The sequence below is a fragment of the Vibrio sp. Vb0667 genome (genome assembly GCF_033391095.1).
Map to the genome: position 1 here is coordinate 1 of NZ_JAWPOL010000012.1, position 115,343 is coordinate 115,343.

At 44.7% G+C, this 115,343-nt stretch carries 100 protein-coding genes, 2 tRNA genes and 1 other RNA gene (1 of these 103 running past the window's edge); 53 read left to right on the forward strand and 50 right to left on the reverse strand.

The features are described from left to right. The first annotated feature begins 2 nt into the window (after nucleotides 1-2). Nucleotides 3-77, forward strand: a tRNA-Gln gene (locus R8269_RS13020). A 53-nt stretch (nucleotides 78-130) separates the two neighbouring features. Next, nucleotides 131-215: transfer RNA gene (locus tag R8269_RS13025), tRNA-Leu, on the forward strand. Between the two features lie 135 nt (nucleotides 216-350). On the opposite strand, the gene R8269_RS13030 is transcribed toward R8269_RS13025, so the two are convergent. Further along, nucleotides 351-1,529 (reverse strand): 2-octaprenyl-3-methyl-6-methoxy-1,4-benzoquinol hydroxylase, encoded by a 1,179-nt coding sequence (locus tag R8269_RS13030; RefSeq protein WP_258477575.1) that lies wholly within the window; start codon nucleotides 1,527-1,529, stop codon nucleotides 351-353. Between the two features lie 257 nt (nucleotides 1,530-1,786). On the opposite strand from R8269_RS13030, the gene miaB reads away from it, so the two are divergent. The 5 genes from miaB to lnt all read left to right on the forward strand — a co-directional run bounded on the left by miaB (nucleotide 1,787) and on the right by lnt (nucleotide 7,404). Next, a complete protein-coding gene (gene miaB / locus R8269_RS13035) occupies nucleotides 1,787-3,211 on the forward strand; it encodes a tRNA (N6-isopentenyl adenosine(37)-C2)-methylthiotransferase MiaB (protein ID WP_005373038.1) in 1,425 nt (474 codons plus the stop codon). A gap of 73 nt (nucleotides 3,212-3,284) precedes the next feature. Further along, nucleotides 3,285-4,382, forward strand: coding sequence for a PhoH family protein (locus R8269_RS13040; protein ID WP_258477574.1), 1,098 nt, complete (start codon nucleotides 3,285-3,287; stop codon nucleotides 4,380-4,382). A gap of 2 nt (nucleotides 4,383-4,384) precedes the next feature. Then, the gene (gene ybeY / locus R8269_RS13045) at nucleotides 4,385-4,849 is read left to right on the forward strand and encodes an rRNA maturation RNase YbeY (RefSeq protein WP_005373030.1); all 465 of its coding nucleotides are present in this window, start codon (nucleotides 4,385-4,387) and stop codon (nucleotides 4,847-4,849) included. A 105-nt stretch (nucleotides 4,850-4,954) separates the two neighbouring features. Then, nucleotides 4,955-5,854, forward strand: coding sequence for a CNNM family magnesium/cobalt transport protein CorC (corC, locus tag R8269_RS13050; RefSeq protein WP_005384118.1), 900 nt, complete (start codon nucleotides 4,955-4,957; stop codon nucleotides 5,852-5,854). A gap of 32 nt (nucleotides 5,855-5,886) precedes the next feature. Next, nucleotides 5,887-7,404, forward strand: coding sequence for an apolipoprotein N-acyltransferase (gene lnt / locus R8269_RS13055; protein WP_318222554.1), 1,518 nt, complete (start codon nucleotides 5,887-5,889; stop codon nucleotides 7,402-7,404). A gap of 84 nt (nucleotides 7,405-7,488) precedes the next feature. On the opposite strand, the gene R8269_RS13060 is transcribed toward lnt, so the two are convergent. Then, nucleotides 7,489-7,959 carry a zinc ribbon-containing protein gene (locus R8269_RS13060; RefSeq protein ID WP_005373024.1) on the reverse strand — a complete coding sequence of 157 codons (471 nt, stop codon included), beginning with the start codon at nucleotides 7,957-7,959 and terminating at the stop codon, nucleotides 7,489-7,491. Between the two features lie 153 nt (nucleotides 7,960-8,112). On the opposite strand from R8269_RS13060, the gene leuS reads away from it, so the two are divergent. From leuS to lipA, 12 genes are all read left to right on the forward strand, one after another. Beyond that, nucleotides 8,113-10,686, forward strand: a complete 2,574-nt coding sequence (gene leuS / locus R8269_RS13065; protein WP_005391313.1) for a leucine--tRNA ligase — start codon at nucleotides 8,113-8,115, stop codon at nucleotides 10,684-10,686. A gap of 152 nt (nucleotides 10,687-10,838) precedes the next feature. After that, nucleotides 10,839-11,384 carry an LPS assembly lipoprotein LptE gene (lptE, locus tag R8269_RS13070; RefSeq protein WP_318222555.1) on the forward strand — a complete coding sequence of 182 codons (546 nt, stop codon included), beginning with the start codon at nucleotides 10,839-10,841 and terminating at the stop codon, nucleotides 11,382-11,384. A gap of 5 nt (nucleotides 11,385-11,389) precedes the next feature. Next, nucleotides 11,390-12,409, forward strand: a complete 1,020-nt coding sequence (holA, locus tag R8269_RS13075) for a DNA polymerase III subunit delta (RefSeq protein WP_170894026.1) — start codon at nucleotides 11,390-11,392, stop codon at nucleotides 12,407-12,409. 88 nt (nucleotides 12,410-12,497) lie between these two features. Next, complete coding sequence (gene rsfS, locus R8269_RS13080) at nucleotides 12,498-12,815, forward strand: ribosome silencing factor (RefSeq protein ID WP_005373015.1); 318 nt, start codon at nucleotides 12,498-12,500, stop codon at nucleotides 12,813-12,815. A 4-nt stretch (nucleotides 12,816-12,819) separates the two neighbouring features. Beyond that, nucleotides 12,820-13,290, forward strand: coding sequence for a 23S rRNA (pseudouridine(1915)-N(3))-methyltransferase RlmH (rlmH, locus tag R8269_RS13085; RefSeq protein WP_017821762.1), 471 nt, complete (start codon nucleotides 12,820-12,822; stop codon nucleotides 13,288-13,290). Between the two features lie 29 nt (nucleotides 13,291-13,319). Further along, nucleotides 13,320-15,236 carry a penicillin-binding protein 2 gene (mrdA, locus tag R8269_RS13090; protein ID WP_005384126.1) on the forward strand — a complete coding sequence of 639 codons (1,917 nt, stop codon included), beginning with the start codon at nucleotides 13,320-13,322 and terminating at the stop codon, nucleotides 15,234-15,236. After that, complete coding sequence (rodA, locus tag R8269_RS13095) at nucleotides 15,236-16,357, forward strand: rod shape-determining protein RodA (protein WP_005384128.1); 1,122 nt, start codon at nucleotides 15,236-15,238, stop codon at nucleotides 16,355-16,357. Before mrdA ends, rodA begins: the two co-directional genes overlap by 1 nt. A gap of 2 nt (nucleotides 16,358-16,359) precedes the next feature. Continuing rightward, nucleotides 16,360-17,163, forward strand: a complete 804-nt coding sequence (locus R8269_RS13100) for a septal ring lytic transglycosylase RlpA family protein (protein WP_017635670.1) — start codon at nucleotides 16,360-16,362, stop codon at nucleotides 17,161-17,163. Nucleotides 17,164-17,254: 91 nt separating this feature from the next. Then, nucleotides 17,255-18,433 (forward strand): serine hydrolase, encoded by a 1,179-nt coding sequence (locus tag R8269_RS13105; protein ID WP_005384132.1) that lies wholly within the window; start codon nucleotides 17,255-17,257, stop codon nucleotides 18,431-18,433. Nucleotides 18,434-18,572: 139 nt separating this feature from the next. Beyond that, nucleotides 18,573-18,851 carry a DUF493 family protein YbeD gene (gene ybeD / locus R8269_RS13110; protein WP_005384135.1) on the forward strand — a complete coding sequence of 93 codons (279 nt, stop codon included), beginning with the start codon at nucleotides 18,573-18,575 and terminating at the stop codon, nucleotides 18,849-18,851. Between the two features lie 176 nt (nucleotides 18,852-19,027). Beyond that, the gene (lipB, locus tag R8269_RS13115; RefSeq protein ID WP_005384137.1) at nucleotides 19,028-19,690 is read left to right on the forward strand and encodes a lipoyl(octanoyl) transferase LipB; all 663 of its coding nucleotides are present in this window, start codon (nucleotides 19,028-19,030) and stop codon (nucleotides 19,688-19,690) included. Then, nucleotides 19,687-20,652: a lipoyl synthase gene (gene lipA, locus R8269_RS13120; RefSeq protein ID WP_005391329.1), complete on the forward strand. Its 966-nt coding sequence runs from the start codon at nucleotides 19,687-19,689 to the stop codon at nucleotides 20,650-20,652. The genes lipB and lipA overlap by 4 nt, the downstream gene beginning before the upstream one ends. Nucleotides 20,653-21,113: 461 nt before the next feature. On the opposite strand, the gene glyA is transcribed toward lipA, so the two are convergent. Continuing rightward, nucleotides 21,114-22,364, reverse strand: coding sequence for a serine hydroxymethyltransferase (gene glyA, locus R8269_RS13125; protein WP_005381985.1), 1,251 nt, complete (start codon nucleotides 22,362-22,364; stop codon nucleotides 21,114-21,116). A gap of 347 nt (nucleotides 22,365-22,711) precedes the next feature. Here glyA and R8269_RS13130 point away from each other — a divergent pair, with 347 nt between their 5' ends. The 3 genes from R8269_RS13130 (at nucleotide 22,712) to R8269_RS13140 (ending at nucleotide 25,956) form a co-directional block, all read left to right on the forward strand. Next, nucleotides 22,712-23,314, forward strand: a complete 603-nt coding sequence (locus R8269_RS13130; protein WP_031780204.1) for a YitT family protein — start codon at nucleotides 22,712-22,714, stop codon at nucleotides 23,312-23,314. 90 nt (nucleotides 23,315-23,404) lie between these two features. After that, nucleotides 23,405-24,925, forward strand: a complete 1,521-nt coding sequence (locus R8269_RS13135) for a winged helix-turn-helix domain-containing protein (protein ID WP_318222556.1) — start codon at nucleotides 23,405-23,407, stop codon at nucleotides 24,923-24,925. A gap of 131 nt (nucleotides 24,926-25,056) precedes the next feature. Continuing rightward, nucleotides 25,057-25,956: a hypothetical protein gene (locus R8269_RS13140; RefSeq protein WP_213965667.1), complete on the forward strand. Its 900-nt coding sequence runs from the start codon at nucleotides 25,057-25,059 to the stop codon at nucleotides 25,954-25,956. Between the two features lie 100 nt (nucleotides 25,957-26,056). On the opposite strand, the gene treC is transcribed toward R8269_RS13140, so the two are convergent. The 4 genes from treC to gmhB form a co-directional block, all read right to left on the reverse strand. Beyond that, a complete protein-coding gene (gene treC, locus R8269_RS13145; protein WP_238974772.1) occupies nucleotides 26,057-27,742 on the reverse strand; it encodes an alpha,alpha-phosphotrehalase in 1,686 nt (561 codons plus the stop codon). Nucleotides 27,743-27,829: 87 nt separating this feature from the next. Then, nucleotides 27,830-29,254 carry a PTS trehalose transporter subunit IIBC gene (gene treB, locus R8269_RS13150; RefSeq protein ID WP_005383602.1) on the reverse strand — a complete coding sequence of 475 codons (1,425 nt, stop codon included), beginning with the start codon at nucleotides 29,252-29,254 and terminating at the stop codon, nucleotides 27,830-27,832. Between the two features lie 120 nt (nucleotides 29,255-29,374). Then, nucleotides 29,375-30,322: a trehalose operon repressor TreR gene (gene treR / locus R8269_RS13155; protein ID WP_213969950.1), complete on the reverse strand. Its 948-nt coding sequence runs from the start codon at nucleotides 30,320-30,322 to the stop codon at nucleotides 29,375-29,377. A gap of 74 nt (nucleotides 30,323-30,396) precedes the next feature. After that, on the reverse strand, nucleotides 30,397-30,948 hold the full coding sequence (gene gmhB, locus R8269_RS13160) for a D-glycero-beta-D-manno-heptose 1,7-bisphosphate 7-phosphatase (protein ID WP_005381961.1): 552 nt from the start codon (nucleotides 30,946-30,948) through the stop codon (nucleotides 30,397-30,399). A gap of 341 nt (nucleotides 30,949-31,289) precedes the next feature. On the opposite strand from gmhB, the gene metN reads away from it, so the two are divergent. From metN to R8269_RS13175, 3 genes are read left to right on the forward strand one after another with little or no spacing between them, the layout of a single operon-like run. Further along, nucleotides 31,290-32,324, forward strand: a complete 1,035-nt coding sequence (metN, locus tag R8269_RS13165; protein ID WP_005381962.1) for a methionine ABC transporter ATP-binding protein MetN — start codon at nucleotides 31,290-31,292, stop codon at nucleotides 32,322-32,324. Further along, nucleotides 32,314-32,991 (forward strand): methionine ABC transporter permease, encoded by a 678-nt coding sequence (locus tag R8269_RS13170; protein WP_005383604.1) that lies wholly within the window; start codon nucleotides 32,314-32,316, stop codon nucleotides 32,989-32,991. Before metN ends, R8269_RS13170 begins: the two co-directional genes overlap by 11 nt. 32 nt (nucleotides 32,992-33,023) lie before the next feature. After that, entirely contained in the window at nucleotides 33,024-33,833 is an 810-nt protein-coding gene (locus tag R8269_RS13175) for a MetQ/NlpA family lipoprotein (RefSeq protein ID WP_005381966.1), read from the forward strand. 126 nt (nucleotides 33,834-33,959) lie between these two features. On the opposite strand, the gene R8269_RS13180 is transcribed toward R8269_RS13175, so the two are convergent. Together R8269_RS13180 and syd are read right to left on the reverse strand one after the other, a co-directional pair. Next, nucleotides 33,960-34,736 (reverse strand): Zn-ribbon-containing protein, encoded by a 777-nt coding sequence (locus R8269_RS13180; RefSeq protein ID WP_005383605.1) that lies wholly within the window; start codon nucleotides 34,734-34,736, stop codon nucleotides 33,960-33,962. Nucleotides 34,737-34,738: 2 nt separating this feature from the next. Then, nucleotides 34,739-35,284, reverse strand: a complete 546-nt coding sequence (gene syd / locus R8269_RS13185) for a SecY-interacting protein (protein WP_258477571.1) — start codon at nucleotides 35,282-35,284, stop codon at nucleotides 34,739-34,741. 108 nt (nucleotides 35,285-35,392) lie between these two features. Here syd and queF point away from each other — a divergent pair, with 108 nt between their 5' ends. The 5 genes from queF to xni all read left to right on the forward strand — a co-directional run bounded on the left by queF (nucleotide 35,393) and on the right by xni (nucleotide 42,858). After that, nucleotides 35,393-36,238, forward strand: a complete 846-nt coding sequence (gene queF / locus R8269_RS13190; protein WP_213886769.1) for an NADPH-dependent 7-cyano-7-deazaguanine reductase QueF — start codon at nucleotides 35,393-35,395, stop codon at nucleotides 36,236-36,238. A gap of 164 nt (nucleotides 36,239-36,402) precedes the next feature. Then, nucleotides 36,403-38,685 carry a tetratricopeptide repeat protein gene (locus R8269_RS13195; protein ID WP_017635678.1) on the forward strand — a complete coding sequence of 761 codons (2,283 nt, stop codon included), beginning with the start codon at nucleotides 36,403-36,405 and terminating at the stop codon, nucleotides 38,683-38,685. Between the two features lie 98 nt (nucleotides 38,686-38,783). After that, the gene (locus tag R8269_RS13200; RefSeq protein ID WP_318222557.1) at nucleotides 38,784-40,349 is read left to right on the forward strand and encodes a diguanylate cyclase; all 1,566 of its coding nucleotides are present in this window, start codon (nucleotides 38,784-38,786) and stop codon (nucleotides 40,347-40,349) included. 291 nt (nucleotides 40,350-40,640) lie between these two features. Continuing rightward, entirely contained in the window at nucleotides 40,641-42,017 is a 1,377-nt protein-coding gene (ppnN, locus tag R8269_RS13205; protein WP_005383611.1) for a nucleotide 5'-monophosphate nucleosidase PpnN, read from the forward strand. A 58-nt stretch (nucleotides 42,018-42,075) separates the two neighbouring features. Then, complete coding sequence (xni, locus tag R8269_RS13210) at nucleotides 42,076-42,858, forward strand: flap endonuclease Xni (RefSeq protein WP_138940417.1); 783 nt, start codon at nucleotides 42,076-42,078, stop codon at nucleotides 42,856-42,858. 108 nt (nucleotides 42,859-42,966) lie between these two features. On the opposite strand, the gene rlmM is transcribed toward xni, so the two are convergent. The 7 genes from rlmM to pomA all read right to left on the reverse strand — a co-directional run bounded on the left by rlmM (nucleotide 42,967) and on the right by pomA (nucleotide 49,861). Next, nucleotides 42,967-44,058 (reverse strand): 23S rRNA (cytidine(2498)-2'-O)-methyltransferase RlmM, encoded by a 1,092-nt coding sequence (gene rlmM / locus R8269_RS13215; RefSeq protein WP_017820611.1) that lies wholly within the window; start codon nucleotides 44,056-44,058, stop codon nucleotides 42,967-42,969. Then, on the reverse strand, nucleotides 44,055-44,453 hold the full coding sequence (locus R8269_RS13220) for a DUF423 domain-containing protein (RefSeq protein WP_047010151.1): 399 nt from the start codon (nucleotides 44,451-44,453) through the stop codon (nucleotides 44,055-44,057). The genes rlmM and R8269_RS13220 overlap by 4 nt, the downstream gene beginning before the upstream one ends. Continuing rightward, nucleotides 44,443-45,066: an alpha/beta fold hydrolase gene (locus R8269_RS13225; protein ID WP_005383614.1), complete on the reverse strand. Its 624-nt coding sequence runs from the start codon at nucleotides 45,064-45,066 to the stop codon at nucleotides 44,443-44,445. The genes R8269_RS13220 and R8269_RS13225 overlap by 11 nt, the downstream gene beginning before the upstream one ends. Beyond that, the gene (locus R8269_RS13230) at nucleotides 45,047-45,967 is read right to left on the reverse strand and encodes a transcriptional regulator GcvA (protein WP_005383616.1); all 921 of its coding nucleotides are present in this window, start codon (nucleotides 45,965-45,967) and stop codon (nucleotides 45,047-45,049) included. Before R8269_RS13230 ends, R8269_RS13225 begins: the two co-directional genes overlap by 20 nt. 510 nt (nucleotides 45,968-46,477) lie before the next feature. Continuing rightward, on the reverse strand, nucleotides 46,478-47,926 hold the full coding sequence (gene thiI, locus R8269_RS13235) for a tRNA uracil 4-sulfurtransferase ThiI (protein ID WP_005383617.1): 1,449 nt from the start codon (nucleotides 47,924-47,926) through the stop codon (nucleotides 46,478-46,480). 211 nt (nucleotides 47,927-48,137) lie between these two features. Continuing rightward, complete coding sequence (locus tag R8269_RS13240; protein ID WP_258477569.1) at nucleotides 48,138-49,085, reverse strand: flagellar motor protein MotB; 948 nt, start codon at nucleotides 49,083-49,085, stop codon at nucleotides 48,138-48,140. Between the two features lie 14 nt (nucleotides 49,086-49,099). Continuing rightward, nucleotides 49,100-49,861 carry a flagellar motor protein PomA gene (gene pomA / locus R8269_RS13245; RefSeq protein WP_258477568.1) on the reverse strand — a complete coding sequence of 254 codons (762 nt, stop codon included), beginning with the start codon at nucleotides 49,859-49,861 and terminating at the stop codon, nucleotides 49,100-49,102. A gap of 263 nt (nucleotides 49,862-50,124) precedes the next feature. Here pomA and xseB point away from each other — a divergent pair, with 263 nt between their 5' ends. Genes xseB through dxs form a run of 3 tightly spaced genes read left to right on the forward strand, consistent with a single transcriptional unit; the run spans nucleotide 50,125 to nucleotide 53,159 of the window. Next, nucleotides 50,125-50,367, forward strand: a complete 243-nt coding sequence (gene xseB, locus R8269_RS13250; RefSeq protein WP_005381566.1) for an exodeoxyribonuclease VII small subunit — start codon at nucleotides 50,125-50,127, stop codon at nucleotides 50,365-50,367. Nucleotides 50,368-50,388: 21 nt separating this feature from the next. Next, nucleotides 50,389-51,273, forward strand: coding sequence for a (2E,6E)-farnesyl diphosphate synthase (gene ispA / locus R8269_RS13255; RefSeq protein ID WP_042521208.1), 885 nt, complete (start codon nucleotides 50,389-50,391; stop codon nucleotides 51,271-51,273). A 20-nt stretch (nucleotides 51,274-51,293) separates the two neighbouring features. Then, nucleotides 51,294-53,159, forward strand: coding sequence for a 1-deoxy-D-xylulose-5-phosphate synthase (gene dxs / locus R8269_RS13260; RefSeq protein ID WP_005381568.1), 1,866 nt, complete (start codon nucleotides 51,294-51,296; stop codon nucleotides 53,157-53,159). Nucleotides 53,160-53,205: 46 nt separating this feature from the next. On the opposite strand, the gene pgpA is transcribed toward dxs, so the two are convergent. From pgpA to R8269_RS13330, 14 genes are all read right to left on the reverse strand, one after another. Continuing rightward, nucleotides 53,206-53,712, reverse strand: a complete 507-nt coding sequence (gene pgpA / locus R8269_RS13265; RefSeq protein WP_031780838.1) for a phosphatidylglycerophosphatase A — start codon at nucleotides 53,710-53,712, stop codon at nucleotides 53,206-53,208. A gap of 91 nt (nucleotides 53,713-53,803) precedes the next feature. Next, entirely contained in the window at nucleotides 53,804-54,769 is a 966-nt protein-coding gene (gene thiL / locus R8269_RS13270) for a thiamine-phosphate kinase (RefSeq protein WP_318222558.1), read from the reverse strand. 78 nt (nucleotides 54,770-54,847) lie between these two features. Continuing rightward, nucleotides 54,848-55,315, reverse strand: a complete 468-nt coding sequence (nusB, locus tag R8269_RS13275; RefSeq protein ID WP_005381571.1) for a transcription antitermination factor NusB — start codon at nucleotides 55,313-55,315, stop codon at nucleotides 54,848-54,850. Beyond that, on the reverse strand, nucleotides 55,315-55,785 hold the full coding sequence (gene ribE / locus R8269_RS13280) for a 6,7-dimethyl-8-ribityllumazine synthase (protein ID WP_005381572.1): 471 nt from the start codon (nucleotides 55,783-55,785) through the stop codon (nucleotides 55,315-55,317). The genes nusB and ribE overlap by 1 nt, the downstream gene beginning before the upstream one ends. 169 nt (nucleotides 55,786-55,954) lie before the next feature. Continuing rightward, complete coding sequence (gene ribBA / locus R8269_RS13285) at nucleotides 55,955-57,064, reverse strand: bifunctional 3,4-dihydroxy-2-butanone-4-phosphate synthase/GTP cyclohydrolase II (protein ID WP_005381573.1); 1,110 nt, start codon at nucleotides 57,062-57,064, stop codon at nucleotides 55,955-55,957. Between the two features lie 174 nt (nucleotides 57,065-57,238). Then, nucleotides 57,239-57,892, reverse strand: a complete 654-nt coding sequence (locus tag R8269_RS13290) for a riboflavin synthase (protein ID WP_171344832.1) — start codon at nucleotides 57,890-57,892, stop codon at nucleotides 57,239-57,241. A gap of 8 nt (nucleotides 57,893-57,900) precedes the next feature. Then, nucleotides 57,901-59,028, reverse strand: coding sequence for a bifunctional diaminohydroxyphosphoribosylaminopyrimidine deaminase/5-amino-6-(5-phosphoribosylamino)uracil reductase RibD (gene ribD / locus R8269_RS13295; RefSeq protein ID WP_258477567.1), 1,128 nt, complete (start codon nucleotides 59,026-59,028; stop codon nucleotides 57,901-57,903). 7 nt (nucleotides 59,029-59,035) lie between these two features. Beyond that, nucleotides 59,036-59,485, reverse strand: coding sequence for a transcriptional regulator NrdR (gene nrdR / locus R8269_RS13300; protein WP_005381578.1), 450 nt, complete (start codon nucleotides 59,483-59,485; stop codon nucleotides 59,036-59,038). A 206-nt stretch (nucleotides 59,486-59,691) separates the two neighbouring features. Beyond that, the gene (locus R8269_RS13305; RefSeq protein ID WP_054579047.1) at nucleotides 59,692-60,942 is read right to left on the reverse strand and encodes a glutamate-5-semialdehyde dehydrogenase; all 1,251 of its coding nucleotides are present in this window, start codon (nucleotides 60,940-60,942) and stop codon (nucleotides 59,692-59,694) included. 17 nt (nucleotides 60,943-60,959) lie between these two features. Next, entirely contained in the window at nucleotides 60,960-62,099 is a 1,140-nt protein-coding gene (proB, locus tag R8269_RS13310) for a glutamate 5-kinase (protein WP_213906072.1), read from the reverse strand. 121 nt (nucleotides 62,100-62,220) lie between these two features. Next, nucleotides 62,221-62,610 (reverse strand): sigma factor-binding protein Crl, encoded by a 390-nt coding sequence (gene crl / locus R8269_RS13315; RefSeq protein ID WP_005381584.1) that lies wholly within the window; start codon nucleotides 62,608-62,610, stop codon nucleotides 62,221-62,223. Nucleotides 62,611-62,725: 115 nt separating this feature from the next. Continuing rightward, entirely contained in the window at nucleotides 62,726-63,973 is a 1,248-nt protein-coding gene (frsA, locus tag R8269_RS13320; RefSeq protein ID WP_005381586.1) for an esterase FrsA, read from the reverse strand. A 91-nt stretch (nucleotides 63,974-64,064) separates the two neighbouring features. Continuing rightward, nucleotides 64,065-64,529: an oxytetracycline resistance phosphoribosyltransferase domain-containing protein Tet(34) gene (gene tet(34) / locus R8269_RS13325; RefSeq protein ID WP_005381590.1), complete on the reverse strand. Its 465-nt coding sequence runs from the start codon at nucleotides 64,527-64,529 to the stop codon at nucleotides 64,065-64,067. Between the two features lie 263 nt (nucleotides 64,530-64,792). After that, nucleotides 64,793-66,082, reverse strand: a complete 1,290-nt coding sequence (locus tag R8269_RS13330; RefSeq protein WP_005381592.1) for an NCS2 family permease — start codon at nucleotides 66,080-66,082, stop codon at nucleotides 64,793-64,795. A 1,025-nt stretch (nucleotides 66,083-67,107) separates the two neighbouring features. Here R8269_RS13330 and R8269_RS13335 point away from each other — a divergent pair. Then, nucleotides 67,108-68,580 (forward strand): aminoacyl-histidine dipeptidase, encoded by a 1,473-nt coding sequence (locus R8269_RS13335; RefSeq protein ID WP_005381594.1) that lies wholly within the window; start codon nucleotides 67,108-67,110, stop codon nucleotides 68,578-68,580. Nucleotides 68,581-68,644: 64 nt separating this feature from the next. Here R8269_RS13335 and R8269_RS13340 read toward each other — a convergent pair whose 3' ends face one another. Beyond that, nucleotides 68,645-69,184 carry a DUF3332 domain-containing protein gene (locus R8269_RS13340; protein WP_005381596.1) on the reverse strand — a complete coding sequence of 180 codons (540 nt, stop codon included), beginning with the start codon at nucleotides 69,182-69,184 and terminating at the stop codon, nucleotides 68,645-68,647. A 330-nt stretch (nucleotides 69,185-69,514) separates the two neighbouring features. On the opposite strand from R8269_RS13340, the gene R8269_RS13345 reads away from it, so the two are divergent. The 3 genes from R8269_RS13345 (at nucleotide 69,515) to R8269_RS13355 (ending at nucleotide 73,591) form a co-directional block, all read left to right on the forward strand. Continuing rightward, entirely contained in the window at nucleotides 69,515-70,582 is a 1,068-nt protein-coding gene (locus tag R8269_RS13345; RefSeq protein WP_005381597.1) for a succinylglutamate desuccinylase/aspartoacylase family protein, read from the forward strand. A gap of 263 nt (nucleotides 70,583-70,845) precedes the next feature. Further along, the gene (locus R8269_RS13350) at nucleotides 70,846-73,032 is read left to right on the forward strand and encodes a TonB-dependent receptor domain-containing protein (RefSeq protein ID WP_005381598.1); all 2,187 of its coding nucleotides are present in this window, start codon (nucleotides 70,846-70,848) and stop codon (nucleotides 73,030-73,032) included. A gap of 118 nt (nucleotides 73,033-73,150) precedes the next feature. After that, nucleotides 73,151-73,591 (forward strand): hypothetical protein, encoded by a 441-nt coding sequence (locus R8269_RS13355; protein WP_005381599.1) that lies wholly within the window; start codon nucleotides 73,151-73,153, stop codon nucleotides 73,589-73,591. Nucleotides 73,592-73,681: 90 nt separating this feature from the next. On the opposite strand, the gene R8269_RS13360 is transcribed toward R8269_RS13355, so the two are convergent. Both R8269_RS13360 and purL read right to left on the reverse strand, forming a co-directional pair. After that, nucleotides 73,682-73,990, reverse strand: coding sequence for a DUF3622 domain-containing protein (locus R8269_RS13360; RefSeq protein ID WP_025998700.1), 309 nt, complete (start codon nucleotides 73,988-73,990; stop codon nucleotides 73,682-73,684). Between the two features lie 294 nt (nucleotides 73,991-74,284). Beyond that, nucleotides 74,285-78,178 (reverse strand): phosphoribosylformylglycinamidine synthase, encoded by a 3,894-nt coding sequence (gene purL / locus R8269_RS13365; RefSeq protein ID WP_053306532.1) that lies wholly within the window; start codon nucleotides 78,176-78,178, stop codon nucleotides 74,285-74,287. Between the two features lie 299 nt (nucleotides 78,179-78,477). On the opposite strand from purL, the gene mltF reads away from it, so the two are divergent. Continuing rightward, nucleotides 78,478-80,055: a membrane-bound lytic murein transglycosylase MltF gene (gene mltF, locus R8269_RS13370; protein ID WP_031777268.1), complete on the forward strand. Its 1,578-nt coding sequence runs from the start codon at nucleotides 78,478-78,480 to the stop codon at nucleotides 80,053-80,055. 588 nt (nucleotides 80,056-80,643) lie between these two features. On the opposite strand, the gene tadA is transcribed toward mltF, so the two are convergent. The 6 genes from tadA to R8269_RS13400 all read right to left on the reverse strand — a co-directional run bounded on the left by tadA (nucleotide 80,644) and on the right by R8269_RS13400 (nucleotide 86,010). After that, a complete protein-coding gene (gene tadA, locus R8269_RS13375) occupies nucleotides 80,644-81,153 on the reverse strand; it encodes a tRNA adenosine(34) deaminase TadA (protein ID WP_065274227.1) in 510 nt (169 codons plus the stop codon). A gap of 251 nt (nucleotides 81,154-81,404) precedes the next feature. After that, nucleotides 81,405-82,964, reverse strand: coding sequence for an AbgT family transporter (locus R8269_RS13380; protein ID WP_005383758.1), 1,560 nt, complete (start codon nucleotides 82,962-82,964; stop codon nucleotides 81,405-81,407). Nucleotides 82,965-83,252: 288 nt separating this feature from the next. Beyond that, complete coding sequence (locus R8269_RS13385; protein WP_005381606.1) at nucleotides 83,253-83,663, reverse strand: prepilin-type N-terminal cleavage/methylation domain-containing protein; 411 nt, start codon at nucleotides 83,661-83,663, stop codon at nucleotides 83,253-83,255. Continuing rightward, nucleotides 83,653-84,906 (reverse strand): hypothetical protein, encoded by a 1,254-nt coding sequence (locus R8269_RS13390; protein ID WP_318222559.1) that lies wholly within the window; start codon nucleotides 84,904-84,906, stop codon nucleotides 83,653-83,655. Before R8269_RS13390 ends, R8269_RS13385 begins: the two co-directional genes overlap by 11 nt. Beyond that, complete coding sequence (locus R8269_RS13395; RefSeq protein WP_005381615.1) at nucleotides 84,903-85,520, reverse strand: PilW family protein; 618 nt, start codon at nucleotides 85,518-85,520, stop codon at nucleotides 84,903-84,905. Before R8269_RS13395 ends, R8269_RS13390 begins: the two co-directional genes overlap by 4 nt. Further along, nucleotides 85,501-86,010: a GspH/FimT family pseudopilin gene (locus tag R8269_RS13400; protein ID WP_213904958.1), complete on the reverse strand. Its 510-nt coding sequence runs from the start codon at nucleotides 86,008-86,010 to the stop codon at nucleotides 85,501-85,503. Before R8269_RS13400 ends, R8269_RS13395 begins: the two co-directional genes overlap by 20 nt. Before the next feature lie 103 nt (nucleotides 86,011-86,113). Between R8269_RS13400 and R8269_RS13405 the strand changes: the two genes are divergently transcribed. Then, on the forward strand, nucleotides 86,114-86,545 hold the full coding sequence (locus tag R8269_RS13405; RefSeq protein ID WP_005381618.1) for a type IV pilin protein: 432 nt from the start codon (nucleotides 86,114-86,116) through the stop codon (nucleotides 86,543-86,545). 69 nt (nucleotides 86,546-86,614) lie between these two features. Here R8269_RS13405 and dnaJ read toward each other — a convergent pair whose 3' ends face one another. The 4 genes from dnaJ to grpE all read right to left on the reverse strand — a co-directional run bounded on the left by dnaJ (nucleotide 86,615) and on the right by grpE (nucleotide 92,532). Next, complete coding sequence (gene dnaJ, locus R8269_RS13410; RefSeq protein ID WP_318222560.1) at nucleotides 86,615-87,778, reverse strand: molecular chaperone DnaJ; 1,164 nt, start codon at nucleotides 87,776-87,778, stop codon at nucleotides 86,615-86,617. Between the two features lie 204 nt (nucleotides 87,779-87,982). Then, the gene (gene dnaK / locus R8269_RS13415) at nucleotides 87,983-89,896 is read right to left on the reverse strand and encodes a molecular chaperone DnaK (RefSeq protein ID WP_005381623.1); all 1,914 of its coding nucleotides are present in this window, start codon (nucleotides 89,894-89,896) and stop codon (nucleotides 87,983-87,985) included. 347 nt (nucleotides 89,897-90,243) lie between these two features. Next, on the reverse strand, nucleotides 90,244-91,518 hold the full coding sequence (locus R8269_RS13420; RefSeq protein WP_005381625.1) for a dicarboxylate/amino acid:cation symporter: 1,275 nt from the start codon (nucleotides 91,516-91,518) through the stop codon (nucleotides 90,244-90,246). Between the two features lie 417 nt (nucleotides 91,519-91,935). After that, on the reverse strand, nucleotides 91,936-92,532 hold the full coding sequence (gene grpE / locus R8269_RS13425; protein WP_021034134.1) for a nucleotide exchange factor GrpE: 597 nt from the start codon (nucleotides 92,530-92,532) through the stop codon (nucleotides 91,936-91,938). Between the two features lie 146 nt (nucleotides 92,533-92,678). On the opposite strand from grpE, the gene nadK reads away from it, so the two are divergent. From nadK to bamE, 5 genes are all read left to right on the forward strand, one after another. Next, nucleotides 92,679-93,563 (forward strand): NAD(+) kinase, encoded by an 885-nt coding sequence (nadK, locus tag R8269_RS13430; RefSeq protein WP_005381631.1) that lies wholly within the window; start codon nucleotides 92,679-92,681, stop codon nucleotides 93,561-93,563. 265 nt (nucleotides 93,564-93,828) lie between these two features. Beyond that, nucleotides 93,829-95,019 carry a DUF3103 domain-containing protein gene (locus R8269_RS13435; protein WP_005381632.1) on the forward strand — a complete coding sequence of 397 codons (1,191 nt, stop codon included), beginning with the start codon at nucleotides 93,829-93,831 and terminating at the stop codon, nucleotides 95,017-95,019. 166 nt (nucleotides 95,020-95,185) lie between these two features. Beyond that, nucleotides 95,186-96,850, forward strand: a complete 1,665-nt coding sequence (recN, locus tag R8269_RS13440) for a DNA repair protein RecN (RefSeq protein ID WP_025768877.1) — start codon at nucleotides 95,186-95,188, stop codon at nucleotides 96,848-96,850. 21 nt (nucleotides 96,851-96,871) lie between these two features. Then, a complete protein-coding gene (locus R8269_RS13445) occupies nucleotides 96,872-97,354 on the forward strand; it encodes a GNAT family N-acetyltransferase (RefSeq protein ID WP_025768876.1) in 483 nt (160 codons plus the stop codon). A 242-nt stretch (nucleotides 97,355-97,596) separates the two neighbouring features. Further along, nucleotides 97,597-97,956: an outer membrane protein assembly factor BamE gene (bamE, locus tag R8269_RS13450; protein ID WP_017820585.1), complete on the forward strand. Its 360-nt coding sequence runs from the start codon at nucleotides 97,597-97,599 to the stop codon at nucleotides 97,954-97,956. A gap of 101 nt (nucleotides 97,957-98,057) precedes the next feature. Here the strand turns inward: bamE and R8269_RS13455 are convergent, their stop codons facing one another. Both R8269_RS13455 and R8269_RS13460 read right to left on the reverse strand, forming a co-directional pair. Further along, complete coding sequence (locus R8269_RS13455; protein ID WP_025768875.1) at nucleotides 98,058-98,417, reverse strand: RnfH family protein; 360 nt, start codon at nucleotides 98,415-98,417, stop codon at nucleotides 98,058-98,060. Continuing rightward, on the reverse strand, nucleotides 98,407-98,850 hold the full coding sequence (locus tag R8269_RS13460; RefSeq protein WP_005381641.1) for an SRPBCC family protein: 444 nt from the start codon (nucleotides 98,848-98,850) through the stop codon (nucleotides 98,407-98,409). Before R8269_RS13460 ends, R8269_RS13455 begins: the two co-directional genes overlap by 11 nt. A gap of 118 nt (nucleotides 98,851-98,968) precedes the next feature. Here R8269_RS13460 and smpB point away from each other — a divergent pair, with 118 nt between their 5' ends. The 3 genes from smpB to R8269_RS13475 all read left to right on the forward strand — a co-directional run bounded on the left by smpB (nucleotide 98,969) and on the right by R8269_RS13475 (nucleotide 100,901). Continuing rightward, a complete protein-coding gene (gene smpB / locus R8269_RS13465; RefSeq protein ID WP_005381642.1) occupies nucleotides 98,969-99,454 on the forward strand; it encodes an SsrA-binding protein SmpB in 486 nt (161 codons plus the stop codon). 66 nt (nucleotides 99,455-99,520) lie between these two features. Then, nucleotides 99,521-99,888, forward strand: a transfer-messenger RNA (tmRNA) gene (ssrA, locus tag R8269_RS13470). Between the two features lie 527 nt (nucleotides 99,889-100,415). Beyond that, complete coding sequence (locus R8269_RS13475; protein WP_053302978.1) at nucleotides 100,416-100,901, forward strand: DUF6795 domain-containing protein; 486 nt, start codon at nucleotides 100,416-100,418, stop codon at nucleotides 100,899-100,901. 683 nt (nucleotides 100,902-101,584) lie between these two features. Here R8269_RS13475 and R8269_RS13480 read toward each other — a convergent pair. Continuing rightward, nucleotides 101,585-102,148 carry a porin family protein gene (locus R8269_RS13480; RefSeq protein ID WP_005381668.1) on the reverse strand — a complete coding sequence of 188 codons (564 nt, stop codon included), beginning with the start codon at nucleotides 102,146-102,148 and terminating at the stop codon, nucleotides 101,585-101,587. A gap of 398 nt (nucleotides 102,149-102,546) precedes the next feature. Between R8269_RS13480 and R8269_RS13485 the strand changes: the two genes are divergently transcribed. The 4 genes from R8269_RS13485 to R8269_RS13500 all read left to right on the forward strand — a co-directional run bounded on the left by R8269_RS13485 (nucleotide 102,547) and on the right by R8269_RS13500 (nucleotide 107,424). After that, nucleotides 102,547-103,428 carry a LysR family transcriptional regulator gene (locus tag R8269_RS13485; RefSeq protein WP_005381669.1) on the forward strand — a complete coding sequence of 294 codons (882 nt, stop codon included), beginning with the start codon at nucleotides 102,547-102,549 and terminating at the stop codon, nucleotides 103,426-103,428. 120 nt (nucleotides 103,429-103,548) lie between these two features. After that, on the forward strand, nucleotides 103,549-105,084 hold the full coding sequence (locus R8269_RS13490) for a bifunctional GNAT family N-acetyltransferase/carbon-nitrogen hydrolase family protein (protein WP_053302977.1): 1,536 nt from the start codon (nucleotides 103,549-103,551) through the stop codon (nucleotides 105,082-105,084). A 204-nt stretch (nucleotides 105,085-105,288) separates the two neighbouring features. After that, nucleotides 105,289-105,876 (forward strand): DedA family protein, encoded by a 588-nt coding sequence (locus R8269_RS13495; protein ID WP_005383738.1) that lies wholly within the window; start codon nucleotides 105,289-105,291, stop codon nucleotides 105,874-105,876. 180 nt (nucleotides 105,877-106,056) lie between these two features. Further along, nucleotides 106,057-107,424, forward strand: a complete 1,368-nt coding sequence (locus R8269_RS13500; RefSeq protein ID WP_115385756.1) for a Na+/H+ antiporter NhaC family protein — start codon at nucleotides 106,057-106,059, stop codon at nucleotides 107,422-107,424. 75 nt (nucleotides 107,425-107,499) lie between these two features. Here the strand turns inward: R8269_RS13500 and R8269_RS13505 are convergent, their stop codons facing one another. The 4 genes from R8269_RS13505 to R8269_RS13520 form a co-directional block, all read right to left on the reverse strand. Continuing rightward, a complete protein-coding gene (locus R8269_RS13505; RefSeq protein WP_318222561.1) occupies nucleotides 107,500-108,339 on the reverse strand; it encodes a 3-keto-5-aminohexanoate cleavage protein in 840 nt (279 codons plus the stop codon). Next, a complete protein-coding gene (locus R8269_RS13510) occupies nucleotides 108,330-109,661 on the reverse strand; it encodes an aspartate aminotransferase family protein (protein WP_137281745.1) in 1,332 nt (443 codons plus the stop codon). The genes R8269_RS13505 and R8269_RS13510 overlap by 10 nt, the downstream gene beginning before the upstream one ends. Before the next feature lie 207 nt (nucleotides 109,662-109,868). Beyond that, on the reverse strand, nucleotides 109,869-111,137 hold the full coding sequence (locus R8269_RS13515) for an O-acetylhomoserine aminocarboxypropyltransferase/cysteine synthase family protein (protein WP_005381677.1): 1,269 nt from the start codon (nucleotides 111,135-111,137) through the stop codon (nucleotides 109,869-109,871). Between the two features lie 119 nt (nucleotides 111,138-111,256). Further along, nucleotides 111,257-112,168, reverse strand: coding sequence for a LysR substrate-binding domain-containing protein (locus R8269_RS13520; protein WP_042521185.1), 912 nt, complete (start codon nucleotides 112,166-112,168; stop codon nucleotides 111,257-111,259). Nucleotides 112,169-112,274: 106 nt separating this feature from the next. On the opposite strand from R8269_RS13520, the gene R8269_RS13525 reads away from it, so the two are divergent. Together R8269_RS13525 and R8269_RS13530 are read left to right on the forward strand one after the other, a co-directional pair. Next, complete coding sequence (locus R8269_RS13525) at nucleotides 112,275-113,531, forward strand: D-amino acid dehydrogenase (protein ID WP_042521183.1); 1,257 nt, start codon at nucleotides 112,275-112,277, stop codon at nucleotides 113,529-113,531. Between the two features lie 307 nt (nucleotides 113,532-113,838). Then, a protein-coding gene (locus R8269_RS13530; RefSeq protein WP_005381681.1) for an alanine/glycine:cation symporter family protein crosses the window boundary here: on the forward strand, nucleotides 113,839-115,343 show its 5' portion. The gene runs 43 nt beyond the window's last position; only the first 1,505 of its 1,548 coding nucleotides appear in the window; its start codon is at nucleotides 113,839-113,841; the stop codon falls past the right edge of the window.

Below are 115,343 nucleotides of genomic sequence, written 5' to 3' on the forward strand. Positions count from 1 at the left end.
GTAGGGCTATCGCCAAGCGGTAAGGCAGCGGCTTTTGATGCCGCCATTCCCTGGTTCGAATCCAGGTAGCCCTGCCATATACAACGATATTGAGATTTTACCAATTATCTTGATATCTATAGATTAAGTTGCGGAAGTGGCGGAATTGGTAGACGCACCAGATTTAGGTTCTGGCGCCGCAAGGTGTGAGAGTTCAAGTCTCTCCTTCCGCACCATTATCGGAAAACCCAGCATGACTTTGCTGGGTTTTTTCTTTTTTTGGTTCTGGACTCGGGAAATCATTAGATTTGCCGAATTAAAAAAGCGAGCTCATGGCTCGCTTTTTTTCTATCTGTGATTTGAGTAGCTTACTACATACCTAACGCGTATTTCAGTACTTGAGCCTTAATTGGCCCTGAGTTTTCAGCAAGCTTCAATGCAGCATTACGTACGAACTTCAATGGCCCTAGATCGTTGCTAAAACCTTTATAGAAAAAGTCCATGCCCGTCTGCATGAGTAAGTTGTCAGGTCGACGTGCGCGTTCGTATTTCGCGAGTAAGGTATCTTCCAGCTTTTCTTGTTGTTCTGTTACCGAAAGGAGAACGTCTACATCTTTGAAGCCTAAGTTTACCCCTTGCCCTGCAAGCGGGTTGATCGTATGGGCAGAGTCACCCACTAATACGCAATTTTTGCTTGAGTAGCTTTGCGCATGACGACGAGTGAGTGGGAATGAGCCAAACTGTAAAACTTCAATATCGCCTAATTCTGCAGGGAAATGACGTAAGATTTCTTCCCTTAGTTGAGGTTTACCCATCGCACACAGTTGTTTAATACGTTTAGGCGAGTCATACCAAACCAAAGAACCTTGGCCTACTATTTGACCATCGTCGTTACTCAAAGAGCACAGAGGTAAAAATGAACGTGGGCCTGAAGGTGTAAATTGTTGCCAAGTAATATCTTGCTGAGGCAATTCTGTTTTCACGTTAATCAACATGCAGTGTTGTCGGTAATCCCACGCAGTTACACCAATTCCAGCCAATTGACGAACTTTAGAGTTTGCACCATCAGCACCAATCACCCAGTTAGCTTCAAACTGCGCCCCATTTTCTAGTGTCACAAGATTTACATCTGCAAACTCAATGGCTTTTAATCGCTCAGGACACATCACGGTTAGATTTTCATACTTAGAGAAGACTTGCCAAAGACCTAATTGGATTAGGCGATTTTCAACGATGTAACCTAGCTGATCCAATGACAATTCATCAGAGTGAAAACGAGTACGGCACTCTGGGTGCTCCCAAGTTTCTAAGCGCCGATAAGGACAAACTCGCATGCTCTTGATCTCTGACCATGCTCCGAGTGAATCAAGTAACTCCACCGACTGGTGCGAGATTGCAGATACACGAATATCCATCGCCTGAGCGGCATCAAAAACTTTAGGTTTTGTACCTTCGACCAAGACAACGCTTCTGCCCTGCTTGGCAAATCCAACAGCGACGGCTGCCCCGACCATACCGCCACCGATCACGGCGATGTCATACTTGTTCATTTTTCACTCTTCATCGTGCTGATTAATTGGCGTTTTTTATTGTACTTTCCATGGCTACTTTTACAAAATTGTTTAACAAAAAACCTTGTTCAGCATAGGGCGAAAAACTAGATTTCATCAGGCTTTGCAGAGAATTAGCTAGATCACTAGTCAGGTGCTTTTTAAAGCAGTACAATACGCCGCTTACCGCCGTGATGGCGGCTATAATTTGAGCAATAGCTCTCCGATTTAAGTACAACTGAACGAGCGAAAGTGAGATGAGTAAGAAACTGCTAATTAAAACCTGGGGCTGCCAGATGAACGAATACGATTCATCAAAAATGGCCGACCTGCTTAATGCTGCAAACGGCTACGAGCTGACGGAAGAGCCAGAGGAAGCAGACGTACTTCTACTTAACACCTGTTCGATCCGTGAAAAAGCGCAAGAGAAAGTTTTCCACCAGCTAGGCCGCTGGAAAACACTAAAAGATAAAAAACCTGGCGTAGTTATCGGTGTAGGTGGTTGTGTAGCAACGCAAGAAGGTGACCATATTCGTGAACGTGCACCATACGTTGACGTTATTTTTGGCCCACAAACTTTGCACCGCCTACCTGAGATGATCAAACAATCTCAGTCCGATGATGCACCAGTTATGGACATTTCGTTCCCAGAGATCGAAAAATTCGACCGCCTACCTGAACCTCGCGCTGAAGGTGCGACAGCATTCGTTTCTATTATGGAAGGCTGCTCTAAGTACTGTACTTACTGTGTCGTACCGTACACTCGTGGTGAAGAAGTAAGCCGTCCAATGGATGACGTACTGTTCGAAATCGCCCAACTTGCTGAACAAGGCGTACGTGAAGTAAACCTTCTGGGTCAAAACGTAAACGCGTACCGTGGTCCTATGCACGATGGTGAGATCTGTTCATTTGCAGAACTGCTTCGTTTGGTTGCGTCTATCGATGGTATCGACCGTATTCGTTTCACGACGAGCCACCCGTTAGAATTCACAGACGACATCATCGCAGTATACGAAGATACGCCAGAACTTGTGAGCTTCCTGCACTTACCTGTGCAAAGTGGTAGTGACCGTATCCTAACGATGATGAAACGCCCTCACACCGCTATCGAATACAAATCGATCATCCGTAAACTGCGTAAAGCTCGTCCTGATATCCAAATCAGTTCAGACTTTATTGTTGGTTTCCCTGGTGAGACAGACAAAGACTTCCAAGACACCATGAAGCTAATCAAAGATGTAGACTTTGACATGAGCTTCAGCTTTATTTTCTCTCCACGTCCAGGTACGCCAGCAGCGGATTACCCTTGTGATGTGTCAGAACAAGTGAAGAAAGAGCGCCTTTACGAACTACAGCAAACTATCAATGCTCAAGCGATGCGTTACTCTCGCTTAATGCTTGGCACAGAACAACGTGTTCTAGTTGAAGGTCCTTCGAAGAAAAACCTAATGGAACTACGCGCTCGTACAGAAAACAACCGTGTAGTAAACTTTGAAGGTAGTGCAGACCTAATTGGTCAGTTCGTTGATGTGAAGATCGTAGACGTATTTGCAAACTCACTGCGTGGTGAGCTAGTACGTACTGAAAAAGACATGGATCTTCGTAGTGTGATTTCCCCAACGCAGATGATGGCGAAAACACGTCGCGAAGATGAGCTGGGTGTAGCTACTTTTACGCCGTAAGCTCGTATAAATAGCCATAGAGAGCCTGGTCGTTATCAGGCTCTCACTAAGTGGCAAAAAATGAGAGGCAACATTGAGCAATAAAATCGTAACTCTAGAAATTAACCTAGAACCTTCAGACAACCGCCGACTAGCTAGCCTGTGCGGTCCATTCGATGACAACATCAAGCATTTAGAACGTCGTCTAGGCGTTGAAATTAACCACCGTAGTGACCACTTTACGATTGTCGGTAAACCTCATACCGCATCAGCTGCGCTGGATATCCTGAAAACTCTATATGTTGATACCGCACCTGTACGAGGTGAGATCCCAGATATTGAGCCTGAGCAAATCCATCTAGCGATCAAAGAGTCTGGTGTTCTTGAGCAGAATACTGAGTCTAACATCGAGCATGGTAAAGAAGTCTTCGTCAAAACCAAGAAAGGTGTGATCAAACCACGTACGCCAAACCAAGCGCAGTACTTGGTTAACATGGTCACGCATGATATTTCTTTTGGTATTGGCCCGGCTGGTACAGGTAAAACCTACCTTGCTGTAGCAGCAGCTGTTGACGCACTAGAGCGCCAAGAGATCCGCCGTATTCTACTTACTCGTCCAGCGGTTGAAGCTGGTGAGAAATTGGGCTTCCTGCCTGGTGATTTAAGCCAGAAAGTCGACCCATACCTACGTCCGCTATACGACGCCCTATTTGAAATGCTGGGCTTTGAGCGCGTAGAGAAGCTGATTGAACGTAACGTGATTGAGGTTGCTCCTCTTGCTTACATGCGTGGTCGTACTCTAAACGACGCCTTCATCATTCTTGATGAGAGTCAGAACACCACTGTTGAGCAGATGAAGATGTTCCTAACGCGTATTGGTTTTAACTCTCGCGCGGTTATCACTGGTGATGTCACGCAGATTGACTTACCTCGTGGTGCGAAATCGGGTCTTCGTCATGCTATTGAAGTACTAAGCGAAGTTGACGACATCAGCTTTAACTTCTTCTTAGCCGACGACGTTGTACGTCACCCTGTGGTTGCTCGTATCGTTAACGCGTACGAGAAGTGGGAAGCACAAGACCAGAAAGAGCGTAAAGAGTTCGAGAAACGCCGTCGTGAAGAACGCGATGCGAAGTTACTAGAAGCAGAAAAAGCCGAACTGAATGCACAAGTTGCTTCAACTAAGGAATAATCATGGCGATTGAACTTGATCTGCAACTGGCAGTCGAAAATGAAGAAGGTCTGCCTTCGCAGCAAGATTTCCAATTGTGGCTAGATAAGACAATTCCTCTCTTCCAGCCACAAGCCGAAGTCACCATTCGTATTGTTGATGAACAAGAAAGTCATACGCTCAACCATGAGTATCGCGGCAAAGATAAACCAACTAATGTGTTGTCGTTTCCATTTGAAGCACCTCCTGGTATGGAAATAGATTTACTTGGTGATTTGATTATTTGCCGCCAAGTTGTTGAAAAAGAGGCGGTTGAACAGAGCAAGCCTCTGCTAGCACATTGGGCGCATATGGTTGTACATGGCAGCTTGCATCTGCTAGGTTATGATCATATAGAGGATGACGAAGCCGAAGAGATGGAGTCCCTCGAAACCGAAATCATGCAAGGTATGGGTTATGAAGATCCTTACATTGCTGAAAAAGAGTAGCTATTGGCCACTCGACAGGGAAAGGCGAACCACCTAAATGACTCTCGTGTTCGCCTCTCTATGTGTGCTATCACACTTCTGATAGCGTTACTTAATTGAGAAACAATGAACGAAGATAATTCTCCCTCTTCTAACGAAGATAAGAAAGAAAAGGCAGAAGGTCCGAGTAGAAAGTCCTTCTTTGAACGTCTAGGTCAACTATTTCAGGGCGAACCAAAAGATCGCCAAGAGCTTGTGGATGTTATCCGCGACTCTGAAGTTAACGACCTGATTGACCATGACACTCGCGATATGCTCGAAGGTGTTATGGAAATCTCCGAAATGCGTGTGCGTGACATTATGATCCCGCGTTCGCAAATGGTTACCGTTGAGCGTACTCACGACCTTGATACCTTGGTTGCTTTGATTACCGATGCTCAACACTCTCGCTACCCTGTGATCAGCGAAGATAAAGACCATGTGGAAGGCATACTTCTAGCGAAGGACTTACTTAAATACTTAGGCTCAGGCAGTAATCCATTTGATATCGAAGAAGTCATTCGACCAGCGGTTGTAGTACCGGAAAGTAAACGCGTTGATCGACTGCTGAAAGAATTCCGTGAAGAACGTTATCATATGGCCATTGTTGTCGATGAATTCGGTGGTGTTTCTGGTCTTGTGACCATTGAAGATATCCTTGAGGAAATCGTCGGGGATATTGAAGATGAATTCGATGAAAGTGAAGAGACGGACATTCGTAAGCTGAGCAAGCATACGTTTGCTGTCAGAGCGCTGACAACCATCGAAGAGTTTAATGAGACATTCGGAACCAACTTCAGCGATGAGGAAGTTGATACCGTTGGTGGTATGGTCATGACTGCCTTTGGTCACTTACCTTCTCGTGGTGAACTGGTTGAAATTGAAGGCTACAACTTCAAAGTCACCGCTGCCGATAACCGTCGTGTCATTCAACTCCAAGTGACGATCCCAGACGAAGAAACCCTGGTTGAAGCCACTCAAGAGTAACGCGATACCCATTGGGAATCTCAGAAATTACAATGATGAATGAACTCTTTCATCGCCTTAAGCGGCCCTTAGTGGCCGCTTTTGTTGGCGCCTCTACTACACTCGCTTTCGCTCCTTACCAGCTGTGGTCTATTGCCATTCTTAGCCCTGCAATTCTACTGATTCTTCTTGCTAACCAAACTCCGAAACGCGCACTATGGATTGGTTATGCTTGGGGGTTAGGTCAATTTGCAACTGGCGTTAGCTGGGTTTACGTCAGTATCTCCGGTTTTGGCGGTATGCCGCTCATTGCCAATTTATTTTTAATGGGCTTACTTGTTGCCTACTTGGCTGTTTATTCAGGCTTATTTGCTTGGCTCAACAACAAGCTGTTTCCTCAATTTACGCTCACAAAAGCACTTCTCGCTGCACCTGCTTTATGGCTGATAAGTGATTGGTTGCGTGGTTGGGTGATGACCGGCTTCCCTTGGTTATGGCTAGGCTATAGCCAGATAGATGCTCCACTCGCAAGCTTTGCACCAATTGGCGGCGTAGAACTGCTTACTCTATTTATCCTTATCAGCGCAGGGGCGTTAGCCTATGCATGGATTCATAAGCAGTGGCTGATGGTGATTATCCCTGCGGTATTACTCAGTACTGGCTTTGGGATTCGCAACTACGATTGGGTAACACCCCGACCAGAAGACACGACTAAGCTCGCACTGATTCAAGGTAACGTAGACCAAAACCTAAAGTGGCTACCAAGTCAACGCTGGCCAACCATCATGAAATATGCTGACTTAACTCGTGAAAACTGGGACGCTGACATTATCGTTTGGCCAGAAGCAGCAATTCCCGCTTTTGAAATTGAAGTGCCTTCATTTTTGAGCAATATCGACAGCGCTGCAAAAATGAATAACAGCGCAATCATCACCGGTGTCGTCAACCAAGCTGAAGATCGACAGTTCTACAACAGTATTCTGTCCCTCGGCATCACACCATACGGTGACTACAGCTTCGATTTAAGCGAACGTTACCATAAGCATCACCTACTACCGTTTGGTGAGTTTGTACCATTTGAAGATATTTTGCGCCCATTAGCGCCATTCTTTAACCTACCGATGTCATCGTTTAGCCGTGGGGCTTTTGTGCAGCCAAACATCGTTGCGAATGGCATGCACATGGCACCAGCGCTTTGCTATGAGATCATCTTTAATGAGCAAGTGCGTCAAAATGTGACTGACGAAACAGACTTCATTCTAACGCTTTCAAACGATGCATGGTTTGGTCACTCTATCGGCCCTCTTCAGCATATGGAGATCGCCCGTATGCGTGCCTTAGAGTTGGGCAAACCGCTCATCCGCTCGACTAACAATGGATTAACAGCGGTAACCGATCACAAGGGTAAAATCGTTGAGCAAGTTCCGCAGTTTGAAACTGCAGTACTGCGCGCAGAGCTCACCCCAACCGATGGGAAAACGCTATATCGAATCGTTGGTACTTGGCCATTGTATATTTGGGTAGGGTTAAGTTTAGCGCTGGCTTTCGGTTTAAGAAGAAAACAGAGCTGATAACAGCTTGAAAGTAGAAAAGACAAAAAAGAGGCGACTAAGCCTCTTTTTTCTTCATTGCATTATACAGTCGTTACTCGCCATTTATGGCTTTAATGACTGACGAGTAAAGCCTTTGTGACCACACTTAATACACGGAATGATTACTGTTGGGTGGTTATACGTTGTCTTGTGACCACACTCATCACAGACTAAAGTGCCTAAGCCTATCACCTCTCCTGCTTCATATAGCCCTTGATGCTCTAAGTCATCGAACAACTCAACCCACTCAACTTTAGTTCGGTCTGTAATCTCTAACAGCCCTTGCCATATCGAATCCGCAATCGTTAAGTAAAACGGACCGCTTTTGCTATCCTCGTAACTCTCTGAAAACTCTTTTAAGTCTGCTTTAAGGTACGCTTTGATTAAAGCCAATTCATCTTTGGTCAAGTCATTAGCAGCATCCACCACTTTGCCCGACGTCTCAATCGCTTTGTTAACTTCTTCCGGACTGTGCTTCAAGGTTTCAATCACATCCTCGAGCATTTCCTCATAACCTGTTTTACGTTTAGGCATAACTGACCTCCATCTTTCTCCTACCTGCGTCACTTAAGGGCGCATGGGTACAGATTGGCTATTGTTGTGATCCCTAGCTTTAGGTATTCTATGACGATCTATTTAAGTCTGTTCTAACCGAACTCACAAATTCCAAGATAACGGATACCATCGATGCAAGAACAATACAACCCACAAGATATTGAACAAAAAGTTCAAAAGCACTGGGATGACAACAAAACCTTTGTTGTAAGTGAAGACCCAAATAAAGAAAAATTCTACTGTCTGTCCATGTTCCCATACCCAAGTGGTCGACTGCACATGGGTCACGTGCGCAACTACACTATCGGTGATGTAGTATCTCGTTTCCAACGCCTACAAGGCAAAAACGTGATGCAACCAATCGGTTGGGACGCATTCGGTCTACCTGCAGAAAACGCAGCAGTAAAAAACAAAACTGCGCCAGCACCTTGGACTTACGAAAACATCGAATACATGAAGAACCAACTTAAGCTTCTAGGCTTTGGTTACGATTGGAACCGTGAATTCGCAACATGTACACCGGAGTACTACCGCTGGGAACAAGAGTTCTTCACTAAACTTTACGAGAAAGGTTTAGTTTACAAAAAGACTTCTTCTGTTAACTGGTGTCCTAACGACCAAACTGTTCTTGCAAACGAGCAGGTTGAAGACGGTTGTTGCTGGCGTTGTGATACGCCTGTAGAGCAAAAAGAAATCCCTCAATGGTTCATCAAAATCACTGAATACGCTCAAGAGCTACTAGACGACTTAGACAAGCTTGAAGGTTGGCCTGAAATGGTGAAAACCATGCAGCGCAACTGGATTGGTCGTTCTGAAGGTGTTGAACTGAAGTTTGAAGTTAAGGGTCAACAAGACCTAGAAGTTTACACAACACGTCCAGATACGCTAATGGGTGTGACTTACGTGGGTATCGCAGCCGGCCACCCTCTTGCAGCTCTTGCAGCAGAGAACAATCCAGAGCTTGCAGCGTTTATCGACGAATGTAAGAACAATAAGGTTGCAGAAGCTGAGCTAGCGACAATGGAGAAGAAAGGTATGGCGACTGGCCTTACTGCTATCCATCCATTGAACGGCCGCGAAGTACCAGTATACGTAGCAAACTTCGTACTGATGGACTACGGTACAGGCGCGGTAATGGCTGTACCTGCGCACGACCAACGTGACTACGAGTTCGCAACGAAGTACGGTCTAGACATCGTGCCAGTTATCAAGCCTGCTGATGGCAGCGAGCTAGACATCTCTGAAGCGGCATACACAGAGAAAGGTGTACTGTTCGATTCAGGTGAATTCGATGGCCTAGAATTCCAAGCGGCGTTCGATGCAATTGCAGCGAAGCTAGAAGCAGAAGGTAAAGGCACGAAGACAGTAAACTTCCGTCTACGCGACTGGGGTGTATCTCGTCAACGTTATTGGGGTGCGCCAATCCCAATGGTAACCACTGAAGACGGTGAAGTTCACCCAGTACCTGCTGACCAACTACCAGTGATTCTTCCAGAAGACGTAGTAATGGACGGCGTAACGAGCCCAATCAAAGCAGACAAAGAGTGGGCGAAGACAACCTTTAACGGCGAACCTGCTCTACGTGAGACAGATACGTTCGATACGTTCATGGAATCTTCTTGGTACTACGCGCGTTACTGTTCACCACAAGCGGACGACATCCTAGACCCAGAAAAAGCAAACTACTGGCTACCAGTAGACCAGTACATCGGTGGTATCGAGCACGCTTGTATGCACCTACTGTACTCACGCTTCTTCCACAAACTACTGCGCGATGCGGGTTACGTAACTTCTGACGAACCGTTCAAGCAACTACTGTGTCAAGGCATGGTACTGGCTGATGCGTTCTACTTCGAGAACGAGAAAGGCGGCAAAGAGTGGGTAGCTCCAACAGACGTAGCCGTTGAACGTGATGGTAAAGGCCGCATAACTTCTGCTAAAGACACTGAAGGTCGTGATGTAACGCACTCAGGCATGATCAAGATGTCTAAGTCTAAGAACAACGGTATCGACCCTCAAGAAATGGTAGACAAGTACGGCGCTGACACAGTACGTCTATTCATGATGTTCGCGTCTCCAGCGGACATGACACTTGAATGGCAAGAGTCTGGCGTAGAAGGTGCGAACCGCTTCCTAAAACGTGTTTGGAAACTAGTGAAAGAGCACACAGCGAAAGGCGCAGCAGAAGCAGTAGATACCGCAGCGCTTTCTGGTGATCAAAAAGCACTTCGCCGTGATGTTCACAAGACTATCGCGAAAGTGACGGACGATATCGCTCGTCGTCAAACATTCAACACCGCGATCGCAGCGATCATGGAGCTGATGAACAAACTAGCGAAAGCGCCTCAAGAATCTGCGCAAGATCGTGCAATCCTTGACGAAGCACTGAAAGCTATTGTTGTCATGCTTTACCCTATCACTCCGCATATCTCATACGAGCTATGGGCAGCACTAGGTGAAACAGACATTGATAACGCGGCATGGCCGACGTTTGACGAAAAAGCGCTAGTTGAAGACGAAAAAACTATCGTTGTTCAAGTTAACGGTAAGCTACGTGCGAAGCTAACAGTCCCAGCGGATATCTCTAAAGACGATATCGAACAGCTTGGTCTAAACGACGAAAACGTGGTTAAGTTCACCGATGGCCTGACTATTCGTAAAGTCATTTACGTTCCAGGTAAACTGCTGAACATCGTTGCAAACTAATCACAGCTTGCAATTTGTCTCTGTTTAGCGAACTTATTTGTTAACCAAGAGTCATTAAACAGGGTAGTTCGCTACCCTGTTTATTTACCTCAAACCATTCACATGAGTGGTTTAAGGTAAATAACCCCTTCAATTTAGGATGAATACAATCAATGCGCTTTTTCTCTTTGATTAAACTACCAGTGGTATTGGTATTGGTATTAGCGGGGCTTCTTTCTGCCTGTGGTTTTCACCTTCGCGGCGAGTATTCCGTACCGGAAGAGCTGCACACTATGTCTTTCTCCAGCTACGATGAATACAGTGAATTAACTCGCTATGTTCGCTCTCAACTCGAACTGAACAAAGTTGAACTTGTTCAACCATCATCGACGGTACCCAACCTTCATTTGACGGAAGCGACTATCGATGAGCGTACCCTGTCTCTGTATCAAAATAGCCGTGCAGCAGAAAAAGAGCTGACATACGTAGTAAAATACCGTGTGACGATTCCTGGCTATGGTTCTAAAAACTTTACGACAACAGTAAACCGCAACTACCTAGACAACCCGTTGACGGCACTTGCAAAATCTGTTGAACGTGACGTAATTGAAGACGAGATGCGCTTGCAAGCTGCAAAACAGATGATGCGCCAGTTGGGCCGTATTCGTGCCGAATATGAAGCAGGACAAATCTCTGAGCCAGCGAACACAAACTCTTAATCACTATGAGAATTTATGCCGATAAATTAACGGATCATTTAACTAAACATGTTAAACAAGTTTACTTAATCTTTGGTAATGAGCCGTTACTGATTCAAGAGAGCCGCCAAGCAATCCAAAAGGCAGCGTTTCGACAAGGTTTTGAGGAAAAACACCGTTTTGCGGTAGACGCAAGCATCGACTGGAATCAAGTTTACGATTGCTTCCAAGCGATGAGCCTGTTCTCAAACCGTCAATTGATCGAGCTTGAAATTCCAGAGAGTGGCGTGACAACCGCCGTCAGCAAAGAGCTGCAAACACTGTGTGATATGCTTCATGATGACATCATGCTCGTCATTGTTGGTAGCAAACTGACCAAAGCCCAAGAAAATGCGAAATGGTTCAAAGCATTAAGCTCAAAAGGCGACTGGGTAAGCTGTTTGTCGCCAGACCTTCAACGCCTACCGATGTTCATTCAGACACGTTGCCGCACGTTGGGACTAAAACCCGATCAGCAATCACTGCAAATGTTGGCTCAATGGCATGAAGGTAACCTATTTGCATTGACACAAAGCTTAGAGAAATTGGCCCTGCTCTACCCGGATGGTGAGCTTACCATCATACGTTTAGAGGAAGCCCTAAGTCGCCATAACCACTTCACTACCTTTAACTGGATCGACGCCTTACTGGCAGGTAAAGCAAACCGTACACAACGTATTCTTCGCCAACTTGAGGCGGAAGGGGTTGAGACCGTGATCTTGATTCGAAGTGTACAAAAAGAGTTGAGCCAACTTTTAAATATGCATCAAGACTTAAGTCAAATGGGAATGAACCAGGTATTTGAGAAATATCGAGTTTGGCAAAACAAGCGTCCACTCTATAACGCAGCACTGACCCGCTTATCAGCGAGTCGTATTTGTGCATTGCTCTCCTTGTTGGCTCAAGCCGAGATAAAAGCCAAAACTCAGTATGACGAGTCTGTATGGCCAACTATTCATCAGTTGAGCTTAGAAACCTGCTCTCCTGATATTAAGCTGGCAATTTAAAAATCAAAGCGTGATATAGTGCGCGACCTGTTTTGCAAGCAAGAATGTAAAACACTGTAGAGATAAGAGACAAACCGAGGAAAACCGAGTGCTTCGCGAAGAACTGAAAGACTTTTTAGCTGATAAAGCCGACGACATGAAAGCGGAAGACATTATCGTCCTAAATGTGGAAGATAAATCAAGCGTGACAGATTACATGATCATCTGTACTGGTACATCCAAACGCCACGTTTCATCCATCGCTGACCATGTTGCAACAGAAGTGAAAAAAGCCGGTCTTGAGCCACTAGGAATGGAAGGTGAAAACGAAGGTGAATGGGTAGTCCTAGATATGGGCGACGCCATGCTTCACGTGATGCAAGAAGAGCACCGCGAACTCTACCAGCTAGAAAAACTCTGGGGTTAATCTTTTGAAAATTCAACTAATTGCTGTTGGCACAAAAATGCCAAAATGGGTTGAGGAAGGCTTTCAAGAATATCGTCGCCGTTTCCCGCATGATATGCCGTTGGAGTTGATTGAAATCTCTGCTGGCAAGCGTGGTAAGAATGCCGATATCGCTCGCATCCTGCAAAAAGAAGGAGAAGCGATGCTCGCGGCGGTACCAAAAGGCAACCGTATCGTCACGTTAGATATCCCAGGTAAAAAATGGGACACTCCTCAACTCGCTGAGCAGTTAGAAGCTTGGAAATTAGATGGCCGTGATGTATCAATATTAATCGGCGGTCCTGAAGGACTCGCTCCTGCATGCAAAGCTGCAGCAGACCAAAGCTGGTCATTATCTGCCTTAACGCTACCCCACCCTCTAGTGCGTATCGTAATGGCAGAAAGCTTATACCGAGCGTGGAGCATCACCGCTAACCACCCTTATCATCGCGAATAATCGTTGTTTAACTTTAGAGCCAAGCGTTAATGATTCGTAAACGCCGCAGTCAAATCCGAGATTATCAAGCCGAAGCGCGTCTGTTTGCCAGCCGCGCTATTGTTGCTTTTATCGGCATTGTTGTCTTGATGGGAGCTCTGGTTGCCAACATGTACAACATTCAGGTGAACCAGTTTCAAGACTATCAAACCCGCTCGAACGATAACCGCATCAAAGTAGTGCCTATCGCGCCTAACCGAGGTCTAATTTATGACCGAAATGGCGTTTTACTGGCAGAGAACCGTCCCGTCTTTAACTTAGAACTGACCCCAGAAAAAATTAAAGACATTGATGCAACCATCCAAGAATTACAAACTATTCTGGAAATTACACCAGACCAGATTGAACGTTTCCACCACGAGCGTAAACGGACTCGTCGATTTAAATCGGTCCCACTGCTTACCCAACTGAACGAAAAACAAGTAGCAGTATTCTCCGTCAATCAGTACCGCTTTCCAGGTGTGGAAATAAGTGCGACCTTAAAGCGCTACTACCCTTTCAGCGAAGTCTTAACCCACGTGATTGGGTATGTTTCTCGAATCAATGATCGCGACATGCAGCGCCTGATCCGAGAAGAAAAAGACGCAAACTATCAAGCCACTCGCGACATTGGTAAGCTGGGTATTGAAAAATACTACGAAGACCTCTTACACGGTACAGCCGGATATCAAGAAGTCGAGGTAAACAGCCGCGGCCGAGTAATTCGTACCTTAAAGTACGTTCCACCTGTACCCGGAAAAGACATCGTTTTAAACCTTGATATCAACTTGCAGTTGTACGTACACCAATTATTGGACGGCCGCCGAGGCAGTGCTGTAGTGATCGATCCTAGAGACAACGGCGTACTGGCTATGGTTTCGAGCCCTAGCTACGATCCTAACTCGTTCGTGCACGGAATCTCAGGTAAAGACTATCGCGCCCTTTTGAACGATAAAAACCGTCCTTTGGTCAACCGCACTACACTTGGCATTTACCCCCCTGCGTCTACCATCAAACCATTTATGGCGGTAGCCGCGCTGCAAGAAGGTGTCGTCACACCTAACACCACGCGAAATGATCCTGGTTATTGGCGCATACCAAACTCCAACACTCGCCCATTCCGTGACTGGTTGCGTTGGGGGCACGGACGCGTCGATATCATTAAGTCGATCGAAGAGTCTGTTGATACCTTCTACTATCAAATCGCTTATGACATGGGTATTGACCGTATTTCGAATTGGATGATGATGTTCGGCTTTGGTGATTACACTGGCATCGATATCTACGAAGAAAGTAAGGCGAATATGCCGACTCGTGACTGGAAAATGTCTCGCCATAAAACCCCATGGTATAAAGGTGATACGATCCCTGTGGGTATCGGCCAAGGATATTGGACAGCAACACCAATGCAAATCGCCAAAGCAACCTCCGTATTAGTAAACGAGGGAGAAGTGATCGCACCTCACTTGCTCAAAGCGACGATAGAAAATGGTAACGACTTCGAAGAGCAGCAAACGACAGAATACGTGACTTACCCACCAATCAAGAATGTGCCGAAAAAGTACTGGGATATGGCGAAAGAAGGCATGCGTCGGGTAAACCATGGCACGCGCGGAACAGCTCGCCGCTCATTCTACAAAATGAATTATGAAACAGCGGGTAAATCAGGTACTGCACAGGTCTTCGGTCTGGGTGAAAACGAAGAATACAACGCCGATGAGATCGCCGAGCACTTACGTGACCATGCGTTATTTACTGGCTTTGCACCATTTGATGATCCTAAAGTGGTCGTCACTGTAGTACTAGAAAATGCCGGTGGTGGTTCTAGTAACGGTGCCCCAGTAGTAAGGAAAATTTTTGACCGAGTCGTTCTTGGTCCAGAAGAAATTGAGCCTGAAAACAATGCGAAGAAAGAGGTAAAACAGTAATGAAGATGGATCCCTCTACAGGTAAAAATCGCGCCCTGTTTGAACGCTTCCATATTGACTTACCACTCCTACTTGGCATACTGGCCCTGATGGGGTTTGGCCTGGTGATCATGTACAGCGCCAGTGGCCAAAGTTTACTGATGATGGATCGCCAAGCCATGCGAATGGTGCTTTCACTCGTTGTGATGCTCGTCCTTGCACAGCTTTCTCCACGAACTTACGAAAGCTTGGCACCTTTGATGTTCGTTGGTGGCGTTATACTGCTTTTCGGCGTGCTGTTTTTCGGTGAAGCATCGAAAGGCGCGCAGCGTTGGCTTAACCTCGGTTTTGTGCGCTTTCAACCGTCAGAGCTATTGAAGCTCGCGGTGCCATTAATGGTGGCTCGCTATGTTGGTAGACAGCCCCTCCCACCAACGCTAAGAACACTCATTGTTGCACTGATTATGGTCTGCTTACCAACCATTCTCATTGCAAAACAGCCTGACTTAGGTACCTCGATCCTGATCGCCGCTTCCGGTATTTTTGTTATCTTCCTCGCCGGCATTAGCTGGAAAATAATTGCAGGTGCTGCGATTGCATTAGGTGGTTTCATTCCAATTCTGTGGTTTTTCTTGATGCGAGAGTATCAAAAAGTGCGAGTTCGTACTCTATTTAACCCGGAATCTGATCCGCTAGGAGCGGGCTACCACATTATTCAGAGTAAAATTGCGATTGGCTCCGGTGGTATTTCCGGCAAAGGTTGGTTGCAAGGTACGCAGTCACAACTAGAGTTTCTTCCAGAACGACACACTGACTTTATCTTTGCAGTAATTGCTGAAGAATGGGGTATGATTGGCTTCCTTTGCCTTTTAGCCATCTATCTATTTATTATTGGACGAGGTTTATATCTCGCCAGCCAAGCGCAAACCGCATTTGGACGAATGATGGCAGGCAGTATTGTACTCAGCTTCTTCGTGTATATTTTTGTAAATATTGGCATGGTAAGTGGCATCCTACCTGTAGTAGGTGTACCGTTGCCACTCATCAGTTATGGCGGCACATCAATGGTAACCTTGATGGCTGGTTTTGGTATTCTGATGTCGATTCATACGCACCGAAAAGCATTCTCTAAGGCGACCTAGACATGCAAAAACGCGCTTTATATTCCTTGGTTTTCTCTGCTCTTATTTTGGCAGGCTGTTCATCAACTAGCCAAAAAGAACAAGAAGGCCGTTACGAACTCGAATCCGATGTTGCACCGGATACACCGCTTTCAGTCGAACACATCGAGGATGCGCATCCTAAATATGAACCGTACAGCCTAGGTGGGAACAAAGATTACCACTTGCGTGGCAAAGACTACAAAATAGTTCGCAATGCGAAAGGCTTTAAAGAAAAAGGCCGCGCATCTTGGTATGGGAAAAAATTCCAAGGTCATTTGACTTCTAATGGCGAAATCTATGACATGTACTCAATGACGGCAGCGCATAAAACGCTACCGTTACCAAGTTACGTAAAAGTTACCAATACTGACAACGGCAAAACCACCATAGTACGAGTTAATGACCGAGGTCCTTTTCACGATGGCCGTATCATTGATTTAAGCTATGCCGCCGCGCACAAGTTAGATGTCATAAAAACAGGCACCGCGAACGTGGAAATTGAAGTGATCAGTATCAATCAGCCCACGGACAAAAAGTCATTAGAAGCGCACCCTAGGTACGTTATTCAAGTGGCATCATCAAAAAATGAAGAACGCGCGCGAACTTTAGGTACCGAGCTTGGTCAAAAATTGGATACAGAAACTTTCCTAGAGAGTGCGAAAGAGTCTTATCGCTTGTTGTTAGGGCCATTTACTGACTATTCCCTGACGCAAGCCACATTAGATAAAGTAAAGTTGCTCGGCTATTCGTCTGCATTTATTAAAAAACACAACACTGCCAAATGACCTCGTGTCATGAATTTCTCTTTGATCCCCCTCTTACATAACTAGGGATTCTGATAAGATGTCTGCAGTTAACCCAAAAATTTGAATTACCATGAATAAAAATAAGTTTGTGAAATCTATTCTCGTTTCTTCGGTTGCCCTTTCTGCAACTTTCGCTCAATCTGCTCTTGCATCACCTATCGTTGTTCCAGATGCCCCTCAAATCGCGGCGAAGGGCTACGTGCTGATGGATTACCATTCAGGTAAAGTACTGGCAGAGAAAGAGATGAACACAAAATTGTCTCCAGCTAGTCTGACTAAGATGATGACCAGCTATGTAATCGGCCAAGAGCTAGCGCGTGGTAATATCTCAGAAGATGATGATGTCACCATCAGTAAAAATGCGTGGGCGAAAAACTTCCCTGATTCATCAAAGATGTTCATTGAAGTAGGCACAACAGTTAAAGTACGTGACCTGAACCGAGGTATCATCGTCCAGTCAGGTAACGATGCCTGTGTTGCGATGGCAGAACATATTGCAGGTTCAGAAGATGCATTTGTTGACCTAATGAACGCTTGGGCCAACACATTGGGTATGACTAACTCGCACTTTGCCAACGTTCATGGCTTAGATAACGCAGAATTGTACTCAACACCATACGACATGGCACTGCTAGGTAAAGCACTTATCCGTGACGTACCAAATGAGTACCGAGTGTACTCAGAGAAGAAATTTACTTACAACGGCATCACCCAATACAACCGTAACGGTCTACTTTGGGATAAGAGCATGAACGTTGACGGCATCAAAACGGGTCACACAAGTAATGCGGGTTACAGCCTAGTAAGTTCAGCAACTGAAGGTCAAATGCGCTTGGTTGCGGTCGTTATGGGCACTAAAGATGCCAATGCTCGTAAGTCAGAAAGCAAAAAGCTGCTAAGCTACGGCTTCCGTTTCTTCGAAACAGTGGCACCGCACAAAGCAGGTGAAACGTTCGTAGAAGAAAAAGTGTGGATGGGTAACAAAGACACCGTAGCACTGGGTCTTGACCAAGATACTTACGTAACACTACCGCGTGGTGAAGCGAAAAACTTAAAAGCAAGCTTCGTCCTTGAAAAAGAGCTAGAAGCCCCAATTAATAAAGGTGATGTAGTTGGTAAGCTATACTATCAGATCGATGGTGAAGATATTGCCGAGTACCCACTAATGGCACTAGAAACCGTAGAGCAAGGTAGTCTATTTAGCCGCATGTGGGATTACATCGTATTGTTATTCAAGAGCTTCTTCTAAAAAGAACGTTAGAGTAGCAAACTTATTCGCAAAGCCGCCTGAATGGGCGGCTTTTTAAGTTTGAGCTCCTCGTCTTGAGTTCCCCCTAATTTGACTGTACTATTTCGCACCGCAACGAATATCTACTGGAGTTATCGATATGCTAACCATCAACTCTGATGCAAAATTAAAAGACCTGCTTGAGTTCCCTTGTTCATTTACTTACAAGGTAATGGGTCATGCAAAGCCTGAACTTCCAGAGCTTGTTCTTGAAGTTATTCAGCGCCATGCTCCAGGTGACTACAGCCCGACCGTTAAACCAAGTGCTAAAGGCAACTACCACTCTGTGTCAATCAACATTACTGCAACCTCTATCGAGCAGGTTGAGACACTGTACAAAGAGTTAGGTGAAATTGACATCGTACGCATGGTTCTATAATTTTTTGATAGATTAAATTTTTTTTGAAAGCAGCCTTGGCTGCTTTCTTTTTATTTATCAAAGAGATAACGAGACTTTACATCGCTTTCAGTTAAAAATCTGTTACGCAGCGGTAGAGCATCAGGGTTATCCGGTTTATAATCCAAAAACTTTATATATTAGCAACAGGAATTCCCATGCAACACCAACTTGTTGTAAAACGACTTGGCCGCCAAGACTATGAGCCTGTATGGAAGGCGATGCATGAGTTCACCGACCAACGCACAGAAGAAACCCGTGATGAAGTCTGGTTGGTAGAACATAACCCAGTATTTACGCAAGGACAGGCAGGTAAAGCTGAGCACTTGATTAACACTGGCGATATTCCTGTTGTACAAAGTGATCGCGGAGGCCAGGTTACGTATCATGGCCCTGGTCAGTTGGTCGCCTACTTCTTGATCAACCTACGCCGTAAAAAATTAGGTGTACGAGATCTCGTTACCACAATCGAGAACCTCGTGATCAACACGCTAAAAGCATACAATATTGACTCAGCCGCGCGACCTGACGCACCAGGTGTCTACGTTGCCGGTAAGAAAATATGCTCTCTCGGTTTACGCATTCGTAAAGGATGCTCGTTTCATGGTTTAGCCTTGAACGTAAATATGGATTTAACACCGTTTCTGCGTATTAACCCTTGTGGTTATGAAGGTATGGAAATGGTTCAGGTCAGCCAATTTGGCGGCCCAGACAATGTAGAAGCCGTAGAAAAACAATTAATAGAAGAACTCGTTACTTTGCTCGATTATGAGCAAGTAGAATTCAGCACAGAAGCACCTTCTCAAGGTAATAAAGCATGAGCAAACCAATCCAGATGGAAAAAGGCGTTAAATATCGTGACGCCGATAAAATGGCATTGATTCCCGTAAAGAACATGCCTACAGAGCAGAAAGAAGTGCTACGTAAGCCTGATTGGATGAAGATCAAGCTACCAGCCGACAGCCAACGAATTCAAGACATCAAAGCGGCGATGCGTAAGAATAAACTTCACTCCGTATGTGAAGAAGCATCTTGCCCGAACCTAGCGGAATGTTTTAACCACGGTACAGCAACCTTCATGATCTTAGGTGCTATTTGTACTCGTCGTTGTCCTTTCTGTGACGTTGCTCATGGCCGCCCATTACCACCGGAAGCAGAAGAGCCTCAAAAACTGGCGAAAACCATTGCCGATATGAAGCTGAAATACGTAGTAATCACTTCTGTTGACCGTGACGATCTGCGTGACGGCGGTGCACAACACTTTGCCGATTGTAACCGCGAGATCCGTGCGTTAAACCCGCATATTAAGATTGAAACACTGGTTCCTGACTTCCGTGGTCGCATGGATGTAGCGCTTGATCTAATGAAAGACAATCCGCCAGATGTCTTCAACCACAACTTAGAAACCGCGCCACGTCTTTACCGTAAAGCTCGCCCAGGTGCGAACTACAAATGGTCACTTGAGCTCCTTAAGAAGTTCAAAGAGCAGCATCCAGATGTACCGACCAAGTCTGGTTTGATGATGGGCCTTGGTGAAACCAAAGAAGAAATCATCGAAGTACTGAAAGATCTACGCGCACACGGCGTAACGATGCTGACTCTAGGCCAGTATTTAGCGCCAAGCCGTCACCACTTGCCAGTAGAACGTTACGTTCCACCATCAGAGTTTGACGAGCTAAAAGAAGTTGCACTAGAACTTGGCTTCACGCATGCAGCGTGTGGTCCATTTGTGCGCTCTTCTTACCATGCCGATATGCAAGCTCAAGGTATCGAGATTAAATAAGCTCTCGCTTGTTTTGAAAAGCTTGTTTTGAAGAGAAAAGGTTGGCTCAGTGCCAACCTTTTTTGTATCTGGCAAATGATGATAAAAAGCCATTCTACCACCGTCATTCTGAACAGCGAGGTACGAACGTGATTCAGAATCTGTTTTCAGAATACTGAGGATTTTTAGGGAAACTCTGAGTAAAAGAGTGTGCCTCAACAAGATTCCTGATCTCGCCTCGGCTCGTCGGAATGACGTGGTTTGGGTATATTGAAAAGGGACAGTGTTGGTAGCCATCCCCTTATCACACTCTCTCGCTATATCTCATTCCAAACGCCAGACAAACAAAAAGGCCCTCAAATGAGGACCTTTAGTATATCAATGTTCAAAATAGACGAGTCGAGTTCTAGGAGAACACACGGAGTTTGCGCGAGCAAATGAGTATGTTCGACACCGAAGTCGACTCATTCTATGAAGAACAGTTAGGCATAAACCGGTAGACGCTTACAAATTTCTAGCACTTTCTGTTTTGTCGCTTCGATAACTTCTTCGTTGCCGATGTTATCTAGAACGTCACACATCCAGTTTGCTAGCTCTTTTGCATCTTCTTCAGTGAAGCCACGGCGAGTGATCGCTGGCGTACCTACACGAATACCAGACGTTACGAATGGGCTGCGTGGGTCATTTGGTACTGAGTTCTTGTTTACAGTGATGTTTGCTGCACCTAGTGCCGCGTCTGCGTCTTTACCAGTGATATCTTTGTCGATTAGGTCAACAAGGAACAAGTGGTTTTCTGTACCGTTAGATACGATTTTGTAGCCACGCTCTTGGAACTGACCAACCATTGCTTTTGCGTTTTTCACTACGCGAGCTTGATAAGCTTTGAACTCTGGCTCCATCGCTTCTTTGAACGCTACTGCTTTACCAGCGATAACGTGCATTAGAGGGCCACCTTGACCACCAGGGAACACTGCTGAGTTCAATTTCTTGTACATATCTTCGCCAGCATTTGACAAGATAAGACCACCGCGAGGACCTGCTAGTGTTTTGTGCGTCGTTGTTGTTACCACGTGAGCATGCGGTACTGGTGTTGGGTATTCACCGGCAGCGATAAGACCAGCTACGTGCGCCATATCAACAAATAAGTAAGCACCTGCTTTGTCAGCGATTTCACGCATGCGTTTCCAATCAACGATTTGCGAGTAAGCAGAGAAACCACCGATGATCATCTTAGGTTTGTGTTCAAGTGCTAGCTGTTCCATCTCGTCGTAGTTGATTTGACCAGCTTCATCGATACCGTAAGGGATAACGTTGTAGTGCTTACCAGAGAAGTTTACTGGTGAACCGTGAGTTAGGTGACCACCGTGCGCTAGGCTCATGCCTAAAACTGTATCGCCAGGGTTAAGAAGCGCCATGTAAACTGCGCTGTTTGCTTGAGAACCTGAGTGAGGCTGTACGTTAGCGTACTCACAACCAAATAGTTGGCATGCACGCTCAATTGCTAGTGCTTCAGCTTTATCTACGTACTCACAACCGCCGTAGTAACGCTTACCTGGGTAGCCTTCAGCGTATTTGTTCGTTAGCTGAGAACCTTGCGCTTCCATTACACGTGGGCTTGTGTAGTTTTCAGAAGCGATAAGTTCAATGTGTTCTTCCTGGCGAAGAGTTTCTTCCTGGATAGCTGCGAACAGTTCCGCATCGTAATCTGCGATGTTCATATCACGCTTAAGCATCTGTATCTCCTGACTCAGATTAGTACTGAAAGTTGCAAAAAAACTGTTGAATGACCCGACGCAAACGTTTTCGTCACCCTAATGGCGCGCATTCTACATAATTTGATTTAGGTCATAAAGAGAAATTTACAATTTTTCTCATGCAGTTTTTTCATGATGACAAGCAATGTTTATCATGCCAGCATTGCAATCGCATAACGACAATCTATTGCCTGTCAAATTTGTGCTTTACACCCTGTAAAACAGCAATTACATAGGTTTACCGTAAATTTTACCCTCTAGCTACCGAAAAGATCATCTTTTTACTACTATGCACGCCTTATTTATCACTAATGACTGCAACATTGATGGAAAAACACTCATTAAAAGAAGACTGGATAGCGATTCTCACGGGTACCTTTTTAGTAGCTCAAGGCGTTTTCTTTCTCCAATCCGCGAACCTTCTAACGGGAGGCACGACTGGATTGGCTCTGCTTATTAGCCAATTTACACCTTTTACCTTTGGTGTGCTGTACTTTTTAGCAAACAGTCCTTTTTACTTACTAGCATGGAAACGCTTCGGCCGTCATTTCGCCATTAATAGTGCCATTTCTGGCGCGTTGGTTTCTATCTTTGCCGATCATCTTTATTTGCTAATCTCGCTCGAATCGGTAAATGAAGTTTATTGCGCCGTCGCAGGCGGGCTTTTAATGGGGCTCGGTATGCTGATCCTATTCAGACATCGCTCCAGCTTAGGTGGCTTTAACGTGCTGTGTTTGTTTATCCAAGACAAATTTGGCATTTCAGTTGGCAAAAGCCAAATGGCAATCGATGCATGTATCCTGTTTGCTTCATTCTTCTTTGTCACACCAGAAGTGATTGGCCTTTCAATTTTGGGGGCGTTTGCACTCAATGTCGTGTTAGCGATGAACCACAAACCGCACCGCTATTCCGTGACCTACGGTTCATAAATTTTTGATAATGATTGAAGCGCGATTTATAAGATTTCGCGCTCCAATCGCTATATAATACTTCGCGATTTCCAAATAGATCGGTACGGTATGCGCGACTTTCTGCAACAAGCTAAACAGACTCACAGTTGTATTGCGATTGGAGAGCTGATCTATAACCCGAAGACACAGAGCCTTCATCAAGATGCTATCGCGATTGATCTTGAACCTCGCACCGTTGAATTATTAGAACTGCTGTTAACAAGCGTTGGCCACCCACTCTCTGCTGACACCATTATTGAAACCATTTGGCAGAGCAAGTTCATCTCTAAGAATGTGCTCACGAACCGCATTAGCACCTTACGTGCACTGCTACAGCAGTACTTACCCGAATACGATGCCGCTAAGCTTTTAGTCACTTACCCCCGCAAAGGCTACTTTCTTAACCCTGCCAATATTCGTTTAGTGCCACCAGCGAAAAACCATCGGCGCGTTATCTCAACCCAGGTGGCGAGTAATAAGAACTTCAAGCTGATTTTTGCTTACAGCTTATGTGCCATACTTGCGGTATGTAGCATGACACTCGCAAGCTTGTTATGGCAACGCCAAGAAATCTCAACACAACAAACACGTCATCAACTACTGATTCCCAAAGTCGAGCTACTACTCAACCGTGTCGATTCAATCGGCTCTCAGGCGCGAAAATACCGCATACTGGTCAAAGCCATCTTGCTGCAACAACAGGTCGAATATCCATACACCGACATCGCCAACCAAGATGCTCCCAGTTACTTTCTTGATCCTATCGGTCATACGCCATATTTCCCTGGCGCACGAAACATGCAGACCAGCGACTACGAGCTCAATATCGAGTTAAAAGACGGCGCAGAGCAAGGCATCTTGAAAGCGCAGATGAACCTTATTTATCCTGCGACGGGCAAGCTGGCGTTTCGCAATGAGTACACACTGCGTTTATCTTCCTTACAATCGGATATTTTCCAAATGCACTCGGATGTCGCGCAATACTTCAATCTGCCTGCACCTTCGGCAAGTTCGTGGCAGCTTTCGAATATTCACAAAAAAATGTTATTCGAGAATGCCTTTTCTAGCCAACCTCTCAGACAATCTGATGAGTTTGCGGCTATAACAACGGCAAGACATCTCGCCTTATACGAGCACGAACATCAAAAGCTGGAAGCATATTTAACTCAAGTGCAATCGTCGTTTGATGTTTTGCCAGATGAGCTGAGCCTTTGGTTAGGTCTATTGCATTTCAAATTAGGTAACTTAGACAGGGCAAAAGCTCTGTTAACGACACCAGATGGCGACTCACGTATCCAAAACGCACTGATTTATACCTTTGTGTCTCACATTGCTTATAAGCAGAACAAACTTGAACAGTTCCGTCTCAACTACATGGAATCACTGGTGGCGCTGCTGCGCGTTTTACCTTCCGAAACCTTGTTTGAGCGTCTTTCTCAATCTGAATCAAAAGAGACTTGCCTCCAACCGTGGAAAACGTTGCGTGTTAGTGTGACCGATCAAGAAATCATAAGCCGATGGAAAGCGCTCATTAACGAGTATTGCACTAACGTAGCCAACGAAATAACCCCAAATAAAACAAAGACCTAAATATAAAATTAAGCTTTCATTAACCCCTGTTATCTTTTGTTTTTTGCCCTTTTTCTCTCACTGAACTTAGCATGCTCGCATTCAAGCAACGGCCCAACATGAAGCGGCCTTATCAATCAGGAATGTAAACCATGCTAAACAAAATGACGCTTATCGCAGCAGCAACTCTGGCTCTTTACGGCTGTGGCGGAGGTTCGTCTTCTGGCAGTGCGAATCCAAACAAAGTGCCTCAAGAAAGTTTCGACGTCTCGATTCACAACTCCATTTTCACTCCTATACCAAACACACAATTGAGCTATTCGTTTAGCTTGGATGGCCAACCAGAGGGCGACATGAAACTGAGCTTCCAAGCGATGGATAGCGAGCAAATATTGGCAGCATTGGCACAAATCCCAAACAGCGAGGCAATGGTCCAGTTGGTTAATGACTTGGTGAACTACGGCGCCGAACAGTTCTACTATTCAGACGAGCAGTACAACGACGACGAAGAGAGCAATACGCTTTACTTTGCAGGATCAGATGGTGCACTCCATGAAATCACTGACGCTTATTTCATTGGTCATCAGTTTATTGCCATGCTTATGCACAGCAGTCCGATTTTCCGCCTAAACGGTGACGACGTAAAAGAGAAAAGCCCGAATATTGACATCGGTGAAGAAACTATGTCTCTGCAAACCACTCTTACAGGCTACGCAGTTCACAACCTTCTAGACCGTTTTGAAGATCATGAGTGGGTACAAAACCTTCCTATGACAGCATCTTGCCAAGTGGTTTGGCAACAGCAAATCCGAGAGACTGGTATGCGTAAAGCGTTCTCGATCTCAGGCAAGAAAATTGAAGCGGCATACCTGATGGAAGAGAACATCTACAACCTAAACTGTGATGATATGGACTCAATGGAGTTCGCCACTTCGGCAGAACGTTGGTTTAATCCAAGCTTAGGTCTGATAGAACAAATTGAACTGCTGAAAGTACAACAAGTACAAATCAACGAAGAGAAAGTGCAGCTAACAGCGATTGAAACAAAATAAGCTCGCATTTTTTATAGATATCTCAATAAAAGAAGGCTTTGGGGAGCACACCAAAGCCTTCATCTCGAACATCAACCTTAGGGGGTGATGACACCCGAGTTTATTCTTCTATCAATAAAATACGAGTTTCGTAAGGTCGTAACACTTGATGGTTTGACGCGACTGCGTTCGCTGAGTTTTGATAGTTAGATAGCAAGTTTTTCGCTTTACTCATATCAAAACGTTCTGGCAGAACGCATTCCACCTCTTCTGCGTAGTAGTTATTGATACACAGCAGCGTTTGCTTATCGTTCTGACGAGCGTAAGCGAAAATACGTTTGTGCTCTGGCAGCAGGTCCTCGTAACGGCCATCGGTGATAACTGGAACCTGTTTACGCAGTTCAATCAGACGCTTGTAAAAGTAGAACACCGAGTTCAAATCGGCAACCGCAGCTTCAGCATTGATTTCAGAGTAATTCTGCGCCACTTCAAGCCACGGCGTGCCCTCAGTAAAGCCCGCGTGTTTTGCACTGTTCCATTGCATTGGTGTACGTGAGTTATCACGCGACTTCTGTGCCAAGATCGCCATCATATCGTCATGAGATACACCATCACGGTTGACCATGATGTCGTACATGTTAGTACTTTCAACATCACGATATTGGCTGATTTCGGTATAACCCGGGTTGGTCATGCCGATCTCTTCCCCCTGGTAAACATAAGGTGTGCCTTGCATCATGTGCACTGATGCCGCAAGCATCTTGGCAGATTCAACACGGTATTGCTCGTCGTTACCTAATCGGCTCACAACGCGTGGCTGGTCGTGGTTACACCAGAACAGCGCCCCCCACCCTTTGCCATTTAAGCCCGTTTGCCAATGATTGAAGATCTGTTTTAACTGAATGAAATCAAACGGCGCTTTGGTCCATTTTTCACCATTTGGATAATCGACTTTCAGATGATGGAAGTTGAACACCATGGATAGCTCTTTGCCGTCTAGCGAAGAATATTGCTGGCAGTGCTCTAGTGTGGTGGAAGACATTTCACCCACCGTCACGCTGCCGTATTTTTGAAACACAGATTCGCTAATCTCTTGAAGGTATTCGTGCACACGTGGACCATCCGTGTAGAAACGACGACCATCACCAATATCGTCACTTGGAAAATCTTGCTGCTTGGAAATCAGGTTGATAACGTCGAGACGGAAACCATCGACACCTTTGTCTGCCCAGAAGCTGATGACTTCTTTCACCTCTTCACGCACTACTGGGTTTTCCCAGTTTAAGTCCGCTTGCTCTTTAGCAAAAAGGTGCAAATAGTACTGGCCTGTTTTTTCATCCAGCGCCCAAGCGTTGCCACCAAACTTTGATTGCCAGTTGTTTGGTTCAGCACCATCTACCGGATCTTTCCAGATGTAGTAATCACGGTATGGGCTGTTTTTATCACCCAGTGCGGATTGGAACCACTTGTGTTCTGTCGACGTGTGGTTCACTACAATGTCCATGATGATACGAATACCCAACTGATGCGCTTCTGCTAGCAAAGTATCGAAATCTTCCATAGTGCCGAACTGTGGGTTAATCGAGTAGTAATCGGATATGTCATAACCGTTGTCGATCATTGGCGATTGGTAAACCGGCGTCAGCCAAATCGCATCCACACCAAGATGCTTAAGATAATCCAGCTTAGAAATGATCCCTTTGATGTCGCCCGTGCCTTTACTGCCACTGTCACAAAAGCTTTTTGGGTAAATTTGATAGATGGTTGCGGTTTTCCACCAGCTCTCATCATGCTTGGTCATAGCCATTTCTAACACTCACTTACCAGTAATCGGAAACTTAAAATTTGAAAAGAAAAATAGGAGGAGGCAGCCAAGTCACTGCCTCAAATAGAATTACGCGTTTGCAGGCTCAAGCTCACCTTTGGCTTGTGCACGCTTATAAAGAATTAACGTTAATGCAGCAGGTACTAGCATTGCGACTAACATAGCCAAAGCAAAAATGCCCCAGAACTGCGGTTGGATAGACAAGATGCCCGGCAAACCGCCCACACCGATACCGTTCGCCATTACGCCCGCACTACCACAAATAGCAGCAGCACACGCACTACCGATCATCGCGCTCAGCATTGGGAACTTGTATTTCAAGTTGATACCGTACATCGCCGGCTCGGTCACACCAAGGTAAGCAGAGATAGCCGCAGGCACCGAGATATCACGCTCGCCATGTTTTTTACTGATGATAATGATGCCGACGACCGCAGACGCTTGAGCAATATTTGAAAGCGCAATCAGAGGCCAAATTGGCGTGCCGCCTAGCTCTTGCATTAATTGAAGGTCAACCGCGTTGGTGGTGTGGTGAATACCAGTAATGACCAATGGCGCGTATAGGAAGCCGAAGATGGTTGAGCCAATCATTGCGAAGTCACCTGTCATGGCTGCTTTTGCTGCGAAAGCAACACCATCACCCAACATACGACCGAATGGGCCAATGATAGAGTGCGCAAGAATCACAGACACGATGATAGAGACAAACGGCACAACCACTAGGTAAAGGTAAGACGGAATGATGCGTTTTAAGTTGGTTTCAATAAACGCCAGTGCCATACCAGCGAGCATTGCCGGAATCACTTGCGCTTGGTAGCCCACTTTCTCGATGGCAAATAAGCCAAAGTCCCATACTTCAGGCACTTGCTTACCAATTAGGTAGGCGTTCATTAACTGTGGCGAAACCAATGTTACACCAAGCGTGATACCCAGAATCGGAGTACCGCCGAGCTTTTTCACTGTCGACCAACACACGCCAACCGGTAGGAAGAAGAAGATCGCCTCACCAATCAGCCATAAGAAAGAGTGTACCGTTGCCCAAAACTGGCTGATTTCCGTTAGCGTTTGACCATCAAACATCTTGATGTCGCCAATCACGTTACGGAAACCAAGGATCAGACCACCGGTGATGATCGCTGGTAGCAGTGGTACAAAGATTTCTGCAAGGTGGGAAATACCACGCTCAACGATATTCATGTTTTGACGAGCAGCGTTCTTCGCTTCGTCTTTGCTGGCTTCACTTTTACCCGTCAGTCCGATCAGTACCTTGTAAACTTCATCCACTTCAGTACCGATAACCACTTGGAACTGGCCTGCGTTGGTAAAACAGCCCTTCACCATCGGTAATGTTTCTAACTGTTTCGTATCTGCTTTGTCCGTATCATTTAGAACAAAACGCAAGCGAGTTAAACAGTGACTTACACTGGCAATATTGTCCGGCCCCCCGACCAGCTCAATAAGACGCTCCACGTCTTTACGCGCAATCTTACTCATAACTTTGTCCACCCTGTATTGGATACATTCGATTCATCATTTTGTTTTTATAAATGGGAACATTCCCATTAATTGAGAATGATCACAGTATAATTTTAGAGCAGATCGTTTTAGTGTGGATTAACAAACGATAGGCTGTTGAGTAAAGTGAACCACTTCCTCATCGCCATTTAATTGATTGATCAGCATGTTAGCGGACTTCTCACCTGCAAGGGTATAACCTGGGTCGACACTAAATACTTTAGGGAAAAGGAAAGAGAGCAATTCATTACCTCCAACACCTGTCACAACCACATCTTCACGACCTAACTCTTGAAGACGCTTAATCACGCCCAACGCGATGGTGTCACTGGCGCACACGATGGCCTGAGTGTCAGATTGAAGGACTTTGTCTACCAACTGATAAGCACTTTCATGGCTCAACTTACCCGTTTGGAAACAAGGTGTAATTTGCTTGCGTTGACACCAAGCTTTATAAGCATTTAAACGAGCTAAGCCAGTGGTTTTGTCTTCAGGATCAACACCAATATAAGCAATGTGAGATAAAGATTGCTGCTCAAGATGAGACAAAGCCATGTCTATCACACCTTGGTTGTCGTAGTTGATCGAAGAAACCATTTGCGTGTCCATCGCGATCACAACGATACGATTACCCCACTCTGCCAATGCTCGCTCATCACATCCAGTAAAACCAAACACGATCACCCCATCGACGTTGCGACGTTTAAGCACATCCAAATGTTCATTGGTTTTATCGCGATCGAATTGGCTCTCCATGATCACCGCATCATAACCAGCGGAATACAAAGCATTGAGCATGGTACCAACGGCGCGATTTTCTGATGGTGAATCTAAACGGGAGATGATAACCCCAATGACTTTTTGGCTGCCACCACGCATCGACTGCGCCGACTTTGATGGGACGTAGCCTGATTCACGAATGATTTGCTCTACCTTCTCACGCGTTTGCGGTTTTACCTTGGGATCATTGGTAAGCACACGGCTGACCGTCGATTTGCCCACGCCAGCCAATTTTGCGATATCAAGAATGGTGAGTTTTTTGCTCATAAGTGTTCAGACTAAAAGAAGGAATCAAACAAAAGGGAAGCAGTGGCTTCCCTTAACTCAGTCAGTAATGAAGATTACTTGTTTAAGTACGCAGGCACATCTGCAATGCTATCTAATACTACCGTTGCAATGGCTTCGCCCTGTTCTGTTACTGGCTTACCAGTGCGAACCAAAATCTTAGTGCCAACGCCTGCCGCTTCTGCTGCCATCATGTCTTCAGCTTTATCGCCGATCATCACAGATTTCTCCATATCGATCTTCAAGAAGTCACGCGCAGAAATGAACATGCCTGGTTTTGGCTTACGGCACTCACAATCTTGCTTGTACTCGCCAATGCCATGTTCTGGATGATGTGGGCAGTAATAGATACCATCGAACTCAACACCATTATCAGCAAAGTTCCAATCCATCCATTGAGTCAGAGACAAGAAACGGTCTTCACTGAATTTACCGCGTGCGATGCCCGATTGATTCGTCACTAACACTAGAAGGTAGCCTTTATCTTTTAGCGCTTTCGTCGCTTCAAATACACCATCAATGTACTCAAAATCATGTTCGTCATGAACGTAGCCGTGGTCAACGTTTATCACGCCATCACGATCGATAAAAACAGCAGGTTTTGCCAAAACGTATTTCTCTATTAACTCGGTTTAATCAGATTATTACATACCTTATAAACTTCAACACTATCTAATTCATTCTAGGCCTCGACAAAACGGTTGATTTGTTGGGCAAGAATCGGTAAATCTGAGGGTGCCCTGCCGTCTACCTCCTGCTTTCTATCTATACATCTCCGTTTCAAAACAGAACATCCATACATTTAGACGTCTAGACGTAAAAATATCTATTGACTTCATTCTGCTTAACCCATAGCATCAACTGAAAATTGAGATAAAGCTCAACATTAAGTTCTGTCAAAGGCCGTTTTTGACAGCGAAGTTCCCCGTATCTTTGGGCAGGTTGAAACATGATAGAAATAAAAAACGTCAATAAAGTGTTCTACCAAGGCAGTAAGGAAATCCTTGCCCTGAAAGACATTAACCTACACATCGACAAAGGCACCATCTTTGGTGTTATCGGTTCATCTGGTGCTGGTAAAAGTACGCTAATCCGCTGCGTAAACATGTTAGAAGCGCCGACCTCTGGTTCCATCATCGTTGATGGTGTAGATCTAACCAAACTCAGCAAAAAGCAACTAGTCGAAACACGCCGTAACATTGGCATGATCTTCCAGCACTTTAACCTGCTTTCGTCTCGTACTGTGTTTGATAATGTGGCATTGCCCCTAGAACTGGCAGGTAAAGACAAATCGCAAATCACAACAAAAGTAACTGAGTTGCTAAAGCTTGTAGGCTTAGCCGACAAACACGAGAGCTACCCATCTAACTTAAGTGGCGGCCAAAAACAGCGTGTGGCAATTGCTCGTGCATTGGCATCCGATCCTAGCGTGCTGCTTTGTGATGAGGCCACTAGCGCACTAGATCCGGCAACAACTCAATCTATCCTTGAGTTATTGAAAGAGATCAACCGCAAACTCAACATCACGATTTTACTTATCACTCACGAAATGGAAGTCGTAAAAAGCATCTGTCACGAAGTAGCAATCATCGGTGGTGGTGAGCTGGTGGAAAAAGGCACCGTTGGCGATATTTTTGCGCACCCTAAGACAGAGCTAGCGCACCAATTCATTCGCTCAACGCTGGATCTTTCCATTCCTGAAGATTACCAAGCTCGTCTGCAAGCAGAGCGTGTTGATGGCAGCTACCCGTTGGTTCGCCTAGAGTTTACTGGCGCAACCGTCGATGCACCGTTAATGTCGCAAATTTCTCGTAAATACAATATTGATGTGAGTATTTTGAGTTCCGACCTTGATTACGCTGGTGGCGTGAAATTCGGCATGATGGTCGCAGAGCTATTTGGTAACGAAGAAGATGACAACGCAGCTCTTGAATACCTGCGTAAGCACAACGTAAAAGTAGAGGTACTTGGTTATGTCCTTTAATACGATTTCTGAATGGCTGAGTTTAAACAGCAAACTACTTTTAGGTGCAACGTGGGAAACGCTTTACATGGTTGCGGTTGCCGGATTAGTCGGCTTTGCTGTGGGTATTCCATTAGGCGTAATCCTCCATATTACTAAGAAAGGCGGCCTACTTGAAAACACCAAACTAAATAGCGGCTTAGGCGCTATCGTTAATATTGGTCGTTCTGTGCCATTCCTCGTACTGATGGTTGCGATTATTCCAGTGACAAAAATGCTAGTTGGAACCTTTATCGGCACAACCGCAGCAATCGTCCCACTGACTATTGGCGCCATTCCTTTTGTCGCTCGTCTTATTGAAGGTGCTTTATTAGAAGTACCGACAGGCTTGGTGGAAGCAGCGCAGTCAATGGGGGCGACACCAACACAGATCATCACAAAAGTTCTACTACCTGAAGCAATGCCGACTATTGTTAACTCAGTAACGATTACCTTGGTCACTCTCGTTAGCTACTCAGCTATGGCGGGTACGGTAGGCGGCGGCGGCCTAGGCGACGTAGCCATTCGTTACGGTTTCCACCGCTACGATGTAACTATCATGGCCGTGACTGTCGTGATGTTGATTGTTCTAGTACAGATTATTCAGTCTATCGGCGACGCAGTGGTGCGCCGTGTAGACCACAGATAAGCATCAAAAATACAAATTATAAGGAGATAAAGATGAAATTTAGCCTTAAAGGTCTTTTGACTGTAGCAACGGCCGCCTCTGCTCTTGCTCTAGCGGGTTGCGGCGACAAAGAAGTAGACGTAAACAAAGTAAAAGTTGGCGTTATTGCTGGTGCTGAAGCACAAGTAGCCGAAGTTGCCGCTAAAGTAGCAAAAGAGAAATACAACCTAGACGTTGAGCTAGTAACATTTACCGATTACGTAACACCAAACGCCGCTCTGGATGATGGTTCAGTAGACGCGAATGCGTTCCAGCACAAACCATACCTAGACCAACAAGTGAAAGACCGCGGCTACAAACTGGCTATCGCGGGTAACTCATTCGTTTACCCTATTGCTGGTTACTCAAAGCAAGTAAAATCAATTGATGAAATTCAAGATGGCGCACGCATCGCAGTACCAAACGACCCAACTAACCTAGGTCGCTCACTACTGCTTCTTGAGCAACAAGGTTTGATTACGCTACGTGATGGCGTTGGTCTACTCGCTACAGTACGTGACATCGTAGGCAACCCTAAAAATATCGAAATCATTGAACTAGAAGCCCCACAGCTTCCACGTTCACTGGATGACGTAACGCTATCTATCATCAACACCACTTACGCAAGCTCTATCGACCTATCGCCAGAGCGTGACGGCGTGTTCGTTGAAGATAAAGACTCACCATACGTAAACCTAATTGTCGCTCGCGAAGAAAATGTTAATGCGCAAAACGTACAAAACTTCGTAAAAGCTTACCAAACGGAAGAAGTTTACGAAGCGGCAAAAGAGCTGTTCAAAGGTGGTGTTGTGAAAGGTTGGTAATCCCACTTTTCAAAACATGACCGAAAACAACGTTCCAAACGTAAACGTTCTAAACCTAAAAGGGCTGATGTAAAAACATCAGCCCTTTTTATTTCTCTATCTAACCATTTAAGTAGCTTCAATTCGCTACTTAAGGTGGTCCCAAGAGATATTCGACACGATTCGGCAGTCATCACACTTAAAATGAAATATGTCATGTAGTGGCTCATCGAGTAGCCACTCGCCATCGCATTTTGGACACTTGCGCGCTTTCTCGCTCTCCAGCGACTGACCTCCGACACGATACTGGTAATAGTACGTAGGGATCTTCGTGATGTATTCGATACGGCCACGTAAGTCCCAACCTCGGCGAAACAGCACACTATCCACATCGCAAATTTCGTGCAGCGCCGCATGTTCCGCTCGGCAACCCCCTGCCATTTGGATTTCATCACACGCTTGCCACTCAGTCTGCCACTTAATGACGGCTTTATGGTCTCCATTAAGTGTTGGCTCATTACGATACAAAGGAATTGGCAACAGGGTTTCACCACTTCGCAAAGGCGAACACGTATGAACATAAGTCGTGTACAACACTTGCCAGCTAGGTGTCTCTTCTTCGGCTGCTTGTTCTGAATTCAAATCACGCCCCAGCATACGCATTTTCGGAGCAAGCAAAGACGCATCCGACAAACGGTTCATGCACACTTTGACGAAATCTGAGTGATAACGTGGATGCAAGCTGTCTTGTTCTGGGCAAACAACACGAACGAAAAATTCACCTTCTCCCATCACTATCGGGAATTCACGACCTAATACTTGGCCGTTGTAACGCAGAGCATCCATCAAGCCATTAATGGCTTTGTCTACCGCGCTGACGGTGGTGTTATCAAAACACTCAAACTGCAACTCAACAACATACATACTTAGACGGCAGCCTCTAACTTATTCAAGAACTCAACCAATGAATCTGCCAATACATCACGTTTAGAGGTGCCCAAACGCTCTAGAATCACATTGCCAGTGAGGTTACAAATAGAAATCACATCCATTTCCTCATCTGTCGCTGCGATAAATACTGTTGGTTTAAGTTTCAAGCGGCGCTGCGTCACCAAATGACCAAGAATATTTTCTTGTAGACGCACGAAATCGTCATCGCTCCACACTTGCAGCAGCGTCAACGAATTACCTTGCCAAATTGCCTCCATATCGGCGCAGTATTGAGAACCATAAAAGGCTTTAACATCATCTTGCAGTGACAACTCAATCGCATTTTCCACATTGGTGAAACCGGCCATTTCATCACGTGCGACCGATTTCCAAAGCACCTTTCCATCACGCTTCTCTTCGACACAAGGAGAAACAAGCTCTGCAAGCTCTTCACTGCTTGGCAACTCATTGTGCTTAGCTTGCCAAGCTTGTTGGTAGCGCAGGCTGAACTCTTGTAGCGCCTGAGTAACGTTTTGGGTCATGAAGGTCTCCTCATTCCTTATTTATCAGATAGCCGTACTTGCCGGATGGCAATTGACCAGCGGATTCAGTAAAATTCTCGCCATTCTAATCGAAAACGACCACAAAGTATGAGCAAATATTCTGACGCTAAAGAGCTTGCTGGCCTAACACTAGGTAAAACGACCGAGTATGCGAACCAGTATGACCCAAGCTTGCTGCAACCAGTCCCTCGCAGCCTGAACCGAGATGACCTTCAGTTAGGCGATACTCTGCCTTTTATGGGGCACGACATTTGGACGCTGTATGAACTGTCTTGGTTAAATAGTAAAGGTTTACCACAAGTGGCCGTTGGCGAAGTATACATTCCAGCCACCAGTGCAAACTTGATTGAATCGAAGTCTTTCAAACTGTACTTAAACAGCTACAACCAAACCCGCTTTGCAAGCTGGGAAGAAGTGACTGAGCGTTTAACACAAGACCTGTCTGAATGCGCAGGTGAAAAGGTGCTGGTTGAGGTGAATCCAGTGACCCACTATACCAATCAACCTATTGTGACAATGGACGGTGAATGTATAGATGACCAAGACATTGACATCACCAGTTACGATTTTGATGCCGATTTACTTGAAGGTGCGGCAGGTGAAGTACAAGTTGAAGAGGTGCTACATAGCCACCTATTGAAATCAAACTGTTTGATCACTAACCAACCCGACTGGGGCAGTGTAGAAATTCGCTACCAAGGCGCAAAAATAGATCGTGAGAAGCTGTTACGTTACTTAGTGTCTTTCCGCGAGCACAATGAGTTCCACGAACAGTGTGTAGAGCGTATTTTTACGGATCTAATGAAATACTGCCAACCAAGCAAACTGACCGTATTTGCCCGCTATACGCGCCGTGGTGGCTTGGATATCAACCCTTACCGCTCAACGGAACAAGATAAGCCAGCTCACAATCACCGTATGGCTCGTCAGTAAGCGCATAGGCAACAGAAATAAGTTCGGCAATCTAAAGGGTTGCCGGACGTTTTTATTGTCCAAGCATGTTACTATACCAAATGGCTTCAACCCGCATTTAAACGGCTAATTGAGGCTTTTCGCCGTTATCGCAATATCTAAAAACAGTTCGAGGGAACGAAAGGATGTTTTGGGACAGTTCGCGTCTATTCAAGTTGATTGGCTTTCTTTGCTTGCTGTTTGTACAGCCACTTCATGCAACCATTTTATCGTCCGCGTTACTCAACGAAGCACAACAATTGGCGGAAATAGAGCCATCACAAGCAAAACAAGCGGCAACCAACTATTTGTCACAGCGTGAGCTAACAGAACGCAAAGAAAGTGACAGCCCTTCAGCCATGTCTCGCGACGAAACAGATCGTAGCGTTCGCACACCAAGCAGCACCATCGAAGCGCACAAGATTATCGCTCAGGCAGATTACGCCATGGGTAATGTTCGTTCGGCTATCGAGCACCTAAATAAAGCGGAACGCTTAGCGCAAGAATATCAATTGCCGTACATGGACTTAGATCTCCAGCTGATGCGCAACCAAATGATTTGGATGTACGACGAAAACTACTCAAAAGCGGAAGACACGCTTAACCAAATTGAACAACAGCTCGATGAAGCCGATGCCGTATTACAACGCACCGACAGCGTTCGCTACCGACTAGTGATGCAAAGAGCACTCCTCGCTTCACATAGTGGCGATATCATTAAAGCGGAAAACTTGTACTCTGAAGCAAAGACCATGCTTGACGATAGCCGCTCTGAGTTAGCCTTGATCGACTACTACACTGCCGTCGGAGAGTTTTACCTCAATAGCAAGAAGTACAATTTGGCTTTGTCAGAACTGCTATACGGTTATTGGCAATCTATTGAAAGTAACAGTGGTGCAAGATTAGCAAAAGTGAATCGCCTTTTGGCTAGGCTCTTCCAGGAGCGACGAGTGTACGACAAAGCGATCGAATACTTATCTCAAGCCGCAGATTTTTATGACTCTTACCCTAGCTCTCCGATCCTAGCGGACGTCCTAGAGCAAATGGGCGACATCTACTTTTATCAGGGTAAGTTTAACCTTGCATTAGTGCATTACTTCAACGTGCTTGACCATGAAAGTACCAGTAAGAACATCAATAGAATCATTAAAATTCGCTTAAGCTTGGCGGCTACCTACCTACAACTCTATAACTACGCGCTAGCAGAGCAGTACTTAGACCGCTCTAAAGAGCTTTTAGAATACACTAATATTCCTAAGCTTGAAGCAAAGGCTGCCCTGCTTCAGTCAGGTCTGGCTTATCATCAAAATGACAGTAAAGACGTCATTACTAATGCAAAGCTGGCGTTAGCGCTTGCTGAAAAGTCACCTGAAAATAACAACTTCATTAAGCAGCAATCATACCGTTTACTTGGGTTAGGTTACGAGCAGGCAGGCGAATACAAACTTTCTCTGCAAGCTTATAAAAAATACACCAACCTCGTTCGTCTAGAACAAAAGCAGCTTAACCAAATCAGTGAAGATGCGTTCCGTCAGCAAAAAGAATTTGCCGAACAAACCATCCATTACATCGGTCAATCAGAACGCTTAGAGCAAGTGGAAAGAGAGCATCGTAAATTCCAAAAAATCTCATTTGCATTGTTTATTACTGTATTGGTCATGTTTTTGTTCATTATGCGCCGCGGTGTCATTATGCAGCGCCAAGCAAGTGAAATCGAAAAACTGCGTAACGACCTCTTCACCCACTCTCGCTCTCGTTTACGTAACTTGCGTATGCTGAACGTTAAGCTGTCTCGCTCATTGAAAAAGTCGAGCGAAACTTTCGAGCAATGGCAAATGGGTGAATTGATCCACGAACCACTTAATGATCGCCTACGCTTTGTTATGATCGATTTGCCATTCTTACGAAGCATGTACGTCCATAACGGCTATAAGGCAGGTCTAGAACTAGAACGTGCATTTGGCGACTTCCTTGCGGAAAAAATAGAAAAACCGTCGCGTCTTTATCATTTCTCAGATGCGAACTTACTCTACATAGAACCGAACGCTGACCGTGATGCTTCTGCCGAAGTCATGTTCGAAAAATTCCAGACTTGGGTGGATGAGTTCGCACAGCAGCACAACGTCAATCGTATTATTCGTATGGGCATCAGCGATTATCCGTTCTTACCCCGAGCCTACACTGCAATTAACGATGAGGAATTACTCGATCTGTTATTGCTTGCTACTCACATCGCACGAGAAGTCAGCTTGAAGGATAAGCAAAGCCACTGGGTGTTCTTAAAAGCCATCGATAATGCGCCTGCTGCTAGCTTTGCAACAGGTAACATAAGAACTGCTTGTCAACATGCCATTAGCCAAGGCCTGATCAAGATCCATTCGTCCTACAAGAATGAGGACGACATCAAGAAAATATTAAAAAATGGATAATTAAACGCCTGTTGAACGTAATAACTAATGACGCTATAAAGTTTTTTGTTATTATCAGATAATTATCAGTAGTACATGGACTTAACCGTAGTCACTTCATGGGAATCTTGGAATCCGATATTCAGTCGCAGCTGCATCAGCTGAGTTGTCAACTTGACCAACTCAGACTGACTCATCGTGATACTTCACTCAAATTCAAACGTGAACAACAAGTTCTTAAACGCGTTGTGGCATCATTGTCTTCAGCTTGCCAGGGTTCGAATACTCAGGTATCCAACTACCTATTTGAAATCCAACAAGAGCTGCAACATCAAAAAGATATCAGCACTCTTATCCCGCGTTTAGCGGTATTAGAGAGGATGCTCAAACAGCAGTCGAAGACGATGGATAAACAGAACGGTTACCTTGACGAACAAATCAAGCACAGTGGTGAAACACTGCAACGTGTCACTGGCTTACCTGCGCAGTTAAAACGTGAACTACGGAACCTGATGAGTTTCTCTGAAGTTCACGCCAGCAATAAAGCTGATCAAGCCACTAAGCTACTGAGTATTTACGAACGCGCTCTGAAAATCATCACGTCTAATTCACGTCTACATCTTAGTGAATTTGAAAACAATCCTGACAGATCTCAACTTGAATGCTTGGCCAGCGACCTTCAACATACTATTACAGAGCTGGATTTCGAGGGAGAATCAGGCGATAGATTGCTGGATATTCGCGCTAAGTTGCTCCTTGGCGTGAGTGCCGAGTCTCTCATTGAGCTTACGCTCTCAACGCTGAAATTGGTTGTCGAAGCAACAAAGTTCGAGCGCGAGGCGTCTAGCCAATTCCTTGATCAGCTGAACACTTCTCTCGCAAGTAACCTAAAAACCGTTCATCAGAACGTCGACCAGCATCATACCTACTTTGAACACCGCCAAGAGCTCAACACAGAAATGAACAGCTTGGTTGAATTAAGCCAAAAGTCACTTAATCAAGCTCAAGATATCGCGGTTGTGAAAAAAGAAATCACGCCTCTTCTCGAAAAAATGGCGTCGCTGACAGAGCGATTGAAAATGACGGAAGAGCGAGAGCAAGCGCTGCAAGAGCGGTTAAGTTACAGTAAGAACCAACTCGAAGCGGTATTTGAAACTACGCAAGATTATCGTCGACGCTTAGATGACCAAGCTCAGCGTATGTTGCTCGACCCGCTGACTAAAGTTTATAACCGCACTGCATTTAACGATCGACTAGAGCTAGAGTATCGCCGTTGGATTCGCTCTCAGCAAAACCTTCGTGTTGTGCTATTTGATGTAGACAACTTCAAAGCGGTGAATGATAGCTATGGTTATACGGCTGGCGATAAAGCGCTGAAGATCATCGCTCGTACTATTAACAAGCTCGTATCAGAAACGGAAACAGTAGCTCGCTTTGGTGGCGAGGAGTTTATTCTACTCGTCCCGGAACAATCTGAAGAATACACACTGGATCTGATTAAGCATATCCAGCGTGATATTAGCCAATTACCCTTTAAGTTCCGTGAGCAAAATATCATGATTACCTTAGCTGCTGTATCGACGTCTTTCAAAGAGTCCGATACGCCAGAGTATGTGCTCGATCGTCTTGGCAAGATGCTTGCGGACGCTAAAAAACGTGGAACAAACCAGCTTAACTGGAGCTAAGATTCGTACAAAAAGCGAGCAAACAAACCAAATTTGGTGCAATCTACGCTTTATAACCACCCATTTTCAACGAGTTATCACATTTCTTCCCTTTTAGTCTGCTAAGCTGTAAAAACCCAAGTCACTTCAAGATGATGTATTTATAAAAGGCAAATGTATCATCTTGAGGTTGCTTGGGAGTTGATAACCATAAAACCAAATCGGCCAACTACCTTTCATCAAACCATACGTATAACACCAAAAAGGTAAGTTGGTACTTTCCCTCAAATTAATGCAACACAAGGAGGCGTTATGATTACCCATATAAGCCCCGCTGGTAGCATGGACTTGCTATCTCAACTAGAAGTAGAGCGCTTAAAGAACACAGCCTCGAGTGAACTTTATCAGCTGTACCGTAATTGCACATTAGCGGTGTTGAACTCCGGTAGCCATACCGATAACTCGAAAGAACTGCTCGATAAATACCAATCGTTTGATGTCAACGTCGTGCGTCGTGAGCGTGGTATTAAGCTTGAACTGACTAATCCGCCAGAGCACGCTTTTGTTGACGGCGAAATAATTAAAGGTATCCAAGAGCATCTGTTCTCCGTATTGCGTGATATCGTTTACGTAAACATGCATTTGGCAGACGCCCAGCGGCTCAACCTTACTAACCCAATTCACATTACGAACCTCGTGTTCGGCATTCTTCGTAATGCCAGAGCATTAACTCCAGGTATCGCACCGAATCTTGTCGTATGTTGGGGTGGTCACTCTATCAATGGAGTGGAGTATCAGTACACACGTGAAGTGGGTAACGAACTGGGCCTGCGTGAACTTAACATCTGTACAGGTTGCGGCCCTGGCGCAATGGAAGGGCCGATGAAAGGTGCAGCGATTGGGCACGCAAAGCAACGTTATACTCAGCAACGTTATCTTGGTTTAACCGAGCCCTCGATTATTGCGGCCGAGCCACCAAACCCAATAGTAAATGAACTGGTCATCATGCCCGACATCGAAAAGCGCTTGGAAGCCTTCGTCCGTATGGCTCATGGTATCGTTATTTTCCCAGGTGGCCCGGGCACAGCGGAAGAGCTACTGTACATTCTTGGCATCATGATGCACCCGGATAACGCCGATCAGCCAATGCCTATCGTATTAACAGGACCAAAAGAGAGTGAAGAGTACTTCCGCTCTATTGATGAGTTCATTCGCGACACACTTGGTGAGGAAGGGCAAAAGCACTACGAGATCATCATTGACGACCCGGCAGAAGTCGCTCGTATTATGAAACGCTCCATGGACTCGGTACGCCTTCACCGAAAAGAGAAAGGCGATGCGTACAGCTTTAACTGGTCATTGAAAATTGAGCCAAACTTCCAACTGCCATTCGAGCCTACTCATGAGTCGATGGAACAATTGGATTTAAGCCTAGATCAAGAACCGCAAGTTTTAGCGGCCAACTTGCGTCAAGCCTTCTCTGGCATAGTGGCAGGTAACGTAAAGGCTGAAGGCATTCGAGAAATAGAACGTAGAGGGCCTTTCACCATTCATGGCGACGCAGTCCTCATGAAAAAACTCGATAAGTTGCTAAAAGACTTTGTCGAACAGCACCGAATGAAATTACCTGGCGGTTCAGACTACGAACCGTGTTATCGAATCGCTCACCCGGAAATTGGTGGTCGATAGTCAGGCTAGCATTCGTTACACTAGGGGCATTACGCCCCTTTTTTATTGCTAAGTCATTATGTCTATTCATCTTGTTATCATTGATGCCCTAAACCTGATCCGCCGAGTGCACTCAGCACAACCAGATCCAACCGACATAGCAAGAACCATAACCACAACGCAAAGAACCCTCACTCGCATTCTGTCAGAGGCCAACCCGACACACATCATCGCAGTTTTTGATCACCACGAACAAGACAGAGGTTGGCGCGCTGAAATTCTCCCTGACTATAAGCAAAACCGAAAACCAATGCCTCTGCCACTACTGCAAGGGTTAGATGCGATTCAACAAGCGTGGTGGGAGCAAGGTATTGATTCATTGCTGTCTGAAGGCGATGAAGCAGATGATTTGGTTGCTACACTCGCAACGAAAGTGGCCAGCCATGGTGAAAAAGTCACCATCGTTTCCACAGACAAAGGTTACTGCCAGCTACTTTCCCCTACCCTACAAATCCGTGATTATTTCCAACATCGTTGGTTAGATGAACCATTTATCGAAAAAGAGTTCGGCGTAAAACCAAGTCAACTAGCGGATTACTGGGGATTGACAGGGATAAGCTCTAGCCAGGTTCCGGGCGTACCTGGAATTGGCCCGAAAGCAGCGAAAGAGATTCTCACTCAGTTTGAGAGTATTGAAGCTGCCTACGCTAGTGAAGATCTCGTACCGAAATACCGTAAAAAATTGGATGAGCACATTGAGTCTGCTCGTTTATGTAAACTCGTCGCCGCTTTAAAGTGCGATATAGAACTAGGCTTTAACTTGCAAGATATTCGCTTTTTAGGGCCAAACAAAGCGGAGTAGTGCCCGATGGTAGTTTCACACCATGAAACACTCAGATATTAAAAAAGCGCCATTTGAAGGCGCTTTTTCTATTCTAATCACTATTCCCAAAAGACTCGGGGAATAAAGTTAGTAAGGTGAAATATTCGACAGACATTGGATATGAATCGTGATTTCTTCACGATCATGATACAAATGTTTAGCTTGTAGCTTGAACTTTACCTTATTATCAATGAGGAACTGCTTCAGATTTTCAAGGTCTTGCAGCACTTCGTCATAACGCCCTTTCATTGGCAGCTTAAGGTTAAAGATGGCCTCTTTTGCCCAACCTTTTAACAGCCACTGTCCCATCAGGTGAGCAACACGAGCTGGCTTTTCCACCATGTCACAAACAATCCATGTTACGTTCTTGCGGTCTGGTTCGAACTTAAAACCATCCACCATATGGTGCTTGATCTGGCCAGTTTCCATCAAACTGTCTGCCATCATGCCGTTATCAACGCAGTGAACGAACATTGAGCGCTTCACTAATTGGTACGTCCAACCGCCTGGACATGCACCTAAATCCACACCCCACATACCTGGTGCTAAACGCTCATCCCACTCTTCACGTGGAATAAAGACATGAAATGCTTCTTCCAGTTTAAGTGTTGAACGACTTGGAGCGTCTGCTGGGAATTTAAGGCGAGGGATACCCATGAAGAACTGTGAGTTGTTGTCAGTGTAAGAGTAACCAACGTAACAGTGGCCAGGCTCAACAAAGCAAATGTGCAGTACTGGTTTTTTCGCGTTATCTTTGTTCAGCATTAAGCCTTTGCCGCGCAACGCTTGACGCATTGGGACGGTAAACTTACGGCAGAATTTCAGTAGCTCTTTCGCTTCATTTGTATCTGGCGTTTCAATTCTCAAATCACCACAACGAGGGAATGCTTCAATGTCTGCTAGTTCATTCAAAATTGGACTAATGCGGTCATCACTTGGCAACGATTGAAACTCAGCTGCTACCGCAAACATTTGTCGAGCAAAAATTAAAGACTTAAAGTCTAAACCTCTCGCAAGTTTGTCGGCATCTCCATCTTGGTAACACTCGAAGACAACATAACCTGAGTTTCTCTTCACACGAGGGAAGCCATACACTTCCAACTGTGTCGCTTTGTCCTGAATTTCACCAGCACACTCTTTCTCAAAGCCAGAACGGCAATAGAGCATTAGTTGTTTCACTTGGAGACCTCTTTGATATTGAACGCAGCAAAAAAGAACAGACACCAACCAATCATGAACAGCAACCCTCCTACAGGAGTAATTGGCCCAAACCACTTAATGCCCGTCAGCGCCAGCGCGTAAAGACTGCCGCTAAAACAAAAGATGCCGATAATAAAGCAAATCGCCGCAATGAAAAAATACTTTTGTGCTTTTTGTCCCAAATTGAGCAGAAGCAGAATGGCACAAAACACAATCGCCAACGTGTGAATAAATTGATACAGAACTCCGGTCTCAAATACACCGAGCAAATAAGGGGCCAGTGTCGCTTTTAGCCCATGAGCAGCAAATGCTCCAAGAGCGACCGAAAGCAGCCCAGACAAACCAGAGAATGAGAGTAACCACTTACTTTTCACTGTACACCTCTTTTATAAACGCCGCTAACTGCTCTATCGCGAGTGCAATGTTACCCACTTCAGTATGACCTGAGATCTTGCGCGGTTTGAAGCTGTGGTCACCATCAGGTAAAAAGCTCACCGTTACTTGTGACGAAAGGACGAAATCATCGAATTCCTCACGCTTACCAAAGGTGTCTCGTTCCCCTTGCAGAATCAGCGTAGGTTTCTCAATGGTTGCTAAGTGCTCGCCTTTGTATTTCTCTGGCTTTCCTGGCGGGTGAAATGGAAACCCTAAACAGGCAATGCCCGCCACCAGCTCATTTTCAGCCAACAAGCTCGACATACGACCGCCCATTGACTTACCACCAATAACCACGGGAGAAGAAGTAAAGTGAGCGATCACTTCGCTGTATGCTTCGAGCAACTTTGGCGCGCGATCGGGCGGACGCTTTTTGCCATCTTCCGAACGTTTCACCATGTAAGGGAAATTAAAACGCACTACACGAATACCTTGCTCCACTAATCCTTTGGCGACCGCTGTCATGAAATCATGCTCCATCCCCGCACCTGCGCCGTGAGCAAAAATAAACAGCGGTCCGTTTTCAGGTCCCTCAGCTATCCAGTGATTCATCCAATACTTCCTCTTGTTCTTTTCTCGCGGTTGCTAACATCCAGTCTCTAAACGTTGCGATTCGGCCCATATCTGCCTGCTGTTCATGACACACCACATAGAATGCATTCTTAGATATCAACACCTCGTCGAATGGTGCAATGAGTCGTCCGGCTTCCATTTCAGGTTTGGCGAGTACGTTGTTACCGAGCGCGACCCCCTGACCGTGCGCAGCAGCCTGTAGCACCATCGTTGAGTGACTAAAAATAGGACCGTGGTTTACGTTGATGCCTTCAATGTTGTAATGACGAGCAAACTGCTTCCAGTCTTTACGCGAAGTATCGTGTAACAAAGTATGTAATTTGAGGTCACTTAAAGATTCTAATGGTTTGTTACCCAAAAGTAATGAAGGTGAACAAAGTGGGATCAAAAACTCTTGGTACAATTTATCTGCTCGCAAACCTGGCCAGTTCCCACGGCCATAGTAGATCGCCACATCAACATCATCAGTCAGTGAGCCTTCATCCATATCTACGGCTTTAATACGTACATCGATATCGGGCTCTTGAGCATTAAAATCGGCCAAACGAGGTACAAGCCATTGGATAGCAAAACTCGGCGGTAGGCTAATCGTCAATGCCCCTTTTTCGCTACGTTCCAACACCTTATCTGTCGCTTCCGCAATCGAGGTGAAAATATCTTTGATATCGAGAAAGTAACTTTGGCCTTCTTCTGTTAACAACAAAGAACGATTACGTCGACGGAAGAGCTTCAATGATAAGAACTCTTCAAGCGCTTTAATCTGGTGACTGACCGCGGCTTGAGTAACAAATAACTCTTCTGCTGCTCGTGTAAAACTGAGATGACGAGCAGCCGCTTCGAAGACTCGAAGCGAATTTAATGGAGGCAATCTGCGAGACATATGGGACCTCTAATAGGATTAGTTTTTTTAATCTGAAACATTATAAAATGTCCGTTGTCGAACAGCCAGATAAATTCTATATTTCACCCCGCAACACGGGCCTGAACGGCTTGATTTCTTTGGAAATCAATTGGCTTCGTTGTTGCGATGTTGTGTTTGCAAACTCGTATTTCGAGTTAGGTAGATTTCTACCATAATGTTTTGTCCACACTCCCTGTGACAAAACATATACTTCCTGTATTTATTTTTGACCTGTCTGTCAAATTTGTTACACCGCCTAAATTAGGCGGTGTTTTTTTATCTATCAAAAATCTCATCCGCATATCTGGCAGCAATATCACTTTATTACTCTTCTTTCGGATTAATTATCGTTATATCAACACAAAGTGTATGGCTTTGCGATAAGCCTCAACATTATGCTAAGTAATGGTTGTCTGTAACGCGATCAAAAACAAAAAAGGCGCAAATTGATGTCTCAATTTGCGCCTTTTAACGTATTTTATCAGTCAGCTATGGACGGTAAACTTTTACGTTGCTGAAGCCTTGCTCTTGCAAGTAAAGCGCTTGCAGACGGCTCATCACACCGCGGTCACAGTAAAGTAGGTATGTCTTAGACTGGTCTAAGTCACCAAACTGTGTACCCAGCTTGTAGAAAGGGATATGTTTCACATCCACACCTTCGATTTCAAGTGGGTTATCGTCTTCCTCTTCAGGACTACGAATATCTAGCACAACCGCGTGCTCTTCTACCGCTTGAACTTGCTCTACTTCTGGTGCGGCTTGCTCAGACTCTTTCGCGATATCACGAATGTCCATCATGCGAGCTTCTTGAACCACTTGCTCAAGGATACTAAAGTCGAATTTCTCTTCTTCAGCTTCTAGCTTGCCTTTCACCGCTTTCACGGTTGGCTTCTTAGAGATAACACCACAGTATTCTGGCATTGTCTTCGCGAAATCTTCTGTGCCGATTTCACGTGCTAGATTGATGATGTCTTCTTTATCCCAGTTGATAAGTGGACGCAGAATCAGCGTGTCTGTTACGTTGTCGATGTGGCGTAGATTGGTTAGCGTTTGGCTCGATACTTGACCTAGCGCTTCACCTGTTACCAATGCTTCGATCTTCATCTTCTGAGCGATCATGCCTGCTGCACGCATGAACATACGCTTCAAGATCACGCCCATTTGGCCGTCATCGACTTTCTCTAGGATTTCCGCAACCACAGGCTCGAAATCAACTGAGATAAAACGTACTTTTGCTGAAGAACCGTATTTGTTCCATAGGTAGTGAGAAACCTGCTTAACGCCGATTTCGTGTGCTGGACCACCTAAGTTAAAGAAGCAGTAATGTACTTTTGAACCACGCTTGATATGAAGATAGCTTGAAACACCAGAGTCGAAACCACCCGAGATCAGGCTTAACACGTCTTCTTGCGTACCCAGAGGAAAACCACCTAGGCCTTTATGACGAGACAATACTTGGTTTAGCTTGTCGTTCGAGACCTCTACCTTGATCGTCACGTCTGGGTTTCGTAGCTTAACACTAGCGCTTTCAATCGCTTGATTTAAACCACCGCCTACATAACGCTCTAGTTCAATAGAGGTAAAGTCATGCTTGCCGCGACGCTTCGCACGTACAACAAAGGTTTTATTTTCGAGTGCAGCACGGTTGAGTTCTAGTACTTGCTCGAAGATATCGTGCAAGTCTTTAAATTCAGTTTGCTTCACTTCCAGTACGTGGTGAATACCTGGTGTATGAGTCAAAACCTCAAGAACTTCAGCGTGGAATTCGTTACTCTCAGAGGTCACTTCAATGTGATCACGACGGTTAAATACCGCGACAGACTCCGTGCGGCTCTTAATGATGTTACGAATGTTGCACTCTAAAATCTTTGTGAAGCGCTTACGCACAGATTCACTTTTTACAAAAATTTCTGGATGGGGCTTTACAATAAATTTCATAGTCTAATTCGCAGGTTAGTTTCGCAATCAACAAAGAGTGACACTCAACTTCAATACTTCATACGCAGTAAAACCGCGTTTCAGTCACAAAAAGTAGTCTGAGCTCACTTTTAAGGCGCAAGATTATACACCCAAGCGGATTGGAAAAACAAAAAAAGCGAGCAATCTGCTCGCTTTCTTATCTCTTTACTGACTTAAAACTAAAGCCTAGTTATTGAATTACCGGCACTTCTTCACTGTAGAGAGGCTCGCCTTGCATAATGCTGATTTCAACCCGTCGGTTAAGCGCGCGATTTTCATCAGAATCATTCGGTAACAAGGGCTCCGTATCCGCCATGCCTCGTACTCTTAAACGTTGATGAGAGAAGCCTCTCACTTTCTCCATCTCTTGCGCGACTGATACTGCGCGCTGAGAAGAGAGATCCCAGTTAGAACGATAAAGTTCCGAATCTAGCGGTCGATTGTCTGTATGGCCAGATACTCGAACAATGCCTGGCACATCTTTTACTAGCTCTGCAATCTGACGAACTAAAGGGCGAAACTTAGGCTGCAAGAAGGCCGAACCTTCTGGGAATGCACCTTTTTCACGCATACGTATAACAATCTGCTGACCGAGGTTTTCAACTTCAATGGCGCCTTGTTCAATCTCTCGTTCTAAGGCTTTCTTGATGCTTTCCATCAAGGTTTCCATCTCTTGCGACATCTCTTTAGATTGCTGTTGTTGCATGTCCGCTTCGGCAGACTCATTGTTTTGAGTTGACGTTTCTGGCGATTGCCCACCCGTTAACTTGCCTTCATCACGTTTTGTGCCACCAGCTCGATTAGACTCTCCTTCATGGAATTCAAGCGTCTGCTGAGTGATGTCCATGGTTTGCTGCATGATAACATCAATCGGAGTAGGTTCCGGCCTACCCGGTCGAAACTCTTGGGCAATAATGCTAGTGCCTTTGGGAATGTCTTTCACTTCAAGCTGATTTTGCACACCGAAGGCAAATTTCATTGATCCTGCAATTTGTTTGAACTTCAGTACATCCATCTCAGAAAACGAGAGCAGAAGAACAAAGAAACACATCAGTAGCGACATCAAATCTGCGAATGTCCCCATCCATAACGGGAGGCCAGGTGGCGGACAATCGCATTTGTTATCTTCATCATCCATCACGACTCTCCAAGTTACTCGTCAATCTCAAGGACACGTTTACCTTCATTGAGGTAGTTCTTCAAGTAACTATCGATCACTCGCGGGTTTTGGCCATCTTGAATCGCTAATACGCCATCCATGATCAAACGGCGATTTAGCGTTTCTTGGTCACGGCGAAGAGAAAGCTTATCCGCAATAGGGAAAAACACCATATTGGACAGGATCGCGCCATACAATGTGGTCAAGAGTGCAACGGCCATTGCTGGTCCAATCGCTTTAGGGTCATCCATGTTTGAAAGCATCGCAACAAGACCAACCAAGGTGCCAATCATTCCCATCGCAGGAGCAACGTCGCCAAAGGCGCGAAATACACCAGTACCTTGCGTATGTCGTTCATCCGTAAGCGCGATGTCTTTTTTGAGTGCCGCTCTCACAACGTCGGCATCATGGCCATCAACCAGTAGATCAATGCCTTTCTGCATGAATGTGTTGTTTATTTCCATCTCTTCAAGAGCAAGAAAACCACCTTTACGTGCCGCGTCGGCCATTTCCACAATTTTTGCGATCAGGTCTTCGGGTTCATCCGCTTTAAACATGAAGGCTTTGCCAGCAATCTTTGTCGCACCAAAAAACTGTCCCATTGTGAACTTCATCAACACGACGAATATTGAGCCACCAACGACAATAAGGATCGACGTGACATCGACAAACATGCCGATGCTGCCACCAAGCACCATCGCCATAATGACGAATGCAAAACCACCAATCAAACCTAATAGGGTTGCTAAATCCACAAAGCACTCCTCACGCTATACTCAAATACTGCCATTGGGCGGATTATTACCTGTATCGACAACTCGCGCAGAATTTTTAGAAAAATCTTAGCTAATGGATCACAAATTACACTTAACAACCTCAACCAAAATATGGGGTTTCATCGCTTAGACTCGTTGAACGCTAATTTTGTGACAATTATATAAGGTTAAATTTGACCAAGTTACTAGGCTAAGGTAACTTTCGTGCATCTTACCCGAGGCTTGATTAAGGCAGAAAAAAGATGGCGGTCAAGAAACCAGAAAACATGACCTTTGAAGCAACCATTGAAGAGCTTGATAGCTTGGTTGATCAATTAGAAAATGGCGATCTTGCTCTAGATGATGCCCTGCGTAAGTTTGAACGAGGCATTGCCTTAGCTCGTGCAGGCCAAACTAAATTAAGCGACGCCGAACAGCGCGTGAGCATTCTTCTTAGTGAAGATGATGAAGCACCACTGAGTGACTTCAAACCAGATTCAGAATAACAATCAGTAGTGAGCAATGTGATGCAACAGACATTGACGTCTTTTCAACAAAGAAACAATCAGCAATTGAATTTGTGGCTCGATCAGCTTCCATATCAAGAGCAGCCATTGATTCAAGCAATGAAATACGGCCTTTTGCTAGGTGGGAAACGCGTTCGCCCTTTTCTTGTTTACATCACAGGTCAAATGCTCGGCTGTAAACCTGAAGACTTAGACACCCCCGCCGCTGCTATCGAATGTATACATGCCTACTCACTCATTCATGATGATCTGCCAGCCATGGACGATGATGAACTGCGTCGAGGTCAACCAACTTGTCATATTAAGTTTGATGAAGCAACCGCAATACTGACAGGTGATGCACTACAAACTCTTGCCTTCACTATTATTTCTGATGGTCAATTAAGCTCGGCGGCAGAAGCTCAACGCATCAATATGATCAAAGCCTTAGCGCATTCCTCTGGTGCCAGCGGCATGTGTGTAGGGCAAGCCTTAGATTTAGGCGCGGAAAATCGCCTAGTTTCTCTTGAAGAAATGGAAGAGATACACCGTAAAAAAACCGGAGCTCTGATTGATTGTGCGGTAAAATTAGGTGCATTAGCTGCTGGTGAGAAAGGTATCGAGGTTCTACCTCACTTGGAGCGCTACTCAAAAGCAATTGGTTTGGCGTTTCAGGTTCAAGACGATATTCTTGATATCATCAGTGACACAGAAACACTGGGTAAGCCTCAAGGTTCCGACCAAGGTCTGAATAAGAGCACTTATCCTTCCCTGCTGGGTTTAGAGGGAGCCATAGAGAAAGCTCACACTCTGTTACAGGAAGCACTTCAAGCATTGGAAGCTATCCCATACAATACTCAGTTACTCGAAGAGTTCGCCCGATATGTCATCGAGCGCAAAAATTAACACTATAAGCGCGCATTTATATGACTCTTGATATTTCAAAGTACCCAACACTGGCGTTAGCAAATACACCGGAAGAATTACGTCTTCTTCCGAAAGAAACATTACCAAATCTGTGTGATGAACTGCGAACGTATCTGCTAAATTCAGTGAGCCAATCTAGCGGACACTTAGCGTCTGGCTTAGGCACCGTGGAGCTAACTGTCGCTCTGCATTATGTTTACAACACCCCTATCGACAAATTGATCTGGGATGTTGGTCATCAGGCTTACCCGCATAAAATCCTCACCGGACGTCGCGATAAAATGCCAACAATTCGCCAAAAGGATGGTCTACACCCTTTCCCTTGGCGTGAAGAAAGTGAATATGACACCTTATCTGTCGGCCACTCTTCGACATCGATTAGTGCAGGTCTTGGCATGGCCATCAGCGCACAAAAAGAAGGTAAAGGTCGCAAAATCGTCAGTGTGATTGGTGATGGCGCAATTACAGCAGGCATGGCATTCGAAGCCATGAACCACGCTGGCGACGTTCATCCTGATATGTTGGTGATTTTGAACGACAACGAAATGTCGATTTCAGAAAACGTCGGCGCCCTGAATAACCACCTTGCGAAAGTACTTTCTGGCAGCTTGTACACTTCTATCCGTGAAGGCGGCAAGAAAGTGCTGTCTGGTGTCCCACCTATTAAAGAGTTGGTTCGCCGTACGGAAGAGCACCTAAAAGGCATGGTAGTGCCTGGTACTCTGTTCGAAGAGTTCGGCTTTAATTACATTGGCCCGATTGATGGACACGACGTCAATGAACTCGTCAAAACGCTGAAAAATATGCGTGAGCTCAAAGGTCCTCAGTTCCTACACATCATGACCAAGAAAGGCAAAGGTTATGAGCCTGCCGAGAAAGATCCTATCGGCTACCATGGTGTTCCTAAATTCGATCCAACGCATAATTGTCTGCCGAAGAGCAGTGGCGGTAAGCCAACTTACTCAAAGATCTTCGGTGACTTTTTATGTGACATGGCGGCCCAAGATCCTAAGCTAATGGCAATTACGCCAGCGATGCGCGAAGGCTCGGGTATGGTGCGTTTCTCAAAAGAGTACCCAGACCAATACTTTGATGTGGCGATTGCTGAGCAGCACGCTGTAACACTGGCAACAGGCATGGCAATTGCGGGCGATCATCCAATCGTTGCTATCTATTCGACTTTCTTGCAACGTGGTTATGACCAATTGATCCACGACATCGCGATCATGGACTTACCAGTGATGTTTGCGATCGACCGCGCAGGTCTCGTTGGCGCAGATGGTCAAACTCACCAAGGTGCGTTCGATTTGAGCTTTATGCGCTGTATTCCGAACATGGTGATCATGGCGCCAAGTGACGAAAACGAGTGCCGACAAATGCTTTACACTGGCCATAAGCATTCTGGCCCGAGTGCGGTTCGATACCCTCGTGGTAGCGGCATGGGCGTAGAAATCGAAACTGAGTTTACGGCGTTAGAAATCGGTAAAGGGCGCATGGTTCGCCAAGGTGAAAAAGTTGCTATTCTGAGCTTTGGTACTTTCTTGGGTAACGCGCTAGAAGCGGCAGAATACCTTAACGCCACTGTTGCTGATATGCGCTTTGTGAAGCCGCTCGATGAAGCATTAATTCGTCAATTAGCCGCAGATCATGACGTGCTCGTGACGTTAGAAGAAAATGTTATCGCGGGTGGTGCTGGTGCTGGTGTCGTTGAGTTCATGATGAAAGATAAAATCATTAAACCTGTGTTGAACCTAGGTTTACCAGATGAGTTTATTCATCAGGGAACACAAGATGAACTGCATGAAGAGCTTGGTCTCGATGCAAAAGGAATTGAAAAATCCATCTTGGATTATTTAGCAAAATAGAATGTAAAAAGGGATGTTCATAGCATCCCTTTTTTACGTTCAGTGTTTAGTTCATCCAGCCCGCATATTTTGCGACTAGAAACAGGGCAACACCGGCCATAACTCCCGCCACGATATCATCAACCATAATACCCAGCCCACCGTGAACTCGCTTATCTAGCCACCCAATTGGCCAAGGTTTTACCATATCGAAAAAACGAAATAAGATGAAGCCAGTGATCAACCACTTCCATTCAGTGAGTGGAATATTCAGTGCAGGTACAATGCTCATCGTAATCCAAAAGCCTGCAAACTCATCCCATACGATTGAACCATGATCATGCACCTTCATGTCTGCAGACGTCACTTGGCATATTTGAATGCCGATCACACACGAAATCAGAACAACAATGACATACGCCGTAAATGGTAATTGTGCCAACAACAAAAAGAAAGGCACGGCCGCCAGTGTGCCCATTGTTCCAGGGATAAACGGGGATAATCCACTGCCAAAACCCGTCGCCAATAGATGCCACGGGTTCTTTAATGAAATCAGAGAAAGAGGGTTGGTCATATCCTTAAACCTATACTGCTAGTTTGGTTTCAATCGTCATGCCTGTGAGTTGCTCAATAGTAACAGGCTCTTGGCTAGAGCTTAGCTCAGATCATTTAAAGTGGTCGAAGCCACTTAAGTCCCAATCAAGTGGTTGATTGTTATCATGCAGCTCGAAGGTTCCATTTGGTCGGATTTGACCAATACATGTGACCTTACAGCCAGTATGAGATAAAGCGCTTTGTAACGAGCCTCGATTTTGCTCCGGCACGGTAAAACACAACTCGTATTCTTCGCCACTTGCTAAAGCATACTGCTGCGCGCTGATCTTATCATCTAAAAACTGGACTAATTCTGAAGAGATCGGTAGCTGAGAGACATCAATACTCACCCCAACCTGAGATCGCTGTAAAATGTGCTTAATATCAGAGATTAAACCATCTGAAATATCTATCGCCGAAGAGGCTAGGCCAACAAGAGCTTGTCCAGCAAGCACACGCGGAGAACTAAGGTAATGAGCTCGCTCTAGTGCTTCCGCGCCGGCTCTGCTGCGCAGAGAGTCATCTAGAATCACATCCAAGCCAGCTTTTGCATCGCCAAGGTTTCCCGTTACGTATACCCAATCCCCAGGCTTGGCGCCGGATCGCGTGAGCGCTTTGTCTTCAGGTACAAAACCTTGCACCGTCAGTGTCAGACACAATGGGCCTTTGGTGGTATCACCGCCTATTAACTGAATACCATAGTAATCAGCCAGTTCGAAAAATGCATCACAGAAAGGTGCAAGCCATTCTTCATCTGACTCAGGCATCGTTAATGCAAAGCTCACCCACGCAGGCGTTGCGCCCATCGCCGCCAAATCACTGATGTTAGAAGCCAATGCTTTGTGTGCGACCCATGCTGGGTTCGCGTCGGCTAAGAAATGCGTTCCAGCTACCAATGTATCCGTGCTAATCGCAATCTGAACATTAGCTGGCGCTTTGACCAAAGCGCAATCATCACCAGCGGCTAGATGGACATCTTTACGTTGGCTCTGACGACCGACGAAGTATTTGTCTATCAGATTAAATTCACCAGACATAATTCACTTACTTTTTGATGTAAAAGCTTTTGATACAAAAAAGGTCAGCATGTGCTGACCTTTTCATTGAAGAAATCGTTATTTCTTACGAATGTGAGGTGCTGCTTTATCAAGTACACCATTCACAAACTTGTGGCTATCTTCTGCTGCGAAAACTTTTGCAAGTTCAATCGCTTCATTGATAACAACTTTGTAAGGAACATCTTCGCGACGAGTCATCTCGTACATAGCAAGGCGAAGAAGAGCAAGTTCCATCATATCTAAATCCTGCATAGGACGAGAGATGTATGGACGAATTTTGCTATCTAGCTCAGCGTGGCTAAGTACAACACCGCTTAATAGTTCACGGAAGTAAGCTACGTCTGTCTCTGGAGCAGCAAGCGCTGGCTCAGATGCATGAAGTTCTTCTTCATCGTATTTGTCGCCAGACAAAAACTGTTCTTCAATCTTGGCAACATTCTCTTTAGTAATTTGCCATGAGTAGATCGCCTGTAGAGCGAATTGACGTGCGTTACGACGTGCGGCTGGTTTCACACTGGCCCCCATTAGGAATCAATTTCAGATAGTACATTAATCATTTCAAGTGCGCTTAGTGCAGCCTCTGCACCTTTATTACCAGCCTTGGTTCCTGCGCGTTCAATCGCTTGATCGATCGTATCAACAGTCAAAACACCAAATGCTACTGGAATGCTGAATTCCATAGACACTTGTGCTAGACCTTTGTTCATTTCACTACAAACATAGTCAAAGTGAGGCGTTCCACCGCGAATAACAGACCCTAGAGAAACAATAGCGTCGAATTTGCCAGTTTTAGCAACACGCTGAGCTACTAGAGGTAGTTCTACGGCACCTGGACAACGCACAACCGTGATGTTGTCTTCGCTTACTTGTCCGTGACGCTTTAGTGTATCGATCGCACCAGAAAGTAGGCTTTCGTTAATAAAACTGTTGAAACGAGAAATAACGATAGCAATTTTTGCATTTGGCGCTGGGAAGCCACCCTCGATCACTTTCATAAGCTTTCCTTTAACTCTATTTATAAGTGAAATATGTTCATCAAGTGAGAATCGCCGGATTCTAGCACAAATTTGTGAGCAATATCTAATGGAAATTGGAGGCAAATCACTGGTTCCTAGCCATTGACGAGTTAAGCACGTCAAAGACTAGGAACTTATTGTTCGGTTGTTACTCGCAGACGTACTCAACAACGTTCAGACCAAAACCACCTAACGCGTGGTACTTTTTGTTGGTCGATGACAGAAGACGCATATCATGTACACCGAGATCCGCAAGAATCTGTGAACCAACGCCAACACGGCGAGACGTGCCTTGTTTTTTAGCAAGCGTTGGGGCTTCACCTTTGTCTTGCGCTTCGAACATCTTCACGCGATGAATAAGTAGATCGGTCGATTCTTCATGGCCAAGAACAACCAGCACACCGCCTTCTTCACCAATGCGTTTCATTGCCTTATCTAGTGTCCAGCTGCGCTCTGCATTACGATCGCTACGTAGTAAGTCGGTAAAAACGTCTTGAAGATGAACGCGAACCAGTGGCGCTTTTTCTTTCAAATCGCCCTTGCACATTGCGTAGTGCACTTGGTTATCAATGGTGTCTTTGTACGTGACTAACGTGAACTCGCCAAACTCTGTCGGTAACTTGCACTCTGCCACACGTTCAATCGTTGTCTCAGTGTTATTGCGGTACTCAATTAGGTCGGCAATAGTGCCCAATTTAATACCGTGCTTCTCTGCAAAGATCTCTAGATCTGGGCGACGAGCCATCGTGCCGTCGTCATTTAAGATCTCAACAATCACCGATGCTGGCTCTAAACCAGCAAGACGAGCCAAATCACAGCCAGCTTCAGTGTGACCTGCGCGAGTCAGTACACCGCCGTCTTGAGCTGCGAGAGGGAAGATGTGACCAGGCTGCACCAAATCCGCAGCTTTAGCGTTTGGCGCGACTGCTGCTTGAACGGTACGTGCGCGATCTGCGGCTGAAATACCAGTCGTTACCCCTTCTGCTGCCTCAATCGAAACAGTAAAGTTGGTGGTGTATTGCGCATTATTGTCTTGCACCATTGGTGGCAGACCTAGACTTTCGCAACGATCTTTGGTCATGGTTAAACAAATCAGGCCACGGCCATAGGTTGCCATAAAGTTGATGGCTTCCGGCGTAATATGCTCGGCAGCCATGATCAAGTCACCTTCATTCTCGCGGTCTTCATCATCCATTAGGATGACCATTTTGCCCGCGCGAATATCATCAATAATTTCTTGTGGCGTACTGATTGGCATAGTCTGTTATCCCGTTATTCTAAATTTGTTATTGCGACAGCAATGAAAAATTACGTTGCAGTGAATGCTTAGTTAGGTCAATAGTTTGAGCTTTGCATTAAGCAAGTCAATGAATCTCGCGGTGTTCTGTGAGTCTGCTCTTTATCGCATGCCTCACGCAGCCACTCCCAAGACTTATGCAAAACCGTTTTGCTGTAAAAAGTCCATCGTGATACGAGACTCGGCCTTATCTTCTTGTTGTCCTTGCAGTAAACGCTCCATATAACGCGCAAGTACATCAACTTCTAAGTTGACTTTGCGCCCCACTTGAAACTGGTCAATCGTAGTTTCTTCACTCGTATGAGGAACGATCGTCAGCTTAAAAGCATTTTTACGTAAGTCGTTGACGGTTAGGCTAATACCATCAACAGTAATCGAGCCTTTCTCTGCAACGTACTTGCTAATTTCCGCAGGCATTGCAACCCAAAACTCTATCGCACGGCCAACTGAATTGCGTTCGACAATTTCACCAACCCCATCGACATGGCCAGAAACGATATGTCCACCCAATCGCGTTGTTGGCAACATGGCTTTTTCTACATTCACCTTATCGCCTACTTGGTATTCAGCAAACCCAGTTTTCTTCAAGGTTTCTAAGGACAGATCAGCACTGTAATAGTGGCTTCCGAAGTCAACTACCGTTAAGCAAACACCATTGGTCGCAATGCTATCGCCTAACTTAACGTCTGACATATCAAGCGTACCCGTTTCAACCGTGACGGTGATGTCTTCGCCCTTCGGCGTAATCGCAGCTAACTTGCCAACTGCTTCTACTATTCCTGTAAACATACTATTTCTTATCTAATTTCATTACGTTTTATGGTGGCGGTGATGCGAATGTCTACCCCAACCATACGAACGTCTGTAATGTTTAAATCTATGACGTCAGCCATAGCGCTTAACCCTAAAGCACCGATAAGCCCCCGACCATCGCTGCCCATGAGTTTTGGCGCAAGGTAAACAATGAGCTCATCTACAAGATTAGCCTTTATCATCGCACTCGCTAGCGTAGCTCCAGCTTCAACCCATAAGTGATTGATGTGGTGCTCATCCGAGATACGTTTTAATGTCGTTGATAAGTCAATTTGGTGAGCGCTGTCCAATAGAGGGATACAGTCTCCATCAGAGCGAACAATAACTCGTTCTCCATCGGTATGGAACAGCTTGAGCGCATCAGTTAAATGGTTCTGACGGTCTAAGATTACACGTACTGGTTGACGAAGCTCTTCTTGTAAATACTGCGCTTGAACACTATTAGGTAAGTCATCCCAGCGCACATTGAGTGATGCATTATCATCAATCACCGTTTTGCTAGTAGAAAGAATGCCACCACTTATCGCTCGATAACGCTGCACATCTTGGCGGGCCGCTGGGGAGGTGATCCATTGGCTCTGACCATTATTGAGTGCGCTTTGCCCATCCAAACTGGCTGCCATTTTTAATTGAACAAACGGCATGCCTGTGCGCATGTACTTTATAAAACCAGGGTTAAGGGCAAGGGCATCTTGCTCTAACAAGCCGATTTGTACTTCAACTCCGGCATCACGCAACATCTGGATGCCGCGACCTGCAACTTTCGGGTTTGGGTCTACCATGGCGCAAACCACACGTGCCACTTTGGCTTTAATCAGCCCTTCGGCACATGGCGGTGTACGGCCGTAATGAGAGCAAGGTTCTAGCGTCACATAAGCGGTTGCACCAACCGCTTTTTCACCCGCCATGCGCATCGCGTGCACTTCGGCATGCGGCTCACCAGCACGATGGTGATAGCCTTCACCGACAATTTCTTCATCACGAACGATGACACACCCTACATTTGGATTAGGGGCGGTGGTATAAATGCCACGTTTCGCTAACTTAATAGCTCGTGACATCATGGCGAAATCTAAATCAGAAAACGCTCTTTCAGGAGTGTGTTGAGTCATGAGCTACTCAGTCTTCTAGGCGGGCAATCTCTTCGCCAAACTCGCGAATATCTTCAAAGCTTCGGTAAACGGAAGCGAAACGAATGTAAGCCACCTTATCGAGCTCTTTGAGCTGGTCCATGACTAAATTACCAATCATTTCACTCGGAACCTCTCGCTCACCCGTCGCACGCAGTTGTGATTTGATCATACTGATCGCTAACTCTATAGAATCGGCACTCACTGGGCGTTTCTCTAAAGCGCGTTGAATACCGCCAACCATTTTATCTTCATCAAATGGTTCACGGTTGCCATTCGATTTGATCACTTTAGGCATCACTAACTCTGCGCTTTCAAACGTAGTGAAACGCTCGCTACACGCCAAGCACTGACGGCGACGTCGAACTTGATGGCCATCAGCCACTAAGCGGGAATCAATAACTTTGGTATCGTTCTCGGAACAAAAAGGACAATGCATATCACCTCCATATCTATACCAAAATAACCTCATGAGCAATCACGGATAACCACGCGTTTATGGTTATACGGACTCTATTAAAGCTATTTGGGTATAACGCTTTCAAACCGAAATAAAAGCTCATGTAGTGTAGCGGAATTGGTATGTTAGACAAAACAAAAAGGGGCGCAAAGGCCCCTTTTTCACTCAAGATCTCGTCGAATGTGTTAACTGCGTGCTAAGTAGTTCGCTTTACCAACCCACTTGTAGCTAGTTAGCTCTTCTAAGCCCATCGGACCGCGTGCATGTAGCTTTTGCGTAGATACTGCGACTTCTGCGCCAAGGCCAAATTGCGCACCGTCTGTAAAGCGCGTTGAAGCATTCACATAAACCGCCGCCGAACCGACAGAATTGATGAACAGCTCTGAGTTTTCCAAGCTATTGGTCATGATCGCATCTGAGTGGCTCGCGTTATGGACACGCATATGATCAATGGCATCTTTCACATCAGACACAACTTTTACACCAAGAGTGTAGCTCAACCATTCCGTATCAAAGTCACCTTCAACAGCATCGCGAATTTGTGTTGCTTGAGCCATCAGTGCTTTTGCCTTAGGCTCTGTCACGAAGGTCACTTTATCGTTCATGCGCTCTACGATCATTGGTAGGAATTGCGCTGCAATTTTTTCATGCACGAGCAGCGTATCTAATGAGTTACACGCAGATGGACGTTGAACTTTAGAGTTCTCAACCACATTCAGGGATTTCTTTAGATCAGCGGATTCGTCGACAAAGATATGGCTGATACCAAAGCCACCAATAATCACCGGAATCGTGCTGTTTTCTTTACACATTTTGTGTAGGCCAGCACCACCGCGTGGAATGATCATGTCGACGTAATCGTCCAACTTAAGCAATTGAGAAACAAGCTCACGATCTGGTTTTTCAATGTACTGCACAGAAGCGGCTGGAAGGTTCGCCTTTGCGAGCGCAGACTGAATAACCTTCACTAATTCCATATTCGAGAAAAATGTCTCTTTGCCACCACGTAAAATACTTGCGTTGCCGGTTTTCAAGCACAACGCTGCAATATCAATGGTTACGTTTGGACGCGCTTCATAAATTACGCCCACGACACCAAGCGGCACACGACGACGAGACAGTGACATCCCATTTTCCAGTACCTTACTGTCTATTTCGCTGCCTACAGGATCGTTCAAGCTAATGACGTTGCGAACATCATTCGCAATTGCAGTCAATCGTTCTTCATTAAGCAAAAGGCGATCGAGCAGCGCATCGGTTAAACCCGCTTCACGGCCAAGTTCGATGTCTTTAGCGTTTGCCGCCAAAATAGCAGCAGAGTTTGCTTCTAGCTCATCAGCAATGATGGCTAATGCTTGGTTCTTTTGCGCAGTTGACGCTGTCGCTAATTCGAAAGCTGCATCTTTAGCAGCTTTACCCATATTCGTTAAATCCACTTTGCTTCCCTCTAATTCTATTCCTGAATGACGACCAAATCATCGCGGTGAATCACCTCAGAGCCATAATCATGCCCCAAAATAGAGATGATATCTTTACTGTGTTTACCCGTAATTTTAGTTAGGTCATCACTTGAGTAGGCGCTGATGCCACGAGCCACCAACTTACCGTGAGCGTTTGTTACACGCGCCACTTCGCCTCGTGCGAAGTCACCACTAACTTTGATGACCCCTTTAGCAAGTAGGCTACTGCCCTTGCCGACCACAGCATTGACTGCACCATCATCAATAACGATGTCGCCCGATGCCGCAGGTCCCGCTAGAATCCAGCGTTTACGGTTCTCTAAGGCTTCAGCGCAAGGTAGGAAGCGCGTGCCCTGAGGTTCAGCACTTAAAGAGTCAAAGATAACATTCGACGCACTACCAGCAGCAATAATAACCTCGATACCTGCGCGGCGAGCGATGTCTGCGGCTTGCAGCTTCGTTGCCATACCACCAGTACCCAATGTTGTACCGCTTCCACCTGCGATTTTACGCAGCGTATCGTCGATGGTTTTTACTTCCTTGATAAGCTCTGCGTTCGGATCTTTACGAGGGTCAGCAGTAAACAGACCTTTTTGGTCCGTTAAAAGCAAGAGCTTATCTGCACCACATAAAATGCCTACCAAAGCGGAAAGGTTGTCGTTATCGCCAACTTTAATCTCGCTAGTCGCAACGGCATCATTTTCGTTTACGATAGGAACAATATCGTTCGCAACGAGCGCATTAATAGTGTCACGCGCGTTAAGGAATCGCTCACGATCTTCTAAATCGGCACGGGTTAGTAACATTTGGCCGATCTTGATACCATAAATACCAAACAAAGACTCCCATGTTTGAATCAAGCGGCTCTGCCCCACCGCGGCAAGTAACTGCTTACTCGCCATCTCGTTGGGCAATGCGGGGTAACCAAGATGCTCACGGCCTGCTGCAATCGCACCAGACGAAACCATTACGATTGAATGGCCTTGTTTTTTAAGCTCAGCACACTGGCGTGCTAACTCAACCATGTGTGCACGGTCGAGTGCCAGAGTGCCGCCTGTCAGCACACTTGTACCCAGTTTCACAACGACAGTTTGTGGTTGTGAAACAACTGCATTTTGTTGATTCGTTGTCATGATGTCTTCTGAAGTGAAAAACAAATAAAGAGAGGATGTTTTAACAATCAAATAGGGAATTAACAAGAGAAAAGGTGCGTTTTCGCACCTTTTTGTTTGGTATTAAATGAAAACAACCAAATTAAGCGAAATCGAAAGACTCCGTGTGATATTCGACTTCTAATTTGAAGTGTTCTTCTAAAGTATCAACCAGCTTTTGATGGAATGTGCTCTGCGTGAGATACACTTCCTCTACCACTTTTTTGGGAAGGGCTTCAGATACCCATTGCCCTTCTTTGTTGTACTTGCCAATATGATATTTAGCAGTAAAGCCTCCCTCGATGGATTCCAAATCCATCCACCAGCCCCAAAATTCACGCTTCTCAGGCGATTTTTTGTCGTCTACACATACAGATAAACAATCAAAATAATAGCGCCCTTCTTGCGATTGTGGTTCGCGCAGGTAAGGCCCTATCGCCTTCAACTTTGACATCAAGCGAAAGTGAGTCGGGCCCTGAGTCGTCTCTGACATATGAATCTCCGTTTTCATAGTTAAAAGTAAACACCCAAGAATGATTATTATTTTTAATTATCATGAGCTTATTTTTTGCTCAGATATATCACTCTTAACTAATTTAGGAGAATTGTCACCCTAATAATTCATCTTCTAGCCACTTTATGGCTAAATCGAGGGATTGCTCATATCCTTTTGTAATTGTTTTGGAACTGATTTTTTTTGCTCTACCATACTGGCTAAATAGAGCAACAAGTTGATTATCACTGTGTGGCGACACTGGATCGCCTTCAAGACTCAAAGCCAAAATAGGCACTTTGGTTTTTCGACTGCTCAGGAAGCCCTGAACCTTCAATGACCACGCCATCATCTGACCAGCCATGCTATTAATATCAACCGCATTTTTCCCCAAACGGGAAGCCAAAAGATCTAAATACATCTTCGGCATTTTTTGTAACTTCTGAGGGGAAGTAAAAATATCATGTACGGGTGCGCCTAGAGCGACACAAGCTTTGATCTTTTCCTGCTCGACAAAAGAGAGTCTGATCATGGCATTACCACCAAAACGAAACCCAACTAACCCCACTTTGTGATGATCAACCCAAGGTAGCGAGTAAAGCTCATTCAATACCGCTTGATGTAGGCAACTTGAATTCTCGGTCAAGGGCCAATGAGAGCTATGCCCTACTGAAGGCATGTCTACGGTTAACATCGCAATATCTCGCGGTGCAAGACGATTACGGAACAAACGCCACATGTCGGTTTGTAGAGTATCCAAACCAGCGCTCACCATGACCACAGGCAACTGTTTATCCGTTCTTGGTAAATGGAGGTTCGCGATGATTTTGCGATTTTGGTAAGGCACTTCAATTTGCTTGATGGTGTACTTAGTTTTTTCTGCGCCGTCAGAATACGCTTTGTTTGCCAGTACTTGAGCCTGCGATGCCAAATTGTCATTTTTTAAATGTGGGTAGCCTGCAATACTAAAACACAAAGAAGCAGTGAAGAGTTCATCCGCTGCCTCTTCTCCTTGCATTTCATTTGCTCGCTTCTGATGATCCATACCAAGCTTGATCCACTCAAATGTCCAGTTACCACTGTGATAACCCATTACAGTGTCTAACCAATCATCATTGGTTCGCGAGTGAGAAGATGAAGCAATTTTAGACAGTACGCCTTCCATTTCGATCGGAGACAATCCTTGCCAAGCCCATTGCAAGCGACGCAAATGACGATACCAAGCACGATCACCTTGCGCTTCTCGTTCATCAAGTATTTTTTTACTGGTCGGCATGTACTGGGTAAGCGCGGAGGTTTCTTTTGCTTGCTTATGTTTCACGAACAAAGTTTCGGAAAGATTTTTACTGACGTCTTCAGACATAGGAAGAACCCTAGGCTATTAGCATGATTTAATATCATAATAAAAAAAATGCCCCTATAAAGGGGCATTTCTCAATATTCTTTAACCGCGCTTATTTTTGCTTGCGGTTTACTGGCTCAGCATACTGGATTGACATATCCCAAGGCTGCTCGATCCAAGTGTCTTGAGCAATATCTACAACGTAATCATCCAGCAGCTCTTTGCCTGATGGTTTCGCACACACAGCGATCATTTTCGCTTTTGGATACATCTCACGTAGTTTGCGCGCTGTATCACCACTGTCTACTAGGTCTTCAACGATTAGGTAACCTTCGCCATCACCTTCAGGTGCTTTTAGTACCGTCATGTCGCGCTGATGATCATGGTCGTAGCTTGAAATACAGATTGTATCAACGTAACGAATACCCAGTTCACGAGCCAAAATAGCGCCAGGAACCAAACCGCCGCGGCTTACCGCCCAAATTCCTTTCCATTGCTCAGCTGGCATTTGTTTTTCAGCCAGTTCACGGCAGTAAGTCTGCATTGCATCCCAAGTGATAATGAATTTTTTACTCATTGTAATAACCTAATAATTTGAAAATATGCATCCTCAAAATCTAGCGAAGTCACTCAAAAGCGGAATGCTCACTAACTTCTCCAAAATGTTTGGAGACGAGGATTTCAAGCTGCGCAAACGATTATTCTACCGAAACACACCGCTAATACCAACGGTGATATCAAAATTCTCTGCCTATTCCGCAGAAAAACCGTCTTCTGTGAACAACGTAAAAAAGAAAAAGCCAGCGTGAATAAATCCACACTGGCTTTTTGCTCGAGAAATTAACCGACGAGGTATTTAACGATGAAGATGGCTGACATCACCCATACACTCATCGACACTTCACGGCCCTTACCGCTGAATAACTTGATCGCCGCATATGCGATAAAGCCTAACGTGATACCTTCTGCAATCGAGAATGTTAGCGGCATAACTAAACAAGTCACAACAACTGGGGACGCTTCAGTTAGGTCACGCCAATCAATGCTTACTAGCCCAGACAGCATCAAGATCGCCACATAGAATAGCGCACCTGACGTTGCATAAGCAGGGATCATACCCGCAAGTGGTGAGAACAATAGAGCAAGTAGGAAGAGTACACCAACAACCACGGCTGTTAGACCAGTACGCCCACCCGCAGCCACACCAGAAACGCTTTCAATATAAGATGTCGTGTTAGAAGTACCAAGTAATGCACCTACTGACGTTGCTGTTGAGTCTGCAAGTAACGCTTTGTTTAAACGAGGGATGTTGCCATTCTCATCAGTTAGACCTGCTTTTTGAGAAACGCCAACGAGCGTACCTGCGGTGTCAAATAAATCGACAAATAGGAAAGCAAATACGACGGAAATCATGCCTACTTCAAACAAACCAGAGAAATCCAGTTGCATGAAAGTTGGCGCAATGCTTGGTGGCGTTGACATAATACCGCCCCACTGCACATCACCAAATAGAAGACCAAGCGCTGTAACGCCAAGAATAGCGATCATCACCGCACCTTTCACACCACGGTGAACCAATGCAATCGTAAGAAAGAAGCCAATCGCGGCCAATACAGATGGCAATGATGTGATCTCTCCCATAGAAACTAATGTCGCTGGGTTATCAACGACGATACCTGCATTTTTTAATGCGATAAACGCTAAGAAAAGACCAATACCAGCTGAAATACCTGTTCGTAGAGAATGCGGGATCGAGTTAATAATCCACTCACGGATCTTAAATACGCTTAAAAGAATAAACAGAAGGCCAGAAACAAATACAGCCGCTAACGCAACTTGCCACGTATAACCCATTCCCAATACAACAGAGTAAGTGAAAAATGCGTTCAGGCCCATTCCTGGTGCCTGTGCGATTGGGTAATTCGCAACAAATCCCATAATAAAACAGCCGATTGCGGCAGCAAGACAAGTCGCGACAAAAATGGCACCACGGTCCATACCGGTATCCGACAGGATCGCTGGGTTTACAAAAATAATGTAAGCCATAGTTAGGAAGGTCGTAACACCTGCAATGATCTCAGTACGCACATTTGTGCCATTTTCACTGAGTTTAAAAAGCCTCTCGAGCATGATCGAATCCTGTAAAGGTAAAAAAAGTAAACGGTTGCGTAATCGATTGGCGGGAATTATAAAGTTATCAAATAGCAAATTCTAGATAGAATCTTCACTCTAATGCGTTTTTTTTCTTTGGATATGAAACACATTCTCTAACCTATCAAAGTAGGCAAAGGAATATATTCTTACAAAACAATAGGTAACCTAGATAACACAGTTCCCTAAAAGAGAATAAAAACTGAGCAATGTACTAAACTTTCAGATGAAAAAGGCCCATTTTTAACATGGTATCTAACAGATTTGATGGAAAAGTCGATAAAACCGAAGAATGGGGAATAGAAGAAGGCTTTGATGGCAATAAGTGAGTCAGGAAGAGAAAATAGAGATAAAAAAACGCCACCCAATGTGGGTGGCGGTGAATCATGTCAGCACTATCACTGAAAAAAAATTCCAATTTATAGGGGTGAACAAACTGTTCGAGTCACATGCGTTGACTTCACTTAGTAGCCAAAGCTTGTTGGGTATACAAAGTTACCGGTGTAAACAGACTTGCTATTCCAGAACATTGTACTTGGTAAACCTTTCATAACTATCACCTTTTAAATCAATTAAACATTCGTTGATTTCTCGGTTCCTTGGAGGCGATAAAACGGACTCATCCTTTGAGCATTTCATTCTTCTCTCAGAAGCTGGTTACAAATATACCACCAAGAAATTTAATTACAAGCATTTTAGTGACTGGAATCACAAAAAATACATAAATTGACCTTTATCAAAGTTTATATGTAATTAAATTACAATTTTATGAATTGAAAAATAAAGCCACTTTCAGAATGTATGATAGAGAACACATAGTGCTTGTTATTGTATTCACAAACTGTGACAGTTCTGAGAGAAATCCTTGTGATCGCGACTACTCGTACTCCTTATCTGGTGGTATGCTAACGGCAATTTGAAGGCCAAATCGTCTAGCATTTAATGCTACCTTGACAATATTTTTACGGTATATATTTGGCAAAGCACATCAAAAGGAGTCCTCCGTGTCTGAGTTCCATTCTGAGATCAGTACCTTATCACCTGCTCCACTTTGGCAGTTTTTCGATAAGATTTGTTCTATCCCTCATCCATCGAAACATGAAGAAGCATTAGCACAGTACATTATCAACTGGGCAACAGAGCAAGGCTTTGACGTTCGCCGTGATCCAACTGGTAACGTGTTCATCAAAAAGCCCGCGACACCAGGAATGGAAAATAAGAAGGCTGTTGTACTTCAAGCACACATCGACATGGTGCCGCAGAAAAACGAAGACACTGAACACGACTTCACCAAAGATCCAATCCAGCCTTACATCGATGGCGAATGGGTAACTGCGAAAGGCACGACGCTTGGTGCAGATAACGGTATTGGTATGGCTTCTTGCCTTGCTGTATTGGCATCTAAAGATATTAAGCACGGTCCACTCGAAGTTCTGCTGACGATTGATGAAGAAGCAGGCATGACTGGCGCATTTGGCCTTGAAGCTGGTTGGTTAGAGGGTGAGATTCTTCTAAATACAGACTCTGAGCAAGAAGGCGAAGTCTACATGGGTTGTGCAGGTGGCGTTGATGGCACCATGACTTTCGATATTTCTCGAGAATCAACGCCTGCAGGTTTTGTAACACGCCAACTGACGCTGAAAGGCCTAAAAGGTGGTCACTCAGGTTGTGACATTCACACAGGTCGCGGTAATGCCAACAAATTACTTGGTCGTTTCCTTGCCGGTCATGCTCAAGAGCTTGATTTACGTTTAGTCGAATTCCGTGGTGGTAGCTTACGTAATGCAATCCCTCGCGAAGCGTTTGTTACTGTCGCGCTTCCTGTCGAAAACCAAGACAAACTTGCTGAGCTGTTCAACCACTACACTGAGCTGCTTAAAACTGAATTGGGTAAAATCGAAACAGGTATCGTAACCTTTAATGAAGCGATCACGACTGACGCGCAAGTATTTTCAATCGCCGATCAGCAACGATTCATTGCGGCACTTAACGCTTGTCCAAACGGCGTAATCCGTATGAGTGATGAGGTGGAAGGCGTTGTTGAAACTTCTCTAAACGTTGGTGTGATCAGCACAGAAGAAAATAAAGTCACCGTGCTTTGCTTGATTCGTTCTCTCATTGACTCTGGCCGTAGCCAAGTGGAAAGCATGCTGCGCTCGATTACTGAGCTAGCAGGCGCACAAATTCAGTTCTCAGGCGCTTACCCTGGCTGGAAGCCAGATGCAGATTCCGAGATCATGGCAATTTTCCGTGATATGTATGAAGGCATTTACGGTCATAAGCCGAACATCATGGTCATCCATGCTGGTCTTGAGTGTGGCCTATTTAAAGAACCATACCCACACATGGATATGGTTTCTTTCGGTCCAACAATAAAATTCCCTCACTCTCCAGATGAGAAAGTGAAGATTGATACTGTTCAGTTGTACTGGGATCAGATGGTCGCGCTTTTAGAAGCGATTCCAGAGAAAGCATAATTCAATCACGAAAAATGACAAAGGGTGCCATACGGCACCCTTTTTTTGGTTTAGTTGAACCCAACTACACACGGTTTTGCGCGTAAGCGGCTAATTCATCCATTGAGGTTTGTGCAGCAACTTCACCATCAATGTAGTAAGTAACAAACTCACCATCGCGTACACCCATGAGTGTCGCCTTTTCACCGTTACTGTAAGTAATATCCATTTGAACAGTGTTCTCATCGATTTGCTGCATTCGCCCCTGCTCAATGACACGGTTATCCGCTAATGGTGCGATTGGTGCCGTCGTTAACGACTTATCTAACTGGTGATTGACATCAATGTAAGTATCTACCTTTGTATCGAAGATATGTGGCTTACCATTTAACGGGTTCTTACCCGTCCAAAATTCTAGAGAGTTAAACACGATATAATCCGCTGCGATCGCGACACCATAAACAGGCGCTAAAAGCATATTTAGACCACCTCGAGCGTAACGGTTGTCAACAGCTTTCAAGTTAAACCCCATGACATAACCTGTCACGGCATTACTACCTACGCAACCTGAAAGTGAAACTGCTACCGCAGTCAATGCACCAATTTTAGCAATTGCCTTTTTCATCAAAACCTCTAGTTAGAAAGTGTGAAACCTCAAATTCGGCGCGGATATTATCGGATAAAAAGTAGGGTTAAAAGTCCGTTTTTTTGTCCTCCATGAACAGTATTATTTTTAATACAGTCACATTTTTTAAGGCTATTATTGCGCACTCTTCTCTATGTCTTGTTATGTATTAAACTGATAGAAAAGATCATATTGAAAACAAAAACTTCACACATACCAAAATTTCACGCATGACGATTAAAGTAATTTGTCGTGTCCTTAATGAGAATGATTAGTGCGATTTTGCAGCAATTGTTACATTGCTGATGACGCATTTGACAGAGATGGTTTATGGCCAGAAGTAAAAAAAGCAAAGTGTTTGAGCTCTTAGGACATCAAATACAACCAGGACAACGATTAGAGATCGAATTTGAAGCAGCGAAGCTATATACACATTCGCCTTTATCTATTCCTGTGGAAATCATCCATGGGAAACAAGAAGGACCAGTGTTAATGGTGAATGCTGCTATCCATGGTGATGAGCTTAATGGCGTAGAAATCGTTCGTCAGATCATTAACCAACTGGATCCACAAAAACTGAAAGGCACTGTCATTGCAGTACCTATCGTTAACGTTTTTGGCTTCATCCATAAATCTCGTTACTTGCCCGACCGACGAGATCTCAACCGTTGCTTTCCTGGCAGTGAAAAAGGCGCACTTGCATCTCGTATGGCACACGGGTTCTTTAACAACATTGCCAAGCGTTGTGACTACATTTTGGATCTACACACAGGGGCAATTCATCGCACGAACTTGCCACAGATTCGCGCAAACTTAAGCAACCCAGAAACTCTACGTATTGCTCAAGCATTTTCGACGCCAGTGATTGTTGATTCAGCATTGCGTGATGGCTCTTTACGCAGTGAAGCAGAAAAATGCGATATTCCAGTGCTCACCTACGAAGCTGGCGAAGCATTGCGTTTTGATCCACTTTCGATAAGCGCTGGTGTACTCGGGGTTCGGCGCGTAATGCAAGCCATTGGTATGTTGCGTGCGAGCAGGAAAAAGCTGCCTGAGCCTATCATAGCGAAGTCCACCAGCTGGGTTCGCGCGTCAGGTAACGGCATTTTGCGTACTGTCGTTAATCTGGGAGACAAAGTAGAACAGGGGGAATCGCTCGCTTACATTAGCTCTCCTCTTGGTCATGATGAGATAGAACTAAAAGCCCCGAAGCGTGGTTTGGTTATCGGTCAACAAACATTACCATTGGTGAACGAAGGCGATGCAATTTTCCACCTTGCCTATTTTAACCAAGGTGATAATGCTTTAGAGCAAGCAGTCGAAAGCTATATTGAAGGCCTCACTGAATTCGATGCCGAGCCGCTGACAACCGGACAGATACCGTTAGAAACTCAGTAATTCCTATCAAGTAGGCGCCTGATTAGCTCAAAAGGAGCAACAGTGCTCGCACTATCTTGTTTAAAGCCAATAAGCTCAGCGTCCATGATGCTGGGCTTTTTGTTTTATGTACGCTAACGATACTTATCGTAGTTTCCACGAATGGATAAAAAACTTTACAATCCATCGCAAAAACACATTTGATAATTAATCTCATTATCATTTATTAATCGTAATAATGTTCTTATAATCCGAGCTTCATAAAAACACTATAAATCATCAATATGAAACGATTAATAAGTCATCCATTCAAAGTAAATCTCATTTCACTGGCTTTGCTCTTCCCTCTTTATTCATATGCTGAGACAACGCCAAATGAAGAGCTTGAAGTCATAGGCGTTCGTTATGCCAAACCTATTACCATTGCTGAGCCTGCGCAAACCACCATTAATTGGTCAGAGATTGAAGAGCAACAGTACTCTAATTTTGCCTCAATGATCGATGCCGTTCCCGGTGCATCAATAGATGGTGGCGGTCGTTCTGGTGGCGAACGTATTAACATTCGTGGTTTTGATGATCCAAGCGATATCGCCGTCTTTGTCGATGGCGCTCCAATTGGCTTTCAACAATACCGCTACGGTACCTTCTTTTTTGATCCGTTCTTAATTGGCGAAGCAGAAATTATCAAGGGCGCGCACGACTATCGAGCACTCAACGGGAAGTTTGGTGGCTCCATTCGCATTAAAACCAAAAGTGTCGATGATCTCCTTTACGGCGACAGAAACTTTGGTGCTCGCATCTCAAGTGCATACAACACTAACGGTGATGAGAACGCCTACACGCTAACACTCTATGGTAAAAACGATACTGGTTTTTATTTTCTAGCGAATGGCTCGGTAAAAGATTCTGATGACATTAAAGTCGGAGGTGGTGAAACGTTGGATTACTCAGGTTATGAGCAAGAAAACATGCTCGTAAAGGTCGGTTATGAAAACAACGATCACGAGTTTGAAATTAGCCACACTCGCTACAAAGATGAAGGTCGTAAACCTTGGGCTAACCGCCGCGGAAAAATGCCTAACATCACCGAATACAATATCAAGAAATACGGCTCATTAGAAAAAGCCCAATACGCTTACACCGTTGATAACAAATACACGGACAACACCACAACCATCTCTTACCACTACATGCCGACTAACCCGTATATTGATTTCAATATCAAAATGGCACGTTCCGAAAACGATCGTCATTGGGTTCGCCCTGACGTAGCATTCGAGAAAATGTTCGTTTCTGTTGGCAGTTACGGTCATGAGTCATGGCTGAGTTACGAGCGTGACTACGTTGATGTGTTTAACCAAGCACAATTCGGAGACCACACTCTAGTCACTGGGCTTCAATATCAAAAAACCGATAGAGACTCGTTAGTATTCAACGCATCATACGACAGTAATGAAGCGAAAAACTACGGTTGGTACACCCCTTACTACGAACCATCTGGCACGCAGTCAATTTATGCCGCTTACATTGCTGATCACTATCAAGCAACAGACCGCCTAACAATCACACCTTCTCTGCGTTACGAATACATCAAGAGTGAAGGAAAAGGGAACGCAGCGCCGGATTATAATGATCCAGCTGCCGGACATGACTATGGTGAAACGACGCATAAAGGCTTTAGCCCACGTTTGGATATCGACTTTGATGCGAGCAATAATACGCGTTTAAACGCCTCCTACGCCTACGCTTTAAAAGCACCAACCGTTGATAACATCTACTCAGTGCAATATGCGCGAGCTACCGCTACGGCTACTGCTTTGAATCTGGACGTGTCTCGTATCCATGCTTATCAAGCAAGCGTTATCAACTTAACGGAAGGGCTGGTGAACTCTCGCGATAACCTCGCAACAGAGTTAACTATGTTCTATAACGATGTTAGCGACACAGTTGATATACGAACGGGCGAAAACCTCGACAAAAATACTACTGAGTTACAAAGCTGGAATACAAACCTAGATGGCTTTAAAAACTATGGCTTTGAGCTAATTTCACAATACCGGATTGAAGATTTCTACAGTAATTTCTCAGCAAGTTACATTCGCGGCAAAAACAAAGGTAGCCTATCTGACTCTACAGGTTCAGATGATGATCATCCTGATGTACCGCCATTAAACATTAATCTGGGTTTAGGTTACGAATGGATTCCTGGTTTACGTACGGGCTGGGAAGTCCGTTGGTATGATGCGCAAACCAAAACCAAGGCAAGCGGTAATAATTTAAAAGTGAAATCGCCAAGTGAGCAATACACGCTACAAAACGCTTACGTGGTTTGGGAAATACAACAAGTCGAAGGCTTGAGCGTTGGCGCGGTTGTGAAAAACTTAACCGATCGTTACTACGAAGCATACCTATCTAATGGCGTGCCTTCGCCTGGTCGCGAAGTCAAACTGCACCTCACTTATCAATACTAACCATACCTAAAAGATGCAGGGCAGACATTAACTGCCCTGTTATATCGTATCCAATGGCCATAATTGCACGCCGTTTTATTTATCAGTATTATCAATTCCTTTTGCTTGCATACACATTATGAACAATCTAAAAACACGGCTTCTTCTGATTTGCTTCTTCCCTGTAGGTAGCCTAGCGCAAGCTTCTGAGAACATTGCAGACTACTTACAAGAACAAAGCAAGCACCAAGTTTCAGAAGATTTTTACGCACAGCCAACAGCAAATAACCTGAATCTAGATGCAAAAACTAACTCTTTAACTTGGCACGAAGATGGTAAGCCGGATCACTGTCGTTACGCCAAGCAGCCCAAAGACGTCGCAACACATTTCGACTACGGTGAAGCAAACGATCTATCTGACGGCTTACAACACTTTGATTTACCGGAAAGACATTCTGCAAAGGTCAAATCGACACATCGCACTTATGCTAATAACCCTCACCTTCTTCCTGGCAATAAACAATTTGCAGCCCCTGAAGACGGCACGTTTAGCCTGTCCGTATCATCGGATTGTTTTTAGCCGATATAAATAAAAAATGCCCTAAGACAAAACTCAGGGCATTTTCACTATTTGTTTGATGGGTAACGTCACCATCTCACCGATTTAAACTTATTCTTCGTCAGTGTCTACTTCGGTTTCACGTGCTTTGCGGGCTTCTTCTTTACGAACTTTTGCCGCTAGTTGTTCTGCTTCGCGCTCTTGACGTTGCGCTGCTTTACGCTCGTTACGAACCACTTGGTTTTGGATAAATCCAGCCAGTTCTTGTTCAGCCCAAGCTTGTGCTTTCTCTTCGCTGTCAAAGCCTGTTTCACGCTTTGATACTACAGTCTTACGAGATGTCACTTGGCGAGTGATTTCTGCGCTCCAGCCGTTACGTTTTTCAGTGACGCGGATAGCAAATTTTGGATTCTTAGACATTTCTTTCATTTCCTAAGGGATTTAGGGATCAATCAGGGATTCGGTCAACTTGATAACTCCATCTAAGCTGAGCTGTTTAACACCATCCCTTGGTAAGCGCGGTATTAGAGCATAAAAGTAATCTAAACGCTGCAAGTTTTTTACGCTAGATAATAGATGACAAAGAAGAGGCAGAACAAAGCAACGTTTCGCCAAGTCACTAGAAAGAGCGACGAAGAAAAAAGAGTGATAAGAAAAAAGAAAGCGCTGGTCTCTCAACCAACGCTTTACTTAAGCTAGATTAACCTTGGTTAATTAACCGATATTCTTACGGGCATTTTGGAACATACGCATCCAAGCGCCATTTTCACCCCAACCTTCCGGAGCCCAAGAATTTGCAACTGTGCGGAATACGCGCTCTGGGTGAGGCATCATGATAGTTACGCGACCGTCTGCTGTTGTTAAACCGGTAATCGCGTTTGGCGAACCATTCGGGTTGTTCGGGTATTGTTGTGTTGGGTTACCGAGGTTATCCACGTAACGAACCGCAACCGTACCTGATGCTTCAATCGCTGCTAGGTGCTCTGTATCACGTACTTCTACACGCCCTTCTCCGTGGGAAACCGCGATTGGCATGCGCGAACCAGCCATGCCGTCGAAGAATACAGAATCAGATTTCTGTACTTCGACTAGGCTAAAGCGCGCTTCAAAACGCTCAGATTCGTTGCGAACAAAACGTGGCCACAAGTCTGCACCAGGGATCAGTTCTTTCAAGTTCGACAGCATCTGACAGCCGTTACACACACCTAAAGAGAACGTCTCTTCACGGTTGAAGAACGCTTGGAACTGCTCACGTGCTTGTGCGTTAAACAGGATAGACTTAGCCCAACCTTCACCCGCACCTAGTACGTCGCCGTAAGAGAAGCCACCACAAGCTACTAGGCCATGGTATTCATCCAGTACCGCTTGGCCTGTTAGGATATCGCTCATATGGATGTCGGTTGCTTCAAAGCCTGCTCTGTCAAACGCTGCTGCCATTTCGACGTGGGAGTTAACGCCCTGCTCACGTAGAATTGCCATCTTAGGTTTAGCACCTTTCGCAATGTACGGTGCTGCAACGTCTTCATTTACGTCGAAGCTGAGCTTAACGTTTAGACCCGGGTCAGAGTTGTCTTTCTTAGCTTCGTGCTCTTGGTCTGCACACGCTGGGTTATCACGTAGGCTTTGCATCTTATGCGTTGTTTCAGCCCAGATAACGCGTAGTTCGGTACGTGAACGTTCAAGCACAACTGCATCACCAGAAGTGATAACAAAGTCGTCTGAAGCTTCAACAGAACCAATAACATGTGAGCATGCCTCTAAGCCGTTTGCCGCCAGAGTAGATAGAACTGAATCTAGATCATCATTCTTAACTTGAACAACCGCACCTAGCTCTTCGTTAAATAGAACGGCTAGCGCATCATCACCCAGCTCTGCGATGTTCGCTTTTACGCCACAGTGACCCGCGAATGCCATCTCAGCCAGTGTAACAAACAGACCGCCGTCGCCTTTATCGTGGTAAGCCACTAGCTTGTCATCACGTACTAACGCTTGCATTGCATCAAAGAAGCCTTTTAGCTGCTCTGCATTATCTACGTCAGCAGGTTTGTCACCCAGCTGTTTGTATACTTGTGCCAATGCTGTCGCACCTAAGCGGTTTTTGCCGTTACCCAAGTCAACAAGAACTAGAGAAGTCTTTCCTTTGTCAGTGCGTAGTTGTGGAGTCACGGTCTTACGTACGTCTTCCACACGGCCAAATGCCGTGATAACTAACGACAGTGGAGAAGTGACTTCTTTGCTCTCGCCGTTTTCTTCCCACTTGGTTTTCATCGACATGGAGTCTTTACCAACTGGGATAGTCAAACCTAACGCAGGACACAATTCTTCACCAACCGCTTTCACTGCTTCGTAAAGACCCGCATCTTCACCTGGGTGACCCGCTGGAGACATCCAGTTCGCAGACAGTTTAATGTGTTTAATATCACCGATGTCTGTTGCCGCAATGTTCGTTAGTGACTCACCAACGGCTAGGCGAGCCGATGCTCCAAAGTCTAGTAATGCCACTGGCGTGCGCTCACCCATCGACATTGCTTCGCCATGGTAAGTGTCGTAGCTTGCCGCTGTTACTGCGCAGTTTGCTACTGGTACCTGCCAAGGACCAACCATTTGATCACGAGCAACCAGACCCGTTACTGTTCGGTCACCGATAGTAATTAGGAATGTTTTTTCTGCAACAGCAGGAAGACGAAGTACGCGATCCACCGCTTCATTAAGCTCAATACCATCACGAACAATGGCAGGGCTTTCCACTTTTAGTGTGGTTGCGTCGCGGTGCATCTTCGGTGGCTTACCAAGCAGGATATCCATTGGCATATCGATTGGCGTATTGTCGAAGTGAGAATCTTCTAGCGTTAGATGACGCTCTTCTGTCGCCACACCCACCACTGCATACGGTGCGCGTTCACGCTTACAGATGGCGTCGAATGCTTCCATGTTTTCTGGCGCTACCGCTAGAACGTAACGTTCCTGTGATTCGTTACACCAGATTTCCAGTGGGCTCATGCCCGGCTCATCGTTTGGTACATCGCGTAATTGGAACTTACCGCCACGCTCACCGTCGTCGACAAGTTCAGGCAATGCGTTAGAGATACCGCCTGCACCCACATCATGGATAAATGCGATTGGGTTGTCGTCGCCTAACTGCCAACAACGGTCGATCACTTCCTGACAGCGACGTTCCATCTCTGGGTTTTCACGCTGTACTGAAGCGAAGTCCAGATCTTCTGCTGACTGACCAGATGCCATGGAAGATGCCGCACCACCACCAAGACCGATGTTCATTGCCGGACCACCAAGTACGATTAGGCTCGCACCCACTGGAATCTCTTTCTTCTGTACGTGTTCATCGCGGATGTTACCCATACCACCAGCAATCATGATTGGTTTGTGGTAACCACGAATTTCTTCACCCGCATGAGAAGTGACTTTTTCTTCGTAAGTACGGAAGTAACCCAATAGATTTGGACGACCAAATTCGTTGTTGAATGCCGCGCCGCCAAGAGGGCCTTCAAGCATGATGTCTAACGCATTCACAATACGACCCGGCTTGCCGAAGTCGGTTTCCCATGGCTGTTCAAAACCAGGAATACGTAAGTTAGAGGTTGTAAAACCAACCAGACCCGCTTTTGGCTTACCGCCGATGCCCGTCGCGCCTTCGTCACGGATTTCACCGCCTGAGCCAGTCGATGCGCCCGGCCATGGAGAGATTGCCGTTGGGTGGTTGTGCGTTTCTACCTTCATCAAGATGTGCGTATCTTCATGGTGGTACGTGTATTGACGAGATTTAGGGTCAGGGAAGAAACGCCCCGCTTTAGAACCAGTCATAACGGCTGCGTTGTCTTTGTATGCAGACAGCACATAGTCAGGTGTCGTTTCAAAAGTGTTTTTGATCATTTTGAACAAAGACTTAGGTTGATCTACCCCGTCGATAGTCCAATCTGCGTTAAAAATTTTGTGGCGACAATGCTCTGAGTTCGCCTGAGCAAACATCATCAATTCAATGTCGTTTGGGTTACGCCCAAGCTTAGTAAAGTTCTCTACCAAGTAATCAATTTCATCTTCTGCGAGTGCCAAGCCAAGGGAAACGTTTGCCTCTTCAAGCGCAAGACGACCGCCAGCTAAGATATCAACATGTGCGACAGGCTTAGGCTCTGCAACAGTAAATAATGCTGATGCGGCTTCAAATTCTGTGAATACTGTTTCCATCATGCGGTCGTGAATTAACGCTTTAACAGCGTCAGCTTGAGCTTCTGAGAGAACAACTGAAGATTCGACATAATAAGCCGTACCACGCTCTAGACGTTTCACTTTCTCCAGACCACAGTTAACAGCGATATCGGTAGATTTAGAAGACCAAGGCGAGATAGTGCCAGGACGAGGCGTGACAAGAAGTAGAAGACCTTCAGGCTCATGCTCTTCGATGGTTGGGCCGTAAGTTAGTAACTTTTCAAGTTTTTCTAACTCTTGGTCATCAAGGTCTGACTTTAGATCGGCAAAGTGCATAAACTCGGCATAAATGCCAGTTACAGGCAGATCTTGTTCACGACAAAGTTCCAGTAGTTTATTAACACGAAACTCAGAAAGAGCTGGGGAGCCACGCAAAATTCTCATGTGCTTAGGTCTCTTATGCAATTGATTAAGGTGATATTGGAATAAATTCAGACACTTAAAATAAGCCCTGTCGAACCTATGCCGATTCCACCTCGTCATTGCGAGCGCATTATATAGTAATTGTTTTTGTGATGTAACACCAAAAGCAACCGTTTGCGTCATTTTTTTTGTCAAATTTGAATTACAACTAAAATGTCGATAAAACACACAATGTCACGTTATAAGTGTGTGATTCACTTTGCCCCATGAGCTCGCTTTGATATAAAGGCAAATAGAAATTTTCCAAGATGTACCTATCAATGCAAATAAGTCACTTCAACCGGCTCAAGCGCAGTGCTCTAATTTTAGTTTCTGTTCTTTTACTCTCTGCTTGCCAGATTGAGTCGGAGCCCAAAAGTGAATTTGAAAAAATTCAAGAACGTGGTGTGCTTCGTGTTGGCACGCTAAACAATCAGCTTTCCTACTACATAGGTCCCGATGGTCCCGCAGGGTTGGATTACGAATTGGCGCGTCAGTTTGCGGAGCAGCTCGGCGTCAAACTCGAGATTAAACCAGCCTTTCGCCAAGCTGAGCTTTTTCCTGCTCTTAAGAAAGGAGATATCGATATCATCGCTACGGGTTTAAATCAAACGTCACAAGCAGTCAAACGATTTAGACCAGGCCCTGCCTATTATTATGTAAGCCAACAAGTGGTATATAAAAAAGGGCAACTTCGACCACGTGATATCGAACAACTCATTGAATACCAAGCCTCGAAAGACGACGAGTCCGACGAAGATACAAATGCAGGCGCTCAAACATTAAAGATCGTTGAACAATCGCAATATGTTCCGACCCTAACAGCGTTAAAGAAGCAGTATCCAGAACTTCAGTTTGAAATTGTTGGTGATGCTGACACGAGAGACTTACTCAAATACGTATCGACGGGTGAGTTACGTTTTACTGTGACTGATTCGGTGGAACTTTCCCTTGCTCAACGCCTTTACCCCGATCTTGCGCTCGCGTTTGAACTTACAGAAGATCAACCAGTATCTTGGTTTACTCGACGCTCTGAAGACGAAAGTTTGTATGCGATGCTGATAGAGTTTTTCGGTAACATCAAACAATCAGGAGAACTGTCCACCCTCGAAGAAAAGTACATTGGTCATATTGAAGCATTTGACTACGTTGATACTCGCGCATTCATTCGAGCTCTGGATGACAAATTGCCTAAATGGGCACCTTTATTCCAAAAATACAGCGAAGAGTTCGACTGGCGCTTAATTGCAGCATTGGCTTATCAAGAGTCACATTGGAAACCAACAGCAAAATCGCCAACGGGTGTTAGGGGGATGATGATGCTTACTCTGCCAACAGCGAAAAGCGTCGGGGTAACAAACCGTTTAGACCCTGAGCAATCTGTTCGTGGTGGTGTCGAGTACTTACGTCGCATTGTAGGTCGCGTGCCTGATAGCATCAACGAGCATGAAAAAATATGGTTTGCGTTAGCTTCATACAATATTGGTTACGGCCACATGATGGACGCACGACGACTCACCAAAGCACAAGGTGGCGATCCGAACGCTTGGGCCGATGTAAAAGATAGGCTGCCTTTACTGCGTCAGAAGCGCTATTACAGCCAAACTCGCTATGGGTACGCCAGAGGCGATGAAGCGCGTAATTACGTAGAAAATATTCGACGTTACTACCAATCCATCATTGGTCATGTCAGCCAACAGCCAGCGATTGATGAGAATAGCGATGACTTGCAAGTGATTCCGCCGCTCAACCCCGACATTTTGATATCGGGCGCAGTAGAGACCGTCGTAGAACAAGTCTCTGGCGCTTCTGACGTCACGGTTGAAGAAGACACCGAACAAGAAAGCATTGAAGAATAAACCCGCGGTAAACTAAAAAATGACGAGCCTATGAAGCTCGTCATTTTTGTTGAGTCCTAACGAAAACTTATCTAGACTCCAATATTCTGAGTGACACCAACCACACTCAACCATTCCTTTGGTTGGTCGCCTTTTCTTCATCGTTAGTAAAACTGATTGCTTTGTAACAGATTACTTTACAACCACATGGTTTAGCTCACTTGATGAAGCGGCGCTTTCGGCTACACTCTGCCGAAATAACGTCACTCCTATTATTAAGCATCGTATTGAAATTGTTTGCTGGCTCTGTGCAATGCAGAAGTCAAATGAAGAACGTTTAAACCATACAATGTTTAGTGCGATTATCGAGCCTATTGCCAAGCATCGATGAGCCGCACTTTACTGGTATAAGTCTTGTCTGCAGGAGGTTTTGAATATGAGAAGACGTAGAGTGCAGTCAAAGCGTTTAAATAACACAGTAGCTGCTATCCGACGTAAACGTAAACTGACATGTATGAAAAAGAAAGTAAGTTCACGTAATCGTGTTTTTGTACATCTAGTCAATCACTAGTGCGTCCAAGCAAACATCTACCACGTTGTAGGTGTTTGCTAGCCCTCACTACTCCTACTACCTTGTTCGCTCTCTCCATTTTCTAATGCTTTTTGTGCTTGCTTCTTCGCTTTAATTTCCTTTCGGCGGCGCTTAAAAAACGCTTGTAGCTGAGTACGGCACTCATCTTCTAGCAGCCCCTTTTCAATTAAGGCGTAATGGTAAGCGGCTTGACTTTCAAACAAATTAAGCACTGTTCCTGCTGCTCCAGCTTTTAAATCTGGCGCTCCAAAAACAACCCGCTTAACGCGGCTATGCAATAAGGCTCCGGCACACATTGGGCATGGCTCAAGTGTTACATATAACGTCGTATCCAGAAGGCGGTAATTTTCTAGCTTTTGGCCTGCTTTACGCAGCGTTTGGATCTCAGCATGTGCGGTAGCGTCATTAGTACCAATAGAGCGATTCCACCCCTCAGCGATAATTTCACCATCTTTGACAAGCACTGCGCCAACAGGTACTTCCCCCTCAGCTTCTGCTTGCTCAGCAAGCTCCATCGCTCTGCGCATAAACAATTCATCTTGAGGGGTAAACGGATGGTTAGACAAAGGAGGCTCCAAAGAAACAAAAAACGATTGAAGTCAGGAATTTTATCACCAACTTCGGTTTCACTACAGCAACACATCACGGGACAAAGTCTGCAACTCCAAAAAACTAGTTACAAGACCTATCGATGTTCGTTTTACGAGAACAAAAAAGCGCAGATCGAAGACCTGCGCTTTTTGGCTGCCAATTAGCGGCTTTCACACCCTACACGTTTTTACATTGTGTAAGTGTAAGGAGCTTGAATGCCTAGCGGGATACCTACCATCCAATAAGCAACTAGGAAGATAGACCAACCGATCAGCATTGCGATCGAGAATGGCATCATTAGTGACGCAAGCGTACCGATACCAGCCGACTTCACATAACGCTGACAGTAAACCACTACAAGAGGGAAAAATACCATTAGAGGCGAAATGATGTTCGATACAGAGTCACCCACACGGTAAGCCGCTTGAGACAGCTCAGGCGAGATACCAACCGCCATTAGCATTGGCACTAAGATTGGACCAATTAAAGCCCATTTTGCCGATGCCGAACCAATAAGTAGGTTTACAGACGCGGTTAGAAGGATCATACCGATGATGGTCACTTCACCTGGTAGGTTCATCGCTTTTAAGCCTTCTGCGCCATACAACGCTAGCATCGTACCGATGTTTGACTGAGCAAATGCAGATAAGAACTGAGCACAGAAGAACGACATTACAATGTATGCGCCCATGGTTGACATGGTGTCAGCCATCGCTTTGATAATGTCGTTGCTGGTCTTGAACGTTCCAGACACTTTACCGTAAACGTAACCAGGAATGATAAACAGAATAAAGATCAGCGGAACGATAGACTTCATGATCGGTGCTGAGAAGGCCGTAATTTCACCTTCAGGCGAGCGTAGTGCTGATGTTTCTGGAATTAACGCTGCAACAAGTAAAGCAATACCCGCCATCATTGCCCAACCTGCATAACGGAATGCTTTTGATTCCAGTTCAGTAAATGAACCTAGGTTTGGCGCAGTTTCCGCATCGTCATCAATTGGCATTTTTGACAAACGAGGCTCAATGATTTTTTCTGTCACGTACCAACCAATCGCTACAATAATGATGGAAGATAGGCCAGTAAAGAAGATGTTCGCTAATGGGTTAACCACGTATTCAGGATCAAGAACCTGCGCCGCAGTTTGCGTAAAGCCTGCTAGTAGTGGATCTATACCTGAAGGGATAAAGTTTGCAGAGAAGCCACCAGATACACCTGCAAATGCTGCCGCAATACCTGCTAGAGGGTGACGACCTGCCGCATGGAAGATAATACCGCCAAGAGGAATAACCAGAACATAGCCTGCATCTGCCGCAGTATGCGATACAATGGCAACCAAAATAAGCATTGGAGTAAGAAGCTTAGCTGGCGTGAAGTTCAGCATCTTCTTAAGACCCGTCGTAATAAAACCCGAAGAATCTGCAACACCCACACCTAGCATTGCGACAAGTACGATACCCAGTGGCGCAAAGCCAGTAAACGTCGTCACCATATTAGCAAGGAAACTTGCTAGCGCTTCGCCCGTAAGTAAGTTGGTGATAGTAAGAGCTTCGCCCGTTCGAGGGTTTGGAAGATCGAATGATACATTCGACAAAAGTGCTGACGCCGCCCAAGTAATGATCAATGCCCAGAAGAACAAAATCGCAGGATCAGGAATTTTGTTACCTGTCCTCTCGATAAAGTTTAAAAAGCGCTCCATCCCGCTCGGCTTCGATGATGGTGCCTTATTTACAGCTTGGTTACTCATGGTAACTCCATAGTGAATGATGTTGGTGCCAAGGCCTATTTGAATAATTATAACGACCTACTATCCAACGAGTATTCTAGTAAACACTAATGGAGAAAGCACAAGGTTCTAGATTTTTTTTCATAATTGGAGACATATTTTGCAAAAACACCACTTCAATTAAACATAATAAAAACAGTAGCACATCAACTCAATTAACAGTTCAAAAACTATTTATTAACCGTGACAAGTCCGGTATTAAACAGGAATTACACCCGCATTTGTCCCAGCCCATGTATGCAATTGAACTTAGTTTTCGAATTCACTGTATTGTGAGATCATCGTTTTAAGCTGAACTGATCGCGTCTCGCCGATTCTATCCTTCCAGCTAGAGGTAATGGTGATAGTTTTCAGTGTTCCTGAAACCGTGGCAGCTGGAACTTCCCACTCGACGACATAAGATCCAGTAACAGAAGAGCCTGTTGCAATAGAAGCAAAATTTGCAGGTGTGATGGTAGACATCGCCGCAGAAGCACCACGCGTCCGGAACCATTCGAGCTGGTTTTCTGCTAGACGAAGTGCTTCAATACTTTTTATGGCATATTCGGATTCGCGTTCTAGATACACGTTTAGCTTCGTTAAACCTAGAGCCCCAACACCGATAAGTAGAAAAGAAATTAGAACTTCAAGAAGGTTAAAACCTTTTTGTTTAGAGATCATTCCAGGAGCCTTTTTTCCATCTAGGAATTGCATGCGCATTCCTTGAATTGTCTATCACATCTTTATTGTATCTAAAGTCCAAAGAATCGAAGAAAACCGCTGCCTGATCTTCACTATCAAAATATTGACCACCAGATACCGTAAAAGAACCATGCTGATAATAAGAAGCTATTGTCCTGTATGAGTCTTCTACAACACTTGGCACATGATTTAGGTGAGCATTGGCTTCGAACCCAACCCAATCCGCTGTTGTCGGGGTATAATCATGATTGAAATGAAACAAGACCCCTTTAAACTTATTTGATGTAGCGCCGGAGCTCGGTGGTCCCATCACGGAGAAAAGACCATCATGAATGAGCACTGTTACGCCATTGGTCGATGATGTAGCATTCACTAAATCATTGTATTCCGATTGCTTGATTTCACAGCTCCCTTCCACCCATAAATGATGCTTCCCTGACTGAATTTCTGCTGTTAAAGCAGCACCACAATTAGGTATACCATCAGCCACTGAGACCGTCATAACATGAAATACACCATTATCTCGGACATCGTTATGCTCTTCAGCCTTTACTCCAAAGAAGGATTCAAATGGCTTTAAATCTGTATCTTGAGTAAAATCATCACCAGCACCAACCCCGCCAACACTAGATGAGAGATGACGGTTTGCCGTCGTGTTTGCACAATCTTTATTTGTAGGGTTGTTAAAATCGGCATAGGGAGACTCTCCATGAATTACGCCTTTATTATCAACTGAAGAGGAGTAAAAGCGCTTTTTATACCTTAACGCAATACACTCCCACCCATCGCTGCTCAATTCCCCTGGGTCTGGAGTAGAGAACGTTGCACTAGAATGAAAATAAATGTCGGCACTAGACTGCATTGCACCATAACTCAAGTTACCTCCCAAAATAATCTCCTTACTAATGCTTGTAAATCCAACATTAGAAGTAACCAAATACCCCTTGGAAGTACTCGTAAAATTCGGAATCGTCCAAAGCCCTGAGCCACAATCTGTTATTACGGCAGGTACAATATTATTAACTCTAAATTGCGCCCATGCACATTCAACACCTCCTTCCGCTAACCAATGTGCTTGTCGAGATTTTATTTCGTTTTGCGCAACTTTTATTTGAAAAAATACACCTTTGGATGATGCTAATGATGCAATTAAAGCAAGTAATAAAAGTATAGAAGTCACAAGCAAAGTGGTATAACCGGAATAGCTATATTTAGATGTCATTGCCAATTCCTTTGTTTGATAGAAAACTCCGCAACTTCACTAAAGACTCCATCAATCGTTTTCAAACCTAACTTAACGCTCGTGACCGAACTTACATTTCCTCCATTAGTCACTGTTTCTGAACTAACGGTGAATTGGGTAACTTGGAAAATATCATCATCAAATAGAGAACGACAAAAATCTATACCATCAAAAGATAATATTTGTGTTTGAGACACAACGCCTTTTTCACATATAAAAAACCGAGTATCTCTCTTCTCATACTTAATATTTCGATAGTCTTCATTGGCAGCTGAGTCCTCTTTAAAATACACAAGCCCTACAGAAGAGGCGCCGCTCAGCATTATGGTTCCTGTAGCTCCGGATAATTTGAGTGAACTACCGTTCCCACCATCATAACCTGCCCTTTGAATATCTTCTTTCATAACAGATAAAGTGATATTCAGACCTTGCAATAAATTTAGCTCTAAGCTTTTTTCCTTTGCTGTTTTTTGTAAACTCAAGAATATAGAGCCCACTACACTAAGGACAATTAATCCAATTAAAGAACTAATCATCAATTCGATTAAAGAGCTACCTATTTGATAACGTTTGTTAGCACTGACGGTAATCATATAACTTAGCTCCAGAGTTACTACAAATTTTAATCCTTCCGGGAGGGTTAGAGAGCTTTGCTTGTAGTTTTATGTTTTGAGCATTGGTTGGGAAAAACTCTATATTTCCTCCTTGGGGTCGTCCACGGACCTCATCGAAGCTTATTTTTTGATTATCATAGCTGTGCTTCAAAGATAATTCAGGGTAGGCAGAGCCGGAAAGGCTTAAAATTACGCCCCCAGAGCCGCTAGACGAGTTAGTTAACTGTAGAGACCATGCACCTTGACTGACAACGACGTTTTTAGCCATAGAGAAATGTATATATAACTTTTGATTTCTCATTACCGCCTCGGACTTACTTTGGCTTAGAAAGCCAGCTAATTCAGTTGCTAATCGCTGCATTTGCACAGTTTGTGAAACACGGCTAAAGCTTGGAGCTGCAAACGCCAATATAATACTCAGTACAGCAACAGTAATAAGAAGCTCCAACAACGTAAACCCGCGAGGCATTTCCCAAATTCCTATGTAAACGGCAAAAGGGCCGTAATTCATCTTGCACAGATGCTATCACCTGCCAAAAATAGGCGGAAAAGTGAAAAGGAAACTACTCGTGATGATTCGAATTTCTCGTTGTAACGGCTACAAAAAAGGATTGAGAGGGATGACATTGATCGAATTACTGGTAGCTGTAGTGATTGTCGGGATCATTGCTGCAGTCGCATACCCCTCTTACACTAATCATGTAATCAAGTCTCATAGGACGGTTGCCTTGAGCGATCTTAGTCGAATTCAGCTAGAGCTAGAGACATCTTATGATGGTGGGTACGACTGGAGTCATATTCTCTCTGGAGGAACATGCACTCTATGTGACTCAGACAAAAATAGATTTTCTTTCGATATTGCTAGCTCTGCAAGTACGGCCTATACCATTACAGCAACAGCAAAATCACCTCTTGGACAAGACGACGACGAGTGCTTGACTGGTTCTAAAACGATTACTTTAACGTCAACAAATGTCGAAGAACCAAGTGATTGCTGGAACTAGCAAGAACACCGAGATGCAAAAAGGCCTGCATTTTAGCAGGCCTTTGTATTTGTGCTTTTCACTAACGTCTTAGCTGGTTAAATCATCAAAGAACTTTTTCACACCGTTGAAAAAGCCTTCTGATTTAGGCTTGTGCTTTGTCGCCGCTTCACCACCACAAGACTCTTCAAACTCTTTGAGCAGTTCTTTTTGGCGTGAGCTTAGGTTTACTGGTGTTTCAACAACCAACTTCACAATAAGATCACCAACACCGCCACCGCGAACGCCTTTCACACCTTTACCACGCATGCGGAACATACGACCTGTTTGCGTTTCTGAAGGTACTTTTAGGCTTACGCGACCATCTAGAGTTGGCACTTCAACTTCACCACCTAGAGCCGCCATCGCAAAGCTTACTGGCACTTCACAGTATAGGTTGTTGCCATCACGCTCGAAGATATGGTGCTCTTTCACGTGCACTTGTACATACAAGTCGCCAGCAGGCGCCCCCATTTCTCCCGCTTCACCTTCGCCAGATAGACGAATACGGTCGCCAGTATCAACACCTGCTGGGATCTTAACGTTAAGTGTTTTTGTTTTCTGCTTACGACCTTGACCATGACACTCATTACAAGGGTCTTTAATGATTTTACCTTTACCGTGACAGGTAGGACAGGTTTGTTGCACTGCGAAGAAGCCTTGTCGCATCTGTACTTGACCATGACCATGACAGGTACCACATGTTTCAGCAGATGAACCTTTCTTCGCGCCACTACCATCACAGGTATCACAGTGTACTAGTGTCGGTACTTCGATCTCTTTCGTTACACCACGAACTGCTTCTTCTAGCGTTAATTCCATGTTGTAACGTAGGTCAGCACCTCGCTGGGCACGGTGGCCACCACCGCCACGACGACCACCACCAAAGATGTCACCGAATACATCGCCAAAGATGTCGCCGAAATCAGCACCGCCGCCGCCAAAGCCGCCGCCGCCAAAGCCGCCGCCACCGAAACCACCGCCGCCTTGTTCAAAAGCAGCATGACCGTATTGGTCGTACGCCGCTTTCTTTTGAGGGTCGGTCAGAACTTCGTACGCTTCTTTTACTTCTTTAAACTTGTCCGCCGCAGAATCATCACCCTGGTTTCGGTCTGGGTGGAATTTCATCGCTAGACGCTTATACGCCTTTTTGATATCGCGCTCTGAGGCATCACGGCTTACGCCTAATACTTCGTAAAAATCACGTTTTGACATGTTCTTCGTCACCAGTTAATTACTACAAACGGCATCGATTCACCGCTTGGTGTTTGTATCGTTCTAGGTAAGTGCACTTGTCTGCAACATACTTAACTAGAAAGACAGCGTTTACAAACAGACGGGCGTAAGAGTTGCCCCAAACGCCCGCACACGAAGTCTTATCGACCCCAGATGGCTATGCAGCCATCTGGTTAAGAAATATTATTTCTTGTCGTCTTTAACTTCTTCGAACTCAGCATCTACAACGTCGTCTTCTTTAGACTGTGCACCTGCGTCAGCACCTTGTGCTTGCTGCGCTTGAGCTTGTTGTTGAGCGATTTCCATCAGCTTTTGAGAAGCAGTCATTAGTGCTTGAACTTTAGCATCGATAGCTTCTTTGTCTTCGCCTTTACGTGCTGTTTCTAGCTCAGAAATTGCTGCTTCAATCTTCTCTTTCTCTTCTGCAGGTAGCGCTTCACCAGCTTCTTCGACTTGCTTACGAGTACCGTGAATCATTTGGTCAGCTTGGTTACGTGCAGTCGCTAGCTCTTCGAACTTCTTGTCCGCTTCTTTGTTAGCTTCTGCTTCTTGAACCATTTTCTCGATGTCTTCATCGCTTAGACCGCCAGAAGCTTGGATAGTGATCTTCTGCTCTTTACCAGTCTGCTTGTCTTTCGCAGACACGTGTAGGATACCATCCGCATCAAGGTCAAAAGTAACCTCGATTTGTGGCATACCACGTGGTGCAGGCTGGATGCCTTCTAGGTTAAATTGGCCTAGAGACTTGTTGTACATCGCTTGCTTACGCTCACCTTGTAGAACGTGGATAGTTACCGCGCTCTGGTTGTCTTCCGCTGTAGAGAAAACTTGGTTCGCTTTAGTTGGGATAGTTGTGTTCTTCTCAACTAACTTAGTCATCACGCCACCCATTGTCTCGATACCTAGAGACAGTGGAGTTACGTCTAGTAGTAGTACGTCTTTAACGTCACCAGCAAGTACACCACCTTGAACTGCAGCACCCATTGCTACTGCTTCGTCAGGGTTTACGTCACGGCGCGCTTCTTTACCAAAGAACTCAGCAACTTTCGCTTGAACCATTGGCATACGAGTCTGACCACCAACTAGGATTACGTCAGTGATGTCGTTTACTGATAGGTCAGCGTCAGCTAGAGCTACTTTTAATGGCTCAAGAGAGCGTTGTACTAGGTCTTCAACTAGAGATTCTAGTTTTGCACGAGTCACTTTAATGTTCATGTGCTTAGGACCAGTTGCATCTGCAGTAACGTAAGGTAGGTTTACGTCTGTTTGAGAAGTAGAAGAAAGCTCGATTTTCGCTTTCTCTGCTGCTTCTTTAACACGCTGCATTGCTAGTGGGTCGTTTTTAAGGTTGATGCCTTGCTCTTTGTTGAACTCATCAACCAAGTAGTTGATTAGACGGTTATCAAAGTCTTCACCACCTAGGTGAGTATCACCGTTAGTTGCTAGAACTTCGAATGTTTTCTCGCCTTCAACTTCATCGATTTCGATGATTGAAATATCGAATGTACCACCACCAAGGTCGTATACCGCGATAGTGCGATCGCCGCCTTTCTTATCAAGACCGTAAGCTAGCGCAGCTGCTGTTGGTTCGTTGATGATACGTTTAACTTCTAGACCTGCGATACGGCCAGCATCTTTTGTCGCTTGACGCTGAGCATCGTTAAAGTAAGCAGGTACTGTGATAACTGCGCCAGTTACTTCCTCACCAAGGAAGTCTTCAGCAGTTTTCTTCATTTTCTTAAGAACTTCAGCAGAAACCTGAGGAGCTGCCATTTTTTGGCCTTTCGCTTCTACCCAAGCATCACCGTTGTCAGCCTTAACGATTTTGTAAGGCATGATTTCGATGTCACGCTGAACTTCTTCGTCTTCAAAACGACGACCGATTAGACGCTTAATTGCAAATAGCGTGTTTTCTGGGTTAGTTACAGCTTGACGTTTCGCTGGTTGACCTACTAGCGTCTCACCGTCAGTGTAAGCAATAACCGATGCAGTAGTACGTTCGCCCTCTGCGTTTTCAATTACACGTGGTTTGTCGCCGTCTAATACAGCAACACATGAGTTAGTAGTACCTAAGTCAATACCAATGATTTTACCCATCTGGCTATCTCCGAATAAATTCTATTTTCGTTTGGTTATAACCCCAATGTGGGGGGAGGAGAATCGGGTTTCAACCCTTGCTCACAAACAAAAATAATCAATGTTTGCTTCTCTATGCCACATAGATAAGGGCGGCAAAATGCTTTTCAAGGGCAGAATTAAAAAAAAGCGTCTTTTTTCGAAATTTATGTGTTTCTTTCTGATTAGTTGGGAACTCGTCACACTGCTGTAGCGCAACAAAACGTCATTTCCCAGATAAATTTATTTATGTCCGACTCTTCCTAAATAAAAAACGAGCTCATAAGAGCTCGCTTCAATATTAGGGTTAAAATAAATGATTCAAGGTATTAGGCGTTCGCTTGAGCAGGCTCAGCATCAACACCTTCTTCTTTACCTATCTCACCTTCTGTTTTTGCAACAATGGTGTTCACTGCCGTGTCGCCGACAACGTTAGATGATGTACAGAACATATCATTAATACGGTCGACCGCTGCAATGATTGCTAAACCTTCAGGTGGTAAACCTAGTTGGTGAAGCAAAACGCCTACCATTACCACGCCGCCCCCAGGAACGCCGCCAGCACCAATAGATAACAGAAGAATAGTTAAGCCAAGTGTGAAGATGTCTGCGGTGTTAATTGGCTGGCCAAAAGCGTTCGCAACAAACATCGTTGCTAGAGCAATATAGATAGACACACCAGACATATTCATCGTTGCGCCCAGTGGTACACCGAAGCCAGCAACCGATTTAGAGACCTGAAGCTTTTCTGTCAGTGTGCGCATCGTTACCGGGATAGTCGCGTTTGAGCTCGCGGTAGATAGAGAGAAAAGAATCTGCTCACGAGTTGCACGTAGGAAAGTCTTTGGAGAAGTTCCTGTCGCAATACTCACTGCCATTGGGTAGAAGAAGAAGATCCAGAACACCAACATCGCAACCACCAAAGCCACGTAACCGGCAACGGACATTAATGTATTGGCGTTTAGCGTTGCACCTAGTTGAATCATTAGTGCGAACACACCATATGGTGCAAGACTCATCACTAATCCAACCAATTTCATCATGATTTCATTTGCCATTTTGAATGTGCGAATAGCTGGGCCACCACGAGAATCCAAAGCTTGAATTGCAAGCCCCGTCAAAATTGCCATAAAGATGATTTGCAGCATGTCGCCGCTAGCAAACGCTTGTACAGGGTTGCTAGGAACAATGTTAACAACTAAAGAGAAAATGTCCGGCGTCTCTGTCGTTGTCAGCTGCACAGCCTCAGATACCGTTCCTGCTAGATTAGCGCCCGCTCCTGGTTGGAAGATCAAGCCGACAGTCAAAGCCGCCGTAATCGCAATGATGGTGTTAAGAATGTAAAGGGTAAAAGTTTTTCCACCAAGACGACCAAATGCACTGATATCTTTCAAGTCAACAATGCCGCATACGATTGAAACGTAAACTAAAGGAACAACAAGCAATTTGATCAGTGAGACGAACATGCCGCCAACACCTTCTGCTGCTCCAAGTAGGTATGTATCAAAAATCGCAATACCGCTAAATAAGTACTGAATTGCTGTCCCCAGCACAAGGCCGGCAAACAAGCCTATAAAAATCTTACTAGAAAGCGATTTATCCATTATAAATCTCCGATATGTTGTGTTTGCTATTTACATTTTTGTAGTTATATATGCTTACTTTTAAAGCATTAGTCGCAAATCATACACACCGAAGTTACAAAATAAAGTGATAATTTACATTTTTGTTAACGAAATTGTTTTAGAAAAAATGACTATATTTACATTCCTATGCAGAACAAACATTCACACAACGAATGATTACAATCACTTATAGCCCTTCCCATTAATAAACACGCAGCGAGATGAGAGAAAATCTCCTATAGGAAAATAATTAACCAATAGGAAAAAATATGAAGGGGATCAAATTTTCATTTATCGATATACAACGAAGTTCGATGCAGTCATTTATGTTTAAAACAAAAAAGCGCCCATCAAAAATGATGGGCGCTTTTATACTTAAAAAACAGGTAGTTAAAGTTACTTAGCAACCATTACCATTGCCGGACGAATCACACGGCCGTTTAGTTCGTAACCTTTTTGCATAACAAACATAACAGTGTTTGATTCATGATCAGGGCTCTCCTGAATCGACATCGCTTGATGGAACTCTGGATTGAATGCTTCACCTTCAGGGTTGATTGCTTTCAAGCCAAATTTCGCTACAACGTCTACAAACGTTTTATGTGTTAGTTCAACGCCTTCTAGGAACGGCTTCACAGTTTCATTCTCTGTATCTGCCGCTTGAATTGCACGCTCTAGGTTATCAATAACAGGAAGCAGCTCTTCTGCAAACTTGTTCAACGCAAACTTACGTGCTTTATCGATCTCTTGCTCAGTGCGACGACGCATGTTTTCTACTTCAGCTTTAGAACGCAACACCGCATCTTGTTGCTCTTTTACTTTTGCCTCGCTAGACAATAGTGCCGCTTCTAGTTGAGCAATCTTAGCATCTGTCTCATCACCAAGCTCTTCAAGCTCAGCTTCAACTTCTTGTGCTTCAGCTTCTACTTTTTCAGCCTCTTCGATGATTTGATCAAGCTCTTCTTCTGTAACTTTGTTTTCTTCGTTGCTCATGATATCTCCAGAATTCAACATAATGCCCTTAAAGCCATGCGCGTTTTTGCGGGCTTTAACCACATAAAAATTCGCATATTTAGGTGACTTGCCATTATTATGGGGATGAAGATTCCTGATTCAAGCCTCTTTAATGCGGAAATGCTATGAAAAATCCATGTAACGTGATCGCGATTATCGGAAAACCAAGAGATCAACAAGCAATTCAAACTCATAAAGAGTTGTACCAATGGTTGACCTCTGAGGGCTATAAAGTATTCATTGACGATCGCCTTGCCGCAATACTGGATGATATCCCACAGAGTCAGTTTGCTAGCTTAGTTGAACTAGGAAAAAATGCCGATCTAGCCATTGTGGTTGGTGGCGATGGCAACATGTTAGGTGCGGCAAGAATTTTATCCCGATTTGATGTGCCAGTTATAGGCGTGAACCGTGGAAATTTGGGCTTCTTAACTGACTTGAACCCAGACGACTTCCAAGCGTCTCTGCAAGCGGTACTCGACGGTGAGTATATTGAAGAGGAACGTTTTCTTTTAGAGGCGGAAGTACACCGCCACGGACAAATAAAGAGCCATAACGCTGCGCTAAACGAAGCCGTACTTCACCCAGGGCAAATTGCTCATATGATTGAATTTGAAGTGTACATAGATGAAAGCTTCGCCTTCTCTTTACGGGCCGACGGTTTGATTGTCTCCACTCCGACTGGCTCGACGGCATATTCACTTTCTGGCGGCGGCCCAATTCTTTCTCCTAGCTTGAATGCCATTTCACTCGTGCCAATGTTCCCTCATACATTGTCGAGTCGACCTTTGGTGGTTGATGGAAAACGTCGAATTAAATTGGTGGTATCACCAGAAAACCGTGGAACACAAGAAGTTAGCTGTGATGGACAAGTCTCGCTTCCAGTTACCCCTGGCGACGAAATTCACATCTATCAAAGTCCAAATGTACTAAAGCTCATCCATCCAAAAGACTACAGCTACTATCACGTCTTACGGAATAAGCTTGGCTGGTCTAGTAAATTGTTCTAACACTTGTTACTCAGGGCAATAACTTCAATAAAAAAGCCAGCAGCTCAATTGCTACTGGCTTTTGGCTTTCTTAGACAAGAAATAGACACAAAGTAGTGAGGCGACACGATATTTGTCATCATTAAAGAGAAGCTTATAAATTTTGATCCTGTGGGCAAACTTTACACAAAAGATAGAAAAGCAAATTCAATGATCTATGTCCGGTGATATTCTCACCATGAATAGAGTATTAACTCTATTTCATAAAATCAATAAAGGACATATTATGAAGAAAACCATCATTCTGTCTGTTCTCAGTACATTAGCACTTATTGGCTGCCAATCAGAGGAAACGCAAGTCAACAGTGTATCCAACGCAAAAGCGGAAGATATCACTAAGACGAAGCGTGCCCTCGCTCAACAATTGAGTGAGAACTATGCTGCCATTGAACCCATGTTGAGAAGAGATATTACTCCACAACAGACTAACGTGTCTGTATCAGCATTTGTTAAGCAAAACCCTAACTCAGAGTTCAGCCGCCAGCTTGTACAAGCTGACACTCAAATTCGTAGCTGGAAAGGTATTTCTGAATACTCAGATCAGTTGTTAGAAGTTCGCTTGGCAAATGAAGCCATGATAACAGCATGGCAAAGTGGCGAGGTCGAGCCATTATTTGCATTTGAACCAAGTGGTGATGATGAGAATTGGCAATACATCGAAGCATTTGATGTTTATGGCAACGTCCATCAACTCGATGTTTACCAGCTCCCTGAGGTACCTGTACTTGTCGTTGATAACAATAGCTCTGCAGAGCTAAAAGCAGGCTTGCAAGCTATGCAAGCTGAGATGAAAAAACTCGGTCAACCAGCTTTAGTTCAACCATATATTGCTGATGAACAACGCCAAAATACACCGCTATTGTCAAGTAGCGCAGTAGGCGAAGCGGCTCCAATTCAAACCACGCAGTTGAAAAAGATCCGTCTAGCCGATGACAAAGAACCTTGGATCTCTGGCAAGGCAGAAATCTACGCTATCGTAACGGGCGTCAATCCAAGTCGTGATGAACCTACTCTCGATTTGGTGGAGCTTCCATACTTAGACTACGATAACCAAGATTACTATCCGAATCAGATCATTATTCACTGGTCTCGTTACCGCTGGGGTGCGGCAGACATTGTGCTCATGGAGCAAGATGACGGCACAGACTATAAACAATTGGCAAAACTCCTTGTTCAAGTTGCCGAAGAAGTATTGAAAGCGATTCCAGATCCAGAAGTTCAGGCTTACGCGATTATTCCGCAAATCACGAACAAGATCATCGACACTATCCCCGATGGTGTACTCACGAATGATGATGACTTCGTCGACGTTTACTACACTCTAATGCAAGACACTTCATACGTGGATCACCCAGGTGCAGGTGTGAATGCAGTCGTCACACTAGAACCACTAACGATTAACCCAACTCGTCCGTAACCTGTTCAATTTTAATGAGTCGTTGTAATCACATCGGCTCATTTTTCCCACTTCATCACAAAAAAACAGCCTACAAAGAAAATTTTCCTTACCTGACTTTACTGTATAAAGAAACAGTATATACTGTTCTCTTATACAGTATTGTTCAGTTATACAGGTAAATAAAATGCTGGCTCATCTAAGTGTTAATAATTTTGCGATTGTTAAGTCTTTACAACTCGAGCTTTCTAAGGGCATGACCACCATTACAGGTGAAACAGGCGCGGGTAAATCCATTGCTATCGATGCTTTAGGGCTCTGCTTAGGCGGACGAGCCGATGCCGGCATGGTGCGACAAGGTGAAGAGAAAACCGAAGTTAGCGCCGCTTTTTTATTGGACAACAACTTACATGCAACACGTTGGTTAGAAGATAACGATCTGCTAGATGGCAGTGAGTGTATTTTGCGTCGTATTATCACAAAAGAAGGCCGCTCAAGAGCCTTCATTAATGGCAGCCCTGTTCCACTATCACAACTCAAATCTCTAGGGCAGCTACTTATCAATATCCATGGGCAGCACGCTCATCATCAATTGATGAAAAGTGAGCACCAAATGGCCATGCTCGACCAATATGCTGGGCATTTAAACCTACTAAAAAGCACACGAAGTGCTTACCAGCATTGGCGTCAGGCAGACAATAACCTCAAGCAACTAAAAGAAAATAGCCAGCAAAACCAGGCGCAAAAACAATTGCTTGAATACCAAATCAAAGAACTAAATGAGTTATCGCTAGGTGAAGAAGAATTTGCAGAGCTCGAGCAAGAGCACAAACGACTATCCAACAGTGGTGAACTCGCCACTACCTGTCAGCAAGCCATCGAACTTATTTACGAAGGTGAAGAAGTCAATGCGCTTGGTATTTTGCAATCGGCCAATCACTCCCTAATTCAATTAGCCGAATTAGATGAAAAGCTATCTGAGCTACCTAACATGCTGTCAGAAGCAATGATTCAACTTGAAGAAACGAAGAATGAATTACGCAGCTACTTAGATGGCATCGATGTTGATCCAGCTCGTATGGCTTATGTAGAAGAACGTTTTTCTAAAGTGATGTCTGTAGCTCGTAAACACCACGTAATGCCAGAAGAACTCTACCAGCATCATCAAGATCTTCTGGCCCAAGTAGAAGCGTTAGATTGCTCCGATGAACGTTTAGATGAACTTGCTCAAGAAGTAGAACACAAGTACCAAAGCTTTCTAACACAAGCAGAAAAACTGCACAAATCACGCATCCGTTACGCAAAAGAACTGAACAAACTGATCACACAAAGCATGCACGAATTGAGCATGGAGAAAGCAGTATTCAGTATCGAAGTTAGCAATGACAACACGCACCCATCGCCGCTTGGCATGGACAGCGTGTGCTTCTTAGTATCGACCAACCCGGGACAACCATTACAACCTATAGCAAAAGTTGCGTCAGGCGGTGAGCTATCACGCATCTCTCTAGCGATCCAAGTGATCACCGCTCAGAAAGTAGATACACCAAGTTTAATCTTCGATGAAGTGGACGTAGGTATTAGTGGCCCAACAGCTGCCGTAGTGGGCAAAATGCTACGCAAGCTTGGCGAATCTACTCAGGTATTGTGTGTCACTCACCTCCCTCAAGTTGCCGGATGCGGCCATCAACAAATGTTTGTAGCTAAGCAAACCAAAGCAGGCCAAACCGAAACCCAAATGCACGCATTAGATGAACAACAACGTGTGGCAGAATTAGCTCGCTTACTTGGGGGTAGTCAAATAACCGACTCAACGTTGGCAAACGCAAAAGAACTGCTTATCGCCGCTTAATAAATCGACAAGGGATGAGAAATGGATATCAGAGCAATACACAAAACCAACTGCTTAGATCTCATCCCTATTTTTATTGAGTTAGAACATTACTACTTCAAAGAAAAAGCTTCATCAAAACACGATCTGGTCCATTATCTAAAGAACCAAGTTTTCTCTGAACATTCTGGCGTTCATATCATTGCGGTTTACGATAATGATGACGTCGTAGGCTTTGCATCTTATACCGTCATGTTCCCTGCCCCAAAGCTCTCAGGGCAGATGTACTTAAAAGATCTGTTCGTATCTTCGAAGGTTCGAGGAAAAGGGGTTGGTCTCAAGTTAATGAAGTATCTGGCATCTTTGGCGATCAAGTGTGGATGCCAAAGGTTGGACTGGACAGCTGAAAGTAGTAACCCTACCGCAGGTCAGTTTTACCGCTCAATTGGTGCAACACTAATTCATGAAAAAGAGTATTATCGTTTTTCAGGTGATGCATTACGCGAATTCGCCAAAACCGACTAACGAGTCGCTAGGCTTGGCTCACCGCTGAAAGCGTCCATCACCCTACTTCCGATTGAAATTTGCTCTTCGTCACCTAACTAATACGTCATGTGGTGACATTTACCGTCTAATATCGGTGAATAAATGCAACTCAACTCAAAATTCGTTGTCAGATTGTCTACCATACGACGCATAGCTTTTTACATCTGCGTCGAGCTTGTTTATTATCAGCGCAGTATTTTAAAGGTTACTAAGAAATTATTATGCAATTAAAGAAGTGGTTAGTTGCCGTACCATTAGCAATGACATTGCTGACAGGATGTTCGGTATTGGAAAGACTGGTTTATCGTATTGATATCAACCAAGGCAACTATGTAGAACAAAGTGCGGTTGATAAATTAAAGTTTGGGATGACTAAAGCACAGGTTCGCTTCGTATTAGGGTCGCCAATGCTTATTGAAAACGGCTATCCAAACACTTGGTATTACATCTATCATCATACTCCTGGCCATGGCGAACCAGTACAGAAAGATCTGATTGTAAACTTTAATGACCAAGGCACGCTCGCAGACATCAGTGGTGACTTTCCAAAAAGTGACGCATTTTACGAGCAAATTCAGTAAACTGACTTTTGCAAAAAAACCTCCCGTTTGGGAGGTTTTTTATTATATAGAAATCATGTTAGTCAAACTTTGAGTAACTCACATGAGCTATTGGGTTAATATTAATCCTGCTTATTTTTACGTACAGAACTAGGCTTGCCACCGGTGACTGGGTCTGCACTCCCCTCGGTTTTAGCCTGCTCCGCCCGCTTACGGCGAATCTCTTTCGGATCGGCAAGTAACGGACGATAAATCTCTATTCGATCTCGATCTCGAACGGTCGCATCCAACTTCACGTTACGACTAAACACACCCACTTTGTTCTTGGACAAATCAATTTCAGGGTACAACTCCAATACACCGGATTGTCGAATGATCTCTTCTACCGTTGCGTGATTATTTACCACTAAGTTAAATACACGCTGTTCATGAGGAAGAGCATAGACAACCTCAACGTGAATCATATCTGACTCAATACTCATAACACTCGTAGACCTGTTTTGCGCGTTTAGTAAATGCATTTACCATATTACTAGTAAGCTCGTTAAAAATCTTACCGAAGGCCATCTCAATCATTTTACTTGAGAATTCAAACTCAAGCTTTAGTTCAACCTTGCAAGCTTGCTCATCTAGCGCGGTAAAAATCCAACCACCACGCAACGTCTTAAACGGGCCATCCACCAAGTTCATCATAATTGCTTGGCCTGGGATCAGCTCATTTGAAGTAGTAAACGTTTTGCTGATACCAGCCTTCGCCACATCGACAGAAGCCACCATACCATTACCCGAAGACTCAATGATTCTAGAGCCCGAGCAACCAGGCAGAAACTCAGGGTATTTAGCAACATCGTTAACCAGATTGAACATCTGTTCAGCACTAAAAGACACAAGCGCAGAACGGCTGACTTGCTTCATACATACTCCTATCGATACATGTACAGATTTAAAGCTCCTGCCAATTTTACTTTTATTCCACGATTGCGCAAATAAAAGGATTTCCTATCCGATATCCAACCCGTATAATGTCGCTATTATGGCAAAGAAAAAAACGAAACAAAAAGCGGGTAGCAATACTATCGCGCTGAATAAAAAAGCTCGCCACGAGTATTTCATCGATGATGAAATCGAAGCTGGCTTGGAGCTCCAAGGTTGGGAAGTGAAAGCCCTTCGCCAAGGTAAAGCCAATATTTCTGAAAGTTACGTATTTATGCGTGACGGTGAAGCCTTTGTGAGTGGCATGACAATCACTCCTTTAAATCAGGCATCGACACACGTTGTGGCGAACCCTACACGTGTGCGTAAACTACTAATGAGTCGTCGTGAGCTGGATAACCTATTCGGACGTGTAAACCGTGAAGGTATGACATTAACGGCCCTTTCACTGTACTGGTCTCGCTCTTGGGTGAAACTAAAAATTGGCGTAGCAAAAGGTAAAAAGCTGCACGATAAACGTACGGATCTAAAAGAAAAAGACTGGGCAAGAGAAAAAGCACGCGTAATGAAGAGCGCGCTGCGTTAATCTTGACCACTTAAACGCATAGTACTGGACAGCCAATGCTTTTCTGTTACTATGCGAATATTACCTGGGGCTGATTTAGGATTCGACGGGAATTCAGAAGTCTGAGGTGCATGCCGAGGTGCGGTAGGCCTCGTTAACAAACCGCAAAAAAATAGTCGCAAACGACGAAAACTACGCACTAGCAGCTTAATAACCTGCTAAGAGCTCTCTCGCCCTAGCTTCCGCACGTAAGACGGGGAACAACGAGGGATCAAACCCAAACGCGCTAGCCCGGATTCTCCCGCCTGAGAGATGAACGGCGAATTTTAATTCAGGCTAGTCATTCATTAGCGTGTCGGTTCGCAGGTGGATGGCGAAATTAAAGATCGACTAAGCATGTAGTACCAATGATGAACGGTTTTCGGACGCGGGTTCAACTCCCGCCAGCTCCACCAAACGTTTGGAAAAGGCCACCTTCGGGTGGCCTTTTTTGTATCAACTAAAATAGTCTCTTTTTTCAAACATTCATGCTTTCTGAAATCTTACTACATGGATTACCGCATACCTTTGGCCCATGTAGGTTTACAAACTCGTTGAGTATTAATCAGTAAACAAGAAGTTCATAAGTACTAATCAAAAAGGCAGAAAGCATGGTACTAAAAGCCCTGCAACTTAAAAGTCTTCTGCTTACCTATCCTTTCTAAGAGATAACTAGATCTAAGTCTAAAGTCTATACTCATCTCCCTCGATGAATTGATTGATGTATTCATTGTTAGTCCCTACTCGCTTGTTTCATTACAACTCTATAGATGTAATGACTACAAACAGTAGTTACAAAAAATAATGTAATTCTAATCACAAAGTTAACCTTAGATATTGAACAGAAACACAACATATATAGATTTTTAAATTTCAAAATGAAAATATTGTTGTGAAAAATTAAGTTGCTGGAATTATTACAGTCATATTAGTGAGCATTGTAATGAATTTTGAAGAAAGTAAATTGAATGACGAACACGTTAATCAATACACACCGCAAATCAATGGTGTGTTAACAAAGAAAGGAAAACCACTTAGTAGCCTAAAGGTTAGCCTTAGTATTGGTTTAAGCATGTCAGGGAAATCAATAGACTTATCAACATTCACAGACAGTACTGGTCGCTTTGAGTTTTCTCCAGTCTATGAAAATAAAGACGTCATAAGCACTCCTCTCATTGATCGCTATGTAACTATTGTTTTAGTCGCAGAACTCAGCAATGATGAAAGTACTATTATTTGGGAAGGAAGCTTTGATGGTTATAAAATAGAGGATTACGTAAAAAATAACATGGCTAACCTTGCTTGTGACACTGAGAACCCTCTTAAGTACTTTGCTTTTTCAATTGATGATGAAGAAAACGATGACTACTACGTGAACAGCCAATGTAACTTATTTGGTTATATAGACTCTGACTTGTATGGAAATTAAATAATGCACTCATGATGCAACTCCAGTTCCTATGTCTCCTCTTTGGCCATTCATTCACGGGGGCATTGAGTATCGGTTAGAAGGAGGTTCTGGTATCGACTTCCACGCTCATGGACTAGAAAAAAATCTGTTCCGGGTTATGTCAATAACGCTACAAGTAATGAGTGATCGGCACTACAATCTAAGCCTTAAACTTATCTAGAACGCAACGTATTTCTTGACTTCAACAATAGATATAACGCTCGGATGACTGATGGTTGGGTAAGTAAAATAGTCTCTTCAACTTTGACTTTACTAAGAATTTCAGGTCTGGGTCATATAATACAACAGATGCGACCGTAGGCCTTGCTACTTGGGTTCAATTAGCTAATTTCAGAGCTAAAAAATGAACGTAACGAACACGTACGCGGTATTATAGGCCACATAAATGTAATGTCAGGCAATGCGGAAATTAACCTATCTAATATTACTTTTAGAGCAATAAAGCTTTGTTTTTCAAGGTTAGTAAAAAGGCTAGACAGTCATGCTAGTAACGTATTAAATACCCTGGAGTAACAATAAAATAAATTAGCCATCGTTTTATATATACGCTTCATCGGTCTTAAATTATTTGAATGATAAATAATAAAAGTGCGAAGCTATTTTGCTTCGCACTTTTATTGAGTCCAGCACGGCTAACTATATTAGAAGCGATACTCTACACCTAGTGATGCTTGGTTAAAGTCTGTTTCCGTGTTTGCACCGTTCGCGACATTCTCCGCATTGAGTTCTACGTCGTACCACATATATTCTGCGTTAACTAAGAAGTTATCAGTAACTTTAAAACCCACACCGGCACCAGCGAATACACCTTCATCATCTTTGTTGCCTTGGAAGCCCGCAACGTTGTAATCCGTCGAGTACCACATTTGACCGCCTTTTGCGTAAAGGTCGACACGATCAGCAATGGGAGCGGTAACTTTTAGAGCCGCTGTATAGCCGTCCGTTTCGGCATTTGCTAGGTTATTACCATAGCTACCGAAATCAATGTAACCACCTTCCAACGCTAAGTAAGGATTAAAACGGTAACCAACTAAACCTTGAATAACATCGCTGTCATCATCAAAGTCATCTTGTCCATCAACTTTTAAGTAACCGTAGTTGGCGCCAACATATACACCATGATCGTTGGAGTCCGCAGCATGTGATAAAGTACTAAACGTTGCTAAAGAAAAAAGGCTAATCAAAGTAACAACATTGCTTTTCATTTCGTTCTCCTAATATAAGTTCCATTGAAGGTTCGAATAGTAAAGAGCAAATGCAATGCCAACTTTAAATTAATGAAAAATATATTTAATTTTATAGAATACTGACAATCCTCTAAAGAACGCCGAACAAAAACAGAAAAAACGATCTGTCCGTTTACTTTATATAAACAATACTAAATTGAGGTTAATCGATGATGTGAAAAAGATTCTTGTTAATTTGTAGATTTTTCAAAGAAATTAAATAAACATCTAAAATACTCTTGTAGATTAATCAGTCAAAAAACGCTTAGCTAGTTTTTATAAGAAAGGAAGCTAATCACACATACGTTGCATCTTACTTTGCTTCAAGCCGTGAATACTCTACTCTTTGCCTAAGCAGAGTTTAATGGAACTGAAGTATGTTAAAAGGCAGTGAATACCCTTCTATTCGAGCATTAAGGACGTTTGTCGCGGTCTCTAATTACCTCAGTTTCTCTAAAGCAGCGGATGCCCTATGTATTACGCAAAGCGCAGTAAGCAAACAAATCGCATCGCTGGAGCAATTGGTGGGTTTACCTTTAATACAAAGAAGGGCGAGTGGTATTGAGTTAACCGAAGAAGGCAAGCGTTATCTGCCGCAAGTCACAGAAGCTTTGGAGCTTATTCAGCATGCAACTGCCAACTTAATCCAGTCAGATTCAAAGCAAGAATTACTCACCGTGGACGTAACCCCTTCTTTTGCCAGCCTTTGGTTGATACCTAATATTGATGACTTCCACCAGCAACATCCTAACATCCGAGTAAGAGTCTGTACCGGGGATGGGAACGTCAAAGATTCGAGCAACGAAAGTGACTTACATATTCGCTGCCTTCCATTATCCACACATTATGAATACAGCCACTTACTGTGCGAAGAAACATTGTTATTAGTCGGTTGCACAAATGCTCCTGCAATTGAGAGTGTGCACGCTGTTAGTAATTATCCGTTTATACCTCAAATCACTCGCCCTCAGCTATGGGAGCAATTTAAAACTGTCTACACTGTAGAATCTCCCGTTACCTATCAACCTGTAGGCGTCGAACATTTTTACCTAGCTTGCGAAGCTGTCAGAATGGGAAAAGGGCTCGCCTTGCTTCCTGATTTTATGGCGCAGTATTCGATTTTAAGAGGGGACATTCAGCATGTTCTCAACCTCTCTTTACAGAGCGGTTATGGTTATTACGTGATGATTCCAAATTATCGACTTTCAGCTAAAAAAGTAGTGGCATTTCACGAATGGCTGAAGAGCAAGCTAAGTTAATGTTGTTTCTTTAAACTCGTTTAGGTAAACCAAAACAACTCAAAGACTTCGGTATCTGTCTGCTCAAATTTATGGCATTCTCATCCATACTATTTAAAAAGGATAAATGGATAGTAGGATATGGACAGCAACACGCCAAGACTCTCTTTACGCACCATTGAGCCGACCGATTACCCAGAGCTCGCGGAATTAATGGACCTTGTTTTTCCTGATGTTGGTGGCTCATGGCCACGCCTGACCATCATGGATCTCATTCATCAGTTTCCTGATGGCCAAATCTGTATTGAAGATAACGGCAAAATAGTCGGTGCAGCATTAACCATTAAAGTGGACTACAACCGCTTTTCTCTTCCTCATCTATATACCGACATCATTACCGAAAACAACGTCATACAGAATCAAGTAACCGGTGATGCAATGTATGGTCTCGATGTATTTGTCCACCCGGACTATCGAGGGCTACGTTTAGGTCGACGTTTGTATGATGCGCGTAAAGAGCTTTGCCGTAGTAAGAACTTCAAAGCAATTTTAGCCGGTGGTCGCATTCCTAATTACCACCAATACGCAGATGAACTGAGCGTTGCAGAGTACATCGACAAAGTAAAACGCCGTGAGCTTCATGACCCTATTTTGTCTTTTCAGCTTGCTAACGACTTCGATGTAAAACGAATCATGCGCGGCTACTTACCAGAGGATAGCGCTTCTAAAGGTTACGCGACACTGCTGGAGTGGGATAACTTTTTCTACGAAGAGGATATTCAATCCGTACACGATGTAGAAAAAACACTGATTCGGATTGGTGTCGTCCAGTGGCAAATGCGCGCGATGAATGACCTGGAGGATTTGCTCGATCAGGCTGAGTTCTTCATCTCTTCTCTTGCGAACTATAAAGCCGATTTCGCCCTATTCCCTGAATTCTTTAACGCGCCGCTGATGGGATTGCAAAACGACCAAAATTCCGTCGAAGCAATTCGCTTTTTGGCTAGCTTTACAGAAGAGATCAAAAACCGCTTCTCGCAGATGGCCGTCACCTACAACATCAACATTATTGCAGGCAGTATGCCCGTCATCGAGGATGGCAAGTTGTATAATGTGGCCTACTTGCTGCAACGAGATGGTGAAATAAACGCTCAATATAAGATCCACATCACGCCTCATGAACAAAGAGACTGGGTGATCGACGGTGGTGACAATGTTCAAGTGTTCGAAACCGATGCGGGCAAAGTCGGCATACTGATTTGTTATGACAGCGAGTTCCCAGAGTTGGGAAGAATGCTCGCCGAGCAAGGCGCACAAATTGTGTTCGTTCCTTTCTGGACAGACACAAAAAATGGCTACCAACGAGTACGAATCTGTTCCCAATCACGAGCCATCGAAAACGAATGCTACGTTGCAATTGGGGGCAGTGTCGGCAACTTACCTCGTGTTGATAATGTCGATATCCAGTACGCACAATCTGCCGTATTCTCACCGTCGGATATCTATTTCCCGCACGATGCGACCTTGACAGAAGCAAGCGCCAACACCGAAATGATAATCTTCGCTGATGTTGATTTGACTAAGTTGAAACAGCTTAATACCGAAGGCTCTGTCACCAACTTACGTCATCGCCGCCTTGATTTGTATGGCGCATTCACCAAAGCCAAAGAGTCATAAGGATCTCCCTAGTTCGCCGCTACCAAAGAGCGTGGCGGCGAGTAAAGCCAGCTGCAGGTTGATTCTGCGCAATTATCAGAGGCATGTCAGTTTTTCTCAACGGTGAGAAACAAGAATTGACCCAATAGGACATTCGGAGTATCACTCCAACTTCGTTCCGCTTTTACTAGGGGAAAGCTTTTGGAACATATTAACGAACTTCTCATGTCAATGAAGCCTTTGCTTGAGCAATATGGCTACGTTGCGCTGATTGTCAGTATATTTCTAGAAGGGATAGGTATCCCGATGCCTGGTCAATCACTGATGATCGCGGCATCTTTGCTCTCGTCAGAACAAGTCATGAACCTAAGTATGGTAATGATGGTATCGTGGCTGAGTTGCTTTTTTGGTAATACCTGTGGCTACTTAATCGGTTATTACTTTGAGGGGTGGTTAGATAAAAAAGGCTACATTTCCGGCCCGAAGATGCAAACGCTTCAATTAACTATCCAGAAATACGGCCCTACGTGCTTGGTCGTCAGCCGCTTTATTGAAGGAATGAAGCAATTTATGCCTCTTGCATGCGGTATCGCGAAAATGCCACGTAGAGAGTTTTTGCTCGGTAACGCCCTCGCGGCGACGGTTTGGGTATTGGTATTCAGCTTGTTAACTCACTTTGCATTTGAGCATTTAAGCGTGTTGAGCAACCTGTACACCGAATACAAATATCTGGTATGGGCATTTGCTGCTGTCTTATTTACGTGGATGGTTTTAGGTATTGTTAAACGCAAAAAAGCCAAATCAATGCAATAACAACAGTCTCTTCATTAGCGCATAACTAAAGCTCGTGGTATCAGTGAGATACGCAACACGAGCTTTTATCTTTTTCTTTACGTGTAAAATTTAAACAGCCATTTAGACGTCTAGACGTTGACAATGTAGAAATGTGATATTAGTCTGCTCTTCTCTCTTATCATTAACATTGTCGTTTACATGTCCGGTTCCCAACAAACTACTAAAACAGTTGCACCGTCTGCGGTCGCACTGATCCCATTAATTGTATTCCTTGCGCTATTTATTGGCGTAGGCACTTACTTATCTTTGCAAGGCGTGGAATTTGCCTTCTACCAGCTGCCTGCACCCATCGCGGTATTACCAGCCATCATCATTGCGTTTCTTTTAAGTAAAGAGAAACTTAACCGCTCAATCGAACACTTCATGCGTGGTGTTGGCCACCCAGACATAATCGCAATGTGTATGATCTATCTGCTTGCAGGTGCCTTTGCTGCGGTAGCAAAAGCCTCTGGCGGTGTTGATGCAACAGTAAACCTTGGTTTATCCGCTATTCCAACCAGCATGATTTTACCAGGCATTTTTCTGATTTCTGCTTTTATCGCAACAGCAATGGGGACTTCGATGGGTACCATCGCAGCCGTTGCCCCCGTAGCGTTGGGTATTGCTGAATCAGCAGGAATGAGCTTACCGTTAACCGCAGGCGTTGTACTGAGCGGCGCTATGTTTGGTGATAACCTTTCTATCATCTCTGACACCACCATCGCGGCGACACGCTCTCAAGGTTGTGAGATGAAAGACAAGTTTAAAGAGAACATTCGTATTGCTTTACCTGCGGCGTTGATCGCGATTGTAGTGTTCGCTTTCAACAGTACCGCGACTCAAGTGCCTGCAACTGGCGATATTGAGTGGCTAAAAGTCTTGCCGTACATCACTATTTTGATCCTAGCGGTATCTGGTGTGAATGTGTTTGTGGTTCTGTCGATTGGCATTCTTTTGGCTGGCGGCGTGAGCTTGGCATCGATTGACAATTACGGACTAACTAATCTAGCCCAAGACGTTTACAAAGGCTTTGGTAACATGCAAGAGATCTTCTTGTTATCCATGCTGATTGGTGGTTTGAGTGAACTGATGCGTCGCCAAGGTGGTCTTGCTTTTCTAACAAATTTCGTTAGTAGCCTTATCCACGCGTTTGGCTCTAGTCACTCTAAGCATGCGAACAGTCGTGCAAGCGAGCTAGGTATTGCAGGTTTGGTATCAATGGTCAATGGCTGTACGGCAAACAACACCGTAGCCATCATTGTATCGGGCAGCGTTGCTCGCCAACTGGCGGAAGAGAATAATGTCTCTCCTCGCCGCTCAGCAAGCTTGTTAGACATTTTCTCATGCGTGGTGCAAGGCGTGTTGCCTTACGGTGCTCAAGTACTGCTGCTAGGTTCCGTGTTCAACCTCTCGCCACTTGAAGTAGTTGCCAATTCTTACTACTGTTTTGCATTAGCGATAGCGGCTGTTGTCGCGGTGTTTATCAAACACCCCGCTCGTCAACCTGTAGCGCAAACTGAGAACTAACGACAAATACCGAAAAGGCTCCGATGGAGCCTTTTTACTTTCCTTTCTTCTTTTTTTTCTTTTCCGCGAGCAGATTTACTTCAAAGCTGAACGCAAACTTTGCGCACTGTGTAAAGGAATAGCAAAGCGATGCGCCACATCGCGTAGAGCTTCCACCTGAGCCGCGTTACTGATTGCTAATTCGCCTGCCACATCGACGTGGTTATTCTCAAACCCCACTCTCACATCGAATCCAAGTAACATCGCACTCGCTAAACAGTCTTGCTCTCGCGCGCCAAAAGCACAAATGGCACATCGAATTTCTTCCTCGACAAAACGCGCCAAATTCAAACCTCGTAAATCCCATGGCGAAGACTGTTGAGCTTGGTGATAACGCCCTAACACCACTAATGCATGCTGATGCGTTTTAGGTAACACGCCCGCATCACGCAGTTGGAAATAACGTTCAATGTCGGTTGCATCGTAGAGAATAATTTGGCTCACGATGTTGTGTTCTGCCACCCAATGGAAAAAGGCATGCCCTTCTTTCTCACTTGCGCGATCAGGGATTAACTCCCTCAATGCAAAAGAAGCCGCTTCTGGTTTCACAGCTTTAACTAACGCCATCTGTTGTGGCGGAGAATACAAGCCCACCGCCTCTGTGGTGAGCTGTACCATCATGTTTTGTCCCACCGCTTCTTTCACGGCATGGTAAATTGCCATGTTGTCGTCGATGTCTAATGAATGACGTCCGTTGGCGTCTCTAGCATGCAAATGGATCATGGCAGCCCCTGCCGTTTGACAAGCGATAGCCTCTGCAACCAGTTCGTCTGTTGTCATGGGTAAGCTGGCGTGATCGTGCTTAGTTTTTCTTGCACCGTTTGGGGCCACGATAATAGCGATAGGCTCTCGTATAAATCGATTTTCTAATTCCATTCCTTCGCTACCTCTTTTAGCGTTAATGAGAGTTTGCCAACTAGCTCATCAATATGGTGAGGCTGAATAATGAATGGCGGCGCAAGCAAGATATGGTGCCCATTAACGCCATCAATCGTTCCGCCCATTGGATAGCACATTAAGCCATTTTCCATTGCTCGCTGTTTGATGCGTTTGTCTGCCAATGTGGCTTTACTCAGAGGCGCCTTGCTTTCTTGATCCGCCACCAGCTCAATGCCAAAAAACAAACCTTTACCACGAATGTCGCCAATGTACGGTAAATGGGCCAATGCAGAAGTAAGCTCATTACGCAGCAAAGCACTTTGCCGATTCACCGCCGTTAACAAATTATCTTGGAAGATGGTTTGAATGGTCGCCACGGCAGCAGCGCACGCCACAGGGTGCGCCATAAAAGTATGACCATGTTGGAAAAAACCGCTTCCATCAGCAATAGCTTGATAGACTCGATCATTCGCAACCACCGCGCCAATAGGTTGATAACCCGCACCAAGCCCTTTAGCCATACACACCAGATCGGGTTCTGCCTCTTCTTGCTCAAACGCAAAAAAACTGCCACTGCGTCCAACGCCACACATGACTTCATCCAAGATCAATAACACATCGTATTGGTCGCATATTTCGCGAATACGCTTGAAGTAACCTTGTGTGGCAGGCACAGCTCCAGCGGTGGCTCCCACAATGGGCTCAGCGACAAAAGCCATGACATTATCAGCCCCCAACTCAAGAATTTTTGCCTCTAGCTCATTCGCCGCTCGCAATGAGTAATCCAATTCCGACTCATGACTCTGCTGATAACGATAAGCATAGCAAGGGGCGATATGATGGCTCGGGTGTAAGATGGGTTTGAACGGTTCACGTCGCCATTCATTACCTCCGACAGCCAGAGCCCCCAAGGTATTACCGTGATAACTTTGCTGACGCGCGATGAATTGCTTTTTCTCTGGCTTACCTGATTCCACGAAATACTGCCGCGCCATTTTTAGTGCCGACTCCACCGCTTCTGATCCTCCACTGACTAAATACACATGGTTGAACTGTTCAGGCATATGCTGACAAATCAATTCTGCTAGGCGCTCACTGTTGTCACTAGTAAAAAATCCAGTATGAGCAAATGGCACTCGCTCGATCTGTTCCAACATGGCTTTTTTAACGGCGTGATGACTGTGGCCAAGGTTTGATACCGCAGCACCACCACAAGCATCGAGATACTGCTTTCCATGCTTATCGAATAGATAAACACCTTCACCTCTATCGATGATTGGTAGCGTGGCATGGCAATGACGGTGAAATACGTAAGACATTTGAGTCCCTTCCAATGTGTAATACTTGCACACATCATCAGGAACAAACCCAAACGTGACAAGAGAATAAATCTCACCCTCTATGAGCTTTTGGAATGCCACAAACCAAAAACACCAAAACCCTTGATATTTAAACAATAAAATAAAAATAGGCCAGCTTTTTTAAAGGCTGGCCTATGGGTAACCCAAAGCTAAAAACAGAATCGTTTACGCGTTTAGTGCCTGTTCTAAATCGGCTAGAATATCGTCAATATGTTCAATACCCACCGATAAACGAATCATCTCTGGAGACACACCAGCTTGTTTTTGTTCTGCTTCGCTCAATTGACGATGAGTCGTCGATGCAGGATGACAAGCCAATGATTTTGCATCGCCAATGTTCACCAAACGCTTAAAGATTTTCAAAGCATCATAAAAACGCACACCAGCGTCATAACCATCTTTTAAACCAAACGACAAAATCGCAGAAGGCTTACCTTTCATGTATTTTTCGGCGAGATGGAAGTGTTCAGAACTTGGCAATCCGGCATAACTTACCCAACTGACTTTGTCATTCTGTTCCAAGAATTCAGCCACTTTGAGTGTGTTCTCGGTATGGCGCTCCATACGCAGCGGTAACGTTTCTAGCCCTTGCATAAGCATAAATGCATTCATCGGTGATAATGCGGCTCCGGTATTACGCAGTGGTACGGTACGCGCACGCCCGATAAATGCCGCCTCACCAAACGCTTCGGTATACACCACGCCGTGGTAAGAAGGTTCTGGTTGGTTGAAAACAGGAAAGCGGTCTTTGTGCTGCGCCCAAGGGAATTTACCTGAATCCACAATCACGCCACCCAATGTGGTGCCATGCCCACCAACGTATTTAGTGAGAGAGTGAACTACGATATCCGCACCGAACTCGATGGGTTTGCACAGCACTGGCGTCGCGACGGTGTTATCCACAATCACAGGCACGCCTTGTGCGTGAGCAAGCTCCGCCACACGTTCTAAATCGATGATATTACCTGCAGGGTTACCAATGCTCTCGCAGTACACCGCTTTGGTATTTTCATCAATTAACTCGGCCAAACTTTCTGGCTTGTCATCTTTAGCAAACTTCACCTGAATACCCTGATTTGGCAGCATGTGCGCAAACAAGGTATAAGTACCGCCATAAAGTTGCGGCGTAGAAACGATGTTATCGCCCGCTTGCGCTAAGGTCAGAATCGCATAGTTAATCGCTGCACTCCCCGCACTCACGACCAATCCAGCAATGCCGCCTTCTAACGCCGCCATGCGTTTTTCCAGAACATCGTTAGTCGGATTCATGATGCGAGTGTAGATATTCCCCGGCACTTCCAAGTTAAACAGATCAGCGCCGTGCTGCGCGTTGTCAAACTCGTACGCGACTGTTTGATAAATCGGTGTCGCGACAGATTTGGTGGTCGGGTCAGTTTCGTAACCAAAATGGATGGATAGCGTTTCGTCTTTCATGTTCTTCCCTGTCTTTCATCACTCAAATAGCGGCAAGCAAAGCACTTACCTTGCTTATAAAACTTATATTGCCCAATTTTTCAACAAATAACGTAGGGATAAATCACAGAGATAAAACGCTAATTCAACTGTCCAAGTAACCAGTGACGAAACGTTTCTGTCGCATTCGTACGTGTGTTCATGATCAAGTAATACCCTGCATTGGCAGGAATCGGTTTGAATGGAGAAACCAAACGCTCTGTCGTCAATTCATCCTCAATCAATGCCATTCGAGCCATCGCAATCCCAACGCCAGCTTCGGCTGCAGACATCGCCATATCCGTTCGATTAAAAAAGTGTCCGACATCGGTTTTAAAATCCAACCCCATCGCTGACGCCCAATATAGCCACTCATAGTCACGCGTCGCTTTTTCCCATGGCATCGCATCGTGTAGTAGCGTCGCCTCTTGCCATTGCTTCACTGGCATTGAGTTTTTTTGCTCACCAAACAACGTTTTTAGCCAGCCATGATCCTCAAGGTATTTTGGACTCATCACCGGTAGCAGATGCTCATCCAAAATCAGCTCCGCGTTAGCATTTCTATAAGGATGAAGACCATAGTCAATTGCGACGTCATAGTCTTTTATCTCACTATTTACCAGCGCACCTTCCGCAAAGATTTGTACTTGGATATCCGGATTATCATGATGGAAGCTTTCGAGCTTTGGGACTAACCATTTGAAAGCAAAAGAAGGCGTCAACTTCAAACGAATTTCATTGGTTTGCTTTTCTACTTTGAGCTCATCAAGCAATTTGCTCAGTTCCGAAAAGTGAAACTGCGTCGCTTGGTGTAACTGAGTGCCTTTTACGGTTAAACGAATACCGCGAGAGTGGCGTTCAAATAAAGTAAAACCTAATAACGCTTCCAAATGAATAATTTGTTGGCTTATGGCACCAGTGGTGAGGTGTAAATGTCTTGCGGCACCAGTAAAGCTACTGTACTCCGCGACTTGGCTAAATAGGCACAAACCACTTATCAGATTACTTTTCATCCTTGAGCCTATAGTTTTTCTAAACACTGTGTGTAATTTATATCGATTGTTAATAAAAGGTAAAGAAAAGAAACTGAGCACTCTGATAAATGTGTGGAGTGCATCAATGGAAGTCATCGTATTAGGCAGCGGCGTTATCGGCTTAACCTCTGCTTGGTATTTATCTCAAGCAGGCTATCAAGTTACCGTCATTGACCGCCAACCAAGCAGTGCCATGGAAACGAGCTTCGCCAATGCCGGGCAGATCTCGTATGGCTATTCTTCGCCTTGGGCTGCGCCTGGTGTTCCTGTTAAAGCCATTAAGTGGTTAATGGAAGAGCATGCTCCACTTAAAATCAAACCCACTCTGAATGCCGACATGATCCGCTGGGCGAGTAAAATGGTCGCGAACTGCACCCTACCTCGCTATCAAGTTAACAAGGCTCGCATGCTTTCGATCGCTAACCACAGCCGTATTTGCTTAGAACAGTTACGCCAAGAACACGCCATTGAGTATCAAGGACGTCAGTTTGGGACCTTGCAAGTATTCCGAACACATCAACAGCTGCAAGCTATTGAAAAGGACATGCAGCTCCTTGAACAAAGCGGAACCCGATTTAAGCTAATGGACGTCGAACAATGTATTGAACAAGAGCCAGGGCTTGCACTTGTGAAAGACAAACTGGTTGGTGGCTTGCATCTACCTGATGACGAAACGGGCGATTGCCATCAATTTTGCCAACAACTAACGGAGCTTGCTAAGGCACACGGTGTCCGATTTGAGTTCGATACTGAAGTAAGCAATTGGGTTACAGTAGGCAAAAAGATCATAGGTGTCCAAACGAACCGAGGACAATTTAAAGCAGACCAATATGTAGTGGCCTCTGGCAGCTACTCTACAGCGCTACTCAAGCAACTCGATATTGATATTCCGGTCTACCCTGTCAAAGGCTATTCACTCACCATCCCGATGGAAGATGAACACTTCTCTCCTCGATCTACTGTGATGGATGAAACCTATAAAGTCGCTATGACTCGATTTGATGACAGAATTCGCGTAGCTGGCACCGCAGAATTAGCAGGGTTTGATACTTCCCTTCCACAAAAGCGCAAAAACACTATCGAAATGGTCATCCGTGATCTTTTTCCTCGTTGTGGTGACTTCAGCCAAGCTGAGTTTTGGAGCGGCTTTAGGCCAATGACGCCTGATGGCACACCAATTATCGGCGCGACTAAATACGATAACCTTTTTACTAACACCGGACACGGAACTCTGGGTTGGACGATGGCTTGTGGTTCAGGTCAATTGCTAGCAAGCGTAATGAAAGGTGAAAAAACAAAAGTGATGGATAATGCGGAGCTTAACCTTTGTCGTTACGCCTGAGGACATGACTGAACAAAAAACAGGCAGACACTTACTCCACAAAATGCATAACCACTGGCATTTTTAACTCATCAAAATCGCAGCACATTTAAATGACAATGTGCTGCATAATTAATCATCAGGCAAATCTTCTACCTAAAAGGAGCAAATAAGCAACAAGAACCAAATTTTAACAACTACTCTCCATTCTGTGTTCATCATCACGCTACAAAGGATTTGTAGCTAAAAAAGTTAACAATTGCATTACATAAAGGGTAATGTATTGTGTGAAAAACAACCACAAACACAACTAACAGGGAAAATACTCATGCAGTCATTAGTTGATTTTCTGAATGGAATTATTTGGAGCCCGGTACTGATCTATTTGTGCCTTGGCGCAGGTTTGTTCTATTCAATCATGACGCGTTTTGTACAAATTCGTCACTTCTTTGAGATGTGGCGCTTATTACTTTCAGGGAAGAGTTCAACAAAAGGGATATCATCATTTCAGGCACTTGCCGTTTCACTGTCTGGCCGTGTAGGTACAGGTAACATTGCTGGTGTTGCTGCTGCTATCGGTTTCGGTGGCCCAGGCGCCGTATTCTGGATGTGGGTCGTAGCCTTCTTTGGCGCTGCAACCGCATACGCAGAATCAACACTTGCACAAATTTATAAAGAAGAAGACGAAGGCGAGTTCCGTGGTGGCCCTGCTTACTATATTGAGAAAGCAATGGGACAAAAATGGTACGCTTGGATCTTTGCTATCGCGACCATCTTTGCTTGTGGTGTTCTACTTCCTGGCGTTCAATCGAACAGTATCGGTAACGCAGTAGAAGCCGCATTTGGCTCAGGTGACATGATTGAAACCGCTATTGGTACCTTCAGTTTTGCTAAAATTTTCACTGGTACGGTTGTTTGTGTCATTTTGGCTTTCATCATTTTTGGTGGCGTAAAGCGTATCGCGAACTTTACCCAAGTCGTTGTGCCATTTATGGCGTTAGCTTACATCATTACTGCGTTTGTCATCATCCTTCTAAACATTGGTGAGGTTCCACGCATTTTCGGCATGATCATTGGTGACGCGTTCACACCAATGGCAGGCGTTGGTGCAGCAATCGGCTGGGGTGTAAAACGTGGTGTCTACTCCAACGAAGCAGGTCAAGGTACTGGTCCTCACGCAGCAGCAGCAGCGAGTGTTGATCACCCAGCTCAGCAAGGTCTTGTTCAATCTTTCTCTATTTACATCGATACATTACTTGTGTGTTCAGCAACCGCGTTCATGATTCTTATCACTGGCGCGTACAACGTAAATGGTGCGATTGAAGGTACATTCCTGGTTCAAAACCTACCAGCGGATATTGGTGCAAATGGCCCTGTGTTTACACAGATGGCGATCGAAAGCGCACTACCTGGCGTGGGTAAGCCATTCATCGCAATCGCTCTATTCTTCTTCGCGTTTACGACCATTCTGGCTTACTACTACATTGCAGAAACGAACATTGCTTACATTCGTCGTACGTTCAAAGTAAATGGACTGATGTTTATTCTGAAAGTCATCATTATTTCATCCGTGTTCTACGGAACCGTGAAAACCGCCAACTTAGCATGGGCGATGGGTGATGTAGGCGTAGGACTGATGGCGTGGCTAAACATCATCGGTATTTTGATCATCTTCTTTATGTCGAAGCCTGCACTCAAAGCATTGAACGACTACGAAGAGCAACAAAAACGTGGTGTGACCGATTTTACATTTAACCCTGTTGCACTGGGCATTAAAGGCGCAGATTACTGGGAAGATAAGTACCGACGTAAAACGGGTAAAGCACCAACGGC

Excerpts from the sequence above, each read along its gene's own strand:
- syd (WP_258477571.1), bottom strand. The coding sequence starts at position 35,284 with ATGACCCAAAACGTTACTCAGGCGCTACAAGAGTTCAGCCTGCGCTAC.
- nadK (WP_005381631.1), top strand. The coding sequence starts at position 92,679 with ATGAAAAATCCATGTAACGTGATCGCGATTATCGGAAAACCAAGAGAT.
- xni (WP_138940417.1), top strand. The coding sequence starts at position 42,076 with ATGTCTATTCATCTTGTTATCATTGATGCCCTAAACCTGATCCGCCGA.
- R8269_RS13400 (WP_213904958.1), bottom strand. The coding sequence starts at position 86,010 with ATGCCTCGCGGGTTTACGTTGTTGGAGCTTCTTATTACTGTTGCTGTA.
- lipA (WP_005391329.1), top strand. The coding sequence starts at position 19,687 with ATGAGCAAACCAATCCAGATGGAAAAAGGCGTTAAATATCGTGACGCC.
- R8269_RS13030 (WP_258477575.1), bottom strand. The coding sequence starts at position 1,529 with ATGAACAAGTATGACATCGCCGTGATCGGTGGCGGTATGGTCGGGGCA.
- thiL (WP_318222558.1), bottom strand. The coding sequence starts at position 54,769 with ATGTCTGGTGAATTTAATCTGATAGACAAATACTTCGTCGGTCGTCAG.
- R8269_RS13420 (WP_005381625.1), bottom strand. The coding sequence starts at position 91,518 with ATGGATAAATCGCTTTCTAGTAAGATTTTTATAGGCTTGTTTGCCGGC.
- purL (WP_053306532.1), bottom strand. The coding sequence starts at position 78,178 with ATGAGAATTTTGCGTGGCTCCCCAGCTCTTTCTGAGTTTCGTGTTAAT.
- R8269_RS13225 (WP_005383614.1), bottom strand. The coding sequence starts at position 45,066 with ATGAATCACTGGATAGCTGAGGGACCTGAAAACGGACCGCTGTTTATT.
- R8269_RS13495 (WP_005383738.1), top strand. The coding sequence starts at position 105,289 with ATGTCAATGAAGCCTTTGCTTGAGCAATATGGCTACGTTGCGCTGATT.
- dnaK (WP_005381623.1), bottom strand. The coding sequence starts at position 89,896 with ATGGGTAAAATCATTGGTATTGACTTAGGTACTACTAACTCATGTGTT.
- R8269_RS13340 (WP_005381596.1), bottom strand. The coding sequence starts at position 69,184 with ATGAAAAAGGCAATTGCTAAAATTGGTGCATTGACTGCGGTAGCAGTT.
- R8269_RS13350 (WP_005381598.1), top strand. The coding sequence starts at position 70,846 with ATGAAACGATTAATAAGTCATCCATTCAAAGTAAATCTCATTTCACTG.
- R8269_RS13380 (WP_005383758.1), bottom strand. The coding sequence starts at position 82,964 with ATGAGTAACCAAGCTGTAAATAAGGCACCATCATCGAAGCCGAGCGGG.
- holA (WP_170894026.1), top strand. The coding sequence starts at position 11,390 with ATGAGAATTTATGCCGATAAATTAACGGATCATTTAACTAAACATGTT.
- ispA (WP_042521208.1), top strand. The coding sequence starts at position 50,389 with ATGCAACAGACATTGACGTCTTTTCAACAAAGAAACAATCAGCAATTG.
- R8269_RS13515 (WP_005381677.1), bottom strand. The coding sequence starts at position 111,137 with ATGAAAGACGAAACGCTATCCATCCATTTTGGTTACGAAACTGACCCG.
- treC (WP_238974772.1), bottom strand. The coding sequence starts at position 27,742 with ATGGCTATGACCAAGCATGATGAGAGCTGGTGGAAAACCGCAACCATC.
- ribBA (WP_005381573.1), bottom strand. The coding sequence starts at position 57,064 with ATGCCAATCAGTACGCCACAAGAAATTATTGATGATATTCGCGCGGGC.
- queF (WP_213886769.1), top strand. The coding sequence starts at position 35,393 with ATGAGCAAATATTCTGACGCTAAAGAGCTTGCTGGCCTAACACTAGGT.
- leuS (WP_005391313.1), top strand. The coding sequence starts at position 8,113 with ATGCAAGAACAATACAACCCACAAGATATTGAACAAAAAGTTCAAAAG.
- bamE (WP_017820585.1), top strand. The coding sequence starts at position 97,597 with ATGCAATTAAAGAAGTGGTTAGTTGCCGTACCATTAGCAATGACATTG.
- R8269_RS13230 (WP_005383616.1), bottom strand. The coding sequence starts at position 45,967 with ATGTCTCGCAGATTGCCTCCATTAAATTCGCTTCGAGTCTTCGAAGCG.
- R8269_RS13360 (WP_025998700.1), bottom strand. The coding sequence starts at position 73,990 with ATGTCTAAGAATCCAAAATTTGCTATCCGCGTCACTGAAAAACGTAAC.
- R8269_RS13525 (WP_042521183.1), top strand. The coding sequence starts at position 112,275 with ATGGAAGTCATCGTATTAGGCAGCGGCGTTATCGGCTTAACCTCTGCT.
- R8269_RS13490 (WP_053302977.1), top strand. The coding sequence starts at position 103,549 with ATGGACAGCAACACGCCAAGACTCTCTTTACGCACCATTGAGCCGACC.
- R8269_RS13475 (WP_053302978.1), top strand. The coding sequence starts at position 100,416 with ATGAATTTTGAAGAAAGTAAATTGAATGACGAACACGTTAATCAATAC.
- R8269_RS13180 (WP_005383605.1), bottom strand. The coding sequence starts at position 34,736 with ATGTATGTTGTTGAGTTGCAGTTTGAGTGTTTTGATAACACCACCGTC.
- tadA (WP_065274227.1), bottom strand. The coding sequence starts at position 81,153 with ATGCGCAGAGCGATGGAGCTTGCTGAGCAAGCAGAAGCTGAGGGGGAA.
- R8269_RS13170 (WP_005383604.1), top strand. The coding sequence starts at position 32,314 with ATGTCCTTTAATACGATTTCTGAATGGCTGAGTTTAAACAGCAAACTA.
- xseB (WP_005381566.1), top strand. The coding sequence starts at position 50,125 with ATGGCGGTCAAGAAACCAGAAAACATGACCTTTGAAGCAACCATTGAA.
- R8269_RS13200 (WP_318222557.1), top strand. The coding sequence starts at position 38,784 with ATGGGAATCTTGGAATCCGATATTCAGTCGCAGCTGCATCAGCTGAGT.
- R8269_RS13140 (WP_213965667.1), top strand. The coding sequence starts at position 25,057 with ATGCTAAACAAAATGACGCTTATCGCAGCAGCAACTCTGGCTCTTTAC.
- R8269_RS13445 (WP_025768876.1), top strand. The coding sequence starts at position 96,872 with ATGGATATCAGAGCAATACACAAAACCAACTGCTTAGATCTCATCCCT.
- R8269_RS13330 (WP_005381592.1), bottom strand. The coding sequence starts at position 66,082 with ATGCTCGAGAGGCTTTTTAAACTCAGTGAAAATGGCACAAATGTGCGT.
- treB (WP_005383602.1), bottom strand. The coding sequence starts at position 29,254 with ATGAGTAAGATTGCGCGTAAAGACGTGGAGCGTCTTATTGAGCTGGTC.
- lptE (WP_318222555.1), top strand. The coding sequence starts at position 10,839 with ATGCGCTTTTTCTCTTTGATTAAACTACCAGTGGTATTGGTATTGGTA.
- recN (WP_025768877.1), top strand. The coding sequence starts at position 95,186 with ATGCTGGCTCATCTAAGTGTTAATAATTTTGCGATTGTTAAGTCTTTA.
- mltF (WP_031777268.1), top strand. The coding sequence starts at position 78,478 with ATGCAAATAAGTCACTTCAACCGGCTCAAGCGCAGTGCTCTAATTTTA.
- R8269_RS13485 (WP_005381669.1), top strand. The coding sequence starts at position 102,547 with ATGTTAAAAGGCAGTGAATACCCTTCTATTCGAGCATTAAGGACGTTT.
- R8269_RS13455 (WP_025768875.1), bottom strand. The coding sequence starts at position 98,417 with ATGAGTATTGAGTCAGATATGATTCACGTTGAGGTTGTCTATGCTCTT.
- R8269_RS13100 (WP_017635670.1), top strand. The coding sequence starts at position 16,360 with ATGCAAAAACGCGCTTTATATTCCTTGGTTTTCTCTGCTCTTATTTTG.
- ybeY (WP_005373030.1), top strand. The coding sequence starts at position 4,385 with ATGGCGATTGAACTTGATCTGCAACTGGCAGTCGAAAATGAAGAAGGT.
- frsA (WP_005381586.1), bottom strand. The coding sequence starts at position 63,973 with ATGTCTGAAGACGTCAGTAAAAATCTTTCCGAAACTTTGTTCGTGAAA.
- lnt (WP_318222554.1), top strand. The coding sequence starts at position 5,887 with ATGATGAATGAACTCTTTCATCGCCTTAAGCGGCCCTTAGTGGCCGCT.
- ppnN (WP_005383611.1), top strand. The coding sequence starts at position 40,641 with ATGATTACCCATATAAGCCCCGCTGGTAGCATGGACTTGCTATCTCAA.
- ribE (WP_005381572.1), bottom strand. The coding sequence starts at position 55,785 with ATGAAAGTGATCGAGGGTGGCTTCCCAGCGCCAAATGCAAAAATTGCT.
- R8269_RS13130 (WP_031780204.1), top strand. The coding sequence starts at position 22,712 with ATGGAAAAACACTCATTAAAAGAAGACTGGATAGCGATTCTCACGGGT.
- R8269_RS13105 (WP_005384132.1), top strand. The coding sequence starts at position 17,255 with ATGAATAAAAATAAGTTTGTGAAATCTATTCTCGTTTCTTCGGTTGCC.
- R8269_RS13390 (WP_318222559.1), bottom strand. The coding sequence starts at position 84,906 with ATGACATCTAAATATAGCTATTCCGGTTATACCACTTTGCTTGTGACT.
- rodA (WP_005384128.1), top strand. The coding sequence starts at position 15,236 with ATGAAGATGGATCCCTCTACAGGTAAAAATCGCGCCCTGTTTGAACGC.
- ybeD (WP_005384135.1), top strand. The coding sequence starts at position 18,573 with ATGCTAACCATCAACTCTGATGCAAAATTAAAAGACCTGCTTGAGTTC.
- R8269_RS13405 (WP_005381618.1), top strand. The coding sequence starts at position 86,114 with ATGATTCGAATTTCTCGTTGTAACGGCTACAAAAAAGGATTGAGAGGG.
- R8269_RS13175 (WP_005381966.1), top strand. The coding sequence starts at position 33,024 with ATGAAATTTAGCCTTAAAGGTCTTTTGACTGTAGCAACGGCCGCCTCT.
- ribD (WP_258477567.1), bottom strand. The coding sequence starts at position 59,028 with ATGACTCAACACACTCCTGAAAGAGCGTTTTCTGATTTAGATTTCGCC.
- dnaJ (WP_318222560.1), bottom strand. The coding sequence starts at position 87,778 with ATGTCAAAACGTGATTTTTACGAAGTATTAGGCGTAAGCCGTGATGCC.
- nusB (WP_005381571.1), bottom strand. The coding sequence starts at position 55,315 with ATGGGGGCCAGTGTGAAACCAGCCGCACGTCGTAACGCACGTCAATTC.
- mrdA (WP_005384126.1), top strand. The coding sequence starts at position 13,320 with ATGATTCGTAAACGCCGCAGTCAAATCCGAGATTATCAAGCCGAAGCG.
- nrdR (WP_005381578.1), bottom strand. The coding sequence starts at position 59,485 with ATGCATTGTCCTTTTTGTTCCGAGAACGATACCAAAGTTATTGATTCC.
- R8269_RS13435 (WP_005381632.1), top strand. The coding sequence starts at position 93,829 with ATGAAGAAAACCATCATTCTGTCTGTTCTCAGTACATTAGCACTTATT.
- dxs (WP_005381568.1), top strand. The coding sequence starts at position 51,294 with ATGACTCTTGATATTTCAAAGTACCCAACACTGGCGTTAGCAAATACA.
- R8269_RS13345 (WP_005381597.1), top strand. The coding sequence starts at position 69,515 with ATGGCCAGAAGTAAAAAAAGCAAAGTGTTTGAGCTCTTAGGACATCAA.
- R8269_RS13480 (WP_005381668.1), bottom strand. The coding sequence starts at position 102,148 with ATGAAAAGCAATGTTGTTACTTTGATTAGCCTTTTTTCTTTAGCAACG.
- R8269_RS13510 (WP_137281745.1), bottom strand. The coding sequence starts at position 109,661 with ATGTCTTACGTATTTCACCGTCATTGCCATGCCACGCTACCAATCATC.
- proB (WP_213906072.1), bottom strand. The coding sequence starts at position 62,099 with ATGACAACGAATCAACAAAATGCAGTTGTTTCACAACCACAAACTGTC.
- metN (WP_005381962.1), top strand. The coding sequence starts at position 31,290 with ATGATAGAAATAAAAAACGTCAATAAAGTGTTCTACCAAGGCAGTAAG.
- R8269_RS13385 (WP_005381606.1), bottom strand. The coding sequence starts at position 83,663 with ATGATCTCTAAACAAAAAGGTTTTAACCTTCTTGAAGTTCTAATTTCT.
- thiI (WP_005383617.1), bottom strand. The coding sequence starts at position 47,926 with ATGAAATTTATTGTAAAGCCCCATCCAGAAATTTTTGTAAAAAGTGAA.
- R8269_RS13240 (WP_258477569.1), bottom strand. The coding sequence starts at position 49,085 with ATGGATGATGAAGATAACAAATGCGATTGTCCGCCACCTGGCCTCCCG.
- glyA (WP_005381985.1), bottom strand. The coding sequence starts at position 22,364 with ATGCTTAAGCGTGATATGAACATCGCAGATTACGATGCGGAACTGTTC.
- smpB (WP_005381642.1), top strand. The coding sequence starts at position 98,969 with ATGGCAAAGAAAAAAACGAAACAAAAAGCGGGTAGCAATACTATCGCG.
- lipB (WP_005384137.1), top strand. The coding sequence starts at position 19,028 with ATGCAACACCAACTTGTTGTAAAACGACTTGGCCGCCAAGACTATGAG.
- R8269_RS13290 (WP_171344832.1), bottom strand. The coding sequence starts at position 57,892 with ATGTTTACAGGAATAGTAGAAGCAGTTGGCAAGTTAGCTGCGATTACG.
- corC (WP_005384118.1), top strand. The coding sequence starts at position 4,955 with ATGAACGAAGATAATTCTCCCTCTTCTAACGAAGATAAGAAAGAAAAG.
- R8269_RS13060 (WP_005373024.1), bottom strand. The coding sequence starts at position 7,959 with ATGCCTAAACGTAAAACAGGTTATGAGGAAATGCTCGAGGATGTGATT.
- R8269_RS13460 (WP_005381641.1), bottom strand. The coding sequence starts at position 98,850 with ATGAAGCAAGTCAGCCGTTCTGCGCTTGTGTCTTTTAGTGCTGAACAG.
- grpE (WP_021034134.1), bottom strand. The coding sequence starts at position 92,532 with ATGAGCAACGAAGAAAACAAAGTTACAGAAGAAGAGCTTGATCAAATC.
- R8269_RS13195 (WP_017635678.1), top strand. The coding sequence starts at position 36,403 with ATGTTTTGGGACAGTTCGCGTCTATTCAAGTTGATTGGCTTTCTTTGC.
- R8269_RS13500 (WP_115385756.1), top strand. The coding sequence starts at position 106,057 with ATGTCCGGTTCCCAACAAACTACTAAAACAGTTGCACCGTCTGCGGTC.
- pgpA (WP_031780838.1), bottom strand. The coding sequence starts at position 53,712 with ATGACCAACCCTCTTTCTCTGATTTCATTAAAGAACCCGTGGCATCTA.
- R8269_RS13505 (WP_318222561.1), bottom strand. The coding sequence starts at position 108,339 with ATGGAATTAGAAAATCGATTTATACGAGAGCCTATCGCTATTATCGTG.
- crl (WP_005381584.1), bottom strand. The coding sequence starts at position 62,610 with ATGTCAGAGACGACTCAGGGCCCGACTCACTTTCGCTTGATGTCAAAG.
- treR (WP_213969950.1), bottom strand. The coding sequence starts at position 30,322 with ATGAGCAAAAAACTCACCATTCTTGATATCGCAAAATTGGCTGGCGTG.
- R8269_RS13520 (WP_042521185.1), bottom strand. The coding sequence starts at position 112,168 with ATGAAAAGTAATCTGATAAGTGGTTTGTGCCTATTTAGCCAAGTCGCG.
- R8269_RS13135 (WP_318222556.1), top strand. The coding sequence starts at position 23,405 with ATGCGCGACTTTCTGCAACAAGCTAAACAGACTCACAGTTGTATTGCG.
- R8269_RS13395 (WP_005381615.1), bottom strand. The coding sequence starts at position 85,520 with ATGATTACCGTCAGTGCTAACAAACGTTATCAAATAGGTAGCTCTTTA.
- R8269_RS13355 (WP_005381599.1), top strand. The coding sequence starts at position 73,151 with ATGAACAATCTAAAAACACGGCTTCTTCTGATTTGCTTCTTCCCTGTA.
- miaB (WP_005373038.1), top strand. The coding sequence starts at position 1,787 with ATGAGTAAGAAACTGCTAATTAAAACCTGGGGCTGCCAGATGAACGAA.